108 protein-coding genes, 2 tRNA genes and 1 pseudogene (1 of these 111 cut by a window edge) are annotated in these 113,308 nt (G+C 70.5%); 66 read left to right on the forward strand and 45 right to left on the reverse strand.

From position 1 onward, the window contains the following. Positions 1–123 precede the first annotated feature (123 nt). Positions 124–672 (forward strand): MerR family transcriptional regulator, encoded by a 549-nt coding sequence (locus ABGB01_RS21215; protein ID WP_347775281.1) that lies wholly within the window; start codon positions 124–126, stop codon positions 670–672. Between the two features lie 6 nt (positions 673–678). On the opposite strand, the gene ABGB01_RS21220 is transcribed toward ABGB01_RS21215, so the two are convergent. Continuing rightward, the gene (locus ABGB01_RS21220; RefSeq protein ID WP_347775282.1) at positions 679–1,518 is read right to left on the reverse strand and encodes a hypothetical protein; all 840 of its coding nucleotides are present in this window, start codon (positions 1,516–1,518) and stop codon (positions 679–681) included. A 104-nt stretch (positions 1,519–1,622) separates the two neighbouring features. Here ABGB01_RS21220 and ABGB01_RS21225 point away from each other — a divergent pair, with 104 nt between their 5' ends. Continuing rightward, positions 1,623–2,132 (forward strand): NUDIX domain-containing protein, encoded by a 510-nt coding sequence (locus ABGB01_RS21225; protein WP_347775283.1) that lies wholly within the window; start codon positions 1,623–1,625, stop codon positions 2,130–2,132. A gap of 16 nt (positions 2,133–2,148) precedes the next feature. On the opposite strand, the gene ABGB01_RS21230 is transcribed toward ABGB01_RS21225, so the two are convergent. Then, positions 2,149–2,751, reverse strand: a complete 603-nt coding sequence (locus ABGB01_RS21230) for a CGNR zinc finger domain-containing protein (protein ID WP_347775284.1) — start codon at positions 2,749–2,751, stop codon at positions 2,149–2,151. An 86-nt stretch (positions 2,752–2,837) separates the two neighbouring features. Here ABGB01_RS21230 and ABGB01_RS21235 point away from each other — a divergent pair, with 86 nt between their 5' ends. Beyond that, the gene (locus ABGB01_RS21235; RefSeq protein WP_347775285.1) at positions 2,838–3,587 is read left to right on the forward strand and encodes a phosphodiesterase; all 750 of its coding nucleotides are present in this window, start codon (positions 2,838–2,840) and stop codon (positions 3,585–3,587) included. Continuing rightward, positions 3,584–4,204, forward strand: a complete 621-nt coding sequence (locus tag ABGB01_RS21240) for a LysE family translocator (RefSeq protein ID WP_347775286.1) — start codon at positions 3,584–3,586, stop codon at positions 4,202–4,204. The genes ABGB01_RS21235 and ABGB01_RS21240 overlap by 4 nt, the downstream gene beginning before the upstream one ends. Before the next feature lie 55 nt (positions 4,205–4,259). Here ABGB01_RS21240 and ABGB01_RS21245 read toward each other — a convergent pair whose 3' ends face one another. Beyond that, the gene (locus tag ABGB01_RS21245) at positions 4,260–5,429 is read right to left on the reverse strand and encodes a YbfB/YjiJ family MFS transporter (RefSeq protein ID WP_347775287.1); all 1,170 of its coding nucleotides are present in this window, start codon (positions 5,427–5,429) and stop codon (positions 4,260–4,262) included. 533 nt (positions 5,430–5,962) lie between these two features. Between ABGB01_RS21245 and ABGB01_RS21250 the strand changes: the two genes are divergently transcribed. Both ABGB01_RS21250 and ABGB01_RS21255 read left to right on the forward strand, forming a co-directional pair. Next, complete coding sequence (locus ABGB01_RS21250) at positions 5,963–6,793, forward strand: GON domain-containing protein (protein WP_347775288.1); 831 nt, start codon at positions 5,963–5,965, stop codon at positions 6,791–6,793. Between the two features lie 235 nt (positions 6,794–7,028). After that, positions 7,029–7,892, forward strand: a complete 864-nt coding sequence (locus ABGB01_RS21255; RefSeq protein WP_347775289.1) for an LLM class F420-dependent oxidoreductase — start codon at positions 7,029–7,031, stop codon at positions 7,890–7,892. A gap of 101 nt (positions 7,893–7,993) precedes the next feature. Here ABGB01_RS21255 and ABGB01_RS21260 read toward each other — a convergent pair whose 3' ends face one another. Then, positions 7,994–8,356 (reverse strand): peptidase inhibitor family I36 protein, encoded by a 363-nt coding sequence (locus ABGB01_RS21260; RefSeq protein WP_347775290.1) that lies wholly within the window; start codon positions 8,354–8,356, stop codon positions 7,994–7,996. 152 nt (positions 8,357–8,508) lie between these two features. After that, a complete protein-coding gene (locus tag ABGB01_RS21265) occupies positions 8,509–9,108 on the reverse strand; it encodes a TetR family transcriptional regulator (protein ID WP_347775291.1) in 600 nt (199 codons plus the stop codon). 80 nt (positions 9,109–9,188) lie between these two features. Here ABGB01_RS21265 and ABGB01_RS21270 point away from each other — a divergent pair, with 80 nt between their 5' ends. The 3 genes from ABGB01_RS21270 to pip all read left to right on the forward strand — a co-directional run bounded on the left by ABGB01_RS21270 (position 9,189) and on the right by pip (position 11,601). After that, the gene (locus ABGB01_RS21270) at positions 9,189–9,467 is read left to right on the forward strand and encodes an antibiotic biosynthesis monooxygenase (RefSeq protein ID WP_347775292.1); all 279 of its coding nucleotides are present in this window, start codon (positions 9,189–9,191) and stop codon (positions 9,465–9,467) included. Positions 9,468–9,594: 127 nt separating this feature from the next. Next, positions 9,595–10,572, forward strand: a complete 978-nt coding sequence (locus ABGB01_RS21275) for a nucleotidyltransferase domain-containing protein (RefSeq protein ID WP_347775293.1) — start codon at positions 9,595–9,597, stop codon at positions 10,570–10,572. Between the two features lie 69 nt (positions 10,573–10,641). After that, entirely contained in the window at positions 10,642–11,601 is a 960-nt protein-coding gene (gene pip, locus ABGB01_RS21280; RefSeq protein ID WP_347775294.1) for a prolyl aminopeptidase, read from the forward strand. A gap of 209 nt (positions 11,602–11,810) precedes the next feature. Here pip and ABGB01_RS21285 read toward each other — a convergent pair whose 3' ends face one another. Both ABGB01_RS21285 and ABGB01_RS21290 read right to left on the reverse strand, forming a co-directional pair. Beyond that, a complete protein-coding gene (locus tag ABGB01_RS21285) occupies positions 11,811–13,001 on the reverse strand; it encodes a Cmx/CmrA family chloramphenicol efflux MFS transporter (RefSeq protein WP_347775295.1) in 1,191 nt (396 codons plus the stop codon). A 328-nt stretch (positions 13,002–13,329) separates the two neighbouring features. Then, entirely contained in the window at positions 13,330–13,818 is a 489-nt protein-coding gene (locus tag ABGB01_RS21290; protein ID WP_347775296.1) for a VOC family protein, read from the reverse strand. Positions 13,819–13,892: 74 nt separating this feature from the next. On the opposite strand from ABGB01_RS21290, the gene ABGB01_RS21295 reads away from it, so the two are divergent. Beyond that, a complete protein-coding gene (locus ABGB01_RS21295) occupies positions 13,893–14,840 on the forward strand; it encodes a YafY family protein (protein WP_347775540.1) in 948 nt (315 codons plus the stop codon). Here ABGB01_RS21295 and ABGB01_RS21300 read toward each other — a convergent pair. The 4 genes from ABGB01_RS21300 to ABGB01_RS21315 form a co-directional block, all read right to left on the reverse strand. Beyond that, positions 14,837–15,625: an alpha/beta fold hydrolase gene (locus ABGB01_RS21300; RefSeq protein WP_347775297.1), complete on the reverse strand. Its 789-nt coding sequence runs from the start codon at positions 15,623–15,625 to the stop codon at positions 14,837–14,839. The genes ABGB01_RS21295 and ABGB01_RS21300 overlap by 4 nt on opposite strands. Before the next feature lie 380 nt (positions 15,626–16,005). Next, a complete protein-coding gene (locus ABGB01_RS21305; RefSeq protein ID WP_347775298.1) occupies positions 16,006–16,938 on the reverse strand; it encodes a DUF5996 family protein in 933 nt (310 codons plus the stop codon). Between the two features lie 90 nt (positions 16,939–17,028). After that, positions 17,029–18,231: a hypothetical protein gene (locus ABGB01_RS21310; RefSeq protein WP_347775299.1), complete on the reverse strand. Its 1,203-nt coding sequence runs from the start codon at positions 18,229–18,231 to the stop codon at positions 17,029–17,031. A 113-nt stretch (positions 18,232–18,344) separates the two neighbouring features. After that, entirely contained in the window at positions 18,345–19,982 is a 1,638-nt protein-coding gene (locus tag ABGB01_RS21315; protein ID WP_347775300.1) for a phospholipid carrier-dependent glycosyltransferase, read from the reverse strand. 77 nt (positions 19,983–20,059) lie between these two features. Here ABGB01_RS21315 and rsmI point away from each other — a divergent pair, with 77 nt between their 5' ends. Together rsmI and ABGB01_RS21325 are read left to right on the forward strand one after the other, a co-directional pair. Further along, entirely contained in the window at positions 20,060–20,911 is an 852-nt protein-coding gene (rsmI, locus tag ABGB01_RS21320) for a 16S rRNA (cytidine(1402)-2'-O)-methyltransferase (RefSeq protein WP_347775301.1), read from the forward strand. 52 nt (positions 20,912–20,963) lie between these two features. Further along, on the forward strand, positions 20,964–22,508 hold the full coding sequence (locus ABGB01_RS21325; RefSeq protein ID WP_347775302.1) for a phospholipid carrier-dependent glycosyltransferase: 1,545 nt from the start codon (positions 20,964–20,966) through the stop codon (positions 22,506–22,508). Here the strand turns inward: ABGB01_RS21325 and ABGB01_RS21330 are convergent. Further along, a complete protein-coding gene (locus tag ABGB01_RS21330; RefSeq protein ID WP_347775303.1) occupies positions 22,402–23,991 on the reverse strand; it encodes a hypothetical protein in 1,590 nt (529 codons plus the stop codon). The two genes, ABGB01_RS21325 and ABGB01_RS21330, sit on opposite strands and share 107 nt — an antisense overlap. Positions 23,992–24,090: 99 nt before the next feature. Between ABGB01_RS21330 and ABGB01_RS21335 the strand changes: the two genes are divergently transcribed. The 4 genes from ABGB01_RS21335 (at position 24,091) to ABGB01_RS21350 (ending at position 29,333) form a co-directional block, all read left to right on the forward strand. After that, on the forward strand, positions 24,091–25,311 hold the full coding sequence (locus ABGB01_RS21335) for a glycosyltransferase family 2 protein (protein ID WP_347775304.1): 1,221 nt from the start codon (positions 24,091–24,093) through the stop codon (positions 25,309–25,311). A gap of 347 nt (positions 25,312–25,658) precedes the next feature. Beyond that, positions 25,659–27,440, forward strand: a complete 1,782-nt coding sequence (gene metG / locus ABGB01_RS21340; RefSeq protein ID WP_347775305.1) for a methionine--tRNA ligase — start codon at positions 25,659–25,661, stop codon at positions 27,438–27,440. 49 nt (positions 27,441–27,489) lie between these two features. Next, entirely contained in the window at positions 27,490–28,344 is an 855-nt protein-coding gene (locus tag ABGB01_RS21345; protein ID WP_347775306.1) for a TatD family hydrolase, read from the forward strand. 83 nt (positions 28,345–28,427) lie between these two features. Further along, complete coding sequence (locus tag ABGB01_RS21350) at positions 28,428–29,333, forward strand: ubiquitin-like domain-containing protein (protein WP_347775307.1); 906 nt, start codon at positions 28,428–28,430, stop codon at positions 29,331–29,333. A 34-nt stretch (positions 29,334–29,367) separates the two neighbouring features. Here the strand turns inward: ABGB01_RS21350 and ABGB01_RS21355 are convergent, their stop codons facing one another. Further along, entirely contained in the window at positions 29,368–30,555 is a 1,188-nt protein-coding gene (locus ABGB01_RS21355; protein WP_347775308.1) for a hypothetical protein, read from the reverse strand. Continuing rightward, positions 30,555–32,309: a protein kinase gene (locus ABGB01_RS21360; protein WP_347775541.1), complete on the reverse strand. Its 1,755-nt coding sequence runs from the start codon at positions 32,307–32,309 to the stop codon at positions 30,555–30,557. Before ABGB01_RS21360 ends, ABGB01_RS21355 begins: the two co-directional genes overlap by 1 nt. A 70-nt stretch (positions 32,310–32,379) precedes the next feature. On the opposite strand from ABGB01_RS21360, the gene rsmA reads away from it, so the two are divergent. From rsmA to ABGB01_RS21375, 3 genes are all read left to right on the forward strand, one after another. After that, entirely contained in the window at positions 32,380–33,240 is an 861-nt protein-coding gene (rsmA, locus tag ABGB01_RS21365; RefSeq protein WP_347775309.1) for a 16S rRNA (adenine(1518)-N(6)/adenine(1519)-N(6))-dimethyltransferase RsmA, read from the forward strand. Between the two features lie 82 nt (positions 33,241–33,322). Continuing rightward, positions 33,323–33,880, forward strand: coding sequence for an ATP-binding protein (locus ABGB01_RS21370; protein WP_347775310.1), 558 nt, complete (start codon positions 33,323–33,325; stop codon positions 33,878–33,880). Between the two features lie 208 nt (positions 33,881–34,088). Continuing rightward, the gene (locus tag ABGB01_RS21375) at positions 34,089–34,604 is read left to right on the forward strand and encodes an NlpC/P60 family protein (RefSeq protein ID WP_347775311.1); all 516 of its coding nucleotides are present in this window, start codon (positions 34,089–34,091) and stop codon (positions 34,602–34,604) included. 45 nt (positions 34,605–34,649) lie between these two features. Here ABGB01_RS21375 and ABGB01_RS21380 read toward each other — a convergent pair whose 3' ends face one another. Next, complete coding sequence (locus ABGB01_RS21380) at positions 34,650–35,501, reverse strand: arginase family protein (protein ID WP_347775542.1); 852 nt, start codon at positions 35,499–35,501, stop codon at positions 34,650–34,652. A 348-nt stretch (positions 35,502–35,849) separates the two neighbouring features. Between ABGB01_RS21380 and ABGB01_RS21385 the strand changes: the two genes are divergently transcribed. After that, positions 35,850–36,752, forward strand: a complete 903-nt coding sequence (locus ABGB01_RS21385; RefSeq protein ID WP_347624152.1) for a 4-(cytidine 5'-diphospho)-2-C-methyl-D-erythritol kinase — start codon at positions 35,850–35,852, stop codon at positions 36,750–36,752. Between the two features lie 220 nt (positions 36,753–36,972). After that, entirely contained in the window at positions 36,973–38,829 is a 1,857-nt protein-coding gene (locus ABGB01_RS21390) for an ABC-F family ATP-binding cassette domain-containing protein (RefSeq protein WP_347775312.1), read from the forward strand. A gap of 280 nt (positions 38,830–39,109) precedes the next feature. Here the strand turns inward: ABGB01_RS21390 and ABGB01_RS21395 are convergent, their stop codons facing one another. Next, positions 39,110–39,616 (reverse strand): MarR family winged helix-turn-helix transcriptional regulator, encoded by a 507-nt coding sequence (locus ABGB01_RS21395; RefSeq protein WP_347775313.1) that lies wholly within the window; start codon positions 39,614–39,616, stop codon positions 39,110–39,112. Positions 39,617–39,685: 69 nt separating this feature from the next. Here ABGB01_RS21395 and ABGB01_RS21400 point away from each other — a divergent pair, with 69 nt between their 5' ends. From ABGB01_RS21400 to ABGB01_RS21415, 4 genes are read left to right on the forward strand one after another with little or no spacing between them, the layout of a single operon-like run. Continuing rightward, positions 39,686–40,444, forward strand: coding sequence for a trans-aconitate 2-methyltransferase (locus ABGB01_RS21400; RefSeq protein WP_347775314.1), 759 nt, complete (start codon positions 39,686–39,688; stop codon positions 40,442–40,444). Positions 40,445–40,454: 10 nt separating this feature from the next. Beyond that, on the forward strand, positions 40,455–40,805 hold the full coding sequence (locus ABGB01_RS21405) for a glyoxalase (RefSeq protein WP_347775315.1): 351 nt from the start codon (positions 40,455–40,457) through the stop codon (positions 40,803–40,805). Positions 40,806–40,857: 52 nt separating this feature from the next. Further along, positions 40,858–42,336, forward strand: a complete 1,479-nt coding sequence (locus tag ABGB01_RS21410) for a CYTH and CHAD domain-containing protein (RefSeq protein WP_347775316.1) — start codon at positions 40,858–40,860, stop codon at positions 42,334–42,336. A 51-nt stretch (positions 42,337–42,387) separates the two neighbouring features. Then, positions 42,388–42,573: a cytochrome P450 gene (locus ABGB01_RS21415; RefSeq protein ID WP_347775543.1), complete on the forward strand. Its 186-nt coding sequence runs from the start codon at positions 42,388–42,390 to the stop codon at positions 42,571–42,573. Positions 42,574–42,579: 6 nt separating this feature from the next. Here the strand turns inward: ABGB01_RS21415 and ABGB01_RS21420 are convergent, their stop codons facing one another. From ABGB01_RS21420 to ABGB01_RS21435, 4 genes are all read right to left on the reverse strand, one after another. Continuing rightward, the gene (locus ABGB01_RS21420) at positions 42,580–43,431 is read right to left on the reverse strand and encodes an NUDIX hydrolase (RefSeq protein ID WP_347775317.1); all 852 of its coding nucleotides are present in this window, start codon (positions 43,429–43,431) and stop codon (positions 42,580–42,582) included. Beyond that, a complete protein-coding gene (locus ABGB01_RS21425; protein ID WP_347775318.1) occupies positions 43,421–45,481 on the reverse strand; it encodes an RNA degradosome polyphosphate kinase in 2,061 nt (686 codons plus the stop codon). Before ABGB01_RS21425 ends, ABGB01_RS21420 begins: the two co-directional genes overlap by 11 nt. A 119-nt stretch (positions 45,482–45,600) precedes the next feature. Beyond that, positions 45,601–46,467, reverse strand: coding sequence for a TetR family transcriptional regulator (locus ABGB01_RS21430; protein ID WP_347775544.1), 867 nt, complete (start codon positions 46,465–46,467; stop codon positions 45,601–45,603). A gap of 79 nt (positions 46,468–46,546) precedes the next feature. Continuing rightward, positions 46,547–47,485, reverse strand: coding sequence for an acyl-CoA desaturase (locus ABGB01_RS21435; protein WP_347775319.1), 939 nt, complete (start codon positions 47,483–47,485; stop codon positions 46,547–46,549). 301 nt (positions 47,486–47,786) lie between these two features. Between ABGB01_RS21435 and ABGB01_RS21440 the strand changes: the two genes are divergently transcribed. The 12 genes from ABGB01_RS21440 to ABGB01_RS21495 all read left to right on the forward strand — a co-directional run bounded on the left by ABGB01_RS21440 (position 47,787) and on the right by ABGB01_RS21495 (position 59,453). Beyond that, positions 47,787–47,858: transfer RNA gene (locus ABGB01_RS21440), tRNA-Gln, on the forward strand. A gap of 126 nt (positions 47,859–47,984) precedes the next feature. Then, on the forward strand, positions 47,985–49,433 hold the full coding sequence (gene glmU, locus ABGB01_RS21445; RefSeq protein WP_347775320.1) for a bifunctional UDP-N-acetylglucosamine diphosphorylase/glucosamine-1-phosphate N-acetyltransferase GlmU: 1,449 nt from the start codon (positions 47,985–47,987) through the stop codon (positions 49,431–49,433). A gap of 64 nt (positions 49,434–49,497) precedes the next feature. Next, positions 49,498–50,475, forward strand: coding sequence for a ribose-phosphate diphosphokinase (locus ABGB01_RS21450; protein ID WP_347775321.1), 978 nt, complete (start codon positions 49,498–49,500; stop codon positions 50,473–50,475). A 141-nt stretch (positions 50,476–50,616) separates the two neighbouring features. Next, a complete protein-coding gene (locus tag ABGB01_RS21455) occupies positions 50,617–51,231 on the forward strand; it encodes a 50S ribosomal protein L25/general stress protein Ctc (protein ID WP_347775322.1) in 615 nt (204 codons plus the stop codon). A 62-nt stretch (positions 51,232–51,293) separates the two neighbouring features. Then, positions 51,294–51,878: an aminoacyl-tRNA hydrolase gene (pth, locus tag ABGB01_RS21460; RefSeq protein WP_347624140.1), complete on the forward strand. Its 585-nt coding sequence runs from the start codon at positions 51,294–51,296 to the stop codon at positions 51,876–51,878. An 85-nt stretch (positions 51,879–51,963) separates the two neighbouring features. After that, positions 51,964–53,427 carry a sugar transferase gene (locus ABGB01_RS21465; protein ID WP_347775323.1) on the forward strand — a complete coding sequence of 488 codons (1,464 nt, stop codon included), beginning with the start codon at positions 51,964–51,966 and terminating at the stop codon, positions 53,425–53,427. After that, positions 53,427–54,416, forward strand: coding sequence for an inositol monophosphatase family protein (locus tag ABGB01_RS21470; protein ID WP_347775324.1), 990 nt, complete (start codon positions 53,427–53,429; stop codon positions 54,414–54,416). Before ABGB01_RS21465 ends, ABGB01_RS21470 begins: the two co-directional genes overlap by 1 nt. A gap of 18 nt (positions 54,417–54,434) precedes the next feature. Next, the gene (cysD, locus tag ABGB01_RS21475) at positions 54,435–55,349 is read left to right on the forward strand and encodes a sulfate adenylyltransferase subunit CysD (RefSeq protein ID WP_347775325.1); all 915 of its coding nucleotides are present in this window, start codon (positions 54,435–54,437) and stop codon (positions 55,347–55,349) included. Next, positions 55,349–56,611 carry a sulfate adenylyltransferase subunit CysN gene (cysN, locus tag ABGB01_RS21480; RefSeq protein ID WP_347775326.1) on the forward strand — a complete coding sequence of 421 codons (1,263 nt, stop codon included), beginning with the start codon at positions 55,349–55,351 and terminating at the stop codon, positions 56,609–56,611. Before cysD ends, cysN begins: the two co-directional genes overlap by 1 nt. A gap of 90 nt (positions 56,612–56,701) precedes the next feature. After that, positions 56,702–57,595: a sulfotransferase gene (locus tag ABGB01_RS21485; RefSeq protein WP_347775327.1), complete on the forward strand. Its 894-nt coding sequence runs from the start codon at positions 56,702–56,704 to the stop codon at positions 57,593–57,595. Then, positions 57,592–58,506, forward strand: a complete 915-nt coding sequence (locus tag ABGB01_RS21490; protein ID WP_347775328.1) for a glycosyltransferase family 2 protein — start codon at positions 57,592–57,594, stop codon at positions 58,504–58,506. The genes ABGB01_RS21485 and ABGB01_RS21490 overlap by 4 nt, the downstream gene beginning before the upstream one ends. A gap of 104 nt (positions 58,507–58,610) precedes the next feature. Continuing rightward, entirely contained in the window at positions 58,611–59,453 is an 843-nt protein-coding gene (locus ABGB01_RS21495) for a WecB/TagA/CpsF family glycosyltransferase (protein ID WP_347775329.1), read from the forward strand. Positions 59,454–59,459: 6 nt separating this feature from the next. On the opposite strand, the gene ABGB01_RS21500 is transcribed toward ABGB01_RS21495, so the two are convergent. Genes ABGB01_RS21500 through ABGB01_RS21525 form a run of 6 tightly spaced genes read right to left on the reverse strand, consistent with a single transcriptional unit; the run spans position 59,460 to position 65,937 of the window. Continuing rightward, positions 59,460–60,356 carry a sulfotransferase gene (locus ABGB01_RS21500; protein WP_347775330.1) on the reverse strand — a complete coding sequence of 299 codons (897 nt, stop codon included), beginning with the start codon at positions 60,354–60,356 and terminating at the stop codon, positions 59,460–59,462. Then, on the reverse strand, positions 60,353–61,615 hold the full coding sequence (locus ABGB01_RS21505) for a polysaccharide biosynthesis C-terminal domain-containing protein (RefSeq protein WP_347775331.1): 1,263 nt from the start codon (positions 61,613–61,615) through the stop codon (positions 60,353–60,355). The genes ABGB01_RS21500 and ABGB01_RS21505 overlap by 4 nt, the downstream gene beginning before the upstream one ends. Continuing rightward, complete coding sequence (locus tag ABGB01_RS21510; RefSeq protein WP_347775332.1) at positions 61,612–62,466, reverse strand: sulfotransferase domain-containing protein; 855 nt, start codon at positions 62,464–62,466, stop codon at positions 61,612–61,614. The genes ABGB01_RS21505 and ABGB01_RS21510 overlap by 4 nt, the downstream gene beginning before the upstream one ends. Next, entirely contained in the window at positions 62,463–63,359 is an 897-nt protein-coding gene (locus ABGB01_RS21515) for a hypothetical protein (RefSeq protein WP_347775333.1), read from the reverse strand. The genes ABGB01_RS21510 and ABGB01_RS21515 overlap by 4 nt, the downstream gene beginning before the upstream one ends. Continuing rightward, positions 63,356–64,621 (reverse strand): hypothetical protein, encoded by a 1,266-nt coding sequence (locus ABGB01_RS21520; RefSeq protein WP_347775334.1) that lies wholly within the window; start codon positions 64,619–64,621, stop codon positions 63,356–63,358. Before ABGB01_RS21520 ends, ABGB01_RS21515 begins: the two co-directional genes overlap by 4 nt. Beyond that, positions 64,618–65,937, reverse strand: coding sequence for a Wzz/FepE/Etk N-terminal domain-containing protein (locus ABGB01_RS21525; protein WP_347775335.1), 1,320 nt, complete (start codon positions 65,935–65,937; stop codon positions 64,618–64,620). The genes ABGB01_RS21520 and ABGB01_RS21525 overlap by 4 nt, the downstream gene beginning before the upstream one ends. A gap of 342 nt (positions 65,938–66,279) precedes the next feature. Between ABGB01_RS21525 and ABGB01_RS21530 the strand changes: the two genes are divergently transcribed. Further along, a complete protein-coding gene (locus ABGB01_RS21530; protein WP_347775336.1) occupies positions 66,280–67,329 on the forward strand; it encodes a hypothetical protein in 1,050 nt (349 codons plus the stop codon). On the opposite strand, the gene ABGB01_RS21535 is transcribed toward ABGB01_RS21530, so the two are convergent. From ABGB01_RS21535 to ABGB01_RS21545, 3 genes are all read right to left on the reverse strand, one after another. Further along, the gene (locus ABGB01_RS21535; protein WP_347775337.1) at positions 67,326–68,204 is read right to left on the reverse strand and encodes a sulfite exporter TauE/SafE family protein; all 879 of its coding nucleotides are present in this window, start codon (positions 68,202–68,204) and stop codon (positions 67,326–67,328) included. The genes ABGB01_RS21530 and ABGB01_RS21535 overlap by 4 nt on opposite strands. 180 nt (positions 68,205–68,384) lie before the next feature. After that, a complete protein-coding gene (gene cysC, locus ABGB01_RS21540; protein ID WP_347775338.1) occupies positions 68,385–69,599 on the reverse strand; it encodes an adenylyl-sulfate kinase in 1,215 nt (404 codons plus the stop codon). Positions 69,600–69,669: 70 nt separating this feature from the next. Continuing rightward, complete coding sequence (locus ABGB01_RS21545; RefSeq protein ID WP_347775339.1) at positions 69,670–70,389, reverse strand: methyltransferase type 12; 720 nt, start codon at positions 70,387–70,389, stop codon at positions 69,670–69,672. A gap of 62 nt (positions 70,390–70,451) precedes the next feature. Here ABGB01_RS21545 and ABGB01_RS21550 point away from each other — a divergent pair, with 62 nt between their 5' ends. The 19 genes from ABGB01_RS21550 (at position 70,452) to ABGB01_RS21640 (ending at position 87,635) form a co-directional block, all read left to right on the forward strand. Continuing rightward, entirely contained in the window at positions 70,452–70,829 is a 378-nt protein-coding gene (locus tag ABGB01_RS21550) for a signal peptidase I (RefSeq protein ID WP_347775340.1), read from the forward strand. A 93-nt stretch (positions 70,830–70,922) separates the two neighbouring features. Continuing rightward, positions 70,923–74,447, forward strand: a complete 3,525-nt coding sequence (mfd, locus tag ABGB01_RS21555; RefSeq protein ID WP_347775341.1) for a transcription-repair coupling factor — start codon at positions 70,923–70,925, stop codon at positions 74,445–74,447. A gap of 29 nt (positions 74,448–74,476) precedes the next feature. Beyond that, positions 74,477–75,100: a hypothetical protein gene (locus tag ABGB01_RS21560; RefSeq protein WP_347775342.1), complete on the forward strand. Its 624-nt coding sequence runs from the start codon at positions 74,477–74,479 to the stop codon at positions 75,098–75,100. A 4-nt stretch (positions 75,101–75,104) separates the two neighbouring features. Beyond that, on the forward strand, positions 75,105–76,034 hold the full coding sequence (locus ABGB01_RS21565) for a MazG family protein (RefSeq protein WP_347775343.1): 930 nt from the start codon (positions 75,105–75,107) through the stop codon (positions 76,032–76,034). Between the two features lie 57 nt (positions 76,035–76,091). Beyond that, on the forward strand, positions 76,092–77,369 hold the full coding sequence (gene eno, locus ABGB01_RS21570) for a phosphopyruvate hydratase (RefSeq protein WP_347775344.1): 1,278 nt from the start codon (positions 76,092–76,094) through the stop codon (positions 77,367–77,369). A 93-nt stretch (positions 77,370–77,462) separates the two neighbouring features. Then, positions 77,463–77,879, forward strand: coding sequence for a septum formation initiator family protein (locus ABGB01_RS21575; RefSeq protein ID WP_347624118.1), 417 nt, complete (start codon positions 77,463–77,465; stop codon positions 77,877–77,879). Then, on the forward strand, positions 77,869–78,357 hold the full coding sequence (locus ABGB01_RS21580) for a DUF501 domain-containing protein (protein ID WP_347775345.1): 489 nt from the start codon (positions 77,869–77,871) through the stop codon (positions 78,355–78,357). The genes ABGB01_RS21575 and ABGB01_RS21580 overlap by 11 nt, the downstream gene beginning before the upstream one ends. After that, positions 78,348–79,292, forward strand: a complete 945-nt coding sequence (locus tag ABGB01_RS21585) for a Ppx/GppA phosphatase family protein (protein WP_347775346.1) — start codon at positions 78,348–78,350, stop codon at positions 79,290–79,292. Before ABGB01_RS21580 ends, ABGB01_RS21585 begins: the two co-directional genes overlap by 10 nt. A 174-nt stretch (positions 79,293–79,466) precedes the next feature. Next, on the forward strand, positions 79,467–80,651 hold the full coding sequence (locus ABGB01_RS21590) for a hypothetical protein (protein ID WP_347775347.1): 1,185 nt from the start codon (positions 79,467–79,469) through the stop codon (positions 80,649–80,651). A gap of 88 nt (positions 80,652–80,739) precedes the next feature. Beyond that, positions 80,740–81,066, forward strand: a complete 327-nt coding sequence (locus ABGB01_RS21595) for a PadR family transcriptional regulator (protein WP_347775348.1) — start codon at positions 80,740–80,742, stop codon at positions 81,064–81,066. Next, entirely contained in the window at positions 81,063–81,968 is a 906-nt protein-coding gene (locus ABGB01_RS21600; RefSeq protein ID WP_347775349.1) for a hypothetical protein, read from the forward strand. Before ABGB01_RS21595 ends, ABGB01_RS21600 begins: the two co-directional genes overlap by 4 nt. Before the next feature lie 18 nt (positions 81,969–81,986). After that, positions 81,987–82,781, forward strand: coding sequence for a uracil-DNA glycosylase (locus tag ABGB01_RS21605; RefSeq protein WP_347775350.1), 795 nt, complete (start codon positions 81,987–81,989; stop codon positions 82,779–82,781). A gap of 93 nt (positions 82,782–82,874) precedes the next feature. Then, positions 82,875–84,191: an NAD(P)/FAD-dependent oxidoreductase gene (locus ABGB01_RS21610; RefSeq protein ID WP_347775351.1), complete on the forward strand. Its 1,317-nt coding sequence runs from the start codon at positions 82,875–82,877 to the stop codon at positions 84,189–84,191. 80 nt (positions 84,192–84,271) lie between these two features. Then, entirely contained in the window at positions 84,272–84,784 is a 513-nt protein-coding gene (locus tag ABGB01_RS21615) for an ACT domain-containing protein (protein WP_347775352.1), read from the forward strand. Between the two features lie 29 nt (positions 84,785–84,813). After that, a complete protein-coding gene (locus ABGB01_RS21620) occupies positions 84,814–85,308 on the forward strand; it encodes a peptide deformylase (RefSeq protein ID WP_347775353.1) in 495 nt (164 codons plus the stop codon). A gap of 49 nt (positions 85,309–85,357) precedes the next feature. Beyond that, positions 85,358–85,430: transfer RNA gene (locus tag ABGB01_RS21625), tRNA-Leu, on the forward strand. A 543-nt stretch (positions 85,431–85,973) separates the two neighbouring features. Beyond that, the gene (locus ABGB01_RS21630; RefSeq protein WP_347775354.1) at positions 85,974–86,765 is read left to right on the forward strand and encodes a Bax inhibitor-1/YccA family protein; all 792 of its coding nucleotides are present in this window, start codon (positions 85,974–85,976) and stop codon (positions 86,763–86,765) included. A 175-nt stretch (positions 86,766–86,940) separates the two neighbouring features. After that, positions 86,941–87,174, forward strand: a complete 234-nt coding sequence (locus tag ABGB01_RS21635; RefSeq protein ID WP_347624108.1) for a DUF4287 domain-containing protein — start codon at positions 86,941–86,943, stop codon at positions 87,172–87,174. A gap of 53 nt (positions 87,175–87,227) precedes the next feature. Then, the gene (locus tag ABGB01_RS21640) at positions 87,228–87,635 is read left to right on the forward strand and encodes a PPOX class F420-dependent oxidoreductase (RefSeq protein ID WP_347775355.1); all 408 of its coding nucleotides are present in this window, start codon (positions 87,228–87,230) and stop codon (positions 87,633–87,635) included. 145 nt (positions 87,636–87,780) lie between these two features. Here ABGB01_RS21640 and ABGB01_RS21645 read toward each other — a convergent pair whose 3' ends face one another. The 3 genes from ABGB01_RS21645 to ABGB01_RS21655 all read right to left on the reverse strand — a co-directional run bounded on the left by ABGB01_RS21645 (position 87,781) and on the right by ABGB01_RS21655 (position 91,456). Next, positions 87,781–88,998, reverse strand: coding sequence for an acetyl-CoA C-acetyltransferase (locus ABGB01_RS21645; protein WP_347775356.1), 1,218 nt, complete (start codon positions 88,996–88,998; stop codon positions 87,781–87,783). A 71-nt stretch (positions 88,999–89,069) separates the two neighbouring features. Beyond that, positions 89,070–90,413, reverse strand: a complete 1,344-nt coding sequence (locus ABGB01_RS21650) for a PQQ-binding-like beta-propeller repeat protein (RefSeq protein WP_347775357.1) — start codon at positions 90,411–90,413, stop codon at positions 89,070–89,072. 59 nt (positions 90,414–90,472) lie between these two features. Then, positions 90,473–91,456 carry an SGNH/GDSL hydrolase family protein gene (locus ABGB01_RS21655; protein ID WP_347775358.1) on the reverse strand — a complete coding sequence of 328 codons (984 nt, stop codon included), beginning with the start codon at positions 91,454–91,456 and terminating at the stop codon, positions 90,473–90,475. Between the two features lie 128 nt (positions 91,457–91,584). On the opposite strand from ABGB01_RS21655, the gene ABGB01_RS21660 reads away from it, so the two are divergent. Then, the gene (locus ABGB01_RS21660) at positions 91,585–92,955 is read left to right on the forward strand and encodes a cystathionine beta-synthase (RefSeq protein WP_347775359.1); all 1,371 of its coding nucleotides are present in this window, start codon (positions 91,585–91,587) and stop codon (positions 92,953–92,955) included. A gap of 47 nt (positions 92,956–93,002) precedes the next feature. Here ABGB01_RS21660 and ABGB01_RS21665 read toward each other — a convergent pair whose 3' ends face one another. After that, entirely contained in the window at positions 93,003–93,860 is an 858-nt protein-coding gene (locus ABGB01_RS21665; RefSeq protein ID WP_347775360.1) for an NAD(P)-binding domain-containing protein, read from the reverse strand. Between the two features lie 141 nt (positions 93,861–94,001). Here ABGB01_RS21665 and ABGB01_RS21670 point away from each other — a divergent pair. Further along, positions 94,002–96,734, forward strand: a pseudogene (locus ABGB01_RS21670) (BTAD domain-containing putative transcriptional regulator); the annotation flags it as partial. Positions 96,735–96,974: 240 nt separating this feature from the next. Here the strand turns inward: ABGB01_RS21670 and ABGB01_RS21675 are convergent. Then, on the reverse strand, positions 96,975–98,117 hold the full coding sequence (locus ABGB01_RS21675; protein WP_347775361.1) for a histidine kinase: 1,143 nt from the start codon (positions 98,115–98,117) through the stop codon (positions 96,975–96,977). Positions 98,118–98,253: 136 nt separating this feature from the next. Between ABGB01_RS21675 and ABGB01_RS21680 the strand changes: the two genes are divergently transcribed. Then, the gene (locus ABGB01_RS21680; protein WP_347624100.1) at positions 98,254–98,448 is read left to right on the forward strand and encodes a hypothetical protein; all 195 of its coding nucleotides are present in this window, start codon (positions 98,254–98,256) and stop codon (positions 98,446–98,448) included. A gap of 127 nt (positions 98,449–98,575) precedes the next feature. Further along, the gene (locus ABGB01_RS21685; RefSeq protein WP_347624099.1) at positions 98,576–99,715 is read left to right on the forward strand and encodes a cystathionine gamma-synthase; all 1,140 of its coding nucleotides are present in this window, start codon (positions 98,576–98,578) and stop codon (positions 99,713–99,715) included. A gap of 31 nt (positions 99,716–99,746) precedes the next feature. On the opposite strand, the gene ABGB01_RS21690 is transcribed toward ABGB01_RS21685, so the two are convergent. Then, a complete protein-coding gene (locus ABGB01_RS21690) occupies positions 99,747–100,178 on the reverse strand; it encodes a hypothetical protein (protein WP_347624098.1) in 432 nt (143 codons plus the stop codon). Positions 100,179–100,188: 10 nt separating this feature from the next. Continuing rightward, positions 100,189–100,311, reverse strand: a complete 123-nt coding sequence (locus ABGB01_RS21695; protein ID WP_347775362.1) for a hypothetical protein — start codon at positions 100,309–100,311, stop codon at positions 100,189–100,191. Positions 100,312–100,450: 139 nt separating this feature from the next. On the opposite strand from ABGB01_RS21695, the gene ABGB01_RS21700 reads away from it, so the two are divergent. Next, entirely contained in the window at positions 100,451–100,873 is a 423-nt protein-coding gene (locus ABGB01_RS21700; protein ID WP_347775363.1) for a DUF6292 family protein, read from the forward strand. Between the two features lie 39 nt (positions 100,874–100,912). Here the strand turns inward: ABGB01_RS21700 and ABGB01_RS21705 are convergent, their stop codons facing one another. The 4 genes from ABGB01_RS21705 to ABGB01_RS21720 form a co-directional block, all read right to left on the reverse strand. Continuing rightward, the gene (locus ABGB01_RS21705) at positions 100,913–101,383 is read right to left on the reverse strand and encodes a GNAT family protein (protein WP_347775364.1); all 471 of its coding nucleotides are present in this window, start codon (positions 101,381–101,383) and stop codon (positions 100,913–100,915) included. A 32-nt stretch (positions 101,384–101,415) separates the two neighbouring features. Then, positions 101,416–103,443, reverse strand: coding sequence for a hypothetical protein (locus ABGB01_RS21710; RefSeq protein ID WP_347775365.1), 2,028 nt, complete (start codon positions 103,441–103,443; stop codon positions 101,416–101,418). Positions 103,444–103,473: 30 nt separating this feature from the next. Further along, entirely contained in the window at positions 103,474–104,220 is a 747-nt protein-coding gene (locus tag ABGB01_RS21715) for a hypothetical protein (protein ID WP_347775366.1), read from the reverse strand. A gap of 62 nt (positions 104,221–104,282) precedes the next feature. After that, positions 104,283–105,674 (reverse strand): sigma 54-interacting transcriptional regulator, encoded by a 1,392-nt coding sequence (locus tag ABGB01_RS21720; protein WP_347775367.1) that lies wholly within the window; start codon positions 105,672–105,674, stop codon positions 104,283–104,285. A gap of 171 nt (positions 105,675–105,845) precedes the next feature. Between ABGB01_RS21720 and ABGB01_RS21725 the strand changes: the two genes are divergently transcribed. Both ABGB01_RS21725 and ABGB01_RS21730 read left to right on the forward strand, forming a co-directional pair. Next, positions 105,846–107,021, forward strand: a complete 1,176-nt coding sequence (locus ABGB01_RS21725; RefSeq protein ID WP_347624190.1) for an FIST N-terminal domain-containing protein — start codon at positions 105,846–105,848, stop codon at positions 107,019–107,021. 19 nt (positions 107,022–107,040) lie between these two features. After that, the gene (locus tag ABGB01_RS21730) at positions 107,041–108,051 is read left to right on the forward strand and encodes an ROK family protein (RefSeq protein ID WP_347775368.1); all 1,011 of its coding nucleotides are present in this window, start codon (positions 107,041–107,043) and stop codon (positions 108,049–108,051) included. Positions 108,052–108,114: 63 nt separating this feature from the next. Here ABGB01_RS21730 and ABGB01_RS21735 read toward each other — a convergent pair whose 3' ends face one another. From ABGB01_RS21735 to hppD, 5 genes are all read right to left on the reverse strand, one after another. Then, positions 108,115–108,837: a hypothetical protein gene (locus ABGB01_RS21735; protein WP_347775369.1), complete on the reverse strand. Its 723-nt coding sequence runs from the start codon at positions 108,835–108,837 to the stop codon at positions 108,115–108,117. Continuing rightward, positions 108,834–109,379 carry a sigma-70 family RNA polymerase sigma factor gene (locus ABGB01_RS21740; protein ID WP_347646266.1) on the reverse strand — a complete coding sequence of 182 codons (546 nt, stop codon included), beginning with the start codon at positions 109,377–109,379 and terminating at the stop codon, positions 108,834–108,836. The genes ABGB01_RS21735 and ABGB01_RS21740 overlap by 4 nt, the downstream gene beginning before the upstream one ends. A gap of 79 nt (positions 109,380–109,458) precedes the next feature. After that, a complete protein-coding gene (locus ABGB01_RS21745; protein WP_347775370.1) occupies positions 109,459–110,850 on the reverse strand; it encodes a M1 family metallopeptidase in 1,392 nt (463 codons plus the stop codon). Positions 110,851–110,896: 46 nt separating this feature from the next. Next, positions 110,897–111,340, reverse strand: a complete 444-nt coding sequence (locus tag ABGB01_RS21750) for an RDD family protein (protein WP_347775371.1) — start codon at positions 111,338–111,340, stop codon at positions 110,897–110,899. 34 nt (positions 111,341–111,374) lie between these two features. Further along, positions 111,375–112,457 carry a 4-hydroxyphenylpyruvate dioxygenase gene (gene hppD, locus ABGB01_RS21755; RefSeq protein ID WP_347775372.1) on the reverse strand — a complete coding sequence of 361 codons (1,083 nt, stop codon included), beginning with the start codon at positions 112,455–112,457 and terminating at the stop codon, positions 111,375–111,377. Between the two features lie 130 nt (positions 112,458–112,587). On the opposite strand from hppD, the gene ABGB01_RS21760 reads away from it, so the two are divergent. Both ABGB01_RS21760 and ABGB01_RS21765 read left to right on the forward strand, forming a co-directional pair. After that, positions 112,588–113,067 carry an Lrp/AsnC family transcriptional regulator gene (locus ABGB01_RS21760; protein ID WP_347624086.1) on the forward strand — a complete coding sequence of 160 codons (480 nt, stop codon included), beginning with the start codon at positions 112,588–112,590 and terminating at the stop codon, positions 113,065–113,067. Positions 113,068–113,283: 216 nt separating this feature from the next. Then, positions 113,284–113,308: the beginning of a transglycosylase domain-containing protein gene (locus ABGB01_RS21765; protein ID WP_347775373.1), read on the forward strand. It continues 2,036 nt past the right edge of the window; the window shows 25 of its 2,061 coding nt (coding positions 1–25); its start codon is at positions 113,284–113,286; its stop codon lies off the right edge, out of view.

Consider the following 113,308-nt stretch of genomic DNA (forward strand, 5'->3'; position numbering starts at 1 on the left):
TCCGAAGGCAGCGTAACCATGTCAAGAAGATCATCGGTAAGCCGTATGCGGGAAAACCGCACGTACGGAATTGAAAGGGGGATGGGGAACCGGGCCTTCACGGCACCGCGCCCCTGACTACCAATGGCCACCGACGATCTGATGACCAGGGCGCTCGAAGCGCTTGGGGATGACGGTCCGCTGTCGGTCGAGGCGATCCACCGTCTCGCCGACCTGGCCGACCTGCCCGCGACGATGACGATCGCCGAGGTCGCCGGCCTTCTCGACATCTCGCCTCACACGCTGCGCTACTACGAGCGAAGCGGGCTGGTCGAGGTGGCCCGCGACGGTAGCGGTCATCGCGTCTACGACGCCGGAGCGGTTCGGCGGCTGGTGTTCCTCACCCGGATGCGGTTGTCCGGCATGCCGATGCGTGACCTGCGGCACTACATCTCGCTCGTCGACGCCGGCGAGCACACGGTGCCCGAGCGGCTTGATGCCCTGGTCGAACATCGCGACATCATCCGGCGCCGGATCCGCGAGCTGACCCTTTCCCTCACGGCGGTCGAATTCAAGATCGCCACGTACGGGGGGTCGACCGGGCCGGACGTGCAGGCCCCCGGCACCACCACCGGTACCGAACCCATGGCGCCACCGGGCGAGCCTCCGCGGCCGGCACACCTGGACGGGTGAGGACCGCTAATTCCAGGCACCAGGCACCTGGTAGGGCACCTTGCCCTCGAGTTGCTTCTGGTCGAGCACCTCGCCCTTCAGGGGCAGCGCGACGGTGACCCGTCGTCCCCAGGCGGAGTAACGGGTGTCCGACTCGACGCGGAGCACGGAACCCTTCCAGTGGCGCAGGGCTCCCTTGGCCGTAACCCGTTCCACCAGTCCCGCCCTGCTCAGGCGGAGGGCGTACGAGATGGTGCTGACGGGCTTGCTGATGGAGTATCCGCTGAAGCGAGAGGCGAAGGAACGGGATACCTCCACCAGCCTGTCGGCCTTGATCGTGCCCTTCACCACCCCGCCCCGCCACGACGTACGGTGAGTCAGCAGCGCCTTGAGCGTGGCGGGCTCCAGAACCTCCAGCAGCGGGTTACTGGCGGGCAGATCAGTGAACGAGTAGCGCACCCATCTAATGCCCTGCGGCAGCACGCCGGCGAATCGAGGGCCTGCGAGGTAGTCGTCGTAGCCTGACGAGATCACCCGCAGGGGTGTCTCGTCCAGGGCGGCTTCCTCCGCCACGTCGGACTTTTTCAGGAGGCTCCTCGCCGTCTTGCCATATTTCAGGCTTTGGGACGTGTCGGAGGCGATTTCGCCTCGCGGCCCGAACGCGAGCAGGCCGTCCAGTTTCAGGGTGTAGTACCAGCCGCGACCGTGATCCATCTTTACGGTGGAGACGACGTTCACGCCTTTACCCGGGCTCAAGGCGGATCGCAGCACTTTTACGGGGTCGCTTACGGCCGCCGCCTGCACGGGGGTGGCGACGAGTTGTGCCAGGCCCGCGATCAGCATCACACTCACGACGGTCCGCTTCATCACGATCCCTAAGAAAATGGACGGAGGGACGCAATAATCTTGTGGATACGAGATCCACTGTCAAGCCGATTCGACTGAGTGACCAAGCCGGACAGGAGCCAGCGGTGCGGACGCGACGAGGTGCCCGGGTGGTGCTGCTGGATCAGGACGATCGGATTCTGATGATCCGGCACAGGGACGACGGCGCCATCGTCGTTCCCGGGTTTCCGGTCCGGGAGTTGTTCTGGGTGCCCCCGGGTGGCGGACTGAAGGACGACGAGGACTTCGTTCGGGCCGCTCGCCGGGAACTGCTGGAGGAGACCGGGCTGACGGAGGTCGAGTGGGGGCCGTGTCTGTGGACGCTCGATGCGGACGTGCGGTGGAGAGGCGAACCCGTGCACATGCACGAGCGGTACTTCCTCGCGCGGGCACGCGGCGCGCAGGCCACCACCCGCGCCTATCTGGAACCGGACGAACAGCAGGCGATCGTCGACCACCGATGGTGGTCCCTGGCTGAGCTTGTCGCAGCCCAGACCACGGAGACTCTGCGGCCTGTGGGACTTCCGGAGTTGCTGGCCGAGGTGCTGGCCGTAGGGGGACGTCCGTCAGGCGGGCCGCGTGCCCTGCGGACGTAGGAATCCGGCGGCCGGATCAGGGGGCGGGCGTGGCGTTGTGGCGCTGGTAGTGGCGTGCCGCCCGCGCCCGGTTGCCGCATGACGGCTTGCACCACTCCTGCCGCCCGTGGCTCTTGACGAAATAGCGTACGCAGCGCGGCGCGTTGCAGGCCCGCAACTGTTCGCGTTGCGGGCCGCTCAGGAAGTCGATGGCGGCTCGGGCCAGGGCGGCGATCAGCCGGACGTTCGGGTCGGATTCATCCGACAACACGCCCACCCGAGGTGGTGAGTCCGCGGACCAGTCGAGTTGCGGGGCGATGGCTTCGCGGGCGGCCGCCGCGTTGAGGTGGGCCAGCGCCTGCTCGACCGGCATCAGCCGGTGGGCGTCGGCCCGGCTCGGCGGCGCGGGGCTGACCGCCTGCGCGAAGAGCGCCCGCACGGCCCGGCGCAGCTCGACGATCTCGCTGCCGAGCGTCTCGTCCACCGTGAGCGCCGCGACGTCGACGTGGCCGGCCAGCAGCTCGGCCTGCTGGTGGATCCAGCGGGCCGTGCTCTGCGGAGTCTCCAGGTCGTCGGCGACGCCGCCGGCGCCGTCATGGCGGATCGTGCTCGCCAGTTCCAAGGCCGGCCAGCGCTCCACGCTCACCCCTCCGGGTTGTCCATCTCCTCTTCGTACCCTACCGTTCTAACGGTAAATGCAGTTTAACCATTAGAAGGGGCGCCACGATGACGTTGTTGCTGGCCCAGATCAGCGACCTGCACCTCGACGGCACCGACAGAGCGTTCCAGCGCGCCACCCGGGTCATGAGCTACCTGCGGGCACTTCCCCGCCCGGTCGACGCCGTGCTGGTCACCGGCGACATCGCCGATCACGGGGAGGAGGCCGAGTACGAGCAGGCCGCCCAGGTCCTGGCCGCCCCCTTCCCCGTGCTCACCTGCCCCGGCAACCACGACGCCCGCCCGGCCTACCGCAAGGCGATATTGCGGCAGCCGCCCGACCCCGGCCCCGTCAACGAGGTGCACCACATCGGCGGCACCGCCATCCTGATGTGCGACTCCACCATCCCCGGCCGCAACGAGGGCCGCCTCGCCCCCGAAACCCTCGCCTGGATGGACGCCACCCTCGACGGCCTCGCCCCTGACACGCCCGCGCTGATCGCCTTCCACCAGCCGCCCGTCGCCCTCCACCACCCGTTGCCCGACTCCCAGCGGCTGGAGGGCACCGGCGACCTGGCCGCGCTGCTCGAGGCCCACCCGCAGGTCGTGGCCGTGCTCACCGGCCACGCTCACACGCCGGCCGCGTCCACCTTCGCGGGCCGCCCCCTGATCGTCGCACCGGCCACCACCTGGACCCTGCGCCTGCCGTGGGAGGGCGACCAGCCCGCCGACCGCGAACAACCGCCCGGCCTGGCCTTTCACATCCTGGACGGCGACCGCCGCCTGACCACCCATTACCGAGTGGTGCTCCAGGCGTGATCCACCCGTACGCGGTCGCCGCGTTCCTCCTGGCGATCCTGCCCATCATCGCCACGCCGGGCGCGAGCCTGACCCTGCTGATCCAGCACGTCACAGCCGGCGGCCGCCGCCAGGCTCCGCCCGTCATCCTCGGTACGGTCAGCGGCCTGTACGCCCACGCGACCCTGGCCGTCGCCGGTCTGTCGGCGCTGGTCATGCACTCCAGCCAGGCCTTCACCGCCGTCAAACTCCTCGGCGCGGCCTACCTCGTCTGCCTGGGCCTGTGGACCTGGCGCTCCACGACCCGGCCTCCGCCTCCCGCGCTGACGGACCAGCCGGGAAGGCGGAAGGGCTCCGTCTACACCCAGGCCCTGCTCGCGAACGTGCTCAACCCCAAGGCGGCCTCGATCTACCTGACCCTGGTCCCGCAGTTCATCCAGCCCGGCCACGATCTCGGCGGGCAGATCCTCACCTTGGCCACCGCCCACGCCCTGCTGATTTCGGTGTGGTTGCTGACCTGGACGGCCCTCCTCCATCGGGGGGCGCACTTCTTGCACGGGGCTCGCTTCAAGCGTGCGGTCGGCAAGGTGACGGCGGTGGTGCTCGTCGTCCTCGGCCTCCGTGCCGCCACGACGTAGGCGGTGTCGCGGCTGCGTGGCGACCGTGCAGGGGGCTCCTGGAGGATGCGGACGGCTAACCGCCCCGCAAGCAGGGACGCGTACGGCCTGCGGTGAGGGCGACCGCGGAGGCGGCGGCGCACAGGATCGCGGTCCACGCCAGGGTTGCGTCGGTCGAGGTATGGTCGGCGACCACGCCGGCGATCCACGGCCCGGCGGTCTGGCCTGCCGCGAACACCGTGGTGAAGGCCGCCAGCGTGGCGGTCCAGTCGGCGGACGGGACGTTGCCCTTGATGAGGGCGGTGATCGCGGCCGGGACGCCCATGAAGGTCGCTCCGTAGACGATCGCGGAGGCGAGGATGACCGGCGGCGTGGGTGCCGCAAGGGCCAGCGCGGAGCCGCCGCCCAGGAGCGCGAGCAGGGTGGACAGCGCCCGGGTGCCGGGCCATCGGGTGGTGGGACGGTTCCACAGCGCGGGCGCGGCGATGACGGCCAGGCCGAGCGCCGTCCAGGTGAGCACCACCTGCCCGAGCGGGGCGCGCTGGTCGGCGAGGTAGGCGGAAAGGAACGTGATGTAGGTGATGTATCCGGCGGCGAACAGCAGGTAGGCCAGCGCGGGTCCCCACAGCGGGCGCACGCGGGCCCGTCCGGCCGTGGCGGGTCGCGCGTCCTCGTCCGTACGCGCCGCGCTCCAACTCGCCACGGTGGCCAGCGTGGCGGCGGCGGCCAGGCCGACCCAGCCCAGGCGCCAGTGCTCTCCCAGCACCGGGACGCCCACGCCGCTGGCGACGATGCCCAGGCCCGTGCCGGCGAAGTACACGGTGATGGGCGTCCCGGAGGCCGCGCGGGCGGCGACGTGTGAGGCGATCACGCCGCCGGTGACGAACACCACCGCCCCCGCCACTCCGGCCGCGGCCCGCGCGGCGAGCAACGGCAGGTAGGCGTCGCTCGCCGCGGTGGCGGCCAGCGACACGGCCGTGAGCGTCATGCCGATGCGGAAGGAAGCGGCGGTGCCCCAGCGGCGTACGGCCGCGGCGGTCACCAGCGCGCCGAGGAGGTAGCCGAGCCCGTTGGCGGTGCTCATCGCCCCGGCCTCGGACAACGTCCAGCGCAGGTCCTCTCGCATGGCGGGCAGGAGCAGGCCGTAGGCGAAGCGCGCGAGGCCGAGCGCCGACGCGGTGCCGAGCGCCAGCAGGGCCGCCTGCCACGCCGCACCGGGCCCCGTCTTCAGCGCCGTCCGCGTCATGGGTCGCGCCTTTCGGCGGCATCGCGGTGGCGGGGCGCGGCGTTGCGGGCATGCGGGCAGGCGAACTGGACGGGCATGGCACCCCATAGATCGAACCGATCGGTACGAGCTCGATGCTAACAGCCAGAACGAACCGACCGGTACGATCCAGGCTCGACGATCGACCCGGGACTACTGTCTCTCGCCGCCTGGCGCGCAACGATAAGGAATCCCGATACATCAGGATTCGTTTCTATTCGGGCTGAAGTCACGGATAAGTCCGGCGCCACGCTCACCCAGACGATTGCCCGGCAAGGAAACGGGCTGCTCCCGCATGCGTGGCGGATGCCCATTTCTGGCCTGTGGCCTGCCTTTGTGCAGGCCACAGGGAGTTCCGTCGCCCTCTGGAGGGGGCCCAAATGTTTGAGAAGTAATTCTCCCGCCCACGCCAAGTCGCGCCGTCATATCCATGAAGTGTTTGTTAATCTCCACAACGCAAACGGTCCGTTCGCAGCTGGAGGGAAAATCTCATGGCTCGACCGCACGTCCGAACAATGGCATTTCTGGCGGTGATGGGTGCCGCGCTGCCGGTGGTGGCCCAGGTGCCGGCGCACGCCTCCGCCCTGCCGGTCTTCAGCAGTTGCCAGGACGTCCGCCGGACGAATCCGATCGCCAGGGACGGCACGTACCTGCTCATCAACAACGGAAACGTGTTCACGGCGTACTGCCACAACATGGCCACCAGGCCCAGCGAATACATCACGCTCGCGAGGAGGGGCCGGGACGTCAATTTCTCGCAGTACACCGCCGGCGGCGCCTCGCCCGGCACGGACGTCAGGACGGCCTTCACCAGGCTGCGCATCGACCCCCGCACCCTGACCGTGGACATCGGCGACCTGACCTTCGCGTCGTCCACCGGCTCGCTGCGGCACGGCTCGACGACCGTGACGAGCATGCCCTACGGCGCAGCGATGGCGTGCACGGGGCGGGCCGACGGCCGGGGCAACATCGACCTGCGTGACACGCCGTTCCAGGTGAACGACACCTTCGTCACGGCCGGCAACGGCTCCAGCGGGTCGGCGAGCGTGAGCGCGCGCAACCAGGTGGTCGGCCTGCAGGGCGGCGGCTACTGCGGCTGGATCACGCCGGCTCCGGCGATGTACAACCCCTTCAACCCGAGCCCGGGCACGCCCCACCTCGAGCTGAGGTGTGCGCGCACCGGCATGGTCTTCTCGCGGGGCCAGTTCTGCCTACGCCTCGACAACGGCGCCCCGGTCACCACGCAGGTGCGGCGGCAGGGCGGCCAGGGCCGGGTCATCGTGCAGCACGGCGGCAAGGCGGTGGCGGTGCTGAGCCCCGACGGTCGGGTGCACTCCCTGCGCTGAGACGCCCCGATCGGCAGGCCCGGTTCCCCGGCGGGGAGCCGGGCCTTCTGCCGTACGCGGCGCTGGGCGCGGTGAACGCCGCCCCCATCCTGCTGAAACTGTGACCCGCGCCTCGTGAGATAATGAGGGGGTACGAAGCCCTCTCCGCCGCGGACCGCGTCCAGGCGAGAGGGTTTTTTCGTGCCCGCGGTGACGCCTTCCCGCGGGCGCTCTTCCTGATCAAGGAGTGATCCTCATGGATCTCGGTCTGACGTGCCCGCGTTTCACCTGGCCCGGTGGCGACGCCGCCATCGCCGCCCGATTCGCCGCCGCGGCCCGCGGCGCCGACCAGGCGGGGTTGCGCAGCTTCTGGGTGATGGACCACCTCTTCCAGATCCCCAACTTCGGGGCCGTGGAGGATCCGATGCTGGAGGCGTACGGCGCGCTGTCCTACGCCGCCGCCCTCACCGGCCGGGTGAGCCTGGGCACGCTCGTGACCGGCGCCGTCCACCGCGAGCCCGGCCTGCTGGTGAAGCAGGTCAGCACCCTCGACGCGCTCTCCGGCGGACGGGCGGTCCTCGGCATCGGCGCCGGCTGGTACGAGCCCGAGGCCCGCGGGCTCGGCCTGCGTTTCCCGCCCCTGGCGGAGCGGTTCGAGCGGCTGGAGGAGACGCTCCAGATCGCCCGGCAGATGTGGAGCGACACCGACGAACCGTACGAGGGCCGCCACTACCGGCTGGAACGCACGCTCAACGCCCCCCAGGCGAACCCGCCCGTCCTCATCGGCGGCAGCGGGGAGAAGAAGACCCTCCGGCTCGTCGCCGAATACGCCGACATGTGCAACTTCCTGTACGGCGCGGACGTCACGCACAAGCTCGGCGTGTTGCGCGCCCACTGCGAGCGGGTGGGACGACCCTACGAGGAGATCGAGAAGACCCTCCACATGCGCGTCCCCGACGGCCAGAGCGTCGAGGAGAGCGTCCAGCGCTGCGGCGAGCTCGCCGGGCAGGGCATCGACCACGTCATCGTGGCCGTGCCGGACGCGGCCGACGACCGGTGGCTGGCGCACCTGGCCGAGCTGGCCGTACGGATCGCCGGGATCACTCCGCCCGGACGCTGAGCGCCGGGGCGGCCGAGACGTCCCACGGCCGCCCCTCCGGTATCGTCCGCGTCCGCAGGAGAGGTCATAAGCGAGTGCGGAGGCCGTGTCCTGCGCCCGGGTCAGCAGCGGGGCGCCACCGCGTCGATACGGCCGCCGAAGTCGTTGTCGTAGACCCTGCGGTAGTCGCCGTTCCTGACGATGCGCGTCTCCTTCCTGGTGGGCACGTGGATCCAGTTGATGAAGCAGCCGGCGGCGTGGGCCCGGAACGACCCCACGTTGTCGTGCAGCGCCGGCGGCACGTCGACGTAGCCGTTGCCCGGGTTCCAGCACCAGGACGCGCCCGTGTAGTTTCTGCCGCTCCACAGGCAGATGTCACCCGCCCTGGACGATCCCGGAGCCGCCGCGGCCGGGACGGCGCCCGCCACCAGGACGAGGCCGATGGTGGCGGTGAGGGTGGCGATCCGCGTGCGAGTGGTCTTCATGCAGTTCTCCTCGTGTCGGTGCTGCCGCGGGCTGCTGCCCGGCGGTTCCGTCACATTCTGTAGCAGCGTCACTACGTTTCGCGTCCGCCTGGTGGATACAAGATCCGGGACCTGGGGCGGGGGAGAACTGACGTACTCGTGACAGCGGTCGCTCAGGGGGGCGTGAGGTCGCCGGTGAGGTGATGCTGCACGACCGGGGCCACGTACGCGACCGCGGCCGGCCGGTCCAGGGCGGCCAGCGGCTCGACGCGCAGGACGTAGCGGGCGGTCGCGACGCCGAACAGGTAGGCGCCGGTGAGGGTGGCGCGGAGCTCGGCCTGGTCGGCCCCGATGGCGCGCGCCAGAGGCAACATCACCGCGTCCGTCATGAACGCCGTCACCATCGCCGAGGCGCTGGGAGCCGCGGCGGCGGCCCTGATCACGGCGAGCATCCGGGGGCCGGTGTGCGGGTCCTCCCACAACTCCAGGTAGCGGGCGGCGAGCCGGGCGCCGAGGTCGGACGGGTCACCCTCGCCGGCGAGCGAGACCAGCGAGCCGACGGGCGGGTCGTCGCGGAGCGCGGCGTCGAAGAGACCGTCCTTGCTGCCGAAGAACTGCAGGACCAGCGCCGGATCGACGCCCGCGGCGCGGGCGACGCCCCTGATCGTGGTGAGGACGTAGCCGTGTTCGGCGAAGCTCTGCTGCGCGGCGGCCAGGATGTCGACCCGTGTCCGTGTCGCGCCCGGCCGGCGTCCTCCTGGCTTTGCGGTCACTCGTTCAAGCATAGTCATCGATGTTGAATTTCCCGGACACTCCTACTAACTTGGCCTCAACACTGTTGATATACGGAGGCATGACCATGGAGTACCTGCTCGTCCGCCAGCGGTTCACCGACTACGACCAGTGGCGCGCGGCGTTCGACAGCCTGGCTGAGACCCGGGCGGCGGCCGGCATGCGTACGGCGCTCGTCAGCGTCAACGCCGACCAGCCCGACGAGGCCGTCGTGCTGTTCGAGTGCCAGGACGCGCAGGCCATGCAGCAGCACTACGCGTCGGAGGCGCTCCAGGAGGCGCACCGGCGGGCCGGCGTGGTGCCCGGAAGCAACCACGCCACGGTGCTGCTGAGCCGCTGACCCCGACCGCCGGCTCCCGTACGGTTCCGTCCATGACAGAGCGACGCGCGATTCTCAGCGGCTCCACCTTCGAGGAGCAGATCGGGTACGCCCGCGCCATGGTGGACGCGCGGCGGGACGGCGCCGCATGAGCGTCTCGCCGCGCTGGAGAGAGCTGCACCGCGACCGCGTCGACGAGGCGGTGCGCAGGTTGTCGGCGATCCCCGGCGTGCACGGCCTGATCGTCGGCGGCAGCGTCGGGCGCGGCGAACCCTGGCCCATGTCCGACATCGACGTGCTCCCCCTCTACGACGGCGACCCCGAACAGACCGCGGCGCGCGTCGAACGCGAGCAGGCCGAGCTCGTGGACTGGTGGGCCGCCAGCGGCCGGGCTCAGACGCTCGACCTCGGCTGGCTGGCGTTCACCGTCGCCGAGGCGCGGGAGGCGGCGTCGGCGGACGCGGCGTGGGCGGTGGAACGACTGAGGCGTGACCGGCGCTGGTTCCACGGGATGGACAAGGCCTACCGCGGGCGTCCCGCCGACCCCGGCGACCTGCTCACGGGCCGTTTCGTGGCCTGGCTGACGGAGATGCGCTTCCATCCCGCCGTGGTCGGGGCCAGGATCGGCTGGTGGTCGCGGAGCGCGGCCGACGCCCGCGATCGGGCCCGTCGTGAACGCGCGGCGCGGCGCCTGGACGCGGCCACGTACGAGCTGCGCGAGGCGGCGCGGGCCCTTCGCCTGGCCGTGCTGGAGCGGTGGGGCGAGCGGCTGGGCTCCATGGGCAGGGAATGGACCAGGTTCGAGCGGATGGCGGCCGCTCGTGGGGAGGAGGCCCTGGCCGAGCGCATCGCCCGCCTGGCCGGTGCGCATGCCGGCGACGCGGCCAAGCGTGAACGGCTGGCGCCGCCGTGGTTGCGTGAGCGGATCGACCTCTGCTGGGAGGCCCGCCAGGCCGTGGGGGAGGAGGTCACGTACGAGCAGAACGCCCGCGACCAGCTGGCCGCGTTCGACGTGCACGTCGCCCGCCACCGCCCGGATCTGGCCGGCCCCTGGACGGGTAGCCCGGACCCCGCCCTCGACGAGCAGCTCCGCCGGCTCGACGTCCTGCTCGCCGAGCATTCCTGAGCGCCGATCCTCAAATATCTAAGTGCTGTTACATTTATCCAAGCACTGTTATATGTGAGAGGAACCGCCTTGAATCCCCCCATCGAGCCGTACGAACACGGCATGCTCGACGTCGGTGACGGCAACCTCGTCTACTGGGAGGTCTGCGGCAACCCTGAGGGCAAACCCGCTCTCGTCGTGCACGGCGGGCCGGGCTCGGGCTGCTCGACCAACGTGCGCCGCACCTTCGACCCGGAGCGTTACCGGATCGTCCTGTTCGACCAGCGCAACTGCGGGCGCAGCCACCCCCATGCCGCCGACCCGGCCACCGACCTGAGCGCCAACACCACCCACCACCTGATCGCCGACATGGAGCTGCTGCGCGAGCACCTCGGTATCGACCGGTGGTTGCTGTACGGAGGTTCGTGGGGGTCGACGCTGATCCTCGCCTACGCCGAGACCCACCCCGAGCGGGTGTCGGAGATCGTCATCCCCGCCGTCACGACCACGCGCCGCTACGAGATCGACTGGCTCTACCGGGGCGTCGGGCGGTTCTTCCCCGAGGCGCTGGAGCGGTTCAGGCAAGGGGTGCCCGAGGCCGACCGTGACGGCGACACGTTCGCGCTGCTGGCGGCGTACGCGCGGCTGCTGTCCGACCCCGATCCCAAGGTGCGGGAGAAGGCCGCCACCGACTGGGTCACCTGGGAGGACGCGGTGATCTCCATGGAGGTCAACGGCAAGCCGAACGCCTACAGCGACCGGCCCGCCGACGCGGTGATGGCCATGACGCGCATCTGCTCCCACTACTTCTCCAACGGCGCGTGGCTGGAGGAGGGAGCGCTGCTGCGCGACGCGCACAAGCTGGCCGGCATCCCCGGCGTGCTGATCCATGGCCGCCTCGACATGGGCGGCCCGCTGGAGACGGCCTACCAGCTCGCCCAGGCCTGGCCCGGCGCCGAACTGGTGGTGGTGGAGGACTCCGGGCACACCGGCAGCACGACGTTCAGGGACACGATCTTCGCGGCTCTCGACCGTTTCGCCGGCAAGTGAGAGCGAACCCGCGGCTCGGGATCATCGGGGGATCAGGACGGTGCCCCTGGTGACCATCGCCTCGCCGTCGGTCGGGTGAGCCGCGGGTTCGTACGGCCCGCAGGGGGAAGGGGCGCGGCCAAGCACCGGCGTCCGCATCGCCGTGCCCCCGGCCCCCGTGCTGACCTGCTGTTACGGTAGCCGCGCCCGACCGGCGCACACCACCGGTTTTATCGCCTGCGGCCGGCGTCTCGGACAGCGCGGCCGACGCCGCGCGGAGCCCGCCCGATCGTGTACGCGGCTCCCGCCACGACCAGCGCGGCAAGCACCAGCGCGGCGCTCACCCACAGCGGGGAGCGGAAGCCGAGCCCGGCCCCGATGGCGAGCCCGCCGAGCCAGGGCCCGGCCGTGGCGCCGACGTTGAGCGCCGCCGTGGCGAAGCCGCCGCCCAGGGTGGGCGCGTCCGCCGCCGCGTAGAGCGCCTGCGAGATCAGCGTGGACCCGACGGCGAACGACAGCGTCCCCTGCACGAAGACGAGCACGATCGCCGGCGCCGGCTCCCCGGCCGTCATCGCGAACGCCGCCCATCCGGCGGCCAGCGCCACCCCGCCGCCCACCAGCAGCCCGACGGGACGTACGTCGGCGAGCCGCCCGCTGATCGTCACCCCGGCGAACGAGCCCAGCCCGAACAGGGCCAGCATCGCCGGCATCCAGCCCGACCCGAGCCCGGTGGTCCCGGTGAGCAGCGGGGCGAGGTAGGTGAACGTGCAGAAGGTGGCGCCGTTCACCAACGCGCCCAGGAGCAGCAGCACCAGCAGGCGCGGGCTGCGCAGCGCTCGCGACTCGCCCCGAGCCGTGGGCCCGTCGAGGTCGGCGGGGGCGGCGGGGACTGATCGTACGACCGCGACGATGGCGGGGAGCAGGGCGGCGGCCACCGCCCAGAACGCCGAGCGCCACCCCCACACCTCGCCCAGCAGGGCACCCCCGGGCACGCCCGCGACGCAGGCGAGCGTGATGCCGCCGAGCAGGACGGAGGTGGCGCGGCCCTTGGCGTCCGGAGGGGCGAGGCCGATCGCGGTCGCCATGGCCACGGCCAGGAAACCGGCGTTGGCCAGCGCCGCCACGACCCGGCTGACCAGCAGGACCTCGTAGCCGGGCGTGACCGCGCCGGCCACGTGGGCCAGCAGGAACGTGAGCAGGAAGGCCAGCAGCGCGCGCCGCCGGGGCCAGCGCAGGCTCAGCACCCCCATCAGCGGCGCGCCGACCACCATCCCCACGGCGAAGGCCGACGTCAGCAGTCCCGCTGCGGGGACGGATACGTGCAGATCTCGCGCGATGCCCGGCACCAGACCGGACAGCATGAACTCGGACGTGCCCTGGGCGAAGACCGCCAGCGCGAGCAGGTAAACGGCGAATGGCATGAGAAGAACTCCGCGACCACGATCGGGCAGGCCGGACGTCGGCCCGCCGATGAAGGGGAACCTGAGTGGCGGCACGCGAGAGCGGCGCACGCTCAGGTGGGAAACAGCCCGCAGCGGTGATCCGAGTGGCGAGCGGTCGCGGGACAGCGAAGGTCCCGGCCTCAGCGAGGCCGGGAGAGGCGACAGCGCGAATCAGCCACCGGACGACCGGTGGCTAGCGTCTTGACGCCTCGGGGCTGGACATACGCGGCAACCTAGCAACCCGGCGGGCGGCCCGTCCAACCCTTTCCTGGCCTCATGCCCTTCCCGGTGCCGACGATCATCGGCCTCACCGGTCTCTGCCAGGGAAGAAGTCCGCGCTCTGGACGTACTCCATCGCTTTCGTGAACTCCGGATCGCCCAGGCGGCGCCCCATCTCCTCCTCCGAGACGTCCTCGACGTGGGTCTGGATCCAGTAGAGATTGCCGAACGGGTCACGCACCCGCCCCACCCGGTCGCCGAAGAACAGGTGGGTGACCTCGGTGACCGACGTCCCACCCGCCTCGACGGCCCGGCGGTGGACGGCGTCGGCGTCGGGGACGTACAGGCGCAGGAAGGCCGGGGTGGGCGGCCAGTCGGGCCGGGCGTCGAACATCATCACCACCGCGTCGCCGACGCGGACCTCCGCGTGCCCGATGCGCCCTTCGGCGTCGGTCATGCGGCCCAATTCGACGGCGTCGAAAGCGGTCTTCAGCCAGTCGATCAGGCCGGCCGTGTCGTGGCCGATGATCCACGGCGTGACACTGGTGTAGCCCTCGGGGGTCGTGCTGACGGTCATGTCTCCTCCTGGCTCGCGTAGGTGCTGACCACGCTAAACGTCCAGTAGGTCAAGACTTGTCCTACATGTCCGGCATGCTGAAGTTCATGACCGGCTCCCGCCTCCTGACCCTGCTGTCCCTGCTCCAGACCCCACGCGAGTGGCCGGGCGGCGAGCTGGCCGAGCGGCTCGGGGTCAGCCGCCGCACGGTCCGGCGCGACGTCGAACGCCTGCGCGCCCTCGGCTACCCGGTCGAGGCCAGCATGGGCGCCGACGGCGGATACCGGCTGGTCGCGGGCACGGCGATGCCGCCCCTGCTGCTGGACGACGAGGAGGCGGTGGCCATCACCGTCGGCCTGTCCACCGCCGCCCGGCATCCGGTGCAGGGCATCGAGGAGGCGTCGGTACGCGCCCTGGCCAAGCTCGAACAGGTGCTGCCGGCCCGCCTGCGCCATCGCGTCGGCGCGCTCGGCGCGGCCACCGTCCCGATGCCCGTGCCCGGCGCGCCCGAGGTCGATCCGGAGCTGCTCGCCGCCCTGTCGATGGCCGTGACGGGGAAGGAACGCGTGCGCTTCGCGTACCGGACCAACGACGGCAGGACGGGCGGGCGGCTGGTCGACCCGCATCGGCTGGTCGCGGCCGGGCGGCGATGGTACCTGCTCGGGCACGACCACGACCGCGACGACTGGCGGATCTTCCGCATCGACCGCATCGCCGATCTGCTGCGGACGGGCGCCAGGATCACGCCGCGCGAGCCGCCGGCCGACGCCGCCGCCTACGTGGCGGACCGGCTCTACTCCACCGCCACCACGTACGAGGCCGTCGTCACACTGCACGGCCCGAGCACGGAGGTCGTCAGGGCGCTCGGCGAGGTCGTCGGAGAAGACGAGCGGACCTGCCGGCTGCGCATGCACGCCGACACCCTGGACTGGCTCGCCTTCCGGCTGCTCTCGCTGGGCTGCGAGTTCGAGGTGCACGAACCGGCCGAACTGGCCGCGCACCTGCGGGAACTGGCCGCCCGCCTCACCCGGGCCGCCGGCTAGACCGCGCGGGCTGATCCGGCCAGGAACTCCAGCACCAGCGGGCTCGCGACCTCGCGGAACTCCTCGAAGTACGCGTGCCGTGCCCCCTCCACCATCCGCAGCCGCGCATCCGGGATGCGGCCGGCCAGCAGCGGCGCGTTGGCCGCCGGGTTGAGCACGTCGTCGGTGCCGTGCACGATCAGCGTGGGGGCGGTGATGGAGGGCAGCGCGTCCCAGCTGTCGTGCCCGGCGCTGGCGGCCAGGTGGCGGCGCCGCGCGTACGCCGGCATGCGCGGGTCGCCGACGGTGCGATGCGGGCCGGGGTGCGTGGCCAGCCAGGCGGGTGTGTACATGAGCTCCAGCAGCGCCCGCTCGGCCGCCGCCCGGTCCGGCTGGGCCAGCGACCTGCGGACGTCGTTGCCCCGCTCGAACCCGTGGGCGCCGCCCGGCGAGCTGCACCCGAGCACCAGCGCCCCGACCCGCTCCGGATGGTCGGCCGCCAGCCACTGGGCCACCCGCCCGCCCATCGATGTGCCGTAGAGGTGCGCCCGTTCCACGTCCAGCTCGTCGAGCACGGCCAGCACGTCGGAGGCGAACCCGCGGGTCGTGTACGGCTCGTCGGGCTTGTCGCTGTGGCCGGTGCCCCGGTAGTCGAAGGTGATCGTGGTGTACGACGACTCGAAGTCGGCCCGCACCGGGTCCCACCAGCGGTGGTCGTTGGCCTGGCCCTGCAGCAGCACGAGGGGCGGCCCGGCGCCGCGGACCTGGTAGGACAGCTTGACGCCGGTGGCGTTCGCGTATGGCACGCCTTCGATGGTGCCCTACGCGCGCGGCCTGTGGGATGCCGCTGGGCGCAGGAGTAGCGGGGGCAGCGGGCCGCGAAGAGCCGCCGGTCACTTCGACGATGCCGGTTGACGGGGTCACGAGCCCGGCAGCTCCCGAGCACGCCGCCGCCCGCTCCTGACCGCGGCGGAAATCGACCAGGCCGATCGGGGAATGTCCGGCCGCCTGGCGGGGTTATATGACGCGTGGCCGGTGTGATCAGTGTCCCCGGGCCTCACCTATTGCCTTCGCGGACTACCGTTCGGCTGGAGCCGCGTTGTGCCTTTCGCCGAGAGGCGACCTGCACACCGGTGCGCACTCGTGGGGCGCCCGCCCTCTCCGGAGGGCGGGCGCTTCGCGCGTTTCAGGCCCTCCCGTAGTAGGGGTCGGTGACGCCGCCCGGGGAGGCCAGCGCCTCGGTGTCGAGCCGGGTCAGCTTGGCGCCCGCCAGGTAGGCGCTGTCGAGGAACTCCAGCACCGCCGCCACCGGCTCTTCCATGCCCCGCACGTCGTCGTAGCGGAGCACGGCCAGGTGGCTGCCCCTGGCCGGCAGCCATTCGGCCTGCGCGGGCCGCAGCGGCTCGCGCTCCAGCCCTTCGGGTTCGGGCGCGGTGTAGGAGTAGAACGCCGGCCATGGACGTTCTTTGTCGCCGAACCAGAAGCCCGAGCTGATGACCTCCCAGCTGTAGGCCTCGCGGGTCACCGGGTCGGCGTCGGGCGAGACCCGGACCACGCGCCCGGTGAACCGGGTGACGGCGATGTCGAACGTGTGCCAGAAGTGGTGCACCGGGCTCGTCTTGCCGGCGAAGCCGGCGGCGAACCGGTCGAGGAGCTGCACCACCTGCGACAGGATCCGCCAGTAGCGGTTGATCAGCACGGGGTCGTAGCGGGCGTGCAGGCTGTCCTCGGGGAACGGCGTGTCGTCCCCCATGTCGAACGGCACCGCCCAGATCTCGGGCCGGATGCCCAGCCCGGCCAGAGCCTCGAACAGCCGGTCGTGGAACGACGCCACGGACCGTCCGATCAGGCCGAACTCCGCGCTGCGCCCGTCGAGCACGTCGATCACCAGGCGGTGGCGTACGAGGTCGAAGTCGATGCAGAACAGCGGCTGCTCGCCCAGGCCACCCATCGGCCGGGTGGTGAGCCCTCGCCCGGTCGGGTGGAAGGGCACCTGCCACCAGTGGTTGCGCCGGTTGCTCGACGCCAGCCGGATCTTGCCCACGATCTGCGCGAACCTGTGAAAGGTCTCCTTGGCCTCCGTCCACTCGGCGAGCGGCATGGCGGGAAACAGCTCCATGACGGCCCCCCTTCTGGTGGTGCTGCCCCGCCATCGTAACTACCGCGAGTGTTCGAACGGCTCTCCGGGGTCATGGGTGGAGGCCGGAGCTCACCCTGAGCTGACGTATTTCCTCGGCCGCAGCGCGTGTGCGCGCAGCGCCGCCAGCGCGGCCAGCTGGCCCTGGCGGCGCATCCGCACCGCCAGCTCGTCGCTGTAGGCCAGCTCCAGCGCCGTGAGCTGGGCGACCAGGTCGGTCACGGGCGCGGAGACGTCCTCCAGGCTCGTCGCGGGATGCCAGCCCTCACCGCCGACCACCTCCGCCACCCGCTCGCGCAGCTCGGCGGGCGACATCAGGGTGCCGTCGGCGAGCAGCATGAGCGCGGCCTCGCGGGCCGACACCTCGAACTCGTGCTCGCCCCTGGCCAGCAGCAGCTTGGTGACCGCCTTCCACATGGCCTTCGGGGACTTGAGCAGCCGCTTGCCGTAGTCGGTGATGACCAGCTTGGCGCCGTCGCGGCTGATCGCGCCCAGCTCGCGTTCGGCGAGCTCGCGCAGCCTGAGCGCCTCCGGTGACGGGGCCAGCCGCAGCGGCAGGCTGCCTTCCGAGGCGGCGGCCAGGGAGAGCAGCCGGTGCAGGGCGGGCAGGGGTTGCGGGGTGACGGGTGCGTGCAGGCGCACCTCGAACGGCTGGGCCAGCTCGCGCCTGGCCGGGCCGCGGCCCAGCACCCAGCGGTTGAGCCTCTCGCCGTGCACCCGGTTGAGCCAGCTGTCGCCGCCCAGCTCGGCCCGTGGCTCGGTGAGCCAGCGGCGGGTCAGCGCGGTGCGGTCGACGCTCGCGCGGGCGACGATGGCCAGCTCGAGCGCGGCGGAGCAGGCCAGGTGGGCGCCCAGCTCCTCCGGGCCCATGATCATGCTCCACTGGAGTTCTGGCACGTCGGGCGGGAGCACGCCCGTGGCCTCGAGCGCCTGCTGGTAGGCGCTCGCGCCGGCGTCCTCGCCCTCGCGGGCGTACGTGCGCAGGATCTTGGTCGTCGTGGGGGACGTGCACAGGTCGGCGTACCGCTCCAGCCCGCCGAGCCGCAGCAGTTGGCCGAGCGAACGTGCGAGGCGCTCGTGGTCGCCTCCGGGCTTGAGCGGCCCCACCTTGATCGGCAGGGTGTACCAGAGAAACTCGCAGACGTCGAGCTGGGTTACCGTCTCCAACGGCTCCCCACCCGTCAACCATTCGACGGCGGTCCTGGCCTCTTCGGCAAGGTCCGGCTGAGAGCGCTCCAACTCGGCGAGAAGGGCGGTGACATCCGGTGCACTCATGCCTCGAAGTTTGCCGTATCGACCCCGGACCTGACGATGTCCGAAGGCGGTGCGTATCGGGTCTTGCACTGCGACTGCCCTAAGAAACCACTATTGAGCCGACGGAAACGTGATCATATCCACTGCTTCTCGAACAGCATGCGGGCCTTCCACTCGACGTACGGGATCAGCTCACCCGACAGGACGGGGTGCAGCCACCAGAAGTTGATCAGTGCGAGCAGGGCGAAGGCGCCGACGACGGCGGCCGCGGTAGGACGGCGATAGTACCTGATTCCCGGCAGCCTCCTGCCCGCGCGCCCGATCAGCAGCCCCGCGCACAGCGTGATGGCCAGCACCATGAACGGCACCATCGGGATGGCGTAGAACAGGAACATGGTGCGGTTGCCGGCGATGGCGAAGTAGAACCACGGCAGCCAGCCCATGCCGTAGGCCAGCAGCACGGCGCCGGCCCGCCAGTCGCGGGAGGAGACGTACCACGCGATGAGGGCCACCAGCGCCGCCACCCCGCCGAACCAGATCACCGGCGTGCCCACGCCCAGCACGGCCTCCGAGCAGTCCTTGACGCCGCAGGCGTTCTGCCTGGCCTCGTAGTAGAAGGCCACGGGACGCAGCAGCAGCGGCCACTGCCACGGCTCGGACATGTAGGGGTGTGAGGTCTCCAGCCCGCTGTGGAAGGTGAAGACCTGCCATTGGTACTGGACCCACGACCGCATCGAGTCGAAGACGAAGTAGAGCGGCCCTGACGAGGTGGCCTGGTCCCAGTTGCGGCCGTAGCCGGTGGCGTTGGCGAACCAGCCCGTCCAGGTGGCCATGTACGCCACGAACGGCACCGCCGCGAACGCCAGCGCCCCCTGCGGCACGTCCTTGTTGAACGCCCCCATGTACGGGCTGCGCAGCCCCACGGCCCTGCGCGCCCCGAAGTCCCACATCAGGGACATGATCGCGAACGCCACCGCGAACGCCAGGCCCGACCACTTGACCGACATCGCGAAGGCCAGGCACACGCCGGCGGCGATCCGCCACCACCTGATGCCCAGCGACGGCCCCTGCGGCGACAGGGGCGAGCTCTCGTACCAGGCGACCAGCCGTTCCCGTGCCTGGTCGCGGTCGGTCACCAGGCAGGCGAACGCGGCCAGCACCCAGAACATCAGGAAGATGTCGAGCAGCGCCGTGCGGGAGAGCACGAAGTGCAGGCCGTCGAGGGCCAGCAGCAGCCCGGCGAAGCAGCCGAGCAGCGTCGAGCGGGTCATCCGCCGCGCCACCCTGGCCAGGACGAGGATCGACAGGGTGCCGATCAGCGCGGCGGCGAAGCGCCAGCCGAACGGGTTGAGCCCGAACAACCACTCGCCCGCGCCGATCATCCACTTGCCCAGCGGCGGGTGCACGACGTAGGAGGCGCACTTGTCCATGGTCTCGGCCGTGCACGACTGCCAGATGCCGCCGGTGTCGCCGGCGATGATGGCCTTGTCGGCGTCCTTGACCGTGACCCGCTCGACCCCCCAGGTGATCAGCGAGTAGCCGTCCTTCATGTAGTACGTCTCGTCGAACACCACGGCCTTGGGATGGCCGAGATCGAGGAAACGGAGGACCCCGCCGAACACGGTGACCAGCAGCGGGCCGAGCCACCCCCACATCACGCTTCCACGCATGGGAGGAAGCACCCGATCGCGTACGGACCGGGCGGCCTCGTGCTGGCCGTCGCCGGCCTCCGAGTCGTCAAAGGCCTGGTACGAGGAGTCGGTCACCGCCATTCGGCCATCGTACGGGCCCTCAGCGGAAAGCCATGCAGAAACACCGTCTAATAGGGATAGCCTGCCACAATGGCCAGGTGACTGGAGAGCGCGGCAGGCTGGTGCTGGCAGGAGCCCCCATAGGCCAGGCGGGCGACGTCTCGCCCCGCCTGCGCGAGGCGCTCGAAAATGCCGACGTGGTGGCCGCCGAGGACACCCGCCGGCTGCGCAGGCTCGCCGCGGAGCTGGGGGCGGACATCACCGGCCGGATCGTGTCCTACTACGACCAGAACGAAGCGGGCCGGGCCCAGGAACTCGTCGAGGTGCTGCGGGAGGGCCGCACGGTCGTCGTGATCACCGACGCGGGGATGCCGGGCGTGTCTGACCCGGGTTACCGCCTGACGAGGCTCGCGGTCGAGGCGGGCGTCACGGTCACCGCGCTGCCGGGCCCGAGTGCCGTCACCACCGCCCTGGCCGTGTCGGGGCTGCCGAGTGACCGGTTCTGCTTCGAGGGTTTCCCGCCGCGCAAGCCGGGCGAGCGCGCCCGCCGCCTGGCCGCGCTGGCGGGCGAGGAACGCACGATGGTCTTCTTCGAGGCGCCGCACCGGCTGGCGAGCTCCCTCACGGCCATGGCGGAGGCGTTCGGGCCCGGCCGCGAGGCGGCGGTCTGCCGCGAGCTGACCAAGACGTACGAGGAGGTGCGCCGGGGCGGCCTCGGCGAGCTGGCCGCCTGGGCGGAGGGCGGCGTCAAGGGCGAGATCACGGTCGTGGTCGCCGGCCACGTCGCGCGGGCGGAGGAGCACGACATGGACGCGCTCGTCGCGCAGGTCGACCGGATGGTCGCCGAGGGCACGCAGCGCAAGCTGGCCGTCGCCGAGGTGGCCAAGGGGGCGGGCATCCCCAAGCGCGAGCTTTACGAACTGGTGCACAGGAGATCAGCGACACCATAAGGTGCGCTTCGTGAGTAATTGGGGGGCTTCGCCGCGTCGACTGATCCCGCCCATGCAGGACGGCGTCCTGCTGGGGTGGGTCGGGCCCATCGTGGTGGCGATCTTCGGCGGCATCCTCAGGTTCGTCAGGCTCGGCGATCCCAAGTCCGTCGTCTTCGACGAGACGTACTACGTCAAGGACGCCTACTCGCTGCTGGCCCACGGCGTCGAGCGGACCATGCTCGGCGACGCCGACAACCCCATCGCCGACCGCCGGCTCATCGCCGGCAACCTGGACATCTTCAAGCAGTGCGCGCAGCCCTCCGACTGCGCGTCGTTCGTGGCCCATCCGCCGCTCGGCAAGTGGATGATCGGCGTGGGCGAGTGGTTGTTCGGAATGAACCCGTTCGGCTGGCGCTTCGCCGCCGCGCTGATCGGCACCCTGTCGATCCTGATCCTGGCCAGGGTGGCGCGGCGGATGACCCGCTCGACGCTGCTCGGCTGCCTGGGCGGTCTGCTGCTGGCCCTCGACGGGCTGCACCTGGTGTTGTCGCGCACGGGGCTGCTCGACATCTTCCTGATGTTCTGGGTGCTGGCCGGATTCGCCTGCCTGGTGGCCGACCGCGACCAGGCGCGGGAGCGGCTGGCCGCCTGGTACGAGAGCTCGCCCGTCGCCGGCATGGGGCCGCGGCTCGGGCTCAGGCCCTGGCGGATCGCCGCGGGCGTCTGCCTCGGCGCCGCGTGCGCGGTCAAGTGGTCGGGCATCTTCTTCCTGCTCGCGTTCGCCGTCATGAGCCTCATGTGGGACATGGGCGCCAGGCGGGCGCTGGGGGCGCGCGAGCCGGTCAGGGGTGCGCTGGCGTACGACCTGCCCGGCGGGTTCGGGGCGATGGCGCTCGCGTCCGCGGCGACGTTCACGGCGTCGTGGGCCGGGTGGTTCGTCAGCGCGGACGGCTGGGGACGCAACTGGGGGCAGGCCACCTCGTCGGGGCCGGCGTTCTTCGTGGCCGACTCGGTGCGGTCGTGGATGCAGTACCAGCTGGAGGTGCTCGGCTTCCACAGCGGCCTGGACACCTACCACCAGAACATGTCCGAGCCCTGGCAGTGGCCCGTGCTCCTGCGGCCCGTCACCTTCCACTACACCGGGGACCTGCCGCCGTCGGCGTGCGGGGCCGACAAGTGCTCGCAGGCCGTGATCGGGGCCGGCACCCCCGCCCTCTGGTACGGAGCCGCGCTCGCGCTGATCGCCCTCGTCGTGTGGTACTTCAACACGCGTGACTGGCGGGCCGGCGCCGTGCTGCTGGCCTACGCGGTCGGCTGGCTGCCGTGGTTCTACTACGCCATCGCCGACAACCGGACGATGTACCTGTTCTACATGATCCCCGTCGTGCCGTTCATGGTGCTGGCGCTCGTGCTGGTGGCGGGGCTGATCCTGGGCAAGGCCGCGGCCACGCCCGCGCGGAGGGCGTTCGGGGCCGCGGTCGTGGGCGCGTTCGCGCTCATCGCCCTGGTCAACTTCTGGTGGCTTTACCCCGTGCTGACCGCCGAGACCATCGCACACGCAGAGTGGTGGGCCCGGATGTTTCTGCGCTCCTGGGTGACCGTCGCACCGAAGTGACGCCCTTGCGCAGCGTGATCGCCGCCGCGATGCAGGCCAGCGGCACGGCCGGAAGCACGTAGCGGTAGTCGAACTCCGCCGTCGCGGCCGGGGCCAGCAGCAGCCCGAACGCGCCGAGCCACGGCAGCACGACCGGGCCGCCGAACTTGCGCCACCGGACCGCGACGCCGTACAGGCCGATCAGCAGGATCCCGCCGAGCATGATGCCGCGCAGGTAGAACACCTTCTGGTAGCCGCTCATGATGTCGGCCCACGGATGCACGATCCTCGTCTCGGGCGGGCCCTGCTCGTAGCTGAACGCGTCGGTGTCGGTGCGGCCGCCCGCGTACGACGACCACTTCGGCAGCCGCTTGGGCTGGCCGTTCTCGTCGATCTCGTAGTAGGGCTTGAACTGGTACATGTTGTACGTGGACTCGTCGGGGAAGCGCGGCCGGGCCCAGTGGAACGAACGGAAGAAGTCGCGCACGACCACCTGCAGATAGTCGCCGGGCTGCGACAGGATCGCCCGCGTGGCGAACTTGCTGGCGGCCTCGTTGGTGATCTCGCTGAACTTCTTGTTGGTGCCCCAGCGGTGCAGCACCTCGCCGGTGCCCGTGCCGTCGCCGTTGCCCTGCCCCCACAGATACCACTGGGCGTAGTCTTTGCGCTGGTTGACCGGGTCGTTGATGCAGAGCAGCAGCAGCTGTACCTCGGTGTACTTGTCGATGTCCATCTTGTTGCAGTCGGCGAAGATGGCCGTGCGCATGTACAGGATGAGGCCGTCGCTGTTGGTCATGGCGAATTTGCCGTACGCGGAGGCGAACCAGCCCATGTAGGCCAGCACCGGGATCGCGCAGGCCGTGATGACGGCCGTGATGGGCCGCCAGCCGGTGCGCTTGACCAGGAGATAGAGCACCACCAGGGCCAGGATGGGCAGGCCGATCGAGCGGGTCAGCCACGTCAGCGCCAGCAGCAGGCCGATCACGGTGCCCGCCTGCCACGTCAGCCGCCGCTTCCACAACACCATCGTGATGACGCCGACCACGAGCAGCATGAACATGGTGTCGGACATCACCAGCTGCTCCAGCTGGATCTGGTAGGCGTCGAACAACACCGGCGCGGCGGCCAGCGTCGCCCCCCACTTCGGCAGCCTGAACTTGATGCGCAGCAGCGCGTAGATCAGGCAGGCCGTGGCCAGGCCCATCAGGTGCTGCGTCAAGACCACCAGGGTGAAACTGTGGAAAGGCTTCAGCAGCATCAGCCAGAAGCTGTAACCGTCGGGCCTGATCGGGTGGGGCCTCGGGTGCAGGGCCACCGAGACGTACTCGTAGGAGTCGTTGAACCACATGGCCGGGCCGTAGCCGAGCATGGTGATGAGCCGCAGCACGGCGCCGACGCCGAAGGCCGCGGCGAACACCTGATGCCGGCGCACCATGGACAGCGCACGGGCTGCCGGGCCAGGAGCGGAGTGGTCCACAGGGGTAATCTCCGCGACGCTCACCATGCTGTAAAGAATGCCAGTCGTTTGTGGGTCTTGACCCGACCACACTCGGGCACAGGGCATGATGGTTGACTGGAATAGCCTTAACTGAAGGGTAGACACGTGGAACTGACGGTGGTCATGCCCTGCCTCAACGAGGCGGAGACCGTGGAAGTCTGTGTGCGCAAGGCACTGGCGTGCATGGAGGAGCACGGCATCGAGGGCGAAGTCCTGATCGCCGACAACGGCAGCACGGACGGCTCGCAACAGCTGGCCCGTGATGCCGGTGCCCGCGTTGTCCACGTCGATGAGAAGGGCTACGGCAACGCCCTCATGGGCGGGATCCGGGCGGCGCGCGGCAAGTTCGTGATCATGGGTGACGCTGACGATTCCTACGACTTCACCTCGTTGCTGCCGTTCGTCGAGCAGTTGCGCGACGGCGCCGACCTGGTGATGGGCAACCGCTTCAAGGGCGGCATCGCCCCTGGAGCCATGCCTGCGCTCCACCGCTATCTCGGCAACCCGGTGTTGTCGTTCATCGGCAGGCTGTTCTTCCCGTCGGCGATCGGCGACTTCCACTGCGGGCTGCGCGGCTTCAGGCGCGAGTCCATCCTGCGGCTGCACCTGCAGACCGGCGGCATGGAGTTCGCCTCGGAGATGGTGGTCCGCTCCACGCTGTCCGGCCTCGACGTGCGCGAGGTGCCCACGACACTCTCGCCCGACGGCCGCTCACGCCCGCCGCACCTGCGCTCGTGGCGCGACGGCTGGCGTCACCTGCGTTTCCTGCTCCTCTACAGCCCCAAGTGGCTGTTCTTCTACCCCGGCGTGCTGATGATGATCATCGGCCTGGTCGCGAGCACCGCGCTGACGTTCGGCCCGGTCGAGATCGGCGAGCTGGCCTTCGACGTCGACACGCTGGTCGGCACGTCCGCGCTGATGGTGATCGGCTTCCAGGCCGCGCTGTTCGCGCTGTTCACGAAGGTCTACGCGGCCGAGGAGGGCTTCCTGCCGGAGTCGCCGCGCATCCGCAGGATCATCGACATCGTGACCCTGGAGAAGGGGCTCGTGGTGGGCGGCCTGCTGGCGCTGGCCGGCCTGGTCGGGCTGGTGATGTCGCTGGTGCACTGGCAGGTGCGCAGCTTCGGCGAGCTCAACCCGCGCGAGTCGCTGCGGCTCGTCGTGCCGTCGGCGACGGCGCTCGTCATGAGCTTCCAGACGATCTTCGCCTCGCTGTTCATCAGCATCCTCGGCATCCGCCGCACGCGCGAGAGCTCCATCGACGTGGCCGCCAAGGCCGCCGAGGAGGCCGCGGAGGCGATCTCCCTCGAGAAGTCAGAGCGATAAACACCTTCTACGCGCTGCCGGGGCCGTCCACCCGCCGACGCGGGTTCCCGTCTGTCCAGGGAAACGCCCTCTGACCGGTGTGTGGATAAGTATCTTTTACGCGCTGCCAGGGTCGGCCACCCGCCGACGCGGGTTCCCGTCTGTCCAGGGAAACGCCCTCTGACCGGTCAGTGGCGCGCCGCCGTTACGGAGCGCCCTGCCGGCCCGGTCCGTGGTCAAGGCGTGGACCACGGAACACGGGCAAGGGTAGAGGCCGTTTCCTGGAGGGCCCTCAGCCGGAGTGCGGCGGGTGGCGGACCACGGTGACCGTAACAAATGATCTTCAGAGACCCCGTAGGCTTAGGGCCATGTCCCAGCACATCTTGACCGCCGTCGCGTGGCCGTACGCTAACGGCCCTCGCCACATCGGGCACGTCTCAGGTTTCGGCGTGCCGTCCGACATCTTCAGCCGCTACCAGCGGATGGCGGGCAACAAGGTGCTGATGGTCTCCGGCACCGACGAGCACGGCACGCCGATCCAGGTGCAGGCCGACAAGGAGGGCGTCAGCGCCAAGGAGCTGGCCGACCGCTACAACCGCGTCATCGCCGAAGACCTGACCGGGCTCGGGCTCGCCTACGACCTGTTCACCAGGACGACGACGAAAAACCACTACGCCGTCACGCAGGAGATCTTCAAGGGTCTCTATGACAACGGCTACATTTTCCCCCAGACCACGATGGGCGCCATCTCGCCGTCCACGGGCCGCACGCTGCCCGACCGCTACATCGAGGGCACCTGCCCCATCTGCGGCTACGACGGCGCGCGCGGCGACCAGTGCGACAACTGCGGCAACCAGCTCGACCCGATCCAGCTGATCAACCCGGTGAGCCGCATCAACGGCGAGACGCCGGTGTTCACCGAGACCGAGCACTTCATGCTCGACCTGCCCGCCTTCGCCGAGGTGCTCGGCTCCTACCTGCAGTCCAAGCAGGGCGAGTGGCGGCCCAACGTGCTGAAGTTCGCGCTCAACCTGCTCGGCGACCTGCAGCCGCGGGCGATCAGCCGCGACCTCGACTGGGGGGTGCCGATCCCGCTCGACGGCTGGCGCGACCAGCCCAACAAGCGGCTCTACGTGTGGTTCGACGCCGTCATCGGCTACCTGTCGGCCTCGATCGAGTGGGCCAGGCGCTCAGGAGACCCCGACGCGTGGCGCCAGTGGTGGCAGAATCCCGACGCCCGCGGCTACTACTTCATGGGCAAGGACAACATCGTCTTCCACGCTGAGATCTGGCCGGCGATGTTGTTCGGCTACAGCGGGCGGGGCGACCGCGGCGGCACGCCCGGCTCGCTGGGTGCGCTCGACGTGCCGTCCGAGGTGGTCTCCAGCGAGTTCCTGACGATGGAGGGCCGCAAGTTCTCCTCCTCCCGCCAGGTCGTCATCTACGTGCGCGACTTCCTCGAGCGCTACGACGCCGACGCCCTGCGCTACTACATCGCGGTGGCCGGCCCGGAAAACCAGGACACCGACTTCACCTGGCAGGAGTTCGTCAACCGCAACAACGGTGAGCTGGTCGCGGCCTGGGGCAATCTGGTCAACCGGTCGATCTCGATGGCGGCGAAGAACTTCGGTGCCGTGCCCGAGGCCGGCGACCTGACCGACGCCGACCGGGCGCTGCTGGAGCGTTCGCGCAACGCGTTCGGCCCGGTGGGCGAGGAGCTCGGCAGGTCGAGGTTCAAGAACGCGATCAGCGAGGCGCTCGACGTGGTCCGCGAGGCCAACAAATACCTGGCCGAGCAGGAGCCGTGGAAGCTCAAGGGCGACCCCGAGCGGCAGAAGTCGATCCTGCATGTGGCGCTCCAGGTGGTCGACGACGCCAAGACGATGCTCACGCCGTTCCTGCCCAGCTCGTCCAACAAGGTCCACGCCATGCTGGGCGGCGAGGGCGTGTGGTCGGGCATGCCGGAGATCCACGAGGTCGACGAGGACGGCGGCGACCCCTACCCGGTGATCACCGGCGACTACGACGGGGCGGCCCGCTGGGAGCACCAGCCCATCAAGCCGGGCACGCCGCTCGCGCCGCCGGTGCCGCTGTTCAAGAAGCTCGACCCGAAGGTCGTCGACGAGGAGCTGGCCCGCCTGGCCGACTGAGACGCTCCGGCGGGCCGGGCGTCGCCGCACGGGGGCTACGGTGGATGCCGTGACCAAGCTTCCCGCCGCGCCAGAGCCGCTTTCCTCGCCCGTGTTCGACAGCCACTGCCACCTCGACATCATGGTGGGCGACAGGCAGGCGTCGTCGGGCGATCCGGTGGCGCAGGCCGCCCAGGCGGCTTCGGCCGGCGTGCGCGGCATCCTGGAGGACGCCAGGGCGGTCGGCGTGACCCGGCTCGTCACGATCGGCTACGACCTGGCCTCCTCCCGGTGGAACGCGCGGGTGGCGGCCGAGCAGGAAGGCGTCTACGCCGGCGTGGCCGTCCACCCCAACGAGGCCCACGAGGCCACGTCCGAGGTGCTGGCCGAGATCGAGGCGCTGGCGCGGCGGCCGGAGGTGCGCGCGGTGGGGGAGACGGGGCTCGACTACTACCGCGACTGGTCGAGCAGGGACGACCAGCACACGAGCTTCCGTGCCCACATCGAGATCGCCAAGCGCACCGGCAAGGCGCTGGTCATCCATGACCGCGAGGCGCACGACGACGTGCTGAAGGTGCTGGCCGAGGAGGGGGCGCCGGAGAAGGTGGTGTTCCACAGCTTCTCCGGCGACGCCGAGATGGCGAAAAAGTGCGCCGAAGCGGGATATTTCATGTCGTTCTCCGGCCCGGTGACGTACAAGAACGCCGCCTACCTGCGCGAGGCCGCCGAGGTCGCGCCCGAGCAGCTCATGCTGGTCGAGACCGACGCCCCCTACCTGCCGCCCGTCCCGCACCGCGGCAAGCCCAACGCCCCCTACCTCATCCCGCTCACCCTTCGCTGCCTCGCGGAGGTCAAGGGCGCCCATCCGGACCGGTTGTGCGAGGCGATCAGCGCCAACGGAGTCACGGTCTTCGGCGAGTGGTGACCATCGTTTGGTGAACCGGCGGATCCGAGGGCACGACCACCGCTAGCGTTCGGGCGTTTCCCGCCCGTAACCGGAGGTGGTCCGTGCGAGGTAAGAGGCGCGCGCCGCGCCCGCCGATCCCGTGGCGCTCCCCGTGGACGCCCGTCGTGTGCCTGGCAGGCGCGGTGGCGCTCGGCACGCTCGTGGCGGTGTCGCTGCTGGTCAAAGAGGTCGTCGTCATCGTGGACGGCGAACAGGCCACCGTCCGCGGCTTCGCGGGGACCGTGGAGGAGGTGCTCACCGACGCCGGGATCTCGATGGGCACGGGCGACGTCGTACGCCCGGCCGCGCGAGAACGCGTCGCCGACGGCGCCGTCATAGAGGTGCGCCGCGCCCGCCCGCTCACGGTGACCGTGGACGGCCGCACGAGCACGCATCTCGTCACCGCCACGAACGTCGCGGACGCCCTGACCGAGCTGGACATCGAGGCGGCGCGCGGCACGCTCTCCGCCTCGCCCGGCCACACGGTGCCGCTGTCGGGGATGGCGCTCACCGTCCACACCAGGCGCGAGGTGCACATCGTCGCGGGCAACCGGCGGCTCACCTCGCGGACGACCGCCAGGACCATACGGCAGGTGCTCAAGCAGCAGCACATCGCGCCGCGCGACGGCTACCACGTGAGCCCGCCGCTGGGCAGCTTTCCCGAGGACGGCACGGTCATCACGCTCACCCCGCAGCACATCGAGCCGGTCGAACCCGCCGTGACGCGGCTCGACTGGCCCGCCCTGGCCGAGTGCGTCGCCCACGGCGACCCGCTCGCCTACAACCCCGACGGGCCCCACTACGGGATGTACCAGTTCAGCATGCGCATGTGGGAGGCCGTGGACGGCATCGGGCTGCCGAGCAACTGGCCCGCCGACGAGCAGACCTACCGGGCCCAGATCCTCTACCAGCGCGAGGGCGGCTGGGAGAGCCAGTGGCCGGCCTGCGGCGACCGCCTGTTCCACTGACCGGTCACCGCCTGTCGCGCTGCCTCGTGACCCGCTAACCGGCCACCGACACCCCGAAGTCGGCCCCCTTGGGCGGCTGCAGCGGCCGCGGCGTCTCCGCGTTGCGGCCCGTCACCGCCACCCGCCCGTACGGCTGCGCGTCCGGCTGCCCCACGAAGAGCTTGTTGCCACTGAAGGCCACCGACCAGCCGAACAGCCCGTCGCGGGTCGGCAGGATACGTTCCTCGGAGGGGTCCTGCCACGACACCACCCGGACGCCGCCGCCGAAGGGCGCGCCGACGGCCAGCCTGCCGTCCTCGGACGTGGCCAGCGAGAAGCCGAACGCCTGCTCGCCCGCCTGCGTCACCGTGCGCACCGGCTTCCTGTTCTCGTCGAGAAGCTGCACGTTCCCCGGGCCCGGCGAGCTCACCGCGTACCCGGCGCCATCGGCGTAGGCCACCGCGTAGCCGTACCTGTCGCCCGAGGCGTTGGTCGGCGAGTCGAGTTTCACCGTCGTCAGCCGGGTCGCCAGGACATCGTCGATGAAGACGACCGAGCCAGAGTCGATCTTGCCGTCCTCGACCTGGCGGCCCAGGCCGTCGTCGTTCTCGTACGGGACGCCGACGAGCAGCCCGTTCTCCGGCCCGTACGCCATCGACCAGCCGAACTGGTCGCCCACCTCGCTGTTGCCCCGCACGTCCACGGATTCCTGGCTGATCCTGCGCAGCTCGCCCGTGCCCTTGCGCACGTAGACGGCTCCCACGTCGAGCAGCCGGTTCTCGTCCTCGTACGGCGCGCCGATCGCCACGAGGTCGCCACGCGCGGCCAGCGACCAGCCGAAGTGCGCGAACCGTTGCGGCCGGGCCGCCGTCAGCCGTTGCGGGGGCGAGGAGCCGGCGCCGTAGACGACGTACGCGGCCCCGGCGTCCTCGGCGCCGTCGACGTCCGTGTACGGGGCGCCGATCACGAGGTCGGCGCAGGCGTCACCGTCGACCTTGGCCAGCCGCACCGACCAGCCGAACGCGTCGCCCCTGGCCAGGCCGGGAACGGTGACGGGAACGACCCTGCCGCCCGACAGCACGTGCACCGACCCCTTCTGCCCGTCGCCGAACGGGTCGCCCACCGCGACGTCGGCCACGCCGTCACCGTCGAAGTCGGACTCTCCCGCGCACGCGGCCCCTGATGCGGACACGAGCGGCGTCACCGCGGCGAGCAGGAGCGCGACGAGGGCGGACCGGATCATCACAGCGTGACCTCGATCTGCTTGCCGTCCTCCAGCATGGTCGCCGTCACCTTCACGGGTTTGCGGTAGTTGGGCAGGTCGAACACGAACGCGCTGTCCACCCGCCCGCCGGGCAGGATGGCCGGGGGAAGGGTGACGGCGGCCGGATCATGCTCGGCGCCCCGGTCGTCGACCATGGAGACGACCGGCTGGACCAGCGGTTTCCGTTCGCCACCAGGATTGATCATCGTCCAGCGGATGACGCAGAACTGGCCCCTGGACGTCGTCGTCTCCTCGTACGTCTTGAGCCCGCACTCCGGGGCGGAGGCGACGACGGCGACGGGGTCGTCGAAGTCCGGGCCCAGCGCGAACCTGCGGCCCACGTCATTGGGGCGCGCGCCGGTCGGTGAGGCGGCGCCCGCGTCGCCGGGGGTGGTGCCGGTACGGCCCGAGGTCACGATCAGCACGCCGGCCGTCACGACGATGGCGAGCACGGCGGCCGCGGCGGCGATGAGCCAGCGGGTGCCGGACGTCCTCGAGCCGCCGAGCGTGGCCGGCTCGCCGGCGGGCCTGGGCGTGCCCTGCTCCCCGGGCCAGGTGTCCGTACGGGTCGCGGGCGCCGCGCCCGGCCGCGCCCGCTCCCCGGCAGGAGCCGCGCCCGATCGCGCCGCCGGCGTCCCGGTCCCGCCGGGCGAGCTCTCGCGAGGGCTTTCCGGACCGGGCTGTGGCCTGCCGGGCGGGACGCCGGAGTCACGCGGATCGCCCTGCGGGGACGAATCCAGGTCAGGAGGGATGCCCGGGCCGCCGATCACCGTCTCCAGGCGCGTGGTGTCGCCCGGCGAGGGAGCCGTGAACGCGGCCGTGACGTCCGGATCGTCACCCTGCGGCGGCCGCCAGTCGTTCAGCAGCTCGGTCGCCACCAGCGTGGGCGGGTTGATCGACGGCGTGGGCGTGTTCCCTCCCACCAGCGCGATCAGCAGATCCTGCGCCGTCGGGCGCTGCGCGGGGTCCATCGAGGTGGCCAGCCGGACGAGGTCGTCCAGCGGCGCGGGCAGCGTACCCAGGTCGGGCGGGGTGTTCAGGACACGGTGGGCCAGCGTGATGGGGTCGCCCCGGCCGAACGGGTGCCGCCCGTTGGCCGCGTACGCCACCAGGCAGCCCCAGGCGAAGATGTCGGCCGCCGGGCTGACCGGCTCGCCGCGCACCTGCTCGGGCGCCCACCAGCCCGGGCTCCCCAGGAGCTCGCCGGAGAGCGTGAACCCGCTCTCCCGGTCGAGCGCCCTGGCGATCCCGAAGTCGATCACCCGGGGCCCGGACAGCGAGAGGATCACGTTCGCCGGTTTGAGGTCCCTGTGCACGAGTTCGGCGACGTGGATGGCCGCCAGCGCCGCCGCGACCCCGAGCGCGACGCCGTGCAGCGGACCCGGGTCCAGCGAGCCGTGCTTGGAGATCTGGTCGGACAGGGGGGTGCCCGCGATGTACTCGGTCACCATGTAGGGCCTGCCGTCCCCGGTGTTGCCGTTGTCCAGCACCTGGGCCGTGCAGAACGACGCCACCCGCCGGGCGCTGTCGACCTCCGCGTGGAACCTGGCCGCGAATCCCTCCTGGTTGGCGAACTCCGCCTTCACGACCTTGAGCGCCACGAACCGCCCCGTCGGCGCCCGCGCGAGGAACACGGTCCCCATGCCACCCTCGCCTAACCGCCCGAGCAGGCGGTAGGGCCCGACCTCCCGCAAGTCCGTCGGGCGTAGGGGCGCGGCGCCCGTTGGCTCCATGAGGTGCGTCCCTTCCTGTTCCACGCCATCCTCTCCTTTGGTCTCCCCGTACGCCATCGCAGGTTCTTCGATGCGGGAGACTGATGGGATGATGAGGCTGTTGGGCCCTGCAGAAATACGTATTTTGGCGAACAAGCTAGATCTTCGTCCGACAAAAAAGCTAGGGCAGAACTTCGTGATCGACGGGGGCACCGTCCGCCGCATCGTACGCGTGGCCGATCTGTCCCCGGACGACGTCGTCATCGAGGTGGGCCCCGGTCTCGGCTCGCTCACCCTGGAACTCCTGGCGTCCGCCGCGCACGTCGTGGCCGTCGAGATCGATCCGGTGCTCGCCCACCAGCTTCCCCTCACCGTCGCCGACCGCGGCGCCTCCGAGCAGCTCACGGTGATCAACGCGGATGCCATGAAGATCTCCGAGAACGATCTGCTGGGCTTCACCCCCACGGCCCTGGTGGCCAACCTCCCCTACAACGTGGCCGTCCCGGTGGTGCTCCACCTCCTGGAGGTCCTGCCGTCGCTGCGCAGGGGCCTGGTCATGGTGCAGTCGGAGGTGGCCGATCGCCTGGCCGCCGGTCCCGGCTCCAAGGTGTACGGCGTTCCGTCGGTCAAGGCCGCCTGGTACGCGGACGTGCGCAGGGCGGGCCCCGTCGGCCGGTCGGTCTTCTGGCCCGCGCCCAACGTGGATTCCGGGCTGGTCTCCCTGGTCCGCCGCGACCCGCCCGCGACGACGGCGTCGAGGGAAGAGGTGTTCGCGGTCATCGACGCGGCCTTCGCGCAACGCCGCAAGACCCTGCGCGCGGCCCTGGCCTCGTGGGCGGGCAGCCCGGCCCGGGCGGAGAGGGCGCTCAGAGCCGCCGGGGTGGACCCTTCGGCGCGCGGCGAGCAACTCGACATCCACGCCTTCGTCCGCATAGCCGAATCCGCCTCCTGATCGTCGCAGCCACCGAACGCGCCGAGCACCTCCGTGTTCCCGAACTGTGGGTTGGGGCGCGCCAGGCTGGTTGAATCGCAGGGTGGAGACAGGAACCCAGGGCCTGAATGATCTCGCTGATGTGGCTGAAGAAGCCTCGGCCGGCTCGACAGGCTCGTCGGCGCGGTGTGTCGTGATGATGTGCGGGATCGCGGGATCAGGCAAGTCGACCTATGCGCAGGCGTTGGAGCGACGCGGCTATGTCAGGCTGTCGATCGATGAAGTGATCTGGACCCGGTTCGGGCGCGATGCCGCCGAGTTCGATTCGGCGGAGTACGAAAGCCACAAGGCGGCTGCCGAGGAAGCGTTGAGGAAGCGGCTCGTAGACCTGATGGAAGCCGGCCAACCGGTGGTCCTGGACTACAGCTTCTGGCGCCGGACGGCTCGTGACGACTACAAGGCCCTGATCGAGAGTCATGGGTGCCGGTGGAAACTGGTCTATCTCAAGGCAAGCCCGGAGACGCTGCGCCGGCGGCTGGCCGTACGCAACAAGCTGCACGGGGCCAACTCCGTGACCGTGTCCGAGGATCTTCTCAACAGGTACGTGGCCGGATTCGAGGAGCCCGTCGACGAAGGGGAGCTCACGATCCTGCAGGACTGATGCGAGGGGTGTACGACATCGTCCGTGAATGAGCCGGCACGAGGCGACGTTCTTCGTGCCGTGGGGTGCGAGCCTGTGGGCAGGGCCTTTCCACAGGCCGCCTGCTGTCGCGGCTCCTCATCCACAGAACGCCGCTCGGCCCCACGTCCCCTCACCCCGCCGGATCATCCTGGCCTCCCGAACTCACGTACGGACCTGGGAGGCTCACATGCTCCGACGCATCGCTCTCATCTGGCTCGCCCTCGGCGGAGGCCTCTGCACCACGCTCGTCGCCGTCCCCGATCCCGCCCTGGCACAGCTGAAACGCACGCAGACCAGAGGCGAGACAGCCGCCGCCGCGGCCCTCAGCCAGTTGGGCGTCTCCTTCTCCTGGGGAGGAGGCTCAGTCAAGGGCCCCACCATCGGCATCGGGCGAGGAGCCGCCACGACCGGCTTCGACTGCAGCGGCCTGACCCTTTACGCCTGGTCCAGAGCCGGGGTGCGGCTGAGCCACTACACCGGTGCCCAGTTCCGCCAGGGCCGCAGGATCCCGCTCAGTGCTCGCCGCCGAGGTGACCTGCTGTTCTTCGGCGGTGGCACGGGCGACCCCACCCACGTGGCTCTGTTCCTCGGCGGCGGCGTCATGATCCATGCTCCCAAGACGGGCGACGTGGTGCGCAAGGTCGACTTCCTCCGCTCGCCCTACTTCCGCTCCGCGTTCCGCGGCGCCGTACGCCCGGGCTGACCGCTGTCCGCGCCGCCCTCCGCGGGCCACGGCCGGGCTCGCCCCTCACCGTCCCGAGCAGACATCGACCACCTGCTCGAGCAGGCCGGAGAGCAACTCCTGGTCCTCCCGCCTGGACGGCTCATATTCCGTGAGTCCCAGGCCTGCCACCTCATACCGTTCGGCGATGGCGCCGACCAGAGCAAGGAGCTGATCGGGATGCAGTCCACCAGGCGCCGGGCTACCGACGCTCGCGAAGACCTGCGGATCGAGCACGTCAAAATCGATGTGCACATAAACGGCCGCCGCGCCACGCGAATCCCCGTCGGTCGCACCGGCCGCCGTGCCGCGCGAAGAGCCGACCGCTGCGTCGAGCGGGGTGCCGTGGCAGGCCGCGACCGCGTCCACGAGGGCCGCGGCATCCGCCTCCAGGACATGCCGGATCCCTCGCGTTTGGACGAATTCCGCCTCCGCGCGGTCGAGATCGCGTCCGCCGGCCAGCACGATCCGCTCCGGCGGCACCGTCACCTCCGGCACCAACCCTTCGGGCCCCTCTCCGGTGAGCGCGCGCAGCACCATCCCGTGATAAGCCCCGGAAGGCGACGACTCAGGCGTGTTGAGATCCCCATGAGCGTCGAACCAGACGACGACCAGCCGATCCCCAAACCGCTTCCGCGCCGCCGCCACAGGTTCCAACTCGACCCCGCAGTCGCCGCCCGCGGTGACCACCAGCCCAGCACGCACCGGCGCGACTGCCTCCCGCACCCTGGCGGCGGTGCCGACGAGATCGTCATCGGCGTCCACCAGCACCCGGTGATCGGCGTCCACCATGTCGGCGAGCAACCGCGCGCCCTCCCGCAGCCGCTGCGCCGTGGGAGCTCCCGACCCCCGCCACTGCGGCACCTCGATCACCGTCACCTCAGCCAACGCACACACCCTCCTCGCTCGCGGTCGACCCTCCGCACCCGACCGCAAACCCGGCCAGTCCGGCGACCTGGTCGAGCCGTCGAGATGCGGTGATCTCGCCTGGGCGGGGTAGCGTCGGCGTGCGTGTTCTCGGCGCCGAACCGCAGTGGAGCGACCGGCGGCAAGACATCACGATTTGTAACCGATTGGGATCGGGGCATAAGCCCATGACCTTGACTCTATGTGTTGCAGGGCCGTTGCCAGCGGCGCGATCTTTCGAGAACCGCATGTCAGGGCGGCGTGCCCCGATAACATCGAGTGTCCTTGACCCCGGCAAGTGATGAAAGTGGCAGAAGATCGATGAGTTCGGTGACCGTACGTGTGCCTGCGAAGGTCAACGTGCAACTTTCTGTCGGCCCGCTCAGGGAGGACGGCTTCCACGACCTGGTCAACGTCTTTCACGCCGTATCGATCTTCGATGAGGTGACGGCCAAGGAGTCCGAGGCGATCACCGTGTCGGTGTCGGGGAAGTGGTCCGATCAGGTGCCGGTCGACGACGGCAACCTGGCGATCAGGGCTGCCCGCGCGCTCGCCAAACACGCAGGCCGCGGCTACGGCGCCGACCTGCTCATCCAGAAGGACATCCCGGTCGCCGGCGGGATGGCGGGTGGCAGCGCCGACGCGGCGGGCGCGCTGGTGGCCTGCAATGAGCTGTGGGGGCTCGGGCTGCCCTTCGAAGACCTCATGGAGATCGCCGCCGACCTCGGCAGCGACGTGCCGTTCTCCCTGCTCGGGGGCACAGCGGTCGGCACGGGCCGCGGCGAGCAGCTGAGCGAGTTGCCCACCGGGGGGTTGTTCCACTGGGTGTTCGCGCTGGCGGACGGTGGTCTCTCCACCGCCAGCGTCTACGCGGAGTGCGACCGCCTCAGGGAGGCCGCGGCCGCCGAGGTGCCCTGGCCCCAGATCGACGACTCGCTGATGGAGGCTCTGGGCACCGGCGACGCCTACGCTCTGGGCGCCCACCTGAGCAACGACCTCCAGGAGGCCGCGTTCAGCCTCCGCCCGGAGCTCGCGCCGACCCTCGAAGCAGGACGCCAGCACGGCGCGCTGGGGGCGATCGTCTCCGGCTCCGGCCCGACGTGTGCGTTCCTGGCCATCGACGCCCTGCACGCCCGCGATCTGGCCCGCGGGCTGACCACGACAGGCGCCGCTCACACCGCCGTCCCCGCCCACGGCCCCGTCGCCGGCGCCACCCTCCTCTGACCGCCCAGTTCCTCCTCTGAGGAACCGCCCTTCCGTCCTCTTCTCTGCGCGGTGGTCGCTCGTTCGAGGGCCGTCATCCCTCAGCGGTGCCGCCATGTCCGGCTGAGCGCCGTCATCCCTGTACGGTGACCGTCGCACTCCCGTCTCGCCGCCGACCCGCCCGGGGTCGACCGCTCTTGCTGTCGGTCGGCCCGCCACGAGCCGATACCCTGGGATCGCCATGAATCTGGTCAACCTTGAGTCGGTCTCACATGCTTACGGGCCCAAGCCACTCCTCAGCGACGTCTCCCTGGGCGTAGAAGCGGGGGAGCGCATCGGGGTTGTCGGGCGCAACGGGGGCGGTAAGACGACCCTGCTGTCCGTCATCGCCGGGGCAGTGCGGCCGGACACCGGCCGGGTCACCCACAACCGCGGGCTCCGCGTGGGCTTCCTGTCGCAGCGCGACGAGCTCGACCCCGACGCCTCCGTGAAGGAGATCGTGCTCGGCGGGCTGGCGGAGCACGAGTGGGCCGGCGATCAGCGGGTTCGCGAGATCCTGGCCAACCTGATCGGCGACCTCGACCTGGATGCCAGGGCCGCCGATCTGTCCGGTGGCGAGCGCAGGCGTACGGCGCTGGCGCAGTTGCTGATCGACGACCATGACCTGGTCATGCTCGACGAGCCCACCAACCACCTCGACATCGAGGCGATCGCCTGGCTGGCCGGGCATCTGGCGGGCCGGAAGAGCGCGCTGGTGGTCGTGACGCACGACCGGTGGTTCCTCGACGCGGTGTCCACTCGCACGTGGGAAGTCGTGGACGGACGGGTCGAACGGTATGAGGGCGGATATGCCGCTTACGTGCTGGCCAAGGCGGAGCGGGCACGGATCGCCCAGGCCGCCGAGGAGCGCCGCCAGAACCTCATGCGCAAGGAGATCGCGTGGCTGCGGCGCGGTCCGCCCGCCCGTACGTCGAAGCCGAAGTTCCGCATCGAGGCCGCCCAGGCACTGATCGCGAACGAGCCGCCGGCGCGGGAGACCGTGGAGTTGATGCGGTTCGCCGCGGCCCGCCTCGGCAAGACGGTCTACGACCTCGACGACGTCACCCTGCACGCGGGCGGGCCGGGCAGCGGGCCGCTGGTGCTCGATCGGCTGACGTGGCAGTTCGGCCCAGGAGACCGGATCGGCTTGATCGGCGTCAACGGGTCCGGCAAGTCGTCGGTGTTGCGGCTGCTCGCCGGCACGGTCAAGCCCGACGAAGGCCGGGTGGTCAGGGGCAAGACGGTACGCCTGGCGCACCTGTCACAGGAGCTGGCCGAGCTCGACCCGCAGCGGCGGGTGCTGGAGTCGGTGGAGGAAATTCGCAAATACCTCCAGGTCGGCAAGAAGGAATGGTCGGCGTCCCAGCTGCTCGAACGTCTGGGGTTCAAGGGCGAGGCGCAGTGGAAGGTCATCGGCTCCCTTTCCGGTGGTGAGCGGCGACGGCTGCAGCTGCTCCGGCTCCTCATGGACGACCCCAACGTGCTGCTGCTCGACGAGCCCACCAACGATCTCGACATCGAGACGCTCAACGAGCTCGAAGACCTGCTGGACGGCTGGCCTGGCACGCTGATCCTGGTGAGCCACGACCGCTACTTCCTTGAGCGGGTGACCGATCGCTGCGTCGCGCTGCTGGGTGACGGGAAGCTGTCGCTGCTGCCCGGCGGGGTCGACGAATATCTCGAACGCCGCGCCGCCGGCACGGCCCTGACGGCCCGCGTGGCCGGCACCGCCACGACCACCACCACCACCACCACGACCGCGGGTCCCGGCGCCGCCGGTGCGGCCGGCTCCCCTGCGTCGGCGGCGGACCCGGCCCCTGCCGCTCAGAGTGGGCTCTCGGCCAAGGAGGAGCGCGAGCTCCGCAAGGAGCTCAACCGTCTCGAACGCCAGCTCGACAAGCTGAGCGACCAGGAGTCCAGGCTGCACGCTGCGATGGCCGATGCGGCCACCGACTATGCCCGGCTGGGCACCCTCGACGCCGAGTTGCGCGAGATCACCGCCCAGAAGGACACCATCGAAGCCGAGTGGCTGGAGACCGCCGACCGCCTCGGCGACTGACCTCACCACCTGGCGTTCCGTTGCCGCCGCAGCGAAGCGGACGGTGAAGGGACGCTCGTAACGGCGAGTGCGCCGTTGGCCCTCACGACCGGCGCGTGACAGAGGGCCGCCGACGTCGGCGAGGCGGGTAAGTCGGCTTGCCGTAAAAGAAGTAAGAGCGCGCGCCGACCCGGGGCGGCTCGACCCGCCACAGCGGGAGAGCGGGGCGGCCGGGGTGGGTGATGACGTGCCGCTGAGGGAGAGCCGGGTGAGTGATGGCATGCCACCGAGAGGGAGCGGTTCACGGCGGAGAGTCGAACGGGGTGAGGAGGGTGCGGAGGTGGGAGGCGAGGGCGCGCTGGTCGGTGGGGCCGAGGCCGGACAGGAGGTCGTGTTCGCGGCGGAGCAGGTCGGAGAAGGCGGCGTCGACGCGGGCGAGGCCGGTCTCGGTGAGGGAGACGAGCACGCCGCGCCGGTCTTCGGGGTCGGGGCGACGCCGTACGTGCCCGGCCTGTGCGAGGCGGTCGATGCGGTTGGTCATGGTGCCGGAGGTCACGAGTGTGGCCCGCAGCAGGGCGCCTGGGCTGAGTTCGTACGGTTTGCCGGCCCGCCGCAGCGCTGTCAGCACGTCGAACTCCCACGGCTCCAGGTCGTGTTCGGCGAACGCCGCCCGTCGAGCCCGGTCGAGATGCTTGGCCAGTCGTGACACCCTGGAGAGCACCTGGAGCGGTTCGACGTCGAGGTCGGGGCGCTCCGTCCGCCAAGCCGCGACGAGGCGGTCGACCTCGTCTCTAGCATCCTCGGTCATGACACAAGAGTGTACTGTCTTGACATCGAGATATCTCTCTCGATATCAATTATCTTCATGTCAAGAGATATGTGGGACCCTGTAACGTACGCCGTCTATGCGGACGAGCGGTCGAGGCCCTTCATCGAGCTGATCTCCAGGGTAGGGGCGGTCGATCCCGACTATGTCGTGGACGCCGGCTGCGGCAGCGGCGAGCTCACCGCCCAGCTGGGCGCTCGCTGGCCCCGCGCGACCGTGGAGGGTTTCGACTCCTCGCCCGCGATGATCTCCAAGGCGCGGCGGCTGGAGGCGAAGGCCAGGTTCGCGGTCGCCGACGTGGCCATGTGGCGGCCCGACCGGCCGGTGGACGTGATCGTCTCCAACGCCGTGCTGCAGTGGGTGCCCGAGCACCACTCGGTGCTGGAGCACTGGGTCGAGGAGCTGGCGCCGGGCGGCTGGCTGGCCTTCCAGGTGCCGGGCAACTTCGATGCGCCCAGCCATGTCGCGATCCGCGAGCTGTGCGCTTCGCGCGCCTGGTCCGACCGGCTCGGCGACGTCCTCAGGGTGAAGCCGGTCGACGAGCCCCTCGACTACCTCGACCTGCTCAATCAGGGCGGCGCTCAGGTCGACGCCTGGGAGACGACCTACATCCACGTGCTCCATGGCGAGAATCCGGTGCTCGACTGGGTGTCGGGCACCGCCCTGCGGCCGATTTTCGACCGCCTCGCCCCGGACGAGCAGCGGCGGTTCAAGCGCGACCTCGCCCCGGCGCTCGCCGACGCCTATCCGGCCAGGAATTACGGTACGCCGTTTCCGTTCAGAAGACTCTTCGTCGTGCTGCAGAAATGAGGGAGGGACGATGATGATCAGAGCACTGCATCACGTTCAGCTCGCCGCGCCCGCGGGGAGCGAGCCGCTGCTGCGAGAGTTCTACGCGGGCGTGCTCGGCCTGGAGGAGGTGCCCAAGCCGCCCGAGCTGGCCAGACGCGGCGGCGCGTGGTTCAGGGGCGAGGGCGTGGAGGTGCACCTCGGCATAGAGGACGGTTTCAGGCCCGCGCGTAAGGCCCACCCCGCGTTCCTGGTCGACGACATCGACGCCTACGCCGCGAAGATCCCCGGAGCCGTGCCGGACGACCTCTTTCCCGGCTTCCGCCGCATCTACGTCTCCGACCCGGTGGGCAACAGAATCGAGCTCCTGCAATCCGCCTGATGTTCACCTAAGGGTGGCATTATTGTCCTAAATCGGACTTTTGCGAGGTGTAGTGGGAATCGAGATCGAGGACAAGTTCGATGTCACCGCAGAGTACGAAATTCCGGACCTGAGCGGTCTAGCCGAGGTCGTCGGCCCCAAGACTTACCAGCTCGTGGCGCTCTACTATGACACGCCCGATCTACGGCTGGCCTCCCGGGGCGTCACCCTCAGACGACGACGAGGCGGCGCCGATTCCGGCTGGCACCTGAAGTTGCCCAAGGCCAAGGGCGCGCGCCAGGAGATCACCCGTCCCCTCACCCGCAGCACCAAGATCGTTCCAGCGGAGCTGGCCGAGCTCGTCCGCGCCTTCACCCGCGGCGCCGAGCTCCAACCGGTCGCCCAGCTCGACACGCGCAGGAGCGTCACGGTCCTGTTCGACGGCGACGCCAGGCTCGTCGAGGTCGCCGACGACCGCGTGAAGGGCACCGTCTTCGGCGTGGAGCCCATGGTCGTGCGGTGGCGCGAGGTCGAGGCCGAGCTGCTCGAAGGCGGCGACAAGGCGCTGCTGGCCAAGGTCGGCAAGCGGCTCAGGAAGGCGGGCGCGACCCCGTCGGCCTCCTCCAGCAAGCTCGCCAAACTCCTCGAACCCGCCCCGCTCCCCGAAGCCCCCACCGAGCCGGGCACGGCCGGCGAGATCGTCGTCGCCTACCTGGCCGGCCAGGTGGCCGCCCTCCTGTCGCAGGACCCCCGCGTACGCAGGGCGGAGGACGACGCGGTGCACCAGATGAGGGTGGCGGCCCGCAGGATGCGCAGCGCGCTCAAGGCGTTCAAGACCGTCGTGACCGGCACCGACCGGCTCCAGGACGAGCTGCGCTGGCTCGGCGCCGTCCTCGGCGAGGCCCGCGACCTGGAGGTCATCAGGGCCAGGTTCGGCAAGGCGCTGGACGGGCTGGCCCCCGAGCTGGTCACGGGCCCCATCAGGACCCGGCTCGGCGCGGATCTGCGCGAACGCGAGCAGGAGGCGTACGAGCGGATCAAGGACGCGCTCAGCGGCGAGCGCTACTACACCCTCCTCGACTCGCTCGATGCCCTCGTCTCCGCCCCGAAGCTGGGCAAGGCCGCGGCCAAGCCCGCGCAGGAGCGGCTCAGCACCATCGCGGCGGCCAACTGGGACCGCGTGACCAAGGCGTACGACACCGCCCAGGCGATCGACGACCCCGAACGCCGGGAGATCGCCATGCACGACGTGCGCAAGGCGGCCAAACGTGCTCGGTACACCGCGGAAGCGCTCCGGCCCACGCTGGGCAGAACCATGGCCAAGCTTGCCGAACTCGCCGAGGGCATCCAGGAGATCCTGGGGACGCACCAGGACGGCGTGGTCGCGCAGGAGACCCTGGAGAAGGAGGCCGGGAAGGCCCGCCAGGCAGGCGAGGACACCTTCACGTACGGGCTGCTCGTCGGGCTCGAGCGCGGCACGGCCGAGCGGGCACACGCCGAGTTCCCCAAGGTCTGGGCAGAGACCGTCGAAGCGGTTAACAGGGTTCTATGACGACCTGTCGAGCTCGGCCCTGCTCGGAGGCCCGCAGGGCGACACCGCCACCTGAGCTTCGGGTACGGCCCGCGCTTCTGCATCGGCGCCAGCCTGGCCAGGGTGGAGCTGGTGGCCGTGTTCAGCAGGTTGTTCCAGCGGTTCCCCGCCCTGCGGACGACGGTGCCCGTCGACGAGCTGCCGCGCAACGAGGGCAGGATCACCGAAGGGCCGGCCCGGCTGCCCGTCACCTGGTGAGCGCTCTCACGCCGGGTAACGCTCGACGCTGACGACGTGCCCGCCGGCCCGGTGCAGCACGGCGAATGCGCCCTTGCGCAGGTGCACGCTCTTGCCGCTGAGCGCCTCGATGAGCCCGGGCAGCACCTTCCCGTGGCTGCACACCGCCGCGGGCGCCGTGAGGTCGCCGACCAGGGCGGGGGTCCTGCGCGGGTCCTGGTCCTCCTCGCTGAGCAGCGGCTCGATCCGGATCGTTGCTCCATGCGGCATCGCGTCCCGGTACGGCTCCACGGTCTGGACGCACCGGACGCTGGGGGAGCTCAGGAGCAGTTCGGGCCGGTAGGCGGGCAGCGCGGTGGCCAGGCTCGCCGCCTGGGCACGACCGGCGTCGTCGAGCGGGCGTTCCGCGTCCTCGCCCGGCCACTCGCTCCTGGAGCCGGCCGAGCCGTGCCGGACGAGGACGAGAGGCGTGGTCTCCAGGGGCGCGGCGGCCAGCGCCCGCAGCAGCCCCGCGTCCCACTCGTACGTCAGCAGCCGCCTGGCCTCGTCCACCGGCAGCCAGCGCAGCTCGTCCACCTCGTCGCCGGGCACGAACCCGTCGTCGGCGACCACCCTGCCCACCCAGTAGTCCACCCGCTTGAGCCGCTCGGATCTGAGGTAGTAGATGGGCGGCAGCGCGCGGCCGAGCACGACCGTCATGCCGGTCTCCTCGCGCACCTCGCGCAGGGCGGCGGCGATCACGTGCTCGCCGGACTTCAGCTTGCCCTTGGGGAAGGTCCAGTCGTCGTAGGCGGGACGGTGGATGACGGCCACGTCGGGGCTGCTCTCCTCGCCCCGCCAGACCACGGCCCCGGCCGCGCGGAGCAGGTCAGTCGTCAACGGTCCTCCAGCGGCGGGTGCCTATGAGGTGGCTCTGCAGGTCCTCGCCCGGGTGGCGGACCCATGCGCCGTCGGAGCCGAGCCACCACGTGTTGGTCGTCTCGGCCATGACCCGGTCCATCAGCTCGACGAGGTACGTCTTGTGCTGCTGGGATGTCACCTTGACCAGGGCTTCGACGCGGCGGTCCAGGTTTCTGCGCATCAGGTCGGCGCTGCCGATCCAGACCTCGGGCCGGCGTCCCAGGCCGAACTCGTACACGCGGGAGTGCTCCAAGAAGCGCCCCAAAACCGACCTTACGCGGATATTTTCGGACAAGTTTGGAATCCCTGGCCGGAGCGTGCAGATGCCCCGCACCCAGAGATCCACCGGCACGCCGGCCCTGGACGCCCGGTAGAGCGCGTCGATGATCGGCTCGTCCACCAGCGAGTTCGTCTTGATCCTGATCCTGGCCGGGCGCCCGGCCTGCTGGTGGGCGATCTCCCGCTCGATCCTGGCCAGCAGCCCGCTGCGCATGGAGTGGGGGGCGACCAGCAGCCGCCGGTAGGCGGAGTGGTTGGAGTAGCCGGTCAGGTGGATGAACAGGTCGGTGACGTCCTCGCCGACCAGCGGGTCCGCGGTGAGCAGGCCGAAGTCCTCGTACTGGCGGGCGGTCTTGGGGTTGTAGTTGCCGGTGCCGATGTGGCAGTAGCGGCGCAGCTCGCCCGAGACCTCCTGGCGGATCACCAGTGCCAGCTTGCAGTGCGTCTTCAGCCCGACGACGCCGTAGACGACGTGGCAGCCGGCGCGTTCGAGCTTGCGGGCCCAGGAGATGTTGGCGTGCTCGTCGAAGCGGGCCTTGATCTCCACGACGACCACGACCTGCTTGCCCGCTTCCGCCGCGTCGATCAGCGCGTCCACGATGGGCGACTCGCCGCTGGTGCGGTAGAGGGTCTGCTTGATGGCCAGGACGCGGGGGTCGGCCGCGGCGACCTCGATGAAACGTTGCACGCTGGTGGCGAACGAGTCGTACGGGTGGTGCAGCAGCACGTCGCGCTCGCGCAGGATCGAGAAGACGTCGTCCTCGGCGTTGATCACCTCGGCGGGCACGAACGGCCGGTAGCCGAGCTCGCCGCGGTCGAGGTCGGCGATGGCGTGCAGGCCGCTCAGGTCGAGCGGCCCCGGCAGCCGGTAGATCTCGTGGGGCGCCAGCTCCAGCTCCTCCACGAGCGGCGCCAGCACCTCGGGCGTGATCGTGTCCTCGACCTCGAGCCGCACCGGCGGGCCGAAGCGCCGCTTGAGCAGCTCCTTCTCCAGGGCCTGCATGAGGTTCTCCGTGACGTCCTCGTCCACGTCGAGATCCTCGTTCCTGGTCACGCGGAAGACGTGGTGCTGAAGGATCTCCATGCCCTTGAAGAGCTGGCCGAGATGCGCCGCGATGACGTCCTCCAGCGGCACGAACCGGTCCTTGGACGCGGGGACGAACCGCGGCAACTGCGAAGGGACCTTGACCCGCGCGAACACGGTGTGATCGGTCGACGGGTTGCGCACCAGGACCGCCAGATTCAGGCTGAGCCCTGAAATATAGGGAAATGGATGGGCGGGGTCGACGGCCAGCGGCGTCAACACCGGCCTGATCCGCTCCCTGAAGAGCTTGCGCAGCTCCGTGCGCTCCTCCCGGCCCAGGTCGTCCCATCTGACGATCTCGATGCCCTCGCCCGCCAGTTGCGGGAGGATGTGGTGGTGGAAGGCCGCCGCATGCCGTCTGGCCAGCTCGTCGGCCACCGTGCCGATCCTGGCCAGCTCCTCACGGGGCTTGAGCCCGCTCTTGGTCCGCAGCAGCAGGCCGGTGGCCATCCGCCGTTTCAGCCCGGCCACCCGTACGCGGAAGAACTCATCGAGGTTGCTCGCGAAGATCGCCAGGAAGCGCACCCGTTCCAGCAGCGGCACCGAGGCGTCCTCGGCCAGTTCGAGCACGCGCTCGTTGAACTGGAGCCAGCTCTCCTCGCGGTTGAGAAATCGTTCCTGGGGGAGGGGCAGGTCGGTGGCGGGGTGAAACGCTTCCGCGGACATATGTCGTATATTGCCCCGATTGGTTGAACAGAACGTTAACGTCGTCGCAACGGCTCACTCTTGTCGGTCAGCCCTGCTCAACACCATCGTCACCCGTGATGACCTGCGCGTTCAAGAGGTCACTCCGGGTGATCCACCTGACCTAGACGCGCCGCGCGCTCCGCCAGGCGGGCCTCTCGCTGGCGGATCTTCTCCTCCCGCTCGCGGGCCTTCACGGCCTCCTTCAGCAGCCGCTCGCGCTCCTTCAACTCGCGCACCCTGGCCTTCTCGGCCTCTTTGAGCTCGCGCTGGCGGAGCTTCTCGGCCTCTTTGAGCTCCTTCTCGCGCGCCTTCTCCAGCTCGCGCAGCTCCTTTTCGCTGGCGCGCGCCTTGACCGGCGGCGTGAGCTGGCGGGTCGTGAGGCTGATGACCGGGCTGGGGTTGAGCCCCGTAAGACCGTTCCACGCCAGGTTGACCAGATGGGCGGCCACCTCCTCGCGCCCCGGCTTGCGTACGTCGAGCCACCACTGCCCGGTCAGCGCCACCATGCCGACCAGCATCTGCGCGTACATCGGCGCGAGCTTGGGCTCGTAGCCGCGGCCGGCGAACTCGTCGGCGAGGACGTCCTCCACCTGGCTGGCGATCTCGCTGATGAGGCTCGCGAACGTGCCCGTGCCCGATGCGGCGTGGGAGTCGCGCACCAGAATGCGGAAGCCCTCGCTGCTCTCCTCGATGTACTGCAGCAGGGCCAGTGCGGCCCGCTCCAGCTTGATGAGGGAGTGGGAGGCGGCGAGGGCTTCAGTGATCATGCCGAGCAGCTTCTGCATCTCGCGGTCGACCACGACCGCGTAGACGCCTTCCTTGCCGCCGAAATGTTCGTAGACCACGGGTTTGGACACCTGTGCGGTGGCGGCGATCTCTTCGATAGAGGTCCCGTCGAACCCCTTCTCCGCGAAGAGCGTGCGGCTGATGCGGACCAGCTGCTCTCTCCGCTCGCTACCGGACATGCGCCTGCGGGATCGGGGTTCCGTCACGGTCTCCATAATGACGGCCACGGCAGTGTGGCCGCCCTTCGGCTGTTCGGCGTCAGGCAATGCGTTTCGCCGCCAGCCGCTCCGGAGTAGGCCAGCGAACGTCGTATGCCCAGCCCAGCCGCTCGAAGATGCGGATGAGGCCGGCGCTCAGGTCGATCTGGCCCTTGAGCGCGCCGTGCCTGGCGCAGGTCGGGTCTGAGTGGTGCAGGTTGTGCCACGACTCGCCGAAGGACGGGATGGCCAGCCACCACACGTTGCGCGACTTGTCACGCACCTGGAAGTCCTCGTCGCCGAAGACGTGGCAGATGGAGTTGATGGACCAGGTCACGTGGTGCAGCAGGCCGATGCGGACGAGCGAGCCCCAGAACAGCGCGGTCAGCGCGCCCTGCCAGGACCAGGTGATGAGCAGGCCGAGCAGGCCGGGCAGGAGGATCGAGACGAGGGCCAGCGGGCCGAACCACTTGTGCAGCTTGATGACGTCGGGGTCCTTGCACAGGTCGGGGGCGTACTTCTCCCTGTTCACACGCTCGCTCTCGAACAGCCAGCCCATGTGGGCGTAGAGCAGGCCCTTGCTCATGTTCTTGAAGCCGGGGCCGAAGCGCCACGGCGAGTGCGGGTCGCCCTCCTTGTCGGAGAACTTGTGGTGCTTGCGGTGGGTGGCCACCCAGTCGAGCACCGACATCTCCAGCGACAGGCTGCCGGCGACGCCCATCGCGATCTTGAGTGGCCGCTTGGCCTTGAACGATCCGTGCGTGAAGTAGCGGTGCAGGCCGACGGTGACGCCGAGCCCCGAGACGATGTAGAAGACGAGGGCGATGATGACGTCCGTCCATCCGAGGCCCCAGCCCCACGCCAGCGGTACGGCCGCCGCGATCGCGACGAGGGGCAGCCCGACGACGAGGGCGAAGGTGACGAGTTCGGTTTTCGACCGTGGTTCTGGTTCGAAGTCCGGCTTCGGGGCAGGGGTGGAACGTTCGGTGGTAACGGTCATGGGCGACCTCCAAGTGCCTGTATGGGGACGATTGTCCGGCTACGCCACCGTAACCTACGCCAGCGTAAGTTAGGAAGACCTAAGCCGGGAATATGGCGAAGGTGACGATCCGCCGGGCAAGGTGGGTGGGGTTCATGCCTTGCGACTTTTTGGCTGGTCTGTTAAGGGTGGGGCGTATCCGTATCGTCGCTCTCACCTGGGCGGATCACCCGCCACGCGGAGCCGGGGCGTAATTACGGGCGCGCGCGCACGTGCGGGCTCGGTATCGTAGGGATGTGTCGGACACCACGTGTCCGATCTGTCCCGGATCGTCTAATCGGCAGGACAAGTGGTTTTGGTCCACTTTGTAGGGGTTCGAGTCCTCTTCCGGGAGCTTAGAGGTGATCCCCCCGCTGAGCGTCCCGGCTGAGGCCAGGTATCCTCACGGTGTCGGGAGGGTGTCGGTGCGGTAGCCGCACCGTACAACCCTGATCCGTCCAGCCACAGGGAGCCTCAGTCCGTGAGTGTGCCGCGCCCGGCAGCCGTCATCGTCCTCGCCGCGGGCGAGGGCACCCGGATGAAAAGTCAGACCCCGAAAGTCCTGCACGAGTTGTGCGGCCGCGCGCTGCTCGACCACATGCTCGGCGCCGCCCGCGATCTCGGCCCCGAGCGGCTCATCGTGGTGATCGGCCACGCGCTCGAACGCATGCGCGACCATCTGGCGGCCACCAGCCCCGACGCGCGCGCCGTCGTCCAGAGCGAGCAGCGTGGCACCGGCCACGCCGTGCGCACCGTCCTCGAAGAGGTCGGCACGATCTCCGGCACGGTCCTGGTCACCTACGGCGACGTGCCGCTGCTGCGCCCCCAGACCCTCGCCACGCTGCTCGAACGGCACGACGCCGACGGCAACGCGGTCACCGTGCTGACGGCCGAGGTGCCCGACCCGACCGGCTACGGGCGGATCATCCGCGACGATTCCGGCGCCGTGCTGGAGATCGTCGAGGAGAAGGACGCCGACGCCGGGCAGCGCGCCATCAAGGAGATGAACTCCGGCATCTACGCCTTCGACGGCGAGCTGCTGGCCGACGCCGTCAAGCGGGTGTCCGCCGACAACGCCCAGGGTGAGGAATACCTCACCGACGTGCTGGCCATCCTGCGCGGCGACGGCCACCGGGTCGGCGCGTGTGTGGCCGGCGACTTCGTCGAGGTCGAGGGCGTCAACGACCGCGTCCAGCTGGCTGCCGCCCGCCAGGTGCTCAACCGGCGGCTGCTGGAGGCCCACATGCGCGCCGGCGTCACGATCATCGACCCGGCCGGCACCTGGGTCGACGTGAGCGTACGCATCGCGCCCGACGCGGTGATCCACCCGGGCACCCAGCTCCACGGCGACACCGTCATCGAGGCGGGCGCCGAGATCGGCCCCGCCACCACGCTCACCAGCACCCGGGTCGGGGCGGGCGCGACCGTCCGCAACGCGGTCTGCGACCACGCCGACATCGGGCCGGAGGCCAACGTCGGCCCCTACGCCTACCTCCGCCCTGGCACGGTGATCGGCCGCAAATCGAAGGCCGGCACCTTCGTCGAGATGAAGAACACCAAGGTCGGCGAGCGCTCCAAGGTGCCCCACCTGTCCTACGCCGGTGACGCCACGATCGGCGACGACGTCAACATCGGCGCCTCCACCGTCTTCGTCAACTACGACGGGGTCGAAAAGCACCACACCACCGTGCGCGACGGCGCGTTCGTCGGCTGCGACACCATGCTCGTCGCCCCCGTGACCATCGGCGACGGCGCCTACACGGCGGCGGGCTCGGTGATCGCCGACGACGTCCCGCCCGGCTCGATCGGCGTGGCACGAGCGCGGCAGCGCAACATCGAGAAATGGGTCCTGCGCAGGCGCGCGGGCACCAAGTCGGCCGCGGCCGCCCAGCGGGCGCTGGCCGAGCAGGATCAGGAGAAAGAAGCATGACCGAGCTTGCCGAGGTCATCGAGCAGCACAGCACCGTGGTCGTGAGAGCGACGAAGGGGGTCTCATGACCAGCATCAAGCAGCCGGGCGAGAAGAATCTCATGCTCTTCTCCGGCCGGGCCTACCCCGAACTGGCCGAAGAGGTGGCCGAGCACGTCGGCGTCTCGCTCACACCCACCAAGCTCATCGACTTCGCCAACGGCGAGATCTACGCCCGCTACCTCGAGTCCGTACGCGGCTGTGACGCCTTCGTCATCCAGAGCCACACCGGGCCCATCAATCAGTGGATCATGGAACAGCTCATCATGGTCGACGCGCTGAAGCGGGCCTCAGCCAAGCGCATCACCGTGGTCATGCCGTTCTTCGGCTACGCCCGCCAGGACAAGAAGGGCCGCGGCCGCGAGCCCATCACGGCCAGGCTGATGGCCGACCTGTTCAAGACCGCCGGCGCCGACCGCCTCATGTCGATCGACCTGCACACCTCGCAGATCCAGGGCTTCTTCGACGGCCCGGTCGACCACCTGTTCGCCATGCCGGTGCTGGAAAACTACCTGAAGAACAAACTCGACCTGGCCAACACCACCATCGTCTCGCCCGACACCGGCCGGGTCCGCCTGTCGGAGCGCTGGGCCGACACGCTCGGCACGCCGCTGGCGTTCATCCACAAGCGGCGCGACCTCGACGTGGCCAACTCGGTCAAGGTCAACGAAGTCGTCGGCACCGTACGCGGCCGCACCTGTGTGCTGATCGACGACATGATCGACACCGCGGGCACGATCTGCAAGGCCGCCGACGCCCTCTACGAGCAGGGCGCCACCAACGTCATCGCCGCCGCCACCCATGCGGTCTTCTCCGAGCCGGCGGTCGACCGGCTGAAGAACTCCCGCATCAGCGAGGTGATCGTCACCAACACCCTGCCGCTGTCGGCGGCCAACAGGTTCGACAAGCTGACCGTCCTGACGATCGCGCCGCTCATCGCCCGCGCCATCACCGAGATCTTCCAGGACGGCTCCGTCACGAGCCTGTTCGAGGGCGACACGTGATCGCGCGAGGTGAATGAAGGCTGGTCGGCCGGAGGCCGGCCAGCCGGTAGACTACGAGGGTTGCGCTCGTAACGCCTTCCGCTAGGGCGGGTGAGGGGGAGCGCTCACCGATCCGACGTTGATGCATCCCTAGGAGATGTCGTGTCTGAAGTACGTATCGCCGCCGAGCAACGCACCGCGTTCGGCAAGGGCGCCGCCCGCAAGATCCGTCGCGCGGACAAGGTGCCCGCCGTTCTCTACGGGCACGGCACCGACCCCCAGCACCTGACCCTGCCCGGCCACGAGGTGCTGCTCGCGCTCCGCACCGCCAACGTGCTGATCCGCCTCGAGGGTGAGGGCATCGACGAGCTCGCGCTGCCCAAGGGCGTGCAGCGCGACCCGATCAAGGGCTTCGTCGAGCACGTCGACCTGCTCCTGGTCAAGAGGGGCGAGAAGGTCACCGTCGAGATCCCGGTCACCACGGTCGGCGACGTCCACCCCGACGGCCTGCTCGACCAGCAGCTCGTCTCCATCGCCGTCGAGGCCGAGGCCACCCACATCCCGACCGGTGTCGAGGTCAGCGTCGAGGGCCTGGAGGTGGGCAGTGTGATCACCGCCTCCGACCTTCCGCTCCCGGAGGGCACCACGCTGTCCGCCGACGCCGACACCGTGGTCCTCCACGTCATCAACAAGCCGGTCGAGGCTCCGGAGGAGGGCGCCGAGGCCGAGGGCGAGGTCGCCGAGGCTCCCGAGAGCGCCGAGGCCTCCGCCGAATAACGGTCATCCGGGCAACGGGGCGGCTTCGCGCGAGCCGCTCCGTTGCGCTATGAGGGGATCACATGGATCGCTGGCTGATCGCCGGGCTGGGCAATCCAGGGCCCGAATACGCGGGCAACCGGCACAACGCGGGCTTCATGGTGCTCGACGAGCTGGCCTCCAGGGCCGGCGGGCGGTTCAAGGCGCACAAGAGCCGGGCCGAGGTCTGCGAGACCCGCGAGGCCATCCTCGCCAAGCCCCTGACCTACATGAACCTCTCCGGCGGGCCCGTCAAGGCGCTCTCCGACTTCTACAAGATCGGCGTCGACCGGCTGATCGTCGTCCACGACGAGCTCGACGTCCCCTACGGCGCGCTGCGGGCGAAGCTCGGCGGCGGCGACAACGGCCACAACGGCCTCAAGTCGATCACCAAGGTCCTCGGCACCCGCGACTACCTGCGGGTGCGATTCGGCATCGGCCGCCCGCCCGGCCGCATGGACCCCGCCTCCTACGTGCTCAGAGACTTCGCCACCGCCGATCGCAAAGACCTCCCCTTCCTCGTCGACCGGGCGGCCGACGTGGTGGAGTCATTGATGGCCCGAGGTCTCGAGGCCACCCAGAACGACTTTCATCGGGCGGATCTGCACATTTCCGGCCCACCTCGCTGATCGCCGCATAGGGTCGTTCGCCGGTTCCCCCGCCTCCCCGCCGCTACGATCTGTGACTGTCCGTACGGGAATGGTCACCGGGGAGATGCGAGTGCGCGGTGAAGGGCTCATGGCCGTCGCCGGAAACGGTCACGCCGTCTCCTGGGGGGTCGGGCCGCGCGTGCCCTCCTGGGTGCGCTCCTACCAGCTGCGCGCCGTGCTGGCCGACCTGTGCGGGGCGGGCGCCGCGGCCACGATCGCCTTCACGATCAGGTTCGGCGGGCTCACCCCCTACGTGCTGCCGTACCTCCTGGTCAGCCTGGCCCTGCCGGTGGTGTGGTGCTGCGCGGTGGCGCTCAACAGGGCCTACGAGCCGCGCATGCTGGGCGTCGGCTCCGAGGAGTTCCGCAGGATCCTGCAGGCGGGCGTGGCGCTGACCGCGGGCACCGCCATCGGCTCCTACGTGACCAAGACCGACGTCGCCCGCGGCTACGTCGTGCTGGCGCTGCCCCTGGTCACCCTCTTCACACTGGTGCTCCGCTACGGCCTGCGGCGCTCGTTGCACCGGCGCAGGGCGGCGGGCGAGTGCATGCGCCGGGTGGTCGCGGTCGGCCACCCGGTCGCGATCGCCGAACTGGTGCGGCTCTTCCGCAGGGAACGCCACCACGGCATGGACGTCGTGGCGGCCTGCCTGCCCGGCGGACGGGCCGGCGACAACGTGGGCGAGGTGCCGGTCGCCGGCGACTTCAGCGACGTGCCGATCGCGGTCGGCCAGTACACCGCCGACACCGTGGCCGTGCTCGCCTGCCCCGAGATGGACGGCCAGGCACTGCGGCGGCTGGCCTGGCGGCTGGAGCGCACCCACACCGAGCTCGTGGTGGCCCCCGCGCTGATGGACGTCGCCGGCCCGCGCACCACGATCAGGCCCGTCGCCGGGCTGCCGCTGCTGCACGTGGAGCATCCCGAGCTCACCGGGGCCAGGCAACTGGTCAAGAACATCTTCGACCGGCTGGTCGCGGTCGCGCTGCTCGTGCTGCTGGCGCCCGTGCTGGTGGTGCTGGCGATCGCCGTCCGCGTGACGAGCCCGGGACCCGCGCTGTTCCGGCAGACCCGGGTCGGCAAGGGCGGGAAGTTGTTCACCATCGTGAAGTTCCGCACCATGCGGCGCGGCGCGGAACGGCAGAAGATCACCCTGGTCAGCGACCGCGACGGGCTGCTGTTCAAGATGCGCAACGATCCGCGGGTCACGCCGCTCGGCGCGCTGATGCGCCGCCACTCGCTCGACGAGCTGCCCCAGCTCATCAACGTCGTACGCGGTCACATGTCGCTCGTCGGCCCACGCCCGCCGCTGCCCGAGGAGGTGGCGCGCTACGGTGACGACGTGCGCAGAAGACTCCTCGTACGCCCTGGGCTGACCGGGCTGTGGCAGGTCAACGGTAGATCTGACCTATCGTGGGAGGAATCCGTCCGTCTAGACCTGCGTTACGTCGAGAACTGGTCCCTCACTCTGGACCTCCAGATCCTGTGGAAGACTTGGTCGGCCGTCGCCCGCGGGCAAGGAGCTTATTGATGACGATTCGCGATGATCACGCCCTCGCCGCTGACCTGGCCACCGAGGCCGGCGAGCTGCTGCTGAGGGTCCGCGAGCGCACCGGGTTCGACGACCCCGCCGCGCTGCGGGCCGAGGGCGATCGCGCCGCCCACGTCCTGCTGATGGAGTCGCTGTCCAGGTTGCGGCCGAGCGACTGCGTGCTGTCGGAGGAGGCCACCCGCGAGGAGCGCCTCGACCCGCGCCGCCTCACGGCCGACCGGGTGTGGATCGTGGATCCCCTGGACGGCACCCGCGAATTCTCGGAGCGGCGAGCAGGCCCCGGAGGCGGTAGCTTGCGTGACCACGAGGGGGCCGTGGGGAGCGCGACCATGGACACTGAGCGGCGAGCAGGCCCCGGAGGCGGTAGCTTGCGTGACCACGAGGGGGCCGTGGGGAGCGCGACCATGGACACTGAGCGGCGAGCAGGCCCCGGAGGCGGTAGCTTGCGTGACCACGAAGGGGCCGTGGGGAGCGCGACCATGGACACAGAGGAGGGCCGGTCCGATTGGGCCGTGCACGTGGCGTTGTGGGAGCGCGGCAGGCTGACCGCGGGCGCCGTGGCGCTGCCCGCCCAGGGCCGTACGCTGACGACCGCCGACCCGCCCAAGCGTCCCGCCCACGTGAAGGGGCGTTTCCGTATCGCGGTCAGCCGCACCCGGCCGCCCGAGTTCGTCCAGAAGCTGGCCTACCTGGTCGGCGCCGATCTCGTGCCGATCGGGTCGGCGGGGGCGAAGATCTCGGCGGTGCTCACGGGCGAGGTCGAGGCGTACGTACACGCCGGGGGCCAGTACGAGTGGGATTCCGCCGCGCCGGTCGCCGTCGCCCTGGCCGCAGGGGTTCACGCGAGCCGCATCGACGGCTCCGAGCTGATCTACAACCAAGCCGACCCGTCCCTACCCGATATCCTGGTTTCCCTACCCGAGCTGGCGGCATCTCTGCTGGCCGGGATCCGGGACCTGCACCGCTGACCTCCGGAGGAAGCTTCCATGCTCCAGCGCGACTACACGACGTCGCAGCTCGACGTGCTCGAGGCAGAGGCCATTCACATCATGCGTGAGGTGGCCGCCGAGTTCGAGCGCCCCTGTCTGCTCTTCTCCGGAGGCAAGGACTCGATCGTCATGCTCCGCATCGCGGAGAAGGCGTTCTGGCCCGCGCCCATCCCGTTCCCGCTCATGCACGTCGACACCGGCCACAACTTCGGCGAGGTCATCGAGTTCCGTGACCGCCGCACCGCCGAGCTCGGCGCGCGCCTGATCGTGGCCAGCGTGCAGGAGTCGATCGACCAGGGCAGGGTCGTCGAGCAGACGGGCCGGCGCGCTTCGCGAAACCGCCTGCAGACCACCACGCTGCTCGACGCGATCGAGGCGCACGAGTTCGACGCCGTGTTCGGCGGAGCCAGGCGCGACGAGGAGAAGGCCAGGGCCAAGGAGCGCGTGTTCTCCTTCCGCGACGACTTCGGCCAGTGGGACCCGAAGAACCAGCGCCCCGAGCTGTGGAACCTCTACAACGCCCGCATCCGCAAGGGCGAGCACATCCGCGTCTTCCCGCTGTCCAACTGGACCGAGCTCGACGTCTGGGACTACATCAGGCGCGAGGGCATCGAGATCCCCTCCATCTATTTCGCCCACACCCGCAAGGTGTTCGAGCGCGACGGCATGCTGCTGCCCGACGCCGACGTCGTCCAGCGCGGCGACGACGAGCCGCTGTTCGAGGGGGTGGTGCGCTACCGCACCGTGGGCGACATGACCTGCACGGGCGCCGTGCAGTCCACGGCCACCACGGTCGAGGAGATCATCGAGGAGATCGCGGCCACCCGGATCACCGAGCGCGGCGCCACCAGGGCCGATGACCGGTCGTCCGAGGCCGCCATGGAGGACAGAAAGAGAGAGGGCTACTTCTGATGGACATCCTTCGCTTTGCCACTGCGGGGAGCGTCGACGACGGCAAGTCCACCCTCATCGGACGGTTGCTCTACGACTCCAAGGCGATCTTCGAGGACCAGCTCGAGGCCGTCGAGCGCACCTCGCGCGACCGCGGCACCGAATACACCGACCTGTCGCTGCTGACCGACGGGCTGCGGGCCGAGCGCGAGCAGGGCATCACGATCGACGTGGCCTACCGCTATTTCGCGACGCCGCGCCGCAAGTTCATCATCGCCGACACGCCCGGGCACATCCAGTACACCCGCAACATGGTCACCGGCGCCTCCACGGCCGACCTGGCGATCATCCTCATCGACGCCCGCAAGGGGGTGCTGGAGCAGTCGCGGCGCCACGCGTTCCTGGCCTCGCTGCTGCGCGTGCCGCACCTGGTGCTCGCCGTCAACAAGATGGACCTGGTCGACTACTCGCAGGAGCGGTTCGAGGAGATCAGGGAGGAGTTCACCTCGTTCGCGTCCAAGCTGAACGTCGGCGACCTCACCTTCATCCCGATCTCCGCGCTCAACGGCGACAACGTGGTCTCCCGCTCGGAGAACATGCCCTGGTATCTCGGCACGTCGCTGCTGCACCACCTGGAGAACGTGCACATCGCCTCCGACCGCAACCTGACCGATGTGCGCTTCCCCGTCCAGTACGTGATCCGCCCGCAGCGGGCCACCGACCACGCCTTCCACGACTACCGCGGCTACGCCGGCCAGGTGGCGGGCGGCGTGCTCAAGCCGGGCGACGAGGTGATGCACCTGCCCTCCGGCCTCACCACGCGGATCGCGTCGATCGACACGTTCGACGGTCCGGTGGAGGAGGCGTTCTCGCCCATGTCGGTGACGCTGCGCTTCGAGGACGACCTCGACATCTCGCGCGGCGACATGATCGCCAGGCCCAACAACCAGCCGCACGTCGCGCAGGAGCTGGAGGCGATGATCTGCTGGATGGCCGACGGCATCAAGCTGACGCCCCGCACCAAGCTGACGATCAAGCACACCACCCGTGCGGCGCGCGCCCTGGTGCGCGACCTGCACTACCGGCTCGACGTCAACACGCTGCACCGGGACGAAGAGGCCACGTCGCTCGGCCTCAACGAGATCGGGCGGGTGTCGCTGCGGGTCACCCAGCCGCTGTTCGTGGACGACTACTCCCGCAACCGGATGACCGGCGGCTTCATCCTCGTCGACGAGGCCACGAACGGCACGGTCGCCGCCGGCATGGTCATGGACGCGCACTGAGGTAGATCTTTTGGCGAATCCGTGACCATCTGATTACGCTCCGCGCTAGGGTCTTCGCGTTCCGTGTTGGCGACGCGAAGGCCCTTTTCCGTGACCGACCACCCACCCGCCCGGGTCATCTACCTGGGAGGCCTCGGCCGTAGCGGCACCACGCTGCTGGAAAGGCTGCTGGGCGAGCTGCCTGGTGTGGTGGCGCTGGGAGAGGTGGTGCACCTCTGGGAGAGGGGCGTCCTCGCGCAGGAGCTCTGCGGGTGCGGTGCGGCCTTCCCGGCCTGCGCTTTCTGGCGTGCGGTCGGTGAGCGGGCGTTCGGTGGCTGGACCACGTCGGTGGCCGGAAGGGTCCTGACGTTGCGGCGCCGGGTCGACCGCACCCGCAGGATCCCGCGCATCGCGCATCCCGACCTGGCCGAATACGCGCGGGCGTACCAAACGCTCTACGCCGCCGCGGGCGCGCCGGTCGTGATCGACTCCAGCAAGCACGCGTCCCTGGCGTGCTGCCTGGTCGCCGCGGGCGCGGACGTGTCGATCGTCCACGTGGTCCGAGACCCGCGCGCCGTCGCCCACTCCTGGGGCAGGACCGTCGAGCGCCCCGAGGACGGGCGTCCCATGACCCGCTGGGGCCCCGCCAGAGCGGCCGTCCACTGGACGGCCCAGAACGCCGCGCTCGAACTGCTCGCCGGGCGCGGGGCGCGGGTGATCCGCGTCCGCTACGAAGACCTCGTGGCCGCGCCCGTGGCCACGCTCACCCGGCTGGCCCACGGCCTCGGCCTGGCCGCGGCGGAGCTGCCGTTCATCGACGGCTCGACCGCCTGGCTCGGCCCCTCCCACACGGCTTCCGGCAACCCGATGCGCTTCCACGTGGGGCGGGTGGAGCTACGGCGGGACGACGCCTGGGTGTCGGGGCTGGCGGGCCGCGACCGGCGCGCCGTCGACCTTCTCACCTGGCCGCTCAGAGCCCGGTACGGCTATCGGAGCGCGGCATGACCCCATCCGTCGGCGTGGTGATCCCGACCCGCGGCAATCGTCCCGCCCAGCTGCGCGAGGCCGTGGAGGCGGTCCTCGCCCAAGACCATCCCGGCGGGCTCCGCGTGGTCGTGGTGGCCGACCCCTCCGACGCCGAGCCGGCCGCCGCGGCCCGCGACGTCGCCGAGCAGGTGGCCGACGTGGCCTCTCCACGGCTGCGGGTCCTGCCCAACGTGCTCACCCCCGGGCTCCCCGGGGCGCGGAACACCGGGATCGCGGCGTGCGACACCGACCTCGTCGCGTTCTGCGACGACGACGACGTGTGGCTGCCCGGCAAGCTCGCCGCGCAGGTGCGGGCGCTGCGCGACGGCGGCGAGTTCGCCAGCTGCGGCATCGAGGTCGAATACGCCGGCCGCCGGGTGACCCGCCTCGCCGGCGCTTCGACGGTGACGGCCGGCGACCTGGTCCGTTCGCGGATGGTGATGGTGCACTCGTCGACGTTCCTGTTCGAGCGCGGCTCGTTGTGGGTGGACGAGACCGCCCCCGCCGGGCAGAACGAAGACTGGGACCTCGCCCTGCGCGCCGCCAGGCGCCGGCCGATCGTGCAGGTCGACCGTCCGCTGGTCCGGGTGCGATGGGGCGGATCCCACTACGCCACGCGCTGGGCCGACCGCATCGCCGGGCTCGACTGGATGCTCGCCCGCCACCCCGAGCTCACCGGGGACCCCCGCGGCGCGGCGCGGGTCTACGGCCAGCTCGCCTTCAGCCACGCCGCGCTCGGGCACCGCCGCGAGGCCGCTCGCTGGGCGCTGCGCGCGTTCGCGGCCCGGCTGGGCGAGCCGCGCGCGCCGATCGCGCTCGCCGTGGCGGCCGGTCTCGTCTCCGCGCCCACCGTCCTCACCGCGCTCCACCACAGGGGGCACGGCATTTGACTCCGCCCACCCCGCTGCACGCCACCGTCCCGGGCGGCCCGTCCCAAGGGGACCCCGACCCGGCCGGGCCTTCAGCCTCCTCCGGGCGGGCGCTTCCTGTTCCCGTGACACGGCTCTGTGCGGGGCCGGTGCCGTCCGTGGTGCCCGGAGCCCAGGTCCTCGGCCCGGGAGTGCGGCGGGCGGCGCGGGTGCGAGTGGGCGGGGTCGAGGTGGACGCGCTCACCGAGGACGACGTGGTCGCATGGGTGGCAGGCGAGCTGGAGGCGGGAAGGGGCGGCCGGATCGTCACCCCGAACGTCGACATCTGCAGAGCCGCCGTCGCCGATCCCGCGCTGAACGACCTGGTGTGCTCGGCGGAGCTCGTCGTGGCCGACGGCATGCCGCTGGTGTGGGCGGCCAGGCTGCAGGGCACCCCGCTGCCCCAGCGCGTCACGGGAGCCGACCTCATCTGGTCGCTCAGCCGGTGCGCCGCCCGTCACGGCTGGCCCGTCTACCTGCTCGGCGGCCCGCCCGGCGACGCACGCAGGGCCGCGACCGAGCTCACCGGCCGCTTTCCGCGACTGCGGGTATGCGGTGCCCATGGTCCGCCCTACGGCTTCGACGCGACCCCCGAGGGCAGGGAGAGCGTCCTGCGGAGGGTGGTCGCCGCACGGCCGCGGCTCGTGTTCGCCGGGCTGGGATTCCCGAGACAGGACCGGCTCATCGCCGACCTGCGGCACGAGCTGCCAGGGACGTGGTTTCTCGGGTGCGGGGCGGCGATCGGATTCGCCGCGGGGACGGTCGCCAGGGCTCCGGAGTGGATGCGGCGGGCCGGGCTGGAATGGGCGTTCCGGCTGGCCGTCGAGCCCGGCCGGCTGGCGCGCCGCTACCTGGTCGACGACCTGCCGTTCGCGGCCCGGTTGCTGGGCGGCTCGCTCATCGCACGGGTCAGGTCCGGCGCCCGGTAGCTCCCATTAGGTCGCGGTGAGGGCTCGTACGCGGGCGACATCCTCGGGGGTGAGGCCGCGGGCCGCGTCGCGCAGGGCCTGGCGGGAGTCCATGGGCCGGTACGCCGTGCGTGACAGGCCTGACCAGGCGAACCCCTTCCCAGGCGATGAAGGGCCGGTGCAGGCCCGCAGGATGCGGCGTTCGGCGGCGGGCGTCCAGGGCAGGCCTGCGTGGTCGTACAGGTCGCGGAAGCGGGGGAGCGGGTCGGCGGCCAGGGATTCGTACGACGTGATGAGGATGCCCGGCGTGCGGGCCAGGATCGAGCGGGTCGCCCGCCACAGCGCGGCGGCCTTGGCGACGCGGTCCTGCGAGCCGGCCAGGTCGCGCAGCTCCAGCAGGCCGGGGTGGTCGCGCACGAGCAGCGGCTGCTCCAGCAGCTCCTGGAAGTGGACGGTCCATCCCAGCCGCTGCCAGCTCGCCACGAACGACACCGGATCGCGCACCAGCGCGATCACCCGGCACCCCAGGCTGCGGGCGAACCATCCGGCGCTCAGCACGGCGAACGGGTCGTCCAGCAGCGCCCGCCGGCCGGCCAGCCGGCCGAGCGTGAACGCGGTGCCGTAACGGACGAGGCGGGCCAGGTCGTACGGCGAGTGGTTGGCCCGCAGCTCGGACAGCCAGCGGTAGCGCAGGGCGACCGTGTCGCGGAAGGCGGGCAGCCAGGTGGCGGCGTTGTCGTCGCAGATGTACTGGAACCGGTGGGTCACCTCGGCCCTGAGCACTCCCGGGCAGCGTCCTGGGGGGTGTTGCGGGTTGAGCGGCTCGTTGACGTAGACGAGTTCGCCGCCGGCGGCGAGCATCTTGCCGGTCCAGCTCGTGCCGCTTCTCGGCAGGCCGGTCACCAGCACGGGGACCCGGGTCACGCGGCCGCCCACGTGCGCAGGCGCAGCGCCGTCAGGGTGTGGCGCCCGAACGGGTGCAGGCCGTAGCGGCGGTGGAGCTGCCACAGGGGGAGCAGGTTCTTCACCAGGACGCCGCCCGACCAGCCGATGACCGCTCCGAGCGCTCCGTGCGAGGGGATCAGGGCCAGGTCGAGGGTCACCGTGCAGGCGATCGCGGCCAGCAGGTTGAGCAGGCTCGCGCCGGTGTGCCCGGCGGCGGTCAGCACCACGTCGACCATCCCGCAGGCCGTGGCCACCATCATCGTCCCCGCCAGCACGAGCGCCACCGGCGCCGCCTGGCCGTAGGAAGGGCCGAACAGGTGCAGCAGCCAGGGCGCCAGCGCCGCGTACCCCAGCCAGACCGGCCAGGTCATCAGCACCAGCCAGACCGTGGCGGTCTGGTAGAGCTCCCCTGCGCGCGCCTGCTCGCCCTCGGCGAGCGCCCTCACCAGCCGAGCCTGTACGGCCTGCGCCAGCCCCTGGTTGGCGAGCTGCCCGACCACCTTGAACCGGGTGGCGGCCGTGTAGACGGCGGCCTGCGCGGGCCCGCCGAGCGCGGCGACGATCACGATGTCCATCCGCTGGAACACGGCCTGGATCGCCCCCGCGACCGAGCGGGGCGCGGTGTGGCGCCACAGGTCCCGGCCCGTGCCCGAGAGGTACGGCATGCGCGGCGCCCGTCCCCGCAACGTGGTGGCGGCCAGGACCGGCAGCAGCGCGTACGGCGCCGCCCACGCGACCGGCAACCACCACACCGCCCCGGCCAGCGCCACGGCGGTCACCAGGGCGAGCTGGCACCCCGGCACCAGCACGCCGTCCAGCACCACGGTGGGCCGCATGGCCCCGAACCCCCTGGTGGCGGCCAGCAGGACGTCGCCCGCCACGATGAGCGGGATCGCCGCGGCGGGCAGGCCGAGGTGCGGGTACAGCAGCGCGCCCGCGGCGCAGGCCGCCACCACGCTGGGGAGGAGCGCCGCCCGGATATATCCCGTGATGCCGCGATACTCATAGGTTCGGGCGCGGGCGATGAAGTAGATCAGCCCGTTCCCGGCGTCCAGCTTGGCGATCCCGGCCGCCATCAGGGCCAGCGCGGTCACCGTGAAGAACGCCCCCGCCTCCGCCGCCGTGAACGCCCTCGTCACCACCACGACCAGGGCGAACTGCGCGAGCGCGCTGAACACCGCCCCCGTGACCCCGGCGACCCCACGCCGCCCCACCGAGCCGACCACTGGGCTGGTCACTGACGCCACGACGGCTCACCGCCCAGCCACCGCGCCAGCCGGGCGTCGTACGGGGCGAAGTGCTCCCGCAGCGCCCGCGCCAGATCGGGCGCCACCCGGCGCGGCAACGCCCGGCCGTTGTGCCGCTCGAACTCCGGACAGCCCAGCCGGGGCACCTCCAGGAAGTCCAGCACCCGCTCATAGACGGCCTTCGGCCGGGCGAAGAACAGGTGGCTGTCGAGCACCAGGATGCGCTCGCGCCCGAACAACGGCTCCAGCCGGTCGAGCTGGTCGGCGTAGCGGCCCCTGGCGAGGTAGGCCTGGTGGCGATGGGCGTGGTGGAGCGCGAAGGGCTCGTTCCGCAGCAGCTCCTCCGCCCCGGCCAGGCGCCGTTCCTCCAGCTCCACCGCGCGCTCGAAGTGCGACTCCGTCTCGAACCCCCTGGCCAGCTCGTGGGCGTGCGCGGAACAGGCCCGCTCCACCGGGTCGCGCACCAGCACGATGAGCTTCACGCCGGGCAGGTCGGCCGCGATGCGCTCCCCGGCCAGCGGATGGAACAGGTAGTAGGGGGATGACTCGAACGCCAGCGCCCGCGCGCCGTACCGGCGGCTGAGCAGTGCCGCGCCGGCCCGCAGCGGGAAATGCCCCTGATACCAGGACATTCCCCGCTCATAGCCGACGTCGAAGTAGTGCACCCCCTTGTGCAACACCGGCTTGAGCAGCAGCGGGTGTTGTTCCAGGGCACGGTAGAGCGAGGTGGTGCCGCACCGCTGTGCCCCCGCGATCAGGAACGACGGCACCATCCGAGCGCCCGACGTGAACCTGCCCGTGTTCCTGGACAACGACAACACCGGCGCCTTGAAGGCCTTCACGTGAGCAGCTCCTCGTGGTCGACGACCGGGCAGAGCCAGGTTTCGGGCGGCCCGAGCGGGGCGTGGCCGTCGGCCGCGTGCCTGTCGGCCAGCGCGATCAGGTAACGCAGGGCGGTCTGCCTCGCCACCGCCGCCGACACCCCCAGGGGCGCGAGCACGCGTACGGACTGTGCCAGGCAGGCCCGCGCCGCGACCGGCGGGCTCATCCTGCGCAGGGCCCGCTGGAAGAAGTGGTGCACGGCGTCGAGCCCGTAGGGCACGCCGACCTCGTAGCGCTCCCAGTCCCACACGAGCAGCCGCCCGTCGGGGGAGGGGCACATGTTCCAGGGCGCGAGGTCACCGTGCCAGGCCGGCGACGGCCCTCCGGTGGCCGCGATCTCCTTGATCGCGGCGACCCGCAGCGGCTCGCTCACCCGGCCGCGCCTGACCGGCAGCGGGGCGAGCGCCAGCACCGTGAGCCCTTTCCAGCCGCCGTGGTGCAGCACCCTGGGCGCGACCACCGTGTCCAGCGACATCCCGGCCAGCCGGCGCAGGGCGGCCGCCTCGGCGGCGACCAAATCGCGGGCACGCGGGCTGTCACCGATCTTCACGAACGCCAGCCGCCGCGCTCCCGAGCGCACCTCCAGAACGGGCTTGCGGTTGGCCCGCCGCGCGGGACGTACGTGCAGGACCGTCTCGACCGGCCGGGCGAAGACCTCGCTCAGGTGCGCCGCGATGGAGCCCTCGACCGGCACCACGACCCGCGACCCCACATGCCACCAGCGGCGCGGCGCGAGCCGGCGCGGCAGGGCCGTGTGCGGCAGCACGGTGTACGGGCGGGGCGCGCCAGGTCCGGGATACAGCAGCCGCACGGTCTCCGCGAGATAGCCGAGGCGGACGGCGGCGTCGGTCATGCGTTCCTCCACAGGATGGCGAACGAGATGAGGTACAGGCTGAGCGGCGTGACCAGCCCGTCGTAGACGAACATGTAGAGCAGCACGAGCCCCATCACGAGCACCCCGGCCAGCCCGATGGGGCTGCGGTCACGCCAGTGCCGCCGGATGGCGCCCGCGAAGAACGCCACGTAGAGCGCCGCCCCGGTGAACCCCTGCGTCATGATCAGCAGCCAGAGCTGCCCGTCGCTGCCCAGCGGCGGGTGCCCGCAGCCCGTGCACCACTGGGTCTTGCCCGTGGTGATCGTGCGGTGGTTGCCGGTCGCGTTGCGTGTGTTGCCGTAGCCGATGACCGGCGAGTGGGTGGCGGCGGCGAGCGTCGCGGTGACGGTGAAGGCCCTGATGTCGTTGGAGTGTGGGCTGTCCAGCCGCTGCGCGAACAGTGGGGCGAGCGGGCTGAGCGCGAACGCCAGCGCCGCCACGGCCACGCCTGAGCAGAGCGCGACCCGCGTGCGCCCGCCCACCCGGACGATCAGGTAGAGCACGGCCAGGCCGAGACCGATCCACAGGCCGCGGTTGAGGGAGTACACGATGGGGACGGCGGCCAGAGCGATCAGCACGACGGCGAGAGCCCTGCGCCGCCGCCCGCCGTACACCCACCAGCCGACCACGAACCAGACCAGCAGCACCGACACGTTGCTGCCCCACGCGTTGGCCCATTCGAAGGGCGCCTCGGGCCTGGGCATGGCGTAGCCGAGCACCTTCTGCGTCTGGCCGGCGGTGGGGTGGATGAGGTTCTGGACGAACGGGTTCTCGCCGATCCAGCCGGGCAGGAGCAGCTCCACCGGCGAGGTGAAGGAGAACGACGGGAACAGCACGCCGAGCAGCCCGCCCGCGACCGTGGTGACGAAGAGCGCGCCCATCATCCGCACCAGGCGCAGTTGCGGCAGCTCGCGCTCGGTCAGGTTGCCGAGGTAGAGCACCACGATGAGGATCGCCGTGTAGAGCGCCAGCCGCATGCCGTAGCCGATGATCCTGCCGGGCCCGAGCTCGCCGTAGGTGCCGGGCGGCATCTCCGCCAGCATCAGCCCGCTCACCAGATAGCCGGCCAGCAGCAGCAGCCACAGCCCGAACCCGCGCGGCACCCTGATCGGCCTGCGCCGCCAGAGGATCACCGTCATGGGAGCCGCCACGACGATCACCGCCAGGCCGCCGAACCCGAGCGCCCACCAGACCGGATAGCCGACCAGCAGCGCGGCGATGGGCCACGCGGGGCCCTTCACGCTGGTTTGCCCCTCCGCCTGGGCCGGTGCAGCGCCTGCATGCGCGTGCTCTCCGCCGGCACGCTCACTTGCAGCTCGCCGGTCGCGACGAGCTTGCCGAGCGAGGTGTGGGGGCGCGCCTCGATGAAGGGGACGAACGACGGCACCGCGTCGGTGGCGGCCACCGCGCCGATGACGGGCACGTCGTGCCGGGCGAGGCGGCGTACGGTGGACGCGACCTCGGTGGAGGTGACCCGGCGGAGCCCGACGAGCAGCAGGGCCGCGTCCGCCCTGGACAGGTCGCGCACGTCGGAGCCGTCGAGCACCGTCAGCGGCGCGCCGACCGCGAGCGGCTCGGCGGGCGAGGAGACGTAGAGGTGCGCGGGCAGCGCCTTGACCAGGAGCCGGTTGCCGGGGCACGCGGCGACCACGGCGCCTGCCAGATCGTGGGGCAGCTCGTGCTCGCCCGGTCTCGACAGATCGGCGAGAACGGGCAGGCCGGTCAGGCGCTCGATGTCGGCGGCTGTGCGCAGCCGCGTGTCGAGCCGGTCGCGGGCGTGGGCGGCGGCCGTACCGGCGAGCAGCCCGGCCATGAGCCCGGTGCCGAGGTGGAGCGGCAGGACGGGGCCGCTGGGCTCGGCCGGGGGCTCGGCCTTGCTGATGATCGCGCCGGGGGTCACCGCGACGGTCCGCAGCTCGTCGTATTTCAGCGCGAGGTTGGCGGCCTGCCGGTTGAGGACGTTCTGGCGCTGGGCGGCGATCGCGTGCTCGGCGCTGCCGCGGGGTAGCGTGTGCAGCTGTTTGATCGCCAGCTCGATCGCGGAGTTGACGTGCTTGTACTTGGCGAGGACCGTGCGCTGCTGCTCGGCCATCGCGGTCAGCGCGTTGTGGCGGCGGTGGGCGAGGTAGGCCTCGGCGTAGGCGCGGGACTGGGCTGCCGCGGCGGCGGGCTCGGCGGCGGTCACCGCGATCCACAACACGGCGGAGTTGGGCGGCACCGAGACCTCGACCTCCTCGAGCTCGGCGCCTTGCAGCGCCATGGCGGCCCGCGCGGCGACCACGGTGGACTGGGCGACCTGGGCCTCGGTGTCGAGGTTGAGCGCCTCGCGCTGGCGGTTGGTCACCTGGTTGCCCGGCTCCTGCGTGCCGACGGGCATGACGAGCACCTGCGTGGTCGCGGTGTAGGAGGCCGGCGTGATCCACAGCAGCGCGAGCCCCGCGGCGCCGCCGGCGACGACGCAGCCGACGAGGATGGCCCAGCGCCGGCGCAGCGGCGCGAGATGCTCACCCAGCTGGGCGCCGGTGCGGGGGACCTGGGGGTCCGGCGGCAGGCTCATGAGAGGCTCTCCTGGATCATGTGCGCGTCGTCATCGAACAGCGACTCTGCGTCACCGGCCGGGTGTGCGCCCACTATAGGGCCGCCCGCCTTTACCTCGGCTGAATACACAAGATTTTCTCCGGTACGGCCACAAAGAAGCCCCTCCATATATCGAAATACCTGGATAAGTCGGGCGAATTGTGGCCGTGGTGACGTGGGGAGACTTCCACACTGGCTGAAGTTCGCGGAATGTCATGGCAAGGTTCAGGTTTGACAGGCAGGGTCGTTCGACAAGGGGGGTTGGAAGGCTTTGCGGCTACGGGGCATTTCTCATAACGCGACGAACACGGCATTCACCGGCGTGATCCTGGCCGTGGCCACGACGATGGCCGCCTGCTCCACCGTTGCCGACTCCGACTCCGACGCCGGGGCGCCGGTCGCGGTCGAGAAGCCGGCGCGTGACGTCGCGGGCCCGCCCGCGTGCACGGCGACCAGCAAGCTCATCCCGTCGTGCGGCGCCTGGTGGGGCATCGCGCCCGAGATCTTCACCGGCGCCCCGGTGGAGGAGGCGCTGCGCGGCGCGGAGTCGCGCATGGACGCCGGCGCCGACGTGCTGCACGTCTACCACCGGGGCAGCGAGTTGTTCCCGACCGACGCCGAGATCAGGCTGGCCCGCGACCCGGCCAGGCCGAGGCTGCTGCTGATCAACTGGAAGCCGTCGTTCGACCACACCTGGGCCGAGATCGCCGACGGGGCGCTCGACGCCAGGATCGACCGGCTGGCCGGCCACCTCCGGCGCACCTTCCCCGAGCGGTTCTTCCTCACCCTGCACCACGAGCCGGAGAACGACGTCGACGCCTCGTCGGGCTCGGGCATGCAGGCCACCGACTACGCGGCGATGTTCCGGCACATCGTGCTGCGGCTGCGGGAGCGGGGCGTGAAGAACGCCGTCATGGTGATGACGTACATGGGGGCGCCCAACTGGGCGGCCAAGCCCTGGTTCGAGGACCTCTATCCGGGTGACGACGTGGTCGACTGGGTGGCGATGGACCCCTATGCCGACCATCGGGTCGACGACTTCGAGGGCCTGGTCAACAAGACCCGCAAGGAATATCCCGACTGGCCGGGCTTCTACCGCTGGATGCAGGCCCGCTTCCCTGGCAAGCCGGTCATGGTGGCCGAGTGGGGGGCGTTCTCGCGGCCGCTCGACCGGTCGTTCAAGCGGGCCTTCTTCGAGTCCGTACGCCGCCAGATCAAGCGTTATCCCCAGATCAAGGCGCTGATCTACTTCGACTCGCCGCAGGCGCCGCGTGGTGACACCAGCTTCGACTCCGACGAGGCGGCCGACCGCGCGTTCACCGCGCTCGCCCGCGACCCCTACTTCCGTGCCACCCCGGTGCCGCGGCCCTAGCGGGTGCCGACCTTCTCGCCCCGCGGCTGGGGAGTCTCGGTTCTGGCGCGCAGGCGCCAGCCCACGACGGTGACCACGGTGGCGGCGGCGAGGGCGCAGACGGTGACGAGGTCGTCCACGTCGAGCAGCTTGAGCGCGGAGGCGAGCAGGACGATCGCCAGCATCGCCCGGATGAGGCCGCCGGGCGCGCGCGAGGAGATCCTGGCGCCGAGATAGACGCCCGGGATCGAGCCGATGAGCAGCGACAGCGTGAGGTCCGCCTGGAAGTCCCCGAACAGCAGGTGGCCGAGCGCCGCGGAGACGACCAGCGGCACGGCCTGCACGAGGTCTGTGCCGACGAGTTGGTTGGCCTTGAGCGCCGGATAGAGCACGAGCAGGGCCACGATCATCAGCGATCCCGAGCCGACGGACGAGACGCCGACGACCAGCCCGCCTATCGTACCGACCAGTAGGGTCGGAAATGGACGCACGACGATCTCATGCGTGCTCGACGATCCACCCCGCCCGCCGAGCCACGACTTGACCGCCATGCCCGCCACGGCCAGCAACAGCGCCACACCGAGCGCGTATTTGACCGCGTCGGTGACCGCGAACGCGCGGGCCAGGAACACCCCGCAGAACGCGGCAGGCACCGAGCCCGCGCACAACCAGGCCACCAGGCGCAGGTTGACCGTGCCGGTGCGCAGATGCACCACGCCGCCGACCGGCTTCATCACGGCCGAGGCGACCAGGTCGCTGGAGACGGCGGCCAGGGGCGGGACGTTGAAGAACAACATCATCATGGGCGTCATCAGGGCCCCGCCGCCCATGCCGGTCAGGCCCACCACGATCGCGACGAGGAACGACCCGCCGATCAGCGCCAGATCTGTGCTCATCGGTCGCTCACCGGCTCCTCATTCGCTGCGCGGAGTGCCTCGTTCCTCGGCCCTCCACTCCGCTCACTGCGTCGGGTTCGCTCCCTGCTCATGGGTCGCTCACCGGCTCCTCATTCGCTGCGCGGAGTGCCTCGTTCCTCGGCCCTCCACTCCGCTCACTGCGTCGGGTTCGCTCCCTGCTCACCGGACCCAGCCTCCGGACCTCAGCGTCTCCAGGACCTGGGAGACGGCCGCCTCGATCGTGATGTGCGTGGTGTCGATCGTCAGGTCGGCGTCGTCCGGCTCTTCGTACGGGTCGGAGATGCCGGTGAACTCGGGGATGAGCCCGGCGCGGGCCTTGGCGTACAGGCCCTTGCGGTCGCGGCGCTCGCACTCCTCCAGCGGCGTGGCGACGTGTACGAGCAGGAAGTCGGCTCCTACGGACTCGACCGTCTCGCGCACCTCCGCGCGGGTCGCCGCGTAGGGGGCGATGGGCGCGCAGATGGCCAGACCGCCGTGCCGGGCGGCCTCGGCGGCGACGAAGCCGATGCGGCGGATGTTGAGGTCGCGGTCGGCCTTCGAGAAGGTCAGGCCTTTGGACAGCAGGTGGCGCACCACGTCGCCGTCGAGGTAGGTCACAGTGCGGGTGCCGAGCTCCAGCAGCGCGTCGCGCAGGCCGCGGGCGATGGTGGACTTGCCGGAGCCGGACAGCCCGGTGAAGAAGACCACGAGGCCGCGCCGGTGCGGCGGGCCGGGGATGTGCACGGGGTCGGGGCCCGCCAGGTGCTCGGTCGCGCCGTAGGCGGTGGCGACGTGCCCGCGCAGCTCCAGATCGATCTCCGGCTCGTCGCGTGGCGCCAGGGGGACGGAGACGACGAGCGTGCCCTCGGTCAGCTGGTCTCTCGCGCGCAGCGCGGCGCGTACGACGGCGGGTCCCGCCTCGCCGTACGCGAGGGGGAGCAGCAGGATCACCGCGTCGAGCTCTTTCGCGGTGGCGACGATCTCGGAGAGGTCGTCGAGTGGCCCGCGCATGGTGACGGCGAGCGTGGGCCGCCCGCCGAGCTCGGCCCGCACGTCGGACGGCGTGCGCCGCAGGCGTGCGAACGGCCCGTGCTCGGGCGTGCCGAGGCCGTGGACGGGCCCGGAGGTCAGCCCGTCGGGCTCGTGGGCGCTCACCGTCAGCCTGGCCAGCGGCAAGCCTTCGGGATCGAGCAGGGTGACCTCGTCGCCGGGCGAGACGTCAGCGGGCAGGTGGAGGGTGACGGGAGCGGGCCACGACGTGCCGTCGGCGAGCGTGCCGCGCTCACGCACGGCGTGCAGGTCGTCGTGGCCGAGGAACCCGGTCAGCGGCTCGAACGCGCCGGAGAGCAGCAGCTCGAGATCGGCCAGCTCGCGCGGGTCGGGGGTCCACTCCACGTATTCGTCATCCCAACTAATCCGATTGAATTGGTAGGAAAGAATCCTAGCGGGTGGAAACAGTGTGGCACTAGATGAGCCGGGCGAAGTGGTGCTGGGGTTTCCTGATCACCATGGTGATCTCGTCGTGGGAGGCGGGATAGCGGTCGTTGGTCAGCCTGGAGATCGCCGTGATGGCCGCGGCGCCGATGCGGCGGGAGCGCGCGGGGCCGCTGATGGTGCGCACCTCGTCGGTGATCATGAGGCCGCGGCTGAGACAGAACGCGTGCAGGCCGTCGCTCGACGTCAGCGGCTCGTAGACGGTCGGCAGCGGCCCCGGCCATCCCGGCGGGACGAGCGAGCGCCACAGCAGGCCGCGCAGCCACGACGGCGTCATCCGGTCGAGCAGGCCGTAGGCGGACCCGCGGTCGCGCATGCGCAGCAGCACCAGGCCGCCGGGGCGCAGTGACTGCAGCAGGCGGTCGAAGACCAACTCGGCGTGCCTGACCCGCTCCAGCAGGAACGACACCTGCACCACGTCGTAGGACCTGGGCGGCATGGGCACGCAGCGCAGGTCGCCCAGTGACCATGCGGCCAGGTCTCCCCGCTCCTCGAGGATCCGCCTGATGACGGGGTGGTCCTCGTCGGCTCCCGTGGCCTTGGTCTCGATGTGCTCCAGCACCAGCGGCCCGTCCTGCGCGCAGCCGGCGACCAGCACGTCGAGCCGCCTGTGCGGCTGCATCGCGCAGTGCTCGCGGACCCGCTGACCGAAAAGGTCGCCTCGCTGGGCGACGGTTCGCACCTCAGACATGTCACCTACAGTAATCAACCAATCGTTATGTGTGACGTATTTCCCTGCTAGCGTCCTGGCCCGTGAGCGATGAGGTGCCCGAGCCGGGGATCTACGTGGGCAACGCGGGCGTCGACGGCGCCGGCGACGCCGGCTGGCTCCTCGGCCATTTCAAGCCCCCGGGCGATCCGCGCCACAGCGACGAGGTCGAGATCAAGTGGGGCGTGCACCCGCCGGGCGACCGGCGGGCGGCGTGGGCCGTCGGCGAGACGCGCACCGCCCTGCTCGTCCTGATCAGCGGGCGTTTCGTGGTCGAGTTCCGCGGCCGCGACGTGGTGCTGACCGAGCCCGGCGACTACGTCGTCTGGGGCAAGGGCGTCGACCATTCGTGGCGGGCGGAGGCGGCGTCGACCGTGCTCACCGTGCGCTGGCCCTCGGTGCCCGGTTACAAGCTCGGGTGAGCCGGCGCGGCGAGTACCCTGGTGAGGAACCCCCGCGACCTGTCCCGGCCGGGGGTAGTCGTGTTGCCGCAAATGGGGCTGTGGGCGTATCTGATGAGTCTTTCCGGACTGCTTGACCTTGTTCGCGCTGAGCCGAAACTGACCGCCGCTCTCGAGGAGGGCGGCGACGTCGCGCTGGTCGCGCCGTCCGCGCTGCGTCCGTTCGGCGTGGCCGCGCTGGCGGGGCACGACCAGCGCACCGTGCTCGCCGTCACCGCGACCGGGCGTGAGGCCGAAGACCTGGCCGCGGCGCTGACCAGCCTGATCGATCCCGCGGAGCTCGGCTCGGTGGCGGTGTTCCCGGCATGGGAGACCCTGCCGCACGAGCGGCTCTCACCCCGCAGCGACACCGTCGGCCAGCGGCTCGCGGTGCTCAGGCGGCTGGCCCACCCGGTCAAGGACGACACCGCCGCCGGACCCCTCAGCGTGATCGTCGCCCCGATCAGGGCGCTGCTGCAGCCGATCGTGAAAGGGCTCGGCGACCTGGAGCCGATCAGGCTGCGCGCGGGCGACGACGCCGACCTCGACGACGTGGTCACCAGTCTCGTCGACAACGGCTACCACCGGGTCGACATGGTGGAGAAGCGGGGCGAGGTGGCCGTGCGCGGCGGGCTGCTCGACGTCTTCCCGCCGACCGAGGAACATCCGCTGCGGCTGGAGTTCTGGGGCGACACGGTCGAGGAGATCCGCTGGTTCAAGGTGGCCGACCAGCGCTCGCTCGAGGCGGCCGAGGACGGGTATCGTGCCGAAGGCGCGCCTATCGAACTCTGGGCGCCACCGTGCCGCGAGCTGCTGCTTACGGGCGAAGCCCGTGCGAGGGCCCGCGCGCTGGCCGACGAGCACCCTGCGCTGGCCGAGGTGCTCGACCAGCTCGCCGACGGCACGCCGGTGGAGGGCATGGAGGCGTTCGCGCCCGTGCTGGCCGGGGAGATGGACCTCCTGCTCGACCACCTGCCGGCCAGGTCGGCGGTGTTCGTGTGCGACCCCGAGCGCATCAGGAGCAGGGCGGAGGAGCTCGTACGCACCTCGCAGGAGTTCCTGGAGGCCTCGTGGATCAACGCGGCGGCCGGCGGCGAGGCGCCCATCGACCTGGGGGCGGCGGCGTTCCGCTCGCTGGAGGAGATCCGCACCCACGCCGACGTGCTGGGGCAGCCCTGGTGGACGATGGCGCCGTTCGGCGCCGGCGTCGAGCTGGACGCGCACGACTCCGAGGCCTACCGCGGCGACACGACCAGGGCGCTGGCCGACATCAAGGGCTGGCTGGCCGACGGCAAGGCGGTCGTGCTGCTCAGCGAGGGCCACGGCCCCGCCGAGCGCATGGTGGAGTTGCTCAAGGGCGTCGACGTGCCCGCGCGGCTGCGGGAGTTCATCGACCAGCCCCCCGAGCCCAAGGTCGTGCACGTCACGACGGGCCTGATCGAGCACGGCTTCATCACGCCGGGCCTGGCCGTGCTCACCCATCTCGACCTGGTCGGGCAGAAGGCGTCCACCAAGGACATGCGGCGGCTGCCGTCGCGGCGCCGCAACATGGTCGATCCGCTGCAGCTCAAGGTCGGCGACCACGTGGTGCACGAGCAGCACGGCGTGGGCCGCTACGTCGAGATGGTGCAGCGCACGGTCCAGGGAGCCACCCGCGAATATCTGGTCATCGAATATGCCAAGGGCGACCGCCTCTACGTGCCCACCGACCAGCTCGACGAGGTCACCCGCTATGTCGGCGGCGAGGCTCCCACGCTCAACCGCATGGGCGGCGCCGACTGGGCCAAGGCCAAGTCGCGGGCGAAGAAGGCGGTCAAGGAGATCGCCGGCGAGCTGATCAGGCTCTATTCCGCCCGCATGGCCTCGCCGGGGCACGCCTTCGGGTCGGACACGCCGTGGCAGCGGGAGATGGAGGACGCCTTCCCCTACGCCGAGACCGGCGACCAGCTGGAGGCCATCGACGAGGTCAAGCGCGACATGGAGCGCGGCGTCCCGATGGACCGGCTGATCTGCGGCGACGTCGGCTACGGCAAGACCGAGATCGCGGTGCGGGCGGTGTTCAAGGCGGTGCAGGACGGCAAGCAGGTCGCGGTGCTGGTGCCGACGACGCTGCTGGTGCAGCAGCACATGTCGACGTTCGCCGAGCGGTTCTCCAGCTTCCCCGTCGCGATCAGGGCCGTCTCGCGCTTCCAGACCGACGGTGAGGTCAAGGGCACCCTCGAAGGGCTCAGGTCCGGCGCGGTCGACGTGGTGATCGGCACGCACCGGCTGCTCAGCCCCGAGGTCAGGTTCAAGGACCTCGGGCTCATCATCATCGACGAGGAGCAGCGGTTCGGCGTCGAGCACAAGGAGGCGATGAAACACCTCCGCACGCAGGTCGACGTGCTGGCCATGTCGGCCACGCCGATCCCGCGTACGCTGGAGATGGGGCTGACCGGCATCCGCGAGATGTCGACGATCCTCACGCCGCCGGAGGAGCGGCACCCGATCCTCACGTTCGTGGGGCCGTACGAAGAGAAGCAGATCGGGGCGGCGATCAGGCGCGAGCTGATGCGCGACGGCCAGATCTTCTTCGTGCACAACCGGGTCGCCTCGATCAATCGGGTCGCCGCGCGGCTGCGCGAGCTGGTGCCCGAGGCGCGCGTCGCGGTGGCCCACGGGCAGATGAACGAGCACCAGCTCGAGAAGATCATGGTCGGCTTCTGGGAGCGCGAATACGACCTGCTCGTCTCCACCACGATCGTGGAGTCCGGGCTCGACGTGCCCAACGCCAACACGCTCATCGTCGACAGGGCCGACAACTACGGCCTGTCGCAGCTCCACCAGCTCAGAGGGCGGGTCGGGCGAGGCAGGGAGCGCGGCTACGCCTACTTCCTCTATCCCCCGGAGAAGCCGCTGACCGAGACCGCGCACGAGCGGCTCGCCACGATCTCGCAGCACACCGAGATGGGCGCGGGCATGTACGTCGCGATGAAGGACCTCGAGATCCGCGGCGCCGGCAACGTGCTCGGCGCCGAGCAGTCCGGGTTCATCGCGGGCGTCGGGTTCGACCTCTACGTACGCCTGATGGCCGAGGCCGTGCAGGAGCAGAAGGCCAAGCTGTCGGGCGCCGAGGCGCCGGAGGAGCAGCACGACGTCAAGGTCGAGCTGCCGATCAACGCCCACATCCCGCACGACTACGTCACCTCCGAGCGGCTGCGCCTGGAGGCGTACAAACGGATCGCGGCCATCGCCTCGCCCGCCGACATCGACGAGGTGCGCGACGAGCTCACCGACCGCTACGGCCGGCCGCCGATGGAGGTCGAGAACCTCCTGGAGGTGGCCAGATTCCGCATCAAGGCGCGCTCGGCCGGGCTGACGGACGTCACGCTGCAGGGCCAGAACATCAAGTTCGGCCCGGTGCGGCTGCGGGAGTCGCAGCAGGTCCGGCTCGACCGGCTCTACAAGAAGGCGATATACAAGCAGGCGGCGGAGACTCTGCTGGTCCCGGTTCCCAAGACCAAGCCGCTGGGAGGGCAGCCGCTGCGCGATCTCGACCTGCTCAAATGGTGTGGCGATCTGGTCGAGGCGATGTTCCTCGAGCCCGCACGGGTAAGCTAGCGGCGATTTACGGTCGGAAAGGGACGTACGTGAAGTCGATACGAGTGGCTGTGGCCGCCGCGGCGGCGGGCATGGCATTGACCGCCTGCTCCTCGCCCATGCAGGCCGGCGCCGCTGCCGTGGTGGGCAACGAGCGCATCTCCGCGAGCCAGCTGAACGAGGAGACAAGGGCCTACGTCGCCGCCCTGCGGAACGCCAAGCTGCCCCCGCAGCTGGAGGCCGCGCTGGCCGGCAGGAGCCTGGAAGAGGTGCTGGAGCAGGAGAGCGGCGCGCCGGCCAACCGGCGCGTGCTGCAGCGCATGGTCGAGGTCAGCGCGTACAGCCAGCTCATGGCGCGCCACAACGTGCAGGTGAGCCAGGCGGAGATCGACAAGATCATTCAGAGCCCGCTCGGGCCCGACGGCACGCAATATCCGTCCGCGGAGCTCCAGTTGCTGATCGGCCAGGGTGCCGTCGCGCCCCAGAACGCCCGCGAATACGGCCGGGCGCTGGCCGGCCTGATCAAGCTGCGGCAGCAGTTCGGCGGCCAGGGCGGGGAGGATCGGTTCAAGAAGGAACTGAGCACGGTGAAGGTCACCTTCAGCCCTCGCTTCGACACGCTCAACCCCAGGTTCGGCAAGGTCGCCGAGCAGCAGCCGCAGCAGCAGGGCTAGCCCCGTGCCGCTGATCGTCGTCACCACCTCGCCCAGGGTCGCGCCGGGCCTGCTGAGCCACCAGGCCTGGCAGGCGTTGCGCTCGGGTCCGGTGCTGACCGGCAACGCCGCGCATCCCCAGCTCCCCTACCTGGCCGAGGCCGGCGTCGAGGTCGAGGTCGTCGAGCCCGACGCGCGGGAGCTGGCCGTCAGGGCGGTCGCCGAGACGGTGGTGTGGCTGGCCGAGGACGACGAGGCCTTCATGCGGGCGGTGGGCAACGCCGCCATCGGGCTCGACGAGCCGCCGCTCATCGAGGTGGTGCCGGGGTCCTACGACCTGCCGGGGGCGCGGGTGCTCGACCTGGTCGCGGTGATGGACCGGCTGCGCACCGAGTGCCCGTGGGACCGTAAGCAGACGCACGAGTCGCTGGTGCCGTACCTCCTCGAAGAGGCCTACGAGGTGCTGGAGACGATCGAGCAGGGCGACTATCCCGCGCTCCGTGAGGAGCTCGGCGACCTGCTGCTGCAGGTGGTCTTCCACGCGCGGGTGGCCGAGGGCTTCGACATGGACGACGTCGCCGAGGGCATCGTCGGCAAGCTCGTACGCCGCCACCCCCACGTGTTCGGCTCGGTGCGGGCGGAGAGCGCCGACGAGGTGAACGACAACTGGGAGACGATCAAGGCGGCGGAGCGGGCGGCCAAGGGCAGCGAGTCGGCGCTCGACGGCGTGCCCATGGGCCAGCCGGCGTTGTCGCTCGCCGCCCAGCTCCTGCGCAGGGCCGAGCGCGCGGGGGTGCCGGAGTCGCTGTCGGCGGCCGTCGGCCAGGGAGTGGCCAGGGAGCTGTTCGACCTCGTGCGCAGGGCCGCGGAGGCCGGGCTCGACGCCGAGGCCGAGCTGCGGGCCGCCGCCCGCACCTACCGGGACCGGGTACGCACGTGGGAGTCGTCCAGCTGAGCGGGCGTACCGATAGGCTCTGATGGCATATTGCCTTTCGATTTAGGAGCGCATGCCGTGGCTACCATCGAGGTCGTATACGCCCGCGAGATCCTCGACTCCCGGGGCAACCCGACGGTCGAGGTCGAGGTCGTGCTCGACGACGGCAGCAGTGGCCGTGCGGCAGTGCCGAGCGGGGCGTCCACCGGCCAGTTCGAGGCGGTCGAGCTGCGTGACGGCGGCAAACGTTACGGCGGCAAGGGCGTCGAGAAGGCCGTGCTCGCCGTGACCGACGAGATCTTCGAGGAGATCAACGGGGTCGAGGCCGAGGACCAGCGCATCATCGACCAGATCATGATCGACCTGGACCGCACGCCCAACAAGGCCAAGCTGGGCGCCAACGCCATCCTGGGCGTGTCGCTGGCCGTCGCCAAGGCCGCCGCCGACAGCGCCGACCTGCCGCTCTTCCGCTATGTCGGCGGCCCCAACGCCCACGTGCTGCCCGTCCCGATGATGAACATCCTCAACGGCGGAGCCCACGCCGACACCAACGTCGACATCCAGGAGTTCATGATCGCGCCGATCGGCGCGGAGACGTTCCGCGAGGCGGTGCGCGTGGGCACCGAGGTCTACCACGCGCTCAAGGGCGTGCTCAAGGAGAAGGGCTACGCCACGGGGCTGGGCGACGAGGGCGGCTTCGCGCCCAACCTGCCGTCCAACCGCGACGCGCTCGACCTGATCCTGGTCGCGATCGAGCGGGCCGGCTACGTGCCGGGCGAGGACGTCGCGCTGGCGCTCGACGTGGCCGCCTCCGAGTTCCACAAGGACGGCGTCTACACGATCGACGGCAAGGGCCTGTCGGCGCAGGAGCTCATCGAGTTCTACGCCGATCTTGTCGCCAACTACCCGCTCGTCTCGATCGAGGACCCGCTCGACGAGGAGGACTGGGCGGGCTGGAAGGCCATCACCGACGCGCTCGGCGACAAGGTGCAGCTCGTCGGCGACGACCTGTTCGTCACCAACCCGGAGCGGCTGGAGCGCGGCATCAAGGAGGGCACGGCCAACGCGCTGCTGGTCAAGGTCAACCAGATCGGCACGCTGTCGGAGACGCTCGACGCGGTCGACCTGGCCCACCGCAGCGGCTACCGCTGCATGATGAGCCACCGTTCAGGCGAGACGGAGGACACGACGATCGCCGACCTCGCGGTGGCGGTCAACTGCGGCCAGATCAAGACCGGCGCACCTGCCCGTTCCGACCGGGTCGCGAAATACAACCAGCTGCTGCGCATCGAGGAGCTTCTGGACGACGCCGCCCGTTACGCGGGTCGCGCGGCTTTCCCGCGTTTCCGGCGCTAGTTTCGAGCGGGGAAGCACCGAAGCCCGGGCGGCGGCTCCTCACGGCGACAGAGCCGCCTCCCGAGGTGAGGCGACGAGCAGGGGGTGCAGCACATGGCGAAGAGACCGCAGCTGACCGGGCGGGCGGCCATCCTGGCCGTCGTGGTGTGCGCGATCGCGATGAGCCTGGCCTACCCGGTCCGCGAATACATCAGCCTGCGCCGTAGCATCTCGGAGCTGCGCGAGGAGAAGGCCAGGGTCGAGGCGGAGAAGCAGGCCCTGCTGGCCCGCGACCGGCAGAGCAACGATCCCAACTGGATCAAGAAGACCGCCAAGGAGCGGCTGCACTACTGCGGCCCTGGCGAGAAGTGTTATGTCGTGATGGCGCCCCACCGGGGCAAGGAGCAGGCGGAAGTGAAGCAGCCCGCCGCGGTGCCGCCGTGGTACCAAACGCTCTGGGAGTCCGTCGAGGCCGCCGACAAGGGCACCGGGCGCCGGGCGGTCACCGGGAAGGAGAGTGTTGGACGGTAAGGACGCCGAGGTCGTGCACCGGCAGCTCGGGCGGCCGCCCAGAGGGCTGCGCGAGGTGGCGCACCGCTGCCCGTGCGGCAACCCCGACGTGGTGGAGACCGCGCCGCGGTTGCCCGACGGCTCGCCGTTCCCGACTCTCTACTACCTGACCTGCCCGAAGGCGGTCTCGGCCATCGGCACGCTGGAGGGCTCCGGCCTGATGCGCGAGATGCAGGCGAGGCTGGCCACCGAGCCCGAATTGGCGCGCGCCTACCAGGCCGCGCACGACGACTACGTCGCCAGGCGCGACCAGGCCGCGCGTGAGCAGGGTCTGGAGCCGTTGCCGCGCGACATGCAGAGCACGGGCGGCATGCCGCTGCGGGTCAAGTGCCTGCACGCGCTCGTCGCTCACGAGCTGGCGGTGCCCGGCGGCAATCCGATCGGCAGGGAGGCGCTCGACGCCCTCCCCGAATGGTGGAGTGACGGACCATGCGTGTAGCCGCCGTCGACTGCGGCACCAATTCCGTACGCCTGCTCATCGCCGACACCGGCGACGACGTGCTGGACGACGTCGAGCGGCGGATGGAGATCGTCCGCCTGGGGCAGGGCGTCGACCGCACCGGCAGGCTGGCCCCCGACGCGCTGGAGCGTACGTTCAAGGCGATGCGCGCCTACCGCGAGCTGATCGACAGGCACGGCGCGACCGCGACCCGGGTGGTGGCCACGAGCGCCACCAGAGACGCGGACAACCGGCAGGAGTTCGTGGCCGGCGTGCACGAGATCTTCGGGGTGGAGCCGGAGGTCGTGACGGGCGACGAGGAGGCCGAGCTGTCGTTCACGGGCGCGACCAGGGGCCTGGTCAGGTTGTCGCCCGAGACCGAGGTGCCGCAGGGGCCGCTGCCCCCTTACCTGGTGGTCGACATCGGCGGCGGGTCCACGGAGTTCGTGGTCGGCTCCGAGCACGCCGAGGCGGCGCTGTCGGTGGACATCGGCTGCGTACGCCTCACCGAGCGGCATCTGCGTGCCGGCGACCCGCCCGCGGCGCCCGCTCTGGAGGCCGTGGTGGCCGACATCGAGGCGGCGCTCGACCGGGTCGAGTCGGCGGTGCCGGTGCGCCGGGCGCACACGCTCGTGGGCCTGGCGGGCTCGGTGACGACGGTGGCGGGCATGGCGCTCGATCTGCCCGCCTACGACCCGGCCCGCATCCACCATGCGCGGATCTCCGCCGAGCAGGTGCACGACGTGACGCGGCGGTTGCTCGCGATGACGCATGGTGATCGTGCCGCGGTTCCGGTCATGCATCCGGGGCGCGTGGATGTCATTGGCGCGGGGGCGCTTATTCTCGACCGGATCGTACGCCGTTTCGCATTTCCGCAGGTCGTTGTTAGCGAGCATGACATCCTTGACGGTATTGCGTGGTCTATATCCGGATAGCTGAAGAAATCCGGACATTTCTGGTCTATGCCTCATGTTGAGGGCGCGATCAGTATTGTGCTTGAGTAAAGGTGCATACGGGGGCTTTGCCATATCGCTGTGCACGGAAGGTGCCGGCGTGGCGACCGTTCCCGAGCGCGCCTCTTCCCTCAAGGAATGGAGCACTCTCACATGATGTCTGTTGGGTTAGCACGTAAGGCGGCGGCGATCGGTGCGTCGGCCGCGGTGCTGGCCGCCTTGGCCGCGGGTCTGGTCTCCAGCCCCGCGCAGGCGGCGACCGCAGCCACGGCCGCCGCTGCCAAGGCGAAGGCGGGTTCCAAGGTCACGGTCGCCCGGCCCAAGGCCTCCACCCGCAATTACGAAGGTTCCTGCCCGGTCAAGATCAAGTTCTCGGCCCAGGTCAAGGTTCCTGTCAAGGGCAAGACGAAGCTGGCCTACCGATGGCTGCACGGCGACGGGTCCAAGAGCAAGGTCAAGACGGTCACGCTCAAGGGCAAGGGCACCAAGACGGTCACCGTCCGGCAGTCCATCACCTTCAAGGACGACGTCAAGAAGGGCTGGGAGGCCGTCCAGGTCCTCGGCCCGAAGAAGGTCACCTCGAAGAAGGGCTACTTCTCCGTCTCCTGTGAGAAGGAGGAGAAGCTGAAGGAGGTGCGCACGCACCTCGACCGGTCGGTGTCGGCGCGTGCCTGGGTCCACCCCAGCAGGTACGTCGGCTCCTGCACCCCCGGTGACAGGATCGGCGTCGCCGGCGTCATCAAGACCGACCGCCCGACGTGGGTGCGTTACCGCTGGGTCCTCAACGGTGACGTCGTCGACTACGGCAAGGTCAAGGTCCACGACGCGCGCAAGGTCGGCTTCAGCTTCGCTCCGCGTCACAGCCAGCGTGGCTGGGCGCAGCTGCAGGTGCTCCGTCCGGACGCCACCTCCTCCAACCGCGCCTACTACAAGGTCTGGTGCAAGGACAAGCCTCCGGTGCACGTGCCCGACCACCACGCCAAGGTGAGCGCGTCCAGCTCGGTCTCGACCACGGCCGCGTGCTCGCTGAGCGCCTCCGGCACCATCCGCTCGACCGGCGCCGCCCGGGTGAAGTGGAGCTGGACGCTCAACGGTGCGACCGTGTCCAGCGGTGTGGCCACGTTCGGCCGTCACGGCGGCTCCGAGAGTGTCAGGTTCGTCTCGGACAAGCTGACGGGCAGGAACGCGAAGGGTGGCAACGTGACGCTGTCGATCACGGGCCCCGACAACAGCGACTCCTCCACGAGCAGCTACGCGCCCTGCGCGCCGGACGCGCCGCTTCCGGCCGCTTCGCCGTCGCCGGTGCCTTCGGCCCCGGCCACGGACATGCCGTCCAAGTGAGCGACTGAACGAAGAACCGGGTGGTGCCTCCTGGCGCCACCCGGTTTCTTGTTGCCGCTATTGCGCTTTGCACAGTAGTGTTCATGGCGTGGATAGCAGCCAGCTGCTCAAAGGCGTGCTCGACCTGGCCGTGCTGGCCGTGCTCAAAGAGCGCGACGGCTACGGCTACGACATCGTGCGCAGGCTCAGGGAGGCGGGTCTCCACGAGGTGGGCGACGCCTCGGTCTACGGGACGCTGCGCCGCCTGTTCAAGGCCGGTGCGCTGACCTCATATGTGATGGCGTCCGACGAGGGCCCGCACCGCAAGTATTACGGGCTCAACGAGGTCGGCCTGAGCATGTACGCCGCCTCGGCGAAGACCTGGTCCTCCTTCGCGAAGACCATGGCATCCCTGCTCAAGGAGGGCCAAGAATGACTCCGGAAGAATACGCGCAGGCCGTACGCGATGCTCTGGCCGATCACCCGGAGCGGGAGGAGCTGCTCGACGATCTCGACGACCATCTGGCCGAGATCGCGGCGGAGTCCGGTCTGCCGCTGGAAGACCGGCTGGGGCCGCCCGCCGCCTACGCCGAGGAGCTGGCCGCCGCCTACGGAGAGCGTCCCGAGCGCCGGCGTAGGCGCCGGCGAGGCCCGCGGGAGCAGGCGCTGAGGGCGCATGCCTTCCTCATGGGCTACACGCCCTACAGGAGCCTTGTGGGCTTTCTGCCGGAGCTGCGGCCGGGGTGGTGGGTGCTGCGCGGCTACGTGCTGGCCATGGTCCTGGTGTCGATGGCCGGCGACAGCACGCTCGCTCCGGCGAGCGCCGCCGACTGGGCCGTGGCGGTGGCCTGCGTCCTCGCCTCGGTGTGGTTCGGCAGGAGGCGCAGGGGCCGGCTGGTCGTGCTGCTCGCGGTGGCCGCCAACGCGGTGGCCGGGCTGGCGTTGTTCGCCGCGATCGTCGACGCGCCGCGCTCGCCCGCCCCGGAGTCGGTCTACATGGCCGAGCCCGCGTGGGTGCGCAACGCGTCGTCCGACGGCGTCTACAACATCAAGCCGTACGCCAAGGACGGCACCCCGCTGACCGACGTCTATCTCTACGACCAGGACGGCAACCCGCTCACCACCGACCCCGAGCAGTACGGCTACACGGTCGACCGGTCGTGCGGCGAGCCGATACTCAACCGCTACCCGCTGCCGCTGACCAGGCCGGACTTCTCCCGCGCCGGCTCGCCGTCGCCGTCGCCCTCCTGTGCGGAGCCGGCGCCGAGCGCAACCCCGACGGCCGCCGATCCGGAGCCGACGCCCACGGCGACGCCGAGTCCCAAGGCCACGCGCTGATCGGGCACCATCGATGTCATGAGCTTCGTACCTCCCGGCACCGGATGGCCGGGCGACCCGGCGACCCCTGACACCCCCGTCGCGCTCGACCCCGCGGACGTGCGCCGCCTGGCCGCCGCCAGCGACACCCTCGCGGAGCTCACGGCCAGGCAGTCCGTCTGCCGGGCCTGCCCCCGCCTGGTGGAGTGGCGCGAAGAGGTCGCCAGGGTGCGCCGGCGCGCGTTCGCGGACGAGACGTACTGGGGCCGTCCCGTCCCCGGCTGGGGTGACGAGCATCCGCGGATCCTGATCGCGGGCCTCGCGCCGGCCGCCCACGGCGGCAACAGGACCGGCCGGATCTTCACCGGCGACCGCAGCGGCGACTGGCTGTTCGCCTCGCTGTACCGCACCGGCCTGGCCGCGCAGGAGACGAGCACGCACGCGGGCGACGGGCAGCGGCTCATCGGCGCGCGGGTGGTGGCGCCGGTGCGCTGCGCGCCGCCGGCGAACAAGCCGACGCCGGCGGAGAAGAGCGCGTGCTTCCCGTGGATGGCGCGGGAGCTGGCGCTGGTCGCGCGGGACGTGCGGGTGGTGGTGGCGCTCGGCGGCTACGCCTGGCAGGCGGTGTGGCCGGCGCTCAAGGACGCGGGCTACGCGCTGCCGCGCAGCAGGCCGCCGTTCGGGCACGGCGCGGAGGTCGAGATCGCGTACGACGGCGCGCCCGTCACGCTGCTCGGCTGCTACCACCCGAGCCAGCAGAACACGTTCACCGGCCGCGTCACCGCCCAGATGCTGGACGAACTCTTCGCCCGTGCCAGGTCGCTGGCTGTGTGACGCGTCGCACCATGCCAGGAATGGATTCGTCGGACACCCTTGGCGTAGGCTTGTGAATGCTTTCACAAGCACTCCCCAAGGGATGTGGACAGGATGAACCAGCACATTCTCATCGTCGGCGGAGGATACGTCGGCCTCTACACAGCGCTCAGGCTGCAGCGCAAACTCCATCGTGAGCTGCGCAGCGGCGAGGCGCGCATCACGATCATCGATCCGCAGTCCTACATGACCTACCAGCCGTTCCTCCCCGAGGCGGCGGCCGGCAACCTTTCCCCCCGGCACATGGTCGCGCCGCTGCGCCGCGTGCTGCCGAAGGCGCACATCCTCAACGGCACGGTCACCAAGGTCGACCACGCCGAGCGCACCGCGACCTTCCAGCCCGCCGAGGGCGAGCCGCGGCAGGTGGCCTACGACGTGATCGTCATGGCCGCCGGGTCGATCTCCCGCACGCTGCCCATCCCCGGGCTGACCGACATCGGCATCGGGTTCAAGACCGTGGGCGAGGCCATCGCGCTGCGCAACCGCGTGCTGCACCTGCTCGATGTGGCCGAGTCGGCCGACGACCCCGAGGTGCGGCGCAGGGCGCTCACGTTCGTCGTGGTCGGCGCGGGCTTCGCGGGCGTGGAGGCGCTGGCCGAGCTGGAGGACATGGCCAAGCACTCGACGCGCTACTACCGCAACATCAAGCCGTCGGACCTGCGCTGGGTGCTCGTCGAGGCCACCGACCGGGTGCTGCCCGAGGTCGGCCCCGAGATGGGCAAGTGGACCCTGGAGCAGCTGCGCGAGCGCGGCATCGACGTCCGGCTCGAGACCCGCCTGGAGTCGTGCGAGGGCGGCCACGTGGTGCTCTCCGACGGCTCGGAGTTCGACGCCGAGACCCTCGTGTGGACGGCGGGCGTCAAGCCGAGCACGGTGGTCAACGACAGCGACCTGCCGCTCGACGAGCGCGGCCGGATCAAGGCCACGGCCATGCTGACCGTCGCGGGCACGGAAGGCGCGTTCGCGGCCGGCGACGCGGCCGGGGTGCCCGACGTGACCAACCCCGGTCAATACTGCGCGCCGAACGCCCAGCACGCCGTGCGCCAGGCCAAGGTGCTGGCCGACAACATCGTGCGGTATCTGCGCGGGCAGCACCTGGCGGAATATCGCCACAAGTACGTCGGATCGGTCGCGGGGCTGGGCCTGCACCAGGGCGTCGCGAACGTCTACGGCGTCAAGCTTCGCGGATTCCCTGCATGGTTCATGCACCGCACTTACCATCTGTCGCGGGTGCCGACGCTGAACCGCAAGGTCCGCGTCGTCGTCGACTGGACCCTGGCCCTGTTCTTCAAACGGGAGACGATCTCGCTGGGTGAGATGGAGCACCCGCGAGAGGGCTTCAGGGCCGCGGTGGCGACGACTCGCCGCTAGCCCGGGAACGGCAGCGCCCCGGTGAGCCTCGCCGGGGCGTGCGGCGCCCCTGGTCGCATGAGCGGAAGGGGGAACCACGGGTGGGGCTCTCAGCGGTGACCGTGCTCGGAGTGGACCGGCCCGGCGTGATCGCCGCAGTCACCGGTTCGCTCGCCGACTGCGGGGCGAACATCCAGGACTCGACCATGACGCTGCTCGGCGGCCACGTGGCGATGATGCTGCTCGTGTCGGGCGAGGTGGACGCGGCCGAGCTGAGCAAGCGCCTGTGCGCGCCCGACCTCGTGGTGACCGCCTCGGCGATCGAGGCACGCCGCCACTTCTGCGACGACGGCGGCGGCCTCGGCTACGTGCTGACCGTCCACGGCCCCGACAGGCCCGGCATCATCTCCGCCATCAGCGCCGTGCTCGCGGCCGACGGAGGCAACATCACCGGCATGAGCACCCGGCTCACCGGGCGGCTCTACGTGCTGATCGCCGACGTCGAGCTGCCGAAGGATGTGGACGTCGCGGCGCTCATGCGCAGGCTCGCCGCGGTCGGCGCCGGACTCGACTCCGAGATAACGTTTCGACCCGTCGAACCGGATCTGTTGTGACCCGGCCGGCGGACGGAAGGCTCCGCGAGGTGATCGACGCCCCGCACCCGCTGCTGTCCACCGCCGCCGAGCCGGTGGACCCGACCGACCCCGAGGTCGTGGCCGCCGCCGCCGATCTGCTGGCCACCCTGCGCCACGAGCCCTCCACGACCGGCCTGGCAGCCCCCCAGATCGGCCTGAGCTGGCGGCTGATCGCCTTTGACGCCGGGCGCCACCCCAGGAGTCGGTCGTGCGCCGGAGAGGTCGTCATGGCCAACCCACGGCTCGCGACGGCCGCCCGCTGGAACCGCCTGCGGGAGGGGTGCGTGTCCGTCCCCGGGCTCACCGCCGACGTACGTCGTGCGACGCGCATCACCGTACATGGGCATTTGCCAGGCACGGGCGAGCCGGTCACCATCGAGGCGGATGCCGTGGAAGCCCGTTGCATTCAGCACCAACTGGACCATCTGGACGGTCTACTCTTCTTGGACAGAGTGGTGGGAGCACTATCACTTCACCGCAGTCATCACAGTTGTGACGCCTGATACGAAGTTGTGCTCCTCGGAAGCATGGTCCGTTTCGTATGATTGCGGCGCCCCCGTAGCCCAATGGCAGAGGCAAACCCCTTAAAAGGGTTGACGTGCGGGTTCGAATCCCGCCGGGGGCACCTGCCATCTTTCGCCGCCTTTAGGGCTCTGACCTGGAGGTTTACCGCGATCGCCGGACGGGCCCCTTCGACCGTTTCCTGGTTGATATCGACTTGTTATGGAGTTGTCGCGTTCCGGGTGCTCCATCGCTGGTGGAGGCCCTGTCCTGGGGTGGGCGACCCGGTCTGTGGGCCGGGGTCCGCGTTTGCCTCCCCGGAAAACTATCCAGCCCTCCGCGGCCATATTGACAAACGGCCCTCCTTCTGCTTTCCGGGATCGCCGGAGTTTCTTAGTGTGAATGGTTGACTACGGAATACAACCGCTCACCCTTTTCTCGTTGGAAAAAACCATCACGCACCGGAAGGGCTCCGTCACGGACCCTCGCAGGAGGGCTCCCGCCGGCCGGGCCGGATGATCTCCCGAGCTCGTGGCCGACCTCGGGAACTCGGCGCCGGAGACGTTCGTTGTCAACGCTGCCGAAGTCCCGAACCAACATCGATCTGACGCGTCAGTTGACCAAGGTGCCGCCAGGCCCCGTAGGCTCGGCGTCACAGGAGGCAGCGATGGAGAGCAAGAACCCCGTATTCAGCAGGTCGCGGCAGCAGGCCGCGGGCTGGGGCGGGCCGACCCCGTCCCCCGACCAGTTGCAGAACATGTACGACGCCCCGTCGTACGCACCGCCGGCCAGGCCCGCACACCGGACCATGACCCTCGATGACGTCGTGGTGCGCGGGTTCCTCACGCTCGGGGTGCTCGTCCTGGCCGCGGCCGCGGCCTGGGTCCTCAACGTCCCGCCCATGGTCGCCATCGGCGCGGCCGTCATCGCGCTGATCATCGGGTTGGTCGCCTCGTTCACGATGAGCACCAACCCGGCGCTCATTCTGGCCTACGCGGTGTTCGAGGGCATCTTCCTCGGCAAGATCAGCGCCGTGTTCGAGGGCGCCATCAGCGGCATCGTGCTCCAAGCGGTGCTGGGCACGGCATTCGCGTTCGGCGCGGTGCTGACCGTCTATTCGTTGCGCATCGTCCGCGTCACGCCCAAGCTCGTGAAGTTCGGCATCGCCGCCGCCATCGCGGCCATCGGCCTGCTGCTCGTCAACCTGATCGTCGGCCTGTTCAACGACGGCGGGCTCGGCCTGCGCACCGACAGCCCGATCGGCTGGGCCTTCAGCATCGTCATGATCCTGATCGGCTGCTTCTTCCTGCTCCTCGACTTCGACGCGATCGAGCAGGGCGTCAAGCAGGGCGCCCCGGAGAAGTTCGCCTGGCAGTGCGTGTTCGGGCTGACGCTCAGCCTGGTGTGGATCTACCTCGAGGTGCTGCGCTTCGTCAGCTACTTCAGCAGCAGCGACTGATCGTCCATCCCCGCGTCATCCGGAGGGCTCCGCCGTTCAGGCGGGGCCCTCTCTGCATGCCTGTGTGCGACCGAAAATCTACCCGCCGTCACAAAATGATGCCTGACTCAGGGCTTGCCATTCGCACGCTGGTGTTGCAGTGTCAACGAAAGGAACCTTATCCGCGGAGGTGCCCATGTCCTTGAACCACTCACCGGAGACGCAGACGAAGCTGATCGCAAGGGTCCCGACCATAACGGGACGCGAACTCCCAGAGTGGTTCCAAGCCATCGACAACGGCCCGAGCTTCCTCAGATGCGACGAGCGGGCCAACTGGCTCGCCGACGAGCACGGGCTGACCCACGGCTACGCCGCCGCGATCGTTCACGAGCACGAGCGGCACCGCCGTAACCGCATGGGCTTTGTCTAAGCCCTACCACCCTCGCGCCCGTGTGCCGCACACGGGCGCGTCATCATGAGTGGATGGACGTCGACAAGGCACTGGCCTTTCTCCGCACCCATCATCACGCCATCCTCCTCACCAGGCACCGCGACGGGCGCCCGCAGATGTCGCCGGTCGTGGCCGGCGTTCAGGACGGCCACGTCATCATCAGCACCAGGGAGACGGCGAGCAAGGTGCACAACGCCCGCCGCGATCCCAGCGTCTCGCTGTGCGCCTTCACGGACCGCTTCTACGGCGAGTGGATCCAGGTGGACGGCACGGCCGAGATCATCTCGCTGCCGGAGGCCATGGACCACCTGGTCGCCTACTATCGCGACATCTCGGGCGAGCACCCCGACTGGGACGACTACCGCGCCGCCATGACCCGCGAACGCCGCGTCATCCTCCGCATCGCCCCCACCCACGCCGGCCCGGATCGCCACGGTTAGCCCCCGGCCCAGGGCCGGCCACGGCGACCGGGCGACGGGGGCTCGCGTCACGGCGGGCCACCGTCATCCGGTCAGCGGCCGTTTCCCTGGAGGGGGCCGGCCACGTGCGGCGGTTGGAGAGCCGCCGCCTGCCGTAAGGACCTGATCAGGACAGGCGCTCCAGGACCATCGCCATGCCCTGCCCGCCGCCCACGCACATGGTCTCGAGCCCGATGCTCTTGTCGTGGTGCTGCAGGCTGTTGATCAGCGTGGACGTGATCCGGGCCCCCGTCATCCCGAACGGATGCCCCACGGCGATGGCCCCGCCGTTGACGTTGAGCCGGTCGAGGTCGATGCCGAGGTCGCGGTACGACGGGATCACCTGCGCGGCGAACGCCTCGTTGATCTCCACCAGGTCGATGTCGTCGATCGCCATCCCGGCCCTGGACAGCGCCTGCTTCGAGGCCTCCACCGGCCCGAGGCCCATGATCTCCGGCGACAGCCCGGTGACCCCGGTGGACACGATCCTGGCCAGCGGCGTGATGCCGAGCTCGGCCGCCTTGACGTCGCTCATCACGACGACGGCGGCGGCCCCGTCGTTGAGCGGGCAGCAGTTGCCCGCCGTGACGGTGCCGTCAGGACGGAACACCGGCGCCAGGGTCGAGACCTTCTCGTAGGTGGTGCCGGGTCGCGGGCCGTCGTCCTTGCTCACCACGGTGCCGTCCGGCAGGGTCACGGGCGTGATGTCCTTCTGCCAGAACCCGTCGGCCAGCGCCTTCTCGGCGAGGTTCTGCGAGCGGACGCCGAACTCGTCCTGGTCCTGACGGGTGACCCCCTTGAGCTGGGCGAGGTTCTCGGCCGTCTGCCCCATCGCGATGTAGACGTCGGGCACCTCGCCGTCCTCGCGCGGGTCGTGCCACTCGCGCCCGCCCTCGGTGAAGGCTTTCGTACGGGCCAGCGCGTCGTTGAAGACCGGGCTCTGGGTGTCGGGCAGCGAGTCGGAGTTGCCCTTGGTGAAGCGCGAGACGGTCTCGACCCCGGCGGACACGAACACGTCGCCCTCGCCCGCCTTGATCGCATGGAAGGCCATCCTGGTGGTCTGCAGGGAGGAGGAGCAGTAGCGCGTCACGGTGGTGCCGGGCACGTTGTCGAGCCCGAGCATCACCGCCACCACCCGGGCCATGTTGAACCCCTGCTCGCCGCCGGGCAGCCCGCACCCGAGCATGATGTCGTCGATGGACGCGGGCTCGAGCTGGGGCACCTTGGCCAGCGCCGCCTGGATCATCTGCACGGTCAGGTCGTCGGGCCGGATCTCCTTGAGCGAACCCTTGAAGGCTCGTCCGATGGGCGAACGCGCGGTTGCGACGATGACTGCCTCGGGCATGGCCCCTCCTTTGTCGGCGCTAATAGTAGAACTATATTCCAGTTCTACGCGCAAGCCCCGAGCGGCCCCCGTTATCCGTACATTCCTGGCGCCGTGGCGGTGTGGTCGTTCACGGCGTGGATCGCCCCCTTCTCGTCGCGCCACAACCGCCACCCGTCCTGGCTGCCCGTGAACCAGGCCGGCGGCGCGGACGCGGGGGAGACGCGCTTGCCGGTGCCGAGGTCGTACTGGCAGACGGCGGCCGTCGAGTAGAAGCCCGGCGCCTGCCCGCGCAAGGTCAGCGGCTTGGGGTCGGTGACGCAGAACGACCACCCCCGCTGCTCCTCCACGGGCACCTGCTTGCCGGTGACGAGGTCGAAGGCCGAGCCCTTGGCGTTGTGCTGGAGGAAGCCGAGTTTGTCCATCTCGTCGGGGAAGGCCAGCCACCAGCCGGAGCCGGGCACGTCGGCCGCCGTGATCTGGCCGACCACCCGCCCGGTCTCGGAGTCGAGCCGGGCGAAGCCGCCATAGGCGCCCTGGCGGTCGACCGGGCGGACGACCGGGGCGTAGCCGGGGTTGCCGCTGGGATAGACGCGCACCACCGAGGGCCGCATCCAGTTGATCGTCCCGTCGCTGATCTCGATCGAGAACAGGCCGAACGTGGAGATCTTCTTGGTCTGCGGGTTGGTGTAGGGGGCGACGTAGCCGACGAGGTTGCCGCCCGTCGAGCCGAACGCCCACCCGCCCGACATGTCGATGCCGGGGCCGAGCGCCTGCTCGATCGGCTGCTGCCACTGGAGCTTGCCGGTCTTGAGCTCGTACGACTCGACCATGGGGTTGGCCGACAACCTGAGCAGCAGGACCCGGCGCCCGTCCGACCACTCGACCTCGGCGATGCCGGGCAGCTTCCACAGTTGTCTGCCCGTGGCCGGGTCGAGCACCACCATGCGCGCCCTGGCCAGGGCGGTGTGCTCGGACAGGCAGACGTAGGGGCCGCAGCGCTGCGGTCCGAACGTCGAGTGCACCGGCCTGGTCCACTTGCGCACCCCGGAGAAGGCGTCCCGGGCGACGAGGGTCGCGTTCCAGCCGCCCTTCTTGGCCGGGTCGAGCGCGACGACCACGCTCTGACCCTCGGGGGTCTCCACGACCGCGGGGGTGGAGACGCCCATGCCGGGCAGCCGGCCGGCCATCGTGGCCGGGTAGGCCCACAGGCGCTTGCCGTCGCGCAGGCCGATGGCGACGGTTTCGAGCGTGCCGTCGGACTTCAGCGACGTGGTCGCGACGACCCCGCCGCCCGCCGCCATCCGGCTGACGGCGTTGACATCGGTGTTGTGCCAGGTCGGGAAGCTCGTCGTGGCCGCGTCGCTGCCGGAGCATGCGGTCGCGGCGAGGATTCCCGCGAGGGCGATAGACGATTTCCACAGGGGCCGGAGCACAGGCAATTCACTCCAAAATGGACGAGGAGTGACGGCTCAGGCTCGGAGGGTGACCGCGGTCAGGCGTCGTTGAGCGGCTCGCCGAGCCGCCGGCGGAACAACGTCACCCACTTGCCGTGCAGGCCCGTCGCCCGCCCGTCGACCCGGGTCGCGGTGACCTCGGTGCCGGGCTCCTCCGCGGCCGTAGCCGCCGCAAGGTAAATCGGTTGCGGTGCTTCGCCACGTGCGGGTCTGGGCTCGGGCCACAGTCCCAACGCAGCGCACACCGACGGTAGCACCGCGTAAGCGGCCTGTGCGTAACCTTGGTCAGATGGATGGAATCGATCCGGTCCGAACATTTCTGTCGGATTTGTCGCGAACTCCGGCCCCAGGACGTCGGCGAACGCCACCGTACGGCCGCCCGCGTCCACCACCGCCACCGTCTGCGCCGCCGCGAGCTGCCGGCTCCACCGCCGCGTGACCCAGCGCAGCGGCTGCGCGATCGGCCGCACCGTGCCGAGGTCGGGGCACGTGCCCACGACCACCTCCGCGCCCGCGTCCCGCAGCCGCCGCACGGCCTTCGTCAGATGGCGTACGGCCACCGCGGGCGGCGTCTGCGTGATGATGTCGTTCGCCCCCACGAAGATCACCGCCACGTCGGGGCCCATGGCCAGGGCGGCGTCGACCTGCTCGCCCAGCTCGGCCGACGGGGTGCCCGACTTGCCGGCCACGAGCAGGCGCACCGGCCGCTCCGCCACCGCGGCCAGGCCGTTCGCCAGGATGACGCCGGGGGTGTGGCTGGGCTCGCTCACCCCGAGCCCCACGGAGGTGGAGTCGCCGAGCATGGCCAGGTTGAGCGGCACTCCGGGGAAGGCGCCGTACGTGCCGTCGGAGACCGGGCCGTCCAGGCCGTGCGGCTGCCCGATGACCCTGCGGGCGAGCAGCCCCTCGGCGATCAGCAGTCCGTATGCCGTGGCGCCCAGGGCGGTCAGCCCGCCACCTCCGAGAGCCGCCGCCGTCGCGATCTTCCGCGCCGCGCGCGCCACGCCAGCTGCCCACACCACGTACGTGACCTCCCTGGTCGAACTCGGCGGTAGCGTTTGCTTGAAAACTAGCTGAGGCCCCGCCACCCCCTTGGGACCTCGGCCACAAGCAAGCTGATCAAGCTTCGGCAAAGAAGGTGAACACCTCGGTGCGCGTTTACGATTCCCTGGTCGACCTGATGGGGAACACTCCGCTCGTCCGGCTGCACAAAGTCACCGCGGGGTTGCCCGCCCAGGTGGTCGCGAAGGTCGAATACTTCAATCCAGGCGGTTCGGTCAAGGACCGCATCGCGGCACGCATGATCGAGGCCGCCGAAGCGTCCGGCGAGCTGCGTCCCGGAGGCGTCATCGTTGAGCCGACGTCCGGCAACACCGGCGTGGGCCTGGCCATCGTGGCGCAGCAGAAGGGCTACCGGTGCCTGTTCGTGGTGCCCGACAAGGTGGCCCAGGACAAGATCTCCGTGCTGCGCGCCTACGGGGCCGAGGTCGTCGTCTGCCCGACCGCCGTCTCGCCCGACCACCCCGACTCCTACTACTCGGTCTCCGACCGGCTGGCCCGCGAGGTGCCCAACGCCTGGAAGCCGAACCAGTACACCAACGTCAACAACCCCGACTCCCACTACCACTCGACGGGCCCCGAGATCTGGGAGCAGACCGACGGCCGGGTCACCCACTTCGTGGCCGGCATCGGCACCGGGGGCACGATCAGCGGCACAGGCCGCTACCTCAAGGAGGTCTCCGGTGGCCGGGTGAAGATCATCGGAGCCGACCCCGAAGGGTCGGTCTACTCGGGCGGGTCCGGGCGCCCCTACCTCGTCGAGGGGGTCGGGGAGGACATCTGGCCGGCCACGTACGACACCAAGATCTGTGACGAGATCATCGCGGTCACCGACAAGGAGTCGTTCAACATGACCCGCAGGCTCGCCCGCGAGGAGGGGCTGCTGGTCGGCGGCTCCTGCGGGATGGCCGTGGTGGCGGCGCTGCGGGTGGCGGCCACCGCCGCGCCCGACGACGTGATCGTCGTGCTGCTGCCCGACGGCGGCCGCGGCTACCTGTCCAAGATCTTCAACGACGACTGGATGGCCGACTACGGCTTCCTGACCACCACGTCCGATGAGGGGCTGGTCGGCGACGTGCTGGCGCGCAAGGGGGCGGGACTGCCGGAGTTCGTGCACGCGCACCCGTACGAGTCGGTCAGCACGGTCATCGCGATCATGCGCGAATACTCGGTGTCGCAGCTTCCCGTGATGAAGGAGGAGCCGCCCGTCATGGCGGCCGAGGTGGTGGGCTCCATCGTCGAACGCGATCTCCTCGAAGCCCTGTATCACGGCAGGATCTCCTCCGACGACACGATCGCCGATCACATGTCGGCGCCGCTACCCACGATCGGCAGCGGTGAACCTGTGGCGCGTGCGGTCGAAGCGCTGGAGAAGGCCGATGCGGCCGTTGTGCTGGAAGATGGCAAACCCGCCGGCCTGATCACCAGGCACGACCTGCTCGCCTTCCTCGCCAACCACTGACCCTCCTTACTCAGGCCGCCGCCGGACGGCGGCCTGAGTAAGGGTCGTCAGGGCTTCCCGATCGACTCGATCACGGTGCTGATGCCCTCGTCGCCGCGCCCTTCTGCGTCGGCCCGGTCGAACAACGCGCGCACCGCCTTCGGCACCGTGGTCTCCACCCCGGCCTCCTCCAGCGTCTCCACGACGTGGCCCATGCCGACGGCCTGCATGTGCAGGGAGTTGTCCGCACCCGGATAGACCCCGGCCGCGACCTCGTCTGCGATGATCTTGGCGTAACCCATCGGGCCGTCGCCGCCCAGCTGCTGGAACGTCTCCCGCGCGAACGGCAGGAACTCCTCCGGCGACACTCCCGCCGTGCGCATCAGCGCCAGGGCGTGCATGAAGCTGGTCAGGCTGGACCAGAACATCAGCAGCTGGGCCTGGTAGTACACCATCGCCAGGCCCCGGTCGGCCCCCACGTAGGTGACCTCGCTCAGCGCCGCCAGCGTGGCCGCGTGCCGGTCGAGGACCTCCTTGGGGCCGCTGTAGAACGTGTACGCCCCCGGCTGCCCGATCCCGGGCGGCGGCACCATGATGCCCGCCGTGACCAGGGTGCCGCCGCGCCCCTCCACCCAGCGGGCCGCCGCGCGCAGCTCCTCGGGGGTGCCCGAGCTGAGGTTGACCACCACCTTGCCGTCCAGCCGGGCGTCGCCGAGGCTGTCGTACATCGCCTGGTAGTGAATCTGGCTGACCACCAGCAACTCGCCGTCGGCCGCCGTCGCCGCCCGCCTGGCGCCCTTCGCGACCAGCGGTTCGGCCCTGCTCGCCGTACGGTTCCACACCGCCACCCGGTGGCCCGCGGCCAGGAACGTCTCCGCCATCTTCGAGCCCATCGGGCCCAGTCCCACCACTGTCACATCACTCATGCCCGCCACCCTGCGGCACGGCGCTTCGGAATTCCTTCGGGCGCACTACGGGTTGCTGTTGACGTGGTGCGTTTCGCGGTGCTCGGCCCTCTGGAGGTCCGGGCGGAGGACGGGTCGCCCGTGCGGGTGGCCGAGTTCAAGGTGCGCGCGCTCCTCGCCGACCTGCTCGCCCACGGCGGCGGGCCGCTCACGCCCGACCGCCTCATCGACGACCTCTGGGGTGCGCGGCCCACCCGCAACCCGGCGGGCACCCTGCAGGCCCGCGTCTCCCAGCTGCGCCGCTCCCTCGGCGACCCCTCCCTGATCACGCTCGGGCCCGGCGGTTACGCGCTGGCCGCCCACGACTGCGACGCCGCCCGGTTCCGTGCCCTCCTTGCCCGCCGCTCCACCTGCCCGCGCACGCGGGCGGCGGAGCTGGAGGAGGCGCTGGCGTTGTGGCGCGGGCCCGCGTACGCCGAGTTCGCCGACGCGGGTTTCGCCAGGGCCGAGGCGGCGAGCCTGGAGGAGGCGCGGCTGGCGGCGCTCGAAGAGCAGGCGGAGCTGCACCTCGTTCTGGGCCTGCCCGCGGACCTCGCCGCCCTGGTGACCCGCCACCCGCTCCGGGAGCGGCTGGTCGCCGCGCACATGAAGGCCCTCTACCGGGGCGGGCGGCAGGGCGAGGCGCTGGCCGCGTACGACGCGCTGCGTGAGCGGCTGGCGGACGAGCTCGGCCTGGACCCGTCGCCTGACGTCGCCGCGCTGCACCAGGCGATCCTGCGCCACGACCCCGACCTGGCCGCCCCGGCCGCTGCTCACCAGGGCCCTGCCCCGACGTCTCGCAGGCGCCCTCATCCGGCCTCTCACCCGGCTCCGGACCCGGGCCGTCCTCCGGCCTCTCGTCCGCCTTCCGGCGCGGCTGCGCCGTTCGTGGGGCTGCCGGCGCCGCTCACGGACCTGGTCGGGCGGGACAGGGAGCTGGCGGAGGTGCGCCGGCTGCTGGCCGCCCACCGGCTGGTGACGCTCACGGGGACGGGAGGCGTCGGCAAGACGAGGCTCGCCCTGTCCGCCGCCGGCACCGCCACCGCCGGATCTCCTGACGGCGTGTGGTGGGGCGAGTTGGCGGGGGCGGCGGACGTCGCCGAGGCGGTGGGCGCCGTGCTCGGCCTCCGCGACGACGACGCCGTGCCGCTGGCTTCCCGGCTGGCCGGCGCGCTGGCGGGCAAACGTGCGCTGCTGGTGCTCGACAACTGCGAGCACCTGGTGGAGCAGGCGGCCGAGCTGGCGTCGGCCCTGCTGGTGTCCGCCCCCGGCCTGCGCGTGCTGGCCACCGGGCAGGAACCGCTGGGCGTGACGGGCGAACGCGTCCACGTGGTGCCGCCGCTGCCCCTCGCCGAGGCGGCACGGCTGTTCACCGTGCGGGCGGGCGTCGGGCCTGGCGAGGCCGTCGACACCGTCTGCCGGCGGCTCGACGGCATCCCGCTGGCCCTGGAACTGGCCGCCACCCGCGTACGCGCCTTCGGGGTGCAGGAGCTCGCGAACCGCCTGGACGACCGGTTCCGGCTGCTGAACGTCGGCCTGAGGGGCGCGCCCGCCCGGCAGCGCACGCTCAGGGCGATGATCGACTGGAGCTGGGAGCTGCTGACCGGCCAGGAGCGGGTGGTGCTGCGCCGGCTCGCCGTGCACGCCGACGGGTGCACGCTGGAAGCCGCCGAGGAGGTGTGCGCCGAGTCCGGGGTCGACGTGCTCGACACGCTGGCCAGGCTGGTCGACCGGTCGCTGGTGGTGCGCGCGCCGGGGCCTCGCTACCGGCTGCTCGAATCCGTGGCGGCGTACTGCGTGGAGCGGCTGCGGGAGGTGGGCGAGCACGAGCTGATCAGGGAGCGCCACGCCCGCCACTACACCGCCATGGCCGAGCGCGCCGACCTCGGAGGCTCCGGTCAGCGGGAGTGGCTGGCCAGGCTCGACGCCGACCACGCGAACCTGCGGCTGGCGACCGAAGGGCCGTACGCGCTGCGCCTGGTCAGCGCCCTGGCCTGGTACTGGGTCCTGCGCGGCCGCCTGCGCGAGGCCCGCCGCTCCCTGGCCGCCGCGATCGCGGGCGGGGGAGCGGCCACGGAGGTGGCGCGGGCGTCGGTCTGGCTGGCGGGGATCGAACGGCTGATCGGGAAACCTGCCTCGCCCGTACGGTACGCCGAGCTCGACCGGCCGGGCACGGCGCTGGCCGACTGGTTCCTCAGCCACGTCCACTGGGCCTACGGCGACCAGGGGGCGCACGAGGAGGCGGCGGACCGGGCGCTGGCGGCGTACGAGGAGCTGGGTGATCGGTGGGGTGTGGCGGCGGCGCTGTGCCTGCGCGCCAAGCTCGCCGTCGGCCGTGGCGACCTGGCGGCGATGGAGCGCGACGCGGAGCGAGGGCTGGCGCTGTTCGAGGAGTTGGGCGACGCGTGGGGGCAGATGGAGGCCATGGACGCGCTCGACCGGGCGGCCGAGATCCGCGGCGACTACGCCAGGGCCGCCGGCCTGCGGGAACAGGCGCTGCGGCTGGCGGAGGAGCTGGGGTTCGAGGTGTCGTTCAAGCTGGCGGGGCTCGGGCGGATCGCGCTGCTCGCGGGCGACTACGAGCGGGCCGACGACTACCACGAGCGCGCCAGGCGGCTCGCGGTCGAGCAGTCGTACAAGCCCGCCGAGGAGAACGCCGTGCTCGGCCTGGCCATGAGCGCCAGGCGGCGGGGCCGCTACGAGCAGGCGGAGTCCTACCTCAAGCCCGTGCTCGGCTGGCTCCGACAGGTGCGGGGGACACCCGGCGTCGCGTTCATCATGGCCGAACTGGGGTTCGCCGCGGAGCAGCGCGGCGACGCGGAGCCGGCGCTGGCCAGGCAGCGCGAAGGGTACGAAGCCGCGCGGGCGACGGGTGACCCCCGCGCGATCGCCCTGTCCCTCGAAGGGCTGGCCGGTGCCCTGTCCATCCAGCCGGGCGGGCACGGCCACGAGGCCGCCGGGCTGCTCGGGGCGGCGACCGCGATCAGGCAGGCCGTCGGCACGCCGCTGCCTTCCGGTGAGCGGTGGGACGTCGACAGGATCACCCGGCGCCTGCGGGCCGCCCTGGGCGACGAGGCGTTCGAGCAGTCCTTCGGCTCAGGGCAGCGCGAACTCGGCGATCACTTCCCAGGCCCCCTCGGGGGACGGGCCCGCGTAGAGCCTGCCGCCCAGGGCCTCGACCCGCTCGGCCATCCCGACCAGCCCGAACCCGCCGCCGAGGCGGGCGACCCGGGGATCCGAGGCCGCCCCGAAGTTGCGCACCCGCAACGTCACCACCTTCGCGTGCCGCCGTAAGTCGGCCTCCACCCAGGCGGCGCGGGATGCGTGCTTGCGCACGTTCGTGAGCGCCTCCTGCAGCACCCGGTGCAGGGTGGTCATCACCTCGGGAGGCAGCGTACGATCGTCGATCCCCTGGCCGATCTCGAACGCCACCTTCGGCCCGTCGGAGGAGAACTTCTCCGTCAGCATTCGCAGGTCGGCCAGCGTGACGCCGGGCTTGCGGGACGGGTCGTCCTCCGCGCGCAACACCGTCACCATGCGCCGCATCGAGGTCAGCGCCTCCGAACCGGCCGTGGCGATCGCGTCCAGCGCGGGCGTCACCGCCTCGGGGCTGGTCTGGGCGACCGTCCTTGCGGCCTGGGCCTGGACGACGATGCCCGTGATGTAGTGGGCGACCAGGTCGTGCAGCTCCCTGGCCAGCTCCAGGCGTTCGGCCCTGCGTACCGAATGGACCGCCTCCACGCGGCGCTCCTGCTGGAAACGGAGGTAGCCACCGACGCCGGCGGCCGTCGACCAGGCCGCGAACAGCAGGAACGAGAACACCAGCCCCGAGCTGTTGTAGTCGCGCCCGATGGACTCCGACATCAGGACGACCAGCCCCGCGCACGCCAGGGCCGCGGCCCGCCGCACCGGCTCCACGTGCCGCAGCGCGCCGATGAGCAGGATGAGCAGCGACCCGGTCTCCGCCATGCCGGGCACGCCCGCGAGCCCGGTGCCGCCGATCGTCAGCGAGGCGCAGAACGACGTGGCCAGCGTGACGCAGAAGCCGCGCAGGCGGTGGCGGCGCCGCAGCACCACGGCCGCCGTGCCCACCGCGCCACAGACGGGGACCAGCCACTGGAACCCTCCGATGGAATGGGCGAGCACCAGGTCGATCAGCAACATCATGCCGAGCCAGCCGAGCATCGCCAGCTCACTCAGCCGGCGGACCCAGTACACGATGCGCTTGGAATCCCCCACGCCCCGAGCCTAAGCCGCAAGTCGGACAGGTCGTATCAGCCGTTCGGCCGAGGGGCCGCGTACGAGACCAGCCCTAGAGCCGAGGCGCGAGCCGGGGCCTGTCGCCGATGCTGGAGAGGTCGGAAGGGGACAGGAAATGGTGGCCATCGGGTTCGCACTGCTGGGTATCGGGCTGGTCGTCGGGGTGCTGCTCGCCCTGGCCGACCCCGTGCTGCTCTCCCGCATCAACGGGGAGCACGCGGAGGGCGGCAGCGGCCGGTTCATCAAGGCGGACGTCGTACGGCTCCCGCCCCGGTCAGGCGGGGACCGTCAGGAGCCCAGGGCCGCCTGACCATCCGTGGCTCGCGCGGGCATGGTGCGCGAGCCACGACGGGAGCCCCCTGGGGGCGGCGTCCCGTCGGCGGCCCGCGATCCGGAGGGGAACGGATCGCGGGCCGACTTCCGTTAACGTGGCCTGTATGAGCAACGGTTTTGAAACCCTGGCCATCCACGCAGGTCAGGAGCCCGACCCGCTGACCGGCGCGGTCGTGCCGCCGATCTACGCCACGTCCACCTACAAGCAGGACGGCGTGGGCGGCCTGCGTTCTGGATATGAGTACAGCCGCTCCGCCAACCCCACGAGGACCGCGCTCGAAGAGGCGCTGGCGGCGGTGGAAGGCGGGGCGCGCGGGCTCGCGTTCGCCTCGGGTCTGGCCGCCGAGGACACCCTGCTGCGCGCGGTCTGCAAGCCGCAGGACCATGTGATCATTCCCAACGACGCCTACGGCGGCACCTACCGGCTGTTCGCCAAGGTCAACGAGCGCTGGGACCTCCACTACGACCCGGTCCCGCTGCACGACCTCGACGCCGTGGCCGCCGCCATGACACAGAAGACGAAGATCGTCTGGGTCGAGACGCCCACCAACCCGCTGCTCGGCATCGCCGACATCGCCGCGCTGGCGCAGCTGGCCCATGACAACGGCTCGCTGCTGGTGGTCGACAACACGTTCGCCTCGCCCTACCTGCAGCAGCCTCTGTCGCTCGGCGCCGATGTCGTCGTGCACTCGACCACGAAATACGTCGGCGGCCACTCCGACGTGGTCGGCGGCGCCCTGATCGCGGCCGACAGGGGGCTCGGCGAGGAGCTCGCCTACCACCAGAACGCGATCGGCGCCGTGGCCGGGCCGTTCGACGCCTGGCTGACGCTGCGCGGGCTCAAGACCCTAGGCGTGCGCATGGACCGCCACTGCGACAACGCCGAACGCGTCGTCCACCTGCTGCTCGCCCACCCGCGCGTCACCCACGTCCTCTACCCGGGCCTGGCCGAGCACGCCGGGCACGAGGTCGCGGTCAAGCAGATGAAGAGGTTCGGGGGCATGGTGTCGTTCCGCGTCGCCGGAGGCGAGGCGGAGGCCGTGGCGGTGTGCGACAGGGCCAGGCTGTTCACGCTGGGAGAGTCACTCGGCGGCGTCGAGTCGCTCATCGAGCACCCCGGCCGGATGACCCACGCCTCGGCGGCCGGGTCGCCCCTCGAGGTGCCCGCCGACCTCGTGCGGCTCTCGGTCGGCATCGAGACCGTCGACGACCTGCTGGCCGACCTCACCCAGGCGCTCGGCTGACCCGGGGCGCCCGGCCAGCCCCGGCGCTCGGCTAGCCGGGCACCACCATCAGGAAGAGGATGACCAGCCAGATCACCGACAGCAACCCGCTGATCGCGGCGATCCGGCCGTTCTGCACCTGCGCGTCGTCGCCCGTGCCCTCGCTGGAGAGCACGCGGACGGCGGTGCGCAGGTCGCGGTCGATGATGACGAGCAGCACGGCGCCCACGATGAACAACGTCATCGATGCCGTCATATACCACCGGCCGAGCACCCCGCCACCGAGAACGATGCCGAGGATCAGGCCGAACACGAAGACGCCCAGGCTGCCGAGGCTGTAAACCCTCGTCATGCGCTGGATGTTCTGCAGCACGGGCACGTTCTTGTTGCGGATGACGCGCGGAGCGGCCATCGTCGCGGCGGTGACCGGGCCGATCGTGAAGATTGCGAACCCGACGTGCAGCCAGAGAAACAGGGACGACATGGGGGAGAGACTAGTCGCCGGCGATCTCGGCCGGGGACTCGACACTCTCTTTGCCGTCTTCCGCGCAGCGCATGATCAACTCGGTCATCACGATCGCGACGACCATGAGCACGATGAGGAGAACCGCCACCATGGGACCTCCTCCTTCCCCGTCTGGACCGTAAATATCGTCCGTAATGACTAGACGAGCCTGCAACGGAATAAGTTCGGCGCGGGTATGGTTGGTCACCGTTCGGTTTTTCTTACCGTAAGGGCACAAGGGGGTGCCGTCCGTGGCCATCAGGCATGTCGAGCCGTATAGCGACGAGTGGCTGCAGCAGCCGATCAGCTACGTGCAGCGGGTCATCGACGTGCTGGGATCAGAGGTGGCCGGCTGGTGGGAGGGCCCGTGCGACCCGCGCGACGTCACGCTGAAGCTGGCCGACGGGAGCGCGCTGGTCTGGGACGAAGAGAGCGGCTGGCGCCTCGGCACCTTCGTCTCCGGCGGGCCGGGTCTGCGCAGTGAGCTGGCCCGGGTGCGCTATCTGGGGCACGGGCTGCTGCCCAGGCCTGAGCGGGTGCCGTCGGCGCTCAGCGACGCCAGAGCAGGCGTGGGGGCCAGCTCGGCCTGGCGACCGTGCTACCGCTCGCACCGCAACTGCCGCGACGGGTTCGACGTCGCCCTCGACTTCTACTGCCGCCTCGTCGACGCCTGACCTCGTCGGCCACCGTTCGCCCTGGACGAAGTGGCGACCTCATCGGCGCGCCGGCGGGCTGTGCAGGACGAGCAGGATGTGCTCGTCGTCACCGTGCCTGACCGTGCCCGCACGCTGGAAACCGTGTCTCTCCAGCAGCCGGACCGAACCCGTGTTGGCGTGGAAGGGGTCGGCGTGGAGCGGGCGGATGCGCTCCTGGCGCAGGAAGAGCTCCATGGCCCGGCTGCCGATGCCCCGGCCCCAGAACTCCCGGCCGAACCAGTAGCCGATGAAGCGCCTGTCATCCTCCCACCAGGCCACGAGATTGCCCGCCAGGTCGCCGTCGACGGTGACCGCCTGGACGTGGACGGCCGGGTCGCCGAGGATGCGCGTGGTCCAGTGGCGCATGAACGCCTCCCGCTCCCTGGGCGCGAACCTGGACCGCCGCGCGGCCTCAGGATCGTGCTCGTGGGCCAGGAACACCTCGAGGTCGGCCGTCTCCACGTCGCGCAGGCGTACGTCTTCGCTCATGGCGTGCGAGTGTGGCACACAGCGCCGACAGTTCAGCGGGCCCGGCGCAGCCGGAGGAAGTCGCTGACCACGTATTCGCCCAGCCGCTCGGCGCTGGGGGAGAAGACGCGGCCGCCATTCCTGCGGGCCACCTCGTCCACGAACTCCTTCAGCCGGTCGTCGGCCGCCAGCATGAAGACGTTGAGGGTGGCCCGCCGCCGGGTCATCTTGTCGACCTCGGACAGCGTGAGCTCCAAGGTCTCGCTCGACGGCGGCCACTCGAACGCCGACCTGCCGTTGCGCATCAGGTGCGCGGTGGGCTCGCCGTCGGTGACCACCAGCACCACGGGCTCGAAGTCGGGGTGACGGTCGAGGTGACGGCCGGCGATCAGGAGCGCGTGGTGCAGGTTGGTGCCCTGGACCATGTCCCAGTCGAGGCCCGCCAGCTCGTCGGGCTGCAGCACCCTGGCGTAGTTGGAGAAGCCGATGATCTGTACGGCGTCCTGCGGGAACTTGGAGGCCACCAGCGCCTGGAGGGCCAGCGCCGTCTGCTTGGCGGCGGCCCAGGTGCCGCGCAGGGCCATCGAGTAGGACAGGTCGACGAGCAGGCACACGGCCGCCGCGCTGCGCCGCTCGGTCTCGGCAATCTCGAAGTCGTCCACCGACAACCGCACGGCCGCCCGACCACCGGCCCGCACGGCGTCCCGTCCGGTTCGGGAGGTCTCCCGTCCGGCCCGCGTGGTCTCCTGGCCGGTACGGATCGCCAGGCCGCCGCTGCGGACGCCGTTGACCAGGGTGCGGACCACGTCGATGGGCTGCTCGTCGCCGAAACGCCACGGCCGCGACGAGCCGGTGAGCTCGCCGGCCGAGCCCGCGTCGTGCTGGTCGTGGTCGCCGCGACGGCCCGCGTCGAGTGAGGAGAAGACGCGGCGCAGGGCAGTCTCGCCGAGCCGCCGCACCGCCTTCGGGGTGAGCTCCAGCTTGCCGCGCCGGCGCAGGAGGTAGCCCTGCTCCTCCAGCTCGCGTTCGATGCGTTTGAGCGCCTCCAGGTCGTCGACCGCGGAGCGGCCCAGCGCACGGCGTACGGCGGCCTCGTCGATGTCGTCGAGCCGCGCGCCCGGGTAGTCCTGGCGCAGGGCGGTTTCCAGCTGGGTGAGGTCGGCCAGCTCCTCCAGGGCGGTGACGGCGTCGCCCATGCCCAGGGGTTCCTCGCCGGTGAGGCGTTCAGGGGCGTTCCAGGCGAGGTCGGGGCGGCGCGCGTGGAGGGCTTCGCCGAGGCGGCGCATCTGCTCGGAGAGCCCGGCCTGGTCGAGGGTCTGGTTGATGAGGCCGGCGAGCTCTTCGCGCTGGCGGGGCGTCATCGAGGCCAGCATGCGCTGCGTGGCGGCGGCGCGGCGGGCCAGGATGTCGACGAGCTCCTCCAGGTCGCGCGGCTTCTCGGGGAACAGGTCACCGTGTTTGGCCATGAAGGCGTCGAAGTCGGCCTGGGTGTGCTCGCCGCGGGCGTCCTTGTCCAGCATGTCGTTCAGGTCCGACATCATCTGGCGGACGCGTTCCATCGCCTCGGGGTCCGGGTTCGTGAGCGCGTCGCGCAGGCCCCTGAACTGGCTGTCGAGAACCTCCCGCCGCAGCAGGTCACGCAGCTCCTCGAACGTCCGGCGCGCGGCGGCCGAACGCCACTCGTACGTGCTCAGCTCCTGGATGGCGGCGGCGGTGTCCTCGGGCAGGGCGTCGAGCCCAGCCTCCCGCAGCCGCGCCTCGTCGGAGGGGTCGGGGAACAGCTCGGCCCGCTCCTGCCCGATGGCCTTGTCCAGCAGCGCCCGTGCCTTCTCCAGCGTGCCGTCGAGCCGCCCCCGCTCGCGCAGGTCACGGCGGCGCCTGCGGACTTGCTTGAGCATGTCGTCGAGGCCCCCGCGGTCCTGCGTGCCGGGCAGACCGCGCTTGAGCAGGTCGCGCAGCGCGTGGACGGGCGTCGAGCCCGACAGGATCGCATCGCCCATCTCGTCGAGCGCCGCCCGCACGTCGTAGGGCGGGGCCAGGGGATCGGGGCCATCGTGGTACTCGCCATAGCGAAAGGCCATCACAGGACCACGCTAACCCCACAAGCGCGGTCACGCGTCCCCGAAAACCTCCCATACCTGGTCGAGGGAGTCGGCTCCGGGGGTGTACTCGATCTTCACCAGCACGGGGTGGCGGAGCGACCTGAGCGCCTTCGTCAGGTCGGCCGGGGTGCACGGCTTCCTGCCCAGGCCGTTCGCGTCCGCGTTGACCGGCCGGCCCGCGAGCCAGCCGCTCCCGCACTGGGCGGTGGTGCGGTAGAAGCTCGTGGCGTACGTGTAGCCCAGCTTGATCTTCTTCCCGCCGGACGCGAACACGACGGTGGTGTCGTCGATCCGCCTGATCGTGCCGCGCGCGGAGCGCTGGTCTGGCCGGTCGGCGACCACGAACTCGTTGACCCTGGTGGCCTTGCCCCCACGGTGCTCGACGCGCACGGGCACGGGGCCGCGGCCGAGGCCGGCGGACAGGTCGCGGGGCGAGCACCTGGTGCGCCCGAGCCCCTTGCGGTCGACGGCCACCCGGCCCTCGGTCTCCTTCAGGTCGCAGGCGACCGTGATGCGCCCGTAGGCGGCCCTGGAGTAGTCGAGCCTGAGCTCCCTGGTGCCCGGGGTCGCCTTGAGGCGGTAGCCCAGGAAACCCTTCTGCTTCACGAACGAAGCGGTTTGGGGCGCGATGCGCAGGCGGCCCTGGCCGTCGGGCCAGGCGTACCCGTAAACGGTCTTGGTGGTGGCGGCCTCGGCGGGCGCGGCGATGCCGCACAGAACGAGAGCGGCTGCGGTGGCACAGGCAAGCGGGCGCATGGACGGTCTCCCCCGACGTCGTGGGCTGCTATCACGTAAGACGCGGGAGACCGTCCAGATGTTCACGTCCGGTAGACGGTCACTCCGTCAAGGTCTTCCTTGGACAGGCGGCGCATGAGATAGAGACCTTCGAGCGCGAACTCCAGGGCCGCCGCCGCATGACCCGGCGACTCCTCGCCCGCGCCCATGCCCAGCCTCGACATGACCTTCGCCAGCCCGGTGACCGGCCCGATCCGGTGCAGCAACTCCCCGGCGGGGACGAGCTCGCCCGACTCGACCTGGTTGCCCTCGGCGAACTTGTCGGTCACCGGAGACAGGTCCATGCCGCCCAGCCGGCTCCTGAACGTCTCCGCCGTCGCCCTGCGCAGCAGGTGGGCCAGGATCTCGGTCTCCCGGCCCTCCTCGCTGACCTCGAACTCCACCTTGCCCCGCAGGCTGTGCACCACGCAGGCCAGGTCGACCACGCGCGCGACGGCCTGCTCCTCGCCCGCGAGGGCCGCCCTGCGCACCGCAGAGGCCGCCGCGGTCTCGGCGGCCGCGATCGAGAAGCGCGCGGACACGCCGGATCGGGCGTCGACCGCGGTCGACTCGCGGACCAGCCGGGTGAACCTGGCGATCACCTCGACGAGGTGCTCGGGGATGTCGGCCCCGATGTCGGGCATGGACTCCTGGCGGATCAGCGTCAGCTCGTCCTCGACCGTCAGCGGGTAGTGGGTGCGGATCTCGGCGCCGAACCGGTCTTTCAGCGGCGTGATGATCCGGCCCCTGTTGGTGTAGTCCTCGGGGTTGGCGCTGGCGATGAGCAGGATGTCGAGCGGCAGCCGCAGGTTGTAGCCGCGCACCTGGATGTCGCGCTCCTCCAGCACGTTGAGCAGCGACACCTGGATGCGCTCGGCCAGGTCGGGCAGCTCGTTGACGGAGAACACGCCGCGGTTGGTGCGCGGGACCAGGCCGTAGTGGACCGTCTCTGGATCGCCGAGCGTGCGCCCCTCGGCGATCTTGATCGGGTCGACGTCGCCGATCAGGTCGCCGACGGAGGTGTCGGGTGTGGCGAGCTTCTCGCCGTAGCGCTCGTCCCGGTGTTTCCACGCGACCGGCAGCTCGTCGCCCAGCTCGCGCGCCAGCGCCTGGCAGCGCGTGCAGGCCGGTGCGTACGGGTGGTCGTTGATCTCGCAGCCCTCCACGACCGGCGTCCACTCGTCGAGCAGCCCGGTGACGGTGCGGATGAGCCGGGTCTTTCCCTGGCCGCGCTCGCCCAGCAGGACCAGGTCGTGGCCGGCCAGCAGGGCCCGTTCGAGGTGGGGGAGCACGGAGTCGTCGAAGCCCACGATGCCAGGGAAGCGGGGCTCACCCGCCCGCAGCTTGGCCAGCAGGTTTTCCCGGACCTCGGCTTTGACGGTGCGATGAACGTGGCCGCTCTCTCGCAACGTGCGGAGATTACGTGGCTGATGCACGGGATCGAGACTACGTCCCCCGCGCGGAATGCGGCAGAGTCTTTCGCATCTGGCGGAGATTTCGGATCTTGACTATTGCGTGACGGTTCGTGCGCGTGCTTGTCCCTTTAGTGGGGAGAATCGGGCCTAGGGACTTGGACATGTCGAGGGGAGGCGAGACGCGTGGCCTTGATGACAAGCCGCTTCGCCGACGGTCTCGCCGTGGGTTCCGACCTGGTGGAGGCCGCGGAGAGTGCCGTCGGCCGGGCACTGTCGAGGCTCAGCGGCCAAGCCGACCTGGTCTGCTTCTTCATCTGCGGCGACGATCCTGACGACGTCGCACGCGCCGGCGAGGCCGCGATGAAGCTCGCGCCCGAAGCACATGTGATCGGATGCAGCGCCACGGGAGTGATCGGCGACGGGCAGGGAGTTGAGCTGACGCCCTCCGTGAGCGCCTGGGCCGCGACCCTGGACGGGGCGAGACTGACCACGTTCGCGTTGGAGACGCTGGCCGCCGAGGACAGGTTCGTGGTGGTCGGGCTGCCGGAGCGCAACGGGGACGACCATGTGGCGATCTTGCTGGCCGATCCGTACACGTTCCCGACCGACGCCTTCGTCGAGCGCTCGGCCGACGTGCTGGGGGACCTGCCCCTGATCGGCGGGCTCGCCAACGGGCTGCAGGGCCGGGGCTCCGTACGGTTGTTCGCCGACGGAGAGATCTACTCCGAGGGCGCGATCGGCGTGCTGATCAGCGGGCAGGTGAAGATCAGCACCGTGGTGAGCCAGGGTTGCCGCCCGATCGGCCCCAGCATGGTGGTCACGGCGGCGGAAGAGAACCTGCTGCTCGAACTGGCCGGGCAGCCCGCGCTGGCCCGGCTCGAGGACATCGTCAGCGAGCTGGACGAGGACGACCGCGAACTGGTCGCCTCCGGGTTGCAGATCGGCGTGGCGATGGACGAATACGCCGAACGCCACGAACGCGGAGACTTCCTCATCAGAGGGGTCATCGGCATCGATCCAGAACGCGAGGCCGTGGCCATCGGCGACATCGTGGAGATCGGCAGGACCGTGCGCTTCCAGGTGCGCGACGCGGCCACCGCCGACGAGGACCTCTATGACCTGCTCGACGCCCACCGCGAGGAGATCGGCAAGGTGGACGGGGCGCTGCTGTTCTCCTGCAACGGCCGGGGCTCGGCCATGTTCGGCACCGCCGACCACGACCCGGTCGCCCTGCGCGACACGCTGGGACCCATCGGCGTGGCGGGCTTCTTCGCCGCCGGCGAGGTCGGCCCCGTCGCGGGCCACAACCACGTGCACGGCTTCACCGCCTCCGTCCTGGTGTTCTCCAACACGGCGGGCGGGCCATGAGCCGTACGGCGGGCCGTCCGTGATCCTCGCGATCGACGTGGGCGGCACCAAGATGGCCGCGGGCCTGGTCGCCCACGACGGCACGGTGGTCGAGGCCCGGCGCGCCGCCACCCCGCAGGACACGGACGCCGGCACCCTGTGGAAGACCCTCGTGGACCTCATCGAGCCGCTGTCGCGGCGGGTCGAAGGAGTGGGGGTGGGGTGTGGCGGGCCGATGCGCTGGCCCGAGGGCGAGGTCTCGCCGCTGAACATCCCCGCCTGGCGCGGCTTCCCCCTGCGCGCCCGGCTGGCCGCGCGTTTCCCCGACTTACCGGTACGCCTCCACAACGACGCGATCTGCCTGGCCGTGGCGGAACACTGGAAAGGGGCCGGGCGGGGCGTCGCCGACATGCTGGGCATGGTCGTCTCGACCGGGGTGGGGGGCGGGCTCATCCTGAACGGCAGGCTGGTGAACGGCAGGACGGGCAACGCCGGGCACATCGGGCACGTGGTGGTCGAGCCGGTGGGCGGGCCGCGCTGCGGTTGCGGCGGCCACGGTTGCCTGGAGGCCGTCGCCCGCGGCCCCGCCCTCACCGACTGGGCCCTGGCCCAGGGCTGGACCCCCGGAGCCGCCCCGGCGGACGACGTGCCGCGCCCGGGTGGGGACGCGCCCAGGCGCGGTGGCGGGGTGGTGTGGGACGCCGGGGCGGCTTATCGGGAGGATCGGGCCGTTACCGGGAGGGCGCTGGCGGCCGACGCGCTGGCCGGGGACCCGGTAGCGCTGCGGGCCATGAGCCGGGCCGGGCGCGCGATCGGCCTCGCCATCGCCTCCGCGACCCACCTGTGCGACCTGGACCTCGTCACCATCGGCGGCGGGTTGTCCCAGGCCGGCGAGCCGCTGTTCGGCCCCTTGGAGGAGGCGCTGCGCGAGCACGCCAGGGTGGAGTTCGCCCGCCGGGTCAAGGTCGTGCCCGCCGCTCTCGGCCAGGAGGCCGGGCTGGTGGGAGCCGCCGCGTTGATCCTCGCGACGGACAACTACTGGAGCACGTGAAAGGCCCGGCGACCCTCCTGCTCGGGAGGACCGCCGGGCCGGGGAACGGGCCGGCGAACAGGTTCAGCGTGCGGGATCGCCAGCCGCGTGAGGTGCGTTACCTGGCCTGGGGTCGAGGTCGGGCCCCGCGTGCCGGCCCTCCGTCCTGGTCGAGAGGCTCGGCCCGTCGTCCTCGTTCGTGCCCCGCTCACTCGTACCGTCCGCGCCGGGGGACGGGATGGACATCGAGGTCGCCTGGCAGGGGGCGACGGAGCCCCTGACCACCTGCAGATGGGTCGCGACCGGCGGCTTGTCGTCGCCCTCCCTGGCCCTGGTGACGGCCAGGACGAGTGTCTCGCCCGCGGGCACCTGCCCCTTCTCTATCGTGAACGCGATGCCGTCGCCCGCCTTGCCGATGCTCACCGCGAGCTGCCCCTTCACGGATCCCGTCTGGCCACGGGACCCCTCGCAGGTCTGCCCGAACGGCAGGTAGTCGACCACGGCCTTCACTCCGGCGCCGGCCAGCTCGGACTGCAGCCCCTCCGGATCGGTCAGCTCGTTGATCTGCACCCGCACTCCGCCGTCGGCGGCCCTGGTCACCGCGTAGGCCGGGCTGCCGGTCATCCCGGTCAGCATCACGACAGCCGTGGTGGCCGCCGCGGCCCCCGCCACCGCGGCGGACAGCCCGAAGAAGCGCCGCCGGGAGCTGCGCCGAACCGGTGTCACAGTCGTCATCTCGTCCTCCGCCGTCCTTGTCGTGATCTCTTCCTTGAGTGCACTGAGAAGGCGCTCTTCGAAGGTGCTCATGCGTGTCCTTCCAGGTACACGGTCGATGGCGAAGCGACGTTTTCCAGGGCACGTCTGGCCCGATGCAGTCTGACTCGTGCGGTCACCTGCTTGATGCCCAGTGCCTTCGCGGCCTCGGTGACGGTGAGCTGATCGATCACGACGAGCTCCAGCACCGCGCGTTCGCCCTCCGGCAGACCCCGCATGGCCTCCAGAGCGCTGCGCATCCGGCGCTCGGCGTCGATCCGCTCCTCCATCCGAACGAGATCGTCGTCGTCCATCAGCCGGCGGCCCGCGACACGGCCGGCCGCCCGAGCCTCTCTGGCCGCCTGGCGATGTCGTGCCGACACGACGTTGCGCGCGACGCCGTACAGCCATGCGATCTCGCTGCCCCTGCCGGGCACGTAAGCGTGCGCCGAGTCGAGGGCCGCCAGGAAGATGTCCGCCGTCAGGTCGGCGGCGAGATGAGGATCGCTCACCCGCCGGACCACGAACTTCATGACGGCATCGACGTGGCGGCGATAGAAGGCCTCAAAGGCCGCAGGGTCTTCGTTGAGGCGCACTGGCCTCGCTCCCTTCGTCGTTCGCCCTTACATCCGTACTTGGACGGAGCGACGAGAAGCGTTTCCCCGCGGCCCGGGGTCAGGCGGGGCGGCGGGGTTGGTAGAGCCAGGCGGCGAAGAGGGGCTTGAGGTCCTTGCCCGACATCCGCTCGGCCAGCTCGATGAACTTCTCCGTGGTGACGTGACCGTAGCGGTTGTCGGCCGCCCACGCCTTGAGCAGCTTGAAGAACGTGTCGTCGCCGACGGCCCGGCGCAGGGCGTGCAGCGTCATTCCGCCGCGGGTGTAGACGGACTGGTTGAACAGGTCGTCGGGCTTGGCCCGCCCCGGCGGGTATTTCCACATCGGGTCGCCGGCGGGGCGGCTGTGATGGTCATCGAAGATCTCGTCGGCGGTCTTCTTGCCCTTGTGCTCGGACCACAGCCACTCGGCGTAGGTGGCGAACCCCTCGTTGAGCCAGAGGTCCTTCCAGCGGCGGATGGTCAGGCTGTTGCCGAACCACTGGTGCGCCAGCTCGTGGGCGATGATGCCCTCTTCGGGGTCGAAGCCGCCGTAGAGCGGCTTGGTCTGGTTCTCCAGCGCGTAGCCGGCGGCGTAGTCGTCGACCACGCCGCCGGTCGAGGCGAACGGGTAGGGGCCGAAGACCGTGGACCAGTAGTCGGTGATCTCGCCGGAGGCCTTGTAGAGCTTGTCGAGCGAGGAGGCGAACCGGGGGTCGGCGGCGGCGAGGTTGGGCACGCCCGCGGGCGTGCTGCCCTTGCGCAGCTTGAACTTGCCCATCGTGGCCGTCGCCAGGTAGGTCGCCATCGGATGGCGCTCGCTCCACCGGAAGGTGGTCCTGCCGCCGGACGTCGCGGGCTCGCCGGTCAGCTCGCCGTTGGCCAGCGCGGTGACCCCGGCGGGCACGGTGATCGTGAACGCGAACGTGGCCTTGTCGGAGGGGTGGTCGTTGCTGGGGAACCACGTCTTGGAGCCGTTGGGCTCGGAGGCCACGAACGCGCCGTCGGCGGTCGGGATGAACCCGAACGTGCCGAGGTTGGTGGTGCTCGTGGCCGGCTGGGGCCGGCCGGAGTAGCGGACCCTCACGGTGAACGCGGCGCGGTCGTCGATCGGCTTGCCCGGCCGCACGGTCAGCTCGCCGCCCTGGTGGGTGAACGTGGCGGGGGAGCCGTTGACCGTGACCTGGCGCACGTCGAGCCCGAGCAGGTCGAGGTTGAAGCTCGACAGGCCCTGGGTGGCGCCGGCCTTGATGGTCGCCACGCCGTCCAGCCGCCTGGTCGCGGGGGTGTAGTCGATGGCGAGGTCGTAGTGGCTGACGTCGTAGCCGCCGTTGCCGTCGTCGGGGAAGTCGGTGTCGCCGATGCCGGACGCGCCCGGCCGGTGCCCGGCCGCCGCCGGCGCGTCCGCGGGCGAGCAGGCCAGGAGGCTGGCGAACGTCGCCAGCAGCGCGATCGCGCGCCTGTGTTGTCGCATGGGCGAACGAGCCCCCTTCGCATCGTGACGAGAATCCTACGGTGAGTCAGGCGAGGACGACGACCGTCCTCGCGACCTTGTCGTGGATGGCCTGCTTCCGGGGGTCGAAGAGGATCCAGGCAAGGTCGAGGAGGAGGCCGACACAGCAGGTCCAGGCGAGTGCGCTCATCACGGCCTGCCTGATCGCGGCCTGTCCCACGCCTATCTTGGCCCCGTTCTCCTGCACGACGCGGATTCCGAAGACCTTCTTGCCCAGCGTCTGACCATTCCAGAAGGCATGCAGGAGCCAGAAGTAGAGGAAAGCCACGAGTCCGGCCGCGAAGGTGTGCTCCACCGGATAACGCTCCCAGCCACCCCTGGCGCCGTCCCAGGCGTATTCCCAGCTCGTCCAGGTGAAGGGGGCGGTGGCGACGTTGACGATGAGCCAGTCGAGAAGGCCGGCGAACAGCCGCCGCCACCGTCCCGCCAGCCCCGGTGGTGGCGATCCCATGAAGTCCTGATGGCCACCACCGGGTCGGGACAAACTAAAGGTTGCCCCTGCGTTCCTGTTCGCGCTCGATGGCCTCGAAGAGCGCCTTGAAGTTGCCCTTGCCGAATCCGAGCGAGCCGTGCCGCTCGATGAGCTCGAAGAAGACCGTGGGCCGGTCCTGCACGGGCTTGGTGAAGATCTGCAGCAGATAGCCGTCCTCGTCGCGGTCCACGAGGATCCCGCGCTTCTTCAGCTCCTCGATCGGCGCCCGCACCTCGCCGATGCGCGCCCGCAGCTCGGGGTCGTCGTAGTAGGAGGCGGGCGTGTCGAGGAACTGCACGCCGCCGGCCCGCATGTGGTCGACCGTCGTGAGGATGTCGTTGGTGGCCAGCGCGATGTGCTGCACGCCCGGGCCGCGGTAGAACTCCAGATATTCATCGATCTGCGACTTCTTGCGGCTGACGGCCGGCTCGTTCAGCGGGAACTTGACCTTCCGCGTGCCGTCGGCCACGACCTTGGACATGAGCGCCGAGTATTCGGTGGCGATGTCATCGCCGATGAACTCCGCCATGTTCGTGAAGCCCATGACCTTGCGGTAGAACTCCACCCACTCGTCCATCTTGCCCAGCTCGACATTGCCGACGCAGTGGTCCACGGCCTGGAACAGCCGCCCGCCCTTGGTCGCGGGCGGCGCGACCAGAGGCTCGGCAGGGGCGTAGCCGGGCAGGTAGGGGCCGCCGTAGTTGGACCTGTCGACCAGCGTGTGCCGCGTCTCGCCGTAGGTGGCGACGGCCGCGAGCAGCACCTTGCCGTGCTCGTCCTCCAACGTGTACGGCTCCGCCAGCCCTTTGGCCCCGTGGGCGACCGCGTGGGCGTAGGCCGCCTCCACGTCGGGCACCTGGATGGCCAGGTCGATCACCCCGTCGCCGTGCTCGGCGACGTGCCGCGCCATGTCGGTGCCCGGCCTGATCGAGGCCCGGAACTCGAACGTGGCGCTCCCCGAGGTCAGCACGTACGCGGCCACGTCGGGGCTGCCGTTCTCCGGCCCCCGGTAGGCCACCAGCTTCATGCCGAACGCGGTCGAGTAGTAGTGGGCCGCCTGCTTGGCGTTGCCGACGGCGAACACGACGGCGTCCATGCCGTTAACCGGAAAGACATCATTCATAGCTCCAACTCTCGATATTTCTAGACGAGTTGCGCAAGAGTTACCTCACACGGTGGACAATCTGCCTAGCATCCATGGGCGATGTCCGGTAAATCTGTACAGCATGACGATCGATGATCTGGATGCCCGACTGATCGCCCTCCTGACGGCCGAGCCCCGGCTGGGCGTGCTCGAATGTTCGCGACGGCTCGGCGTGGCGCGTGGCACGGTCCAGGCCCGGCTGGACCGGCTGGTCGCCCGGGGCGTGGTCACCGGGTTCGGACCCGACGTCTCTCCGGCGGCGCTCGGATATGACGTGACGGCGTTCGTCAGCATGGAGATCAGGCAGGTCGCGGGGCACGACCCCGTGGCCGACCGGCTCGCCCGCATCCCCGAAGTTCTGGAGGTGCACACGATCACCGGTGACAGCGACCTGCTCTGCCGCGTGGTGGCGCGGACCAACGCCGATCTGCAGCGCGTCATCGATCAGATCGTCGATGTCCACGGCGTGCTCAGGACTAATTCGATCATCGCCCTTGACACTCCGGTTCCCTACCGAGTGTTGCCATTGGTCGCCGATGTTCCGCGGCACGGGGCGCGCTAGCCGTACTATCGCTTGGGGACGAGGCACCGTCATCGACCGTTTAACCTTGGCATTCGCCCTGCGTGCAGGGGGTCGGGCGGCACGTGACTAAGGGGGTCGAGAGTGCGGAGCGGTGGTGGAAACAGGATGCGAAAACGGCGGATTCTCCGACTTCTGGCCATTTCTTTCGGTGCCGCAATCCTCGTACTTGCCGGACTTTTTGCCATCGCGTGGGCGATGACGCCAATTCCCGACAGCACCC

This window comes from Nonomuraea sp. B5E05, from assembly GCF_039880665.1.
GTDB lineage: Bacteria > Actinomycetota > Actinomycetes > Streptosporangiales > Streptosporangiaceae > Nonomuraea.

Bases quoted from the DNA above. Each gene is read 5' to 3' on its own strand.
- ABGB01_RS21695 (WP_347775362.1), bottom strand. From the start codon at position 100,311: ATGGTGGCGGTTCTCCTCATCGTGCTCATGGTCGTCGCGATCGTGATG.
- ABGB01_RS21745 (WP_347775370.1), bottom strand. From the start codon at position 110,850: ATGCGACAACACAGGCGCGCGATCGCGCTGCTGGCGACGTTCGCCAGC.
- cysN (WP_347775326.1), top strand. From the start codon at position 55,349: ATGGACATCCTTCGCTTTGCCACTGCGGGGAGCGTCGACGACGGCAAG.
- ABGB01_RS21750 (WP_347775371.1), bottom strand. From the start codon at position 111,340: ATGGGATCGCCACCACCGGGGCTGGCGGGACGGTGGCGGCGGCTGTTC.
- ABGB01_RS21215 (WP_347775281.1), top strand. From the start codon at position 124: ATGGCCACCGACGATCTGATGACCAGGGCGCTCGAAGCGCTTGGGGAT.
- ABGB01_RS21235 (WP_347775285.1), top strand. From the start codon at position 2,838: ATGACGTTGTTGCTGGCCCAGATCAGCGACCTGCACCTCGACGGCACC.
- ABGB01_RS21525 (WP_347775335.1), bottom strand. From the start codon at position 65,937: ATGAGCCTGCCGCCGGACCCCCAGGTCCCCCGCACCGGCGCCCAGCTG.
- ABGB01_RS21245 (WP_347775287.1), bottom strand. From the start codon at position 5,429: ATGACGCGGACGGCGCTGAAGACGGGGCCCGGTGCGGCGTGGCAGGCG.
- ABGB01_RS21630 (WP_347775354.1), top strand. From the start codon at position 85,974: ATGGAGAGCAAGAACCCCGTATTCAGCAGGTCGCGGCAGCAGGCCGCG.
- ABGB01_RS21260 (WP_347775290.1), bottom strand. From the start codon at position 8,356: ATGAAGACCACTCGCACGCGGATCGCCACCCTCACCGCCACCATCGGC.
- pth (WP_347624140.1), top strand. From the start codon at position 51,294: ATGGATCGCTGGCTGATCGCCGGGCTGGGCAATCCAGGGCCCGAATAC.
- ABGB01_RS21705 (WP_347775364.1), bottom strand. From the start codon at position 101,383: ATGAGCGAAGACGTACGCCTGCGCGACGTGGAGACGGCCGACCTCGAG.
- ABGB01_RS21355 (WP_347775308.1), bottom strand. From the start codon at position 30,555: ATGATCCGGTCCGCCCTCGTCGCGCTCCTGCTCGCCGCGGTGACGCCG.
- ABGB01_RS21450 (WP_347775321.1), top strand. From the start codon at position 49,498: ATGACCAGCATCAAGCAGCCGGGCGAGAAGAATCTCATGCTCTTCTCC.
- ABGB01_RS21425 (WP_347775318.1), bottom strand. From the start codon at position 45,481: ATGTCCGCGGAAGCGTTTCACCCCGCCACCGACCTGCCCCTCCCCCAG.
- ABGB01_RS21325 (WP_347775302.1), top strand. From the start codon at position 20,964: ATGCAGGACGGCGTCCTGCTGGGGTGGGTCGGGCCCATCGTGGTGGCG.
- ABGB01_RS21305 (WP_347775298.1), bottom strand. From the start codon at position 16,938: ATGGAGCTGTTTCCCGCCATGCCGCTCGCCGAGTGGACGGAGGCCAAG.
- ABGB01_RS21290 (WP_347775296.1), bottom strand. From the start codon at position 13,818: ATGACCGTCAGCACGACCCCCGAGGGCTACACCAGTGTCACGCCGTGG.
- cysD (WP_347775325.1), top strand. From the start codon at position 54,435: ATGCTCCAGCGCGACTACACGACGTCGCAGCTCGACGTGCTCGAGGCA.
- ABGB01_RS21360 (WP_347775541.1), bottom strand. From the start codon at position 32,309: ATGGAGCCAACGGGCGCCGCGCCCCTACGCCCGACGGACTTGCGGGAG.
- ABGB01_RS21665 (WP_347775360.1), bottom strand. From the start codon at position 93,860: ATGAGTGATGTGACAGTGGTGGGACTGGGCCCGATGGGCTCGAAGATG.
- ABGB01_RS21725 (WP_347624190.1), top strand. From the start codon at position 105,846: ATGACAAGCCGCTTCGCCGACGGTCTCGCCGTGGGTTCCGACCTGGTG.
- ABGB01_RS21610 (WP_347775351.1), top strand. From the start codon at position 82,875: ATGAACCAGCACATTCTCATCGTCGGCGGAGGATACGTCGGCCTCTAC.
- hppD (WP_347775372.1), bottom strand. From the start codon at position 112,457: ATGGACGCCGTCGTGTTCGCCGTCGGCAACGCCAAGCAGGCGGCCCAC.
- ABGB01_RS21490 (WP_347775328.1), top strand. From the start codon at position 57,592: ATGACCCCATCCGTCGGCGTGGTGATCCCGACCCGCGGCAATCGTCCC.
- ABGB01_RS21250 (WP_347775288.1), top strand. From the start codon at position 5,963: ATGGCATTTCTGGCGGTGATGGGTGCCGCGCTGCCGGTGGTGGCCCAG.
- ABGB01_RS21535 (WP_347775337.1), bottom strand. From the start codon at position 68,204: ATGAGCACAGATCTGGCGCTGATCGGCGGGTCGTTCCTCGTCGCGATC.
- ABGB01_RS21375 (WP_347775311.1), top strand. From the start codon at position 34,089: ATGCTCCGACGCATCGCTCTCATCTGGCTCGCCCTCGGCGGAGGCCTC.
- ABGB01_RS21710 (WP_347775365.1), bottom strand. From the start codon at position 103,443: ATGGCCTTTCGCTATGGCGAGTACCACGATGGCCCCGATCCCCTGGCC.
- ABGB01_RS21435 (WP_347775319.1), bottom strand. From the start codon at position 47,485: ATGACCGTTACCACCGAACGTTCCACCCCTGCCCCGAAGCCGGACTTC.
- ABGB01_RS21685 (WP_347624099.1), top strand. From the start codon at position 98,576: ATGAGCAACGGTTTTGAAACCCTGGCCATCCACGCAGGTCAGGAGCCC.
- ABGB01_RS21295 (WP_347775540.1), top strand. From the start codon at position 13,893: ATGCTGAAGTTCATGACCGGCTCCCGCCTCCTGACCCTGCTGTCCCTG.
- ABGB01_RS21645 (WP_347775356.1), bottom strand. From the start codon at position 88,998: ATGCCCGAGGCAGTCATCGTCGCAACCGCGCGTTCGCCCATCGGACGA.
- ABGB01_RS21220 (WP_347775282.1), bottom strand. From the start codon at position 1,518: ATGAAGCGGACCGTCGTGAGTGTGATGCTGATCGCGGGCCTGGCACAA.
- ABGB01_RS21470 (WP_347775324.1), top strand. From the start codon at position 53,427: ATGACGATTCGCGATGATCACGCCCTCGCCGCTGACCTGGCCACCGAG.
- ABGB01_RS21760 (WP_347624086.1), top strand. From the start codon at position 112,588: ATGACGATCGATGATCTGGATGCCCGACTGATCGCCCTCCTGACGGCC.
- ABGB01_RS21385 (WP_347624152.1), top strand. From the start codon at position 35,850: ATGAGTTCGGTGACCGTACGTGTGCCTGCGAAGGTCAACGTGCAACTT.
- ABGB01_RS21275 (WP_347775293.1), top strand. From the start codon at position 9,595: ATGAGCGTCTCGCCGCGCTGGAGAGAGCTGCACCGCGACCGCGTCGAC.
- ABGB01_RS21255 (WP_347775289.1), top strand. From the start codon at position 7,029: ATGGATCTCGGTCTGACGTGCCCGCGTTTCACCTGGCCCGGTGGCGAC.
- ABGB01_RS21575 (WP_347624118.1), top strand. From the start codon at position 77,463: ATGGCGAAGAGACCGCAGCTGACCGGGCGGGCGGCCATCCTGGCCGTC.
- ABGB01_RS21680 (WP_347624100.1), top strand. From the start codon at position 98,254: ATGGTGGCCATCGGGTTCGCACTGCTGGGTATCGGGCTGGTCGTCGGG.
- ABGB01_RS21635 (WP_347624108.1), top strand. From the start codon at position 86,941: ATGTCCTTGAACCACTCACCGGAGACGCAGACGAAGCTGATCGCAAGG.
- rsmA (WP_347775309.1), top strand. From the start codon at position 32,380: ATGCGGGAGACTGATGGGATGATGAGGCTGTTGGGCCCTGCAGAAATA.
- ABGB01_RS21585 (WP_347775346.1), top strand. From the start codon at position 78,348: ATGCGTGTAGCCGCCGTCGACTGCGGCACCAATTCCGTACGCCTGCTC.
- ABGB01_RS21605 (WP_347775350.1), top strand. From the start codon at position 81,987: ATGAGCTTCGTACCTCCCGGCACCGGATGGCCGGGCGACCCGGCGACC.
- ABGB01_RS21600 (WP_347775349.1), top strand. From the start codon at position 81,063: ATGACTCCGGAAGAATACGCGCAGGCCGTACGCGATGCTCTGGCCGAT.
- ABGB01_RS21310 (WP_347775299.1), bottom strand. From the start codon at position 18,231: ATGAGTGCACCGGATGTCACCGCCCTTCTCGCCGAGTTGGAGCGCTCT.
- ABGB01_RS21330 (WP_347775303.1), bottom strand. From the start codon at position 23,991: ATGGTGAGCGTCGCGGAGATTACCCCTGTGGACCACTCCGCTCCTGGC.
- ABGB01_RS21545 (WP_347775339.1), bottom strand. From the start codon at position 70,389: ATGTCTGAGGTGCGAACCGTCGCCCAGCGAGGCGACCTTTTCGGTCAG.
- ABGB01_RS21690 (WP_347624098.1), bottom strand. From the start codon at position 100,178: ATGTCGTCCCTGTTTCTCTGGCTGCACGTCGGGTTCGCAATCTTCACG.
- ABGB01_RS21640 (WP_347775355.1), top strand. From the start codon at position 87,228: ATGGACGTCGACAAGGCACTGGCCTTTCTCCGCACCCATCATCACGCC.
- ABGB01_RS21400 (WP_347775314.1), top strand. From the start codon at position 39,686: ATGTGGGACCCTGTAACGTACGCCGTCTATGCGGACGAGCGGTCGAGG.
- ABGB01_RS21735 (WP_347775369.1), bottom strand. From the start codon at position 108,837: ATGAGCACCTTCGAAGAGCGCCTTCTCAGTGCACTCAAGGAAGAGATC.
- mfd (WP_347775341.1), top strand. From the start codon at position 70,923: ATGAGTCTTTCCGGACTGCTTGACCTTGTTCGCGCTGAGCCGAAACTG.
- ABGB01_RS21430 (WP_347775544.1), bottom strand. From the start codon at position 46,467: ATGTCCGGTAGCGAGCGGAGAGAGCAGCTGGTCCGCATCAGCCGCACG.
- ABGB01_RS21715 (WP_347775366.1), bottom strand. From the start codon at position 104,220: ATGCGCCCGCTTGCCTGTGCCACCGCAGCCGCTCTCGTTCTGTGCGGC.
- ABGB01_RS21390 (WP_347775312.1), top strand. From the start codon at position 36,973: ATGAATCTGGTCAACCTTGAGTCGGTCTCACATGCTTACGGGCCCAAG.
- ABGB01_RS21285 (WP_347775295.1), bottom strand. From the start codon at position 13,001: ATGCCATTCGCCGTTTACCTGCTCGCGCTGGCGGTCTTCGCCCAGGGC.
- metG (WP_347775305.1), top strand. From the start codon at position 25,659: ATGTCCCAGCACATCTTGACCGCCGTCGCGTGGCCGTACGCTAACGGC.
- ABGB01_RS21590 (WP_347775347.1), top strand. From the start codon at position 79,467: ATGTCTGTTGGGTTAGCACGTAAGGCGGCGGCGATCGGTGCGTCGGCC.
- ABGB01_RS21405 (WP_347775315.1), top strand. From the start codon at position 40,455: ATGATGATCAGAGCACTGCATCACGTTCAGCTCGCCGCGCCCGCGGGG.
- ABGB01_RS21270 (WP_347775292.1), top strand. From the start codon at position 9,189: ATGACCATGGAGTACCTGCTCGTCCGCCAGCGGTTCACCGACTACGAC.
- ABGB01_RS21465 (WP_347775323.1), top strand. From the start codon at position 51,964: ATGCGAGTGCGCGGTGAAGGGCTCATGGCCGTCGCCGGAAACGGTCAC.
- ABGB01_RS21395 (WP_347775313.1), bottom strand. From the start codon at position 39,616: ATGACCGAGGATGCTAGAGACGAGGTCGACCGCCTCGTCGCGGCTTGG.
- ABGB01_RS21315 (WP_347775300.1), bottom strand. From the start codon at position 19,982: ATGGCGGTGACCGACTCCTCGTACCAGGCCTTTGACGACTCGGAGGCC.
- ABGB01_RS21515 (WP_347775333.1), bottom strand. From the start codon at position 63,359: ATGACCGACGCCGCCGTCCGCCTCGGCTATCTCGCGGAGACCGTGCGG.